At 68.8% G+C, this 107,906-nt stretch carries 94 protein-coding genes and 2 pseudogenes; 42 read left to right on the top strand and 54 right to left on the bottom strand.

The window, feature by feature from the left end:
• Nucleotides 1-233: pseudogene (locus NBRGI_RS48120) on the top strand (hypothetical protein); the annotation flags it as partial.
• 74 nt (nucleotides 234-307) lie between these two features.
• Here the strand turns inward: NBRGI_RS48120 and NBRGI_RS12870 are convergent.
• The 8 genes from NBRGI_RS12870 to NBRGI_RS12905 form a co-directional block, all read right to left on the bottom strand.
• A complete protein-coding gene (locus NBRGI_RS12870; protein ID WP_029895876.1) occupies nucleotides 308-1,072 on the bottom strand; it encodes a 3-oxoacyl-ACP reductase in 765 nt (254 codons plus the stop codon).
• 28 nt (nucleotides 1,073-1,100) lie between these two features.
• The gene (locus NBRGI_RS12875; RefSeq protein ID WP_029895878.1) at nucleotides 1,101-2,462 is read right to left on the bottom strand and encodes an aldehyde dehydrogenase family protein; all 1,362 of its coding nucleotides are present in this window, start codon (nucleotides 2,460-2,462) and stop codon (nucleotides 1,101-1,103) included.
• Nucleotides 2,459-3,226, bottom strand: coding sequence for a gamma-glutamyl-gamma-aminobutyrate hydrolase family protein (locus NBRGI_RS12880; RefSeq protein ID WP_081878022.1), 768 nt, complete (start codon nucleotides 3,224-3,226; stop codon nucleotides 2,459-2,461). Before NBRGI_RS12880 ends, NBRGI_RS12875 begins: the two co-directional genes overlap by 4 nt.
• A complete protein-coding gene (locus NBRGI_RS12885; protein ID WP_081878023.1) occupies nucleotides 3,207-4,571 on the bottom strand; it encodes a glutamine synthetase family protein in 1,365 nt (454 codons plus the stop codon). Before NBRGI_RS12885 ends, NBRGI_RS12880 begins: the two co-directional genes overlap by 20 nt.
• 433 nt (nucleotides 4,572-5,004) lie before the next feature.
• Nucleotides 5,005-6,597, bottom strand: a complete 1,593-nt coding sequence (locus NBRGI_RS49605) for an ABC transporter substrate-binding protein (protein WP_029895882.1) — start codon at nucleotides 6,595-6,597, stop codon at nucleotides 5,005-5,007.
• A gap of 25 nt (nucleotides 6,598-6,622) precedes the next feature.
• Nucleotides 6,623-8,563, bottom strand: a complete 1,941-nt coding sequence (locus tag NBRGI_RS12895) for a hypothetical protein (protein ID WP_148310797.1) — start codon at nucleotides 8,561-8,563, stop codon at nucleotides 6,623-6,625.
• Nucleotides 8,564-8,701: 138 nt separating this feature from the next.
• Nucleotides 8,702-10,015, bottom strand: coding sequence for a lipase family protein (locus NBRGI_RS12900; protein WP_036558812.1), 1,314 nt, complete (start codon nucleotides 10,013-10,015; stop codon nucleotides 8,702-8,704).
• Nucleotides 10,016-10,166: 151 nt separating this feature from the next.
• Nucleotides 10,167-11,300 (bottom strand): esterase/lipase family protein, encoded by a 1,134-nt coding sequence (locus NBRGI_RS12905; protein ID WP_029895885.1) that lies wholly within the window; start codon nucleotides 11,298-11,300, stop codon nucleotides 10,167-10,169.
• Between the two features lie 237 nt (nucleotides 11,301-11,537).
• Between NBRGI_RS12905 and NBRGI_RS12910 the strand changes: the two genes are divergently transcribed.
• The 9 genes from NBRGI_RS12910 to NBRGI_RS12955 all read left to right on the top strand — a co-directional run bounded on the left by NBRGI_RS12910 (nucleotide 11,538) and on the right by NBRGI_RS12955 (nucleotide 20,112).
• Entirely contained in the window at nucleotides 11,538-12,803 is a 1,266-nt protein-coding gene (locus NBRGI_RS12910; RefSeq protein WP_029895887.1) for a PucR family transcriptional regulator, read from the top strand.
• A 405-nt stretch (nucleotides 12,804-13,208) separates the two neighbouring features.
• Nucleotides 13,209-13,607 (top strand): TOBE domain-containing protein, encoded by a 399-nt coding sequence (locus NBRGI_RS12920; RefSeq protein ID WP_029895889.1) that lies wholly within the window; start codon nucleotides 13,209-13,211, stop codon nucleotides 13,605-13,607.
• Between the two features lie 11 nt (nucleotides 13,608-13,618).
• The gene (gene modA / locus NBRGI_RS12925) at nucleotides 13,619-14,398 is read left to right on the top strand and encodes a molybdate ABC transporter substrate-binding protein (protein ID WP_051727712.1); all 780 of its coding nucleotides are present in this window, start codon (nucleotides 13,619-13,621) and stop codon (nucleotides 14,396-14,398) included.
• Nucleotides 14,395-15,204 carry a molybdate ABC transporter permease subunit gene (gene modB, locus NBRGI_RS12930; RefSeq protein WP_029895894.1) on the top strand — a complete coding sequence of 270 codons (810 nt, stop codon included), beginning with the start codon at nucleotides 14,395-14,397 and terminating at the stop codon, nucleotides 15,202-15,204. Before modA ends, modB begins: the two co-directional genes overlap by 4 nt.
• On the top strand, nucleotides 15,201-16,250 hold the full coding sequence (locus NBRGI_RS12935) for an ABC transporter ATP-binding protein (protein ID WP_029895896.1): 1,050 nt from the start codon (nucleotides 15,201-15,203) through the stop codon (nucleotides 16,248-16,250). The genes modB and NBRGI_RS12935 overlap by 4 nt, the downstream gene beginning before the upstream one ends.
• 272 nt (nucleotides 16,251-16,522) lie before the next feature.
• Nucleotides 16,523-17,692, top strand: coding sequence for a thiolase family protein (locus NBRGI_RS12940; RefSeq protein ID WP_029895898.1), 1,170 nt, complete (start codon nucleotides 16,523-16,525; stop codon nucleotides 17,690-17,692).
• The gene (locus tag NBRGI_RS12945) at nucleotides 17,689-18,702 is read left to right on the top strand and encodes a phosphotransferase family protein (RefSeq protein ID WP_029895900.1); all 1,014 of its coding nucleotides are present in this window, start codon (nucleotides 17,689-17,691) and stop codon (nucleotides 18,700-18,702) included. Before NBRGI_RS12940 ends, NBRGI_RS12945 begins: the two co-directional genes overlap by 4 nt.
• Nucleotides 18,699-19,442 carry an SDR family oxidoreductase gene (locus NBRGI_RS12950; protein WP_029895902.1) on the top strand — a complete coding sequence of 248 codons (744 nt, stop codon included), beginning with the start codon at nucleotides 18,699-18,701 and terminating at the stop codon, nucleotides 19,440-19,442. Before NBRGI_RS12945 ends, NBRGI_RS12950 begins: the two co-directional genes overlap by 4 nt.
• Nucleotides 19,443-19,533: 91 nt before the next feature.
• Nucleotides 19,534-20,112: a pyridoxamine 5'-phosphate oxidase family protein gene (locus tag NBRGI_RS12955; protein ID WP_029895904.1), complete on the top strand. Its 579-nt coding sequence runs from the start codon at nucleotides 19,534-19,536 to the stop codon at nucleotides 20,110-20,112.
• Here NBRGI_RS12955 and NBRGI_RS12960 read toward each other — a convergent pair.
• From NBRGI_RS12960 to NBRGI_RS12970, 3 genes and pseudogenes are all read right to left on the bottom strand, one after another.
• The gene (locus NBRGI_RS12960; protein ID WP_029895905.1) at nucleotides 20,109-22,055 is read right to left on the bottom strand and encodes an MFS transporter; all 1,947 of its coding nucleotides are present in this window, start codon (nucleotides 22,053-22,055) and stop codon (nucleotides 20,109-20,111) included. The genes NBRGI_RS12955 and NBRGI_RS12960 overlap by 4 nt on opposite strands.
• A gap of 318 nt (nucleotides 22,056-22,373) precedes the next feature.
• Nucleotides 22,374-22,700 (bottom strand): annotated as a pseudogene (locus NBRGI_RS12965) (transglycosylase family protein); the annotation flags it as partial.
• Nucleotides 22,701-23,067: 367 nt separating this feature from the next.
• A complete protein-coding gene (locus NBRGI_RS12970) occupies nucleotides 23,068-23,535 on the bottom strand; it encodes a YiiD C-terminal domain-containing protein (RefSeq protein ID WP_029895909.1) in 468 nt (155 codons plus the stop codon).
• A gap of 247 nt (nucleotides 23,536-23,782) precedes the next feature.
• Between NBRGI_RS12970 and NBRGI_RS12975 the strand changes: the two genes are divergently transcribed.
• The 3 genes from NBRGI_RS12975 (at nucleotide 23,783) to NBRGI_RS12985 (ending at nucleotide 29,226) form a co-directional block, all read left to right on the top strand.
• Nucleotides 23,783-24,730 carry an SMP-30/gluconolactonase/LRE family protein gene (locus NBRGI_RS12975; RefSeq protein ID WP_029895911.1) on the top strand — a complete coding sequence of 316 codons (948 nt, stop codon included), beginning with the start codon at nucleotides 23,783-23,785 and terminating at the stop codon, nucleotides 24,728-24,730.
• 114 nt (nucleotides 24,731-24,844) lie between these two features.
• Nucleotides 24,845-27,541: a discoidin domain-containing protein gene (locus NBRGI_RS12980; protein WP_036558821.1), complete on the top strand. Its 2,697-nt coding sequence runs from the start codon at nucleotides 24,845-24,847 to the stop codon at nucleotides 27,539-27,541.
• Between the two features lie 53 nt (nucleotides 27,542-27,594).
• Nucleotides 27,595-29,226 (top strand): BCCT family transporter, encoded by a 1,632-nt coding sequence (locus NBRGI_RS12985; RefSeq protein WP_029895915.1) that lies wholly within the window; start codon nucleotides 27,595-27,597, stop codon nucleotides 29,224-29,226.
• A gap of 3 nt (nucleotides 29,227-29,229) precedes the next feature.
• Here the strand turns inward: NBRGI_RS12985 and NBRGI_RS12990 are convergent, their stop codons facing one another.
• Together NBRGI_RS12990 and NBRGI_RS12995 are read right to left on the bottom strand one after the other, a co-directional pair.
• Nucleotides 29,230-29,865 carry a response regulator gene (locus NBRGI_RS12990; RefSeq protein ID WP_029895916.1) on the bottom strand — a complete coding sequence of 212 codons (636 nt, stop codon included), beginning with the start codon at nucleotides 29,863-29,865 and terminating at the stop codon, nucleotides 29,230-29,232.
• The gene (locus tag NBRGI_RS12995; RefSeq protein ID WP_029895918.1) at nucleotides 29,862-31,037 is read right to left on the bottom strand and encodes a sensor histidine kinase; all 1,176 of its coding nucleotides are present in this window, start codon (nucleotides 31,035-31,037) and stop codon (nucleotides 29,862-29,864) included. The genes NBRGI_RS12990 and NBRGI_RS12995 overlap by 4 nt, the downstream gene beginning before the upstream one ends.
• Nucleotides 31,038-31,253: 216 nt before the next feature.
• Between NBRGI_RS12995 and NBRGI_RS13000 the strand changes: the two genes are divergently transcribed.
• Entirely contained in the window at nucleotides 31,254-32,759 is a 1,506-nt protein-coding gene (locus NBRGI_RS13000; RefSeq protein ID WP_036558824.1) for a multicopper oxidase family protein, read from the top strand.
• 3 nt (nucleotides 32,760-32,762) lie between these two features.
• On the opposite strand, the gene NBRGI_RS13005 is transcribed toward NBRGI_RS13000, so the two are convergent.
• The 5 genes from NBRGI_RS13005 to NBRGI_RS13025 form a co-directional block, all read right to left on the bottom strand.
• Nucleotides 32,763-33,518: an NYN domain-containing protein gene (locus NBRGI_RS13005; RefSeq protein ID WP_029895923.1), complete on the bottom strand. Its 756-nt coding sequence runs from the start codon at nucleotides 33,516-33,518 to the stop codon at nucleotides 32,763-32,765.
• Between the two features lie 55 nt (nucleotides 33,519-33,573).
• Nucleotides 33,574-34,389 carry an RNA polymerase sigma factor SigF gene (locus NBRGI_RS13010; protein WP_029895925.1) on the bottom strand — a complete coding sequence of 272 codons (816 nt, stop codon included), beginning with the start codon at nucleotides 34,387-34,389 and terminating at the stop codon, nucleotides 33,574-33,576.
• Nucleotides 34,379-34,810: an anti-sigma factor gene (locus NBRGI_RS13015; protein ID WP_051727707.1), complete on the bottom strand. Its 432-nt coding sequence runs from the start codon at nucleotides 34,808-34,810 to the stop codon at nucleotides 34,379-34,381. Before NBRGI_RS13015 ends, NBRGI_RS13010 begins: the two co-directional genes overlap by 11 nt.
• A 113-nt stretch (nucleotides 34,811-34,923) precedes the next feature.
• On the bottom strand, nucleotides 34,924-36,546 hold the full coding sequence (locus NBRGI_RS13020) for a peptide ABC transporter substrate-binding protein (RefSeq protein WP_036558829.1): 1,623 nt from the start codon (nucleotides 36,544-36,546) through the stop codon (nucleotides 34,924-34,926).
• A 138-nt stretch (nucleotides 36,547-36,684) separates the two neighbouring features.
• A complete protein-coding gene (locus NBRGI_RS13025; protein WP_029895928.1) occupies nucleotides 36,685-37,671 on the bottom strand; it encodes a CorA family divalent cation transporter in 987 nt (328 codons plus the stop codon).
• 419 nt (nucleotides 37,672-38,090) lie between these two features.
• Between NBRGI_RS13025 and NBRGI_RS13030 the strand changes: the two genes are divergently transcribed.
• The 7 genes from NBRGI_RS13030 (at nucleotide 38,091) to NBRGI_RS13065 (ending at nucleotide 44,939) form a co-directional block, all read left to right on the top strand.
• Nucleotides 38,091-38,645, top strand: coding sequence for a hypothetical protein (locus tag NBRGI_RS13030; protein WP_029895929.1), 555 nt, complete (start codon nucleotides 38,091-38,093; stop codon nucleotides 38,643-38,645).
• A gap of 98 nt (nucleotides 38,646-38,743) precedes the next feature.
• On the top strand, nucleotides 38,744-39,670 hold the full coding sequence (locus tag NBRGI_RS13040) for an N-acetylglucosamine kinase (protein WP_029895930.1): 927 nt from the start codon (nucleotides 38,744-38,746) through the stop codon (nucleotides 39,668-39,670).
• Between the two features lie 73 nt (nucleotides 39,671-39,743).
• Nucleotides 39,744-41,270 (top strand): sodium:solute symporter, encoded by a 1,527-nt coding sequence (locus NBRGI_RS13045; protein WP_029895931.1) that lies wholly within the window; start codon nucleotides 39,744-39,746, stop codon nucleotides 41,268-41,270.
• Nucleotides 41,270-42,433: an anhydro-N-acetylmuramic acid kinase gene (locus tag NBRGI_RS13050; protein ID WP_029895932.1), complete on the top strand. Its 1,164-nt coding sequence runs from the start codon at nucleotides 41,270-41,272 to the stop codon at nucleotides 42,431-42,433. Before NBRGI_RS13045 ends, NBRGI_RS13050 begins: the two co-directional genes overlap by 1 nt.
• The gene (locus tag NBRGI_RS13055) at nucleotides 42,430-43,359 is read left to right on the top strand and encodes a MurR/RpiR family transcriptional regulator (RefSeq protein WP_081878025.1); all 930 of its coding nucleotides are present in this window, start codon (nucleotides 42,430-42,432) and stop codon (nucleotides 43,357-43,359) included. The genes NBRGI_RS13050 and NBRGI_RS13055 overlap by 4 nt, the downstream gene beginning before the upstream one ends.
• 56 nt (nucleotides 43,360-43,415) lie before the next feature.
• On the top strand, nucleotides 43,416-44,318 hold the full coding sequence (gene murQ, locus NBRGI_RS13060; protein WP_029895934.1) for an N-acetylmuramic acid 6-phosphate etherase: 903 nt from the start codon (nucleotides 43,416-43,418) through the stop codon (nucleotides 44,316-44,318).
• Between the two features lie 57 nt (nucleotides 44,319-44,375).
• Nucleotides 44,376-44,939, top strand: a complete 564-nt coding sequence (locus NBRGI_RS13065) for a phospholipase D-like domain-containing protein (RefSeq protein ID WP_029895936.1) — start codon at nucleotides 44,376-44,378, stop codon at nucleotides 44,937-44,939.
• A gap of 7 nt (nucleotides 44,940-44,946) precedes the next feature.
• Here NBRGI_RS13065 and NBRGI_RS13070 read toward each other — a convergent pair whose 3' ends face one another.
• The 12 genes from NBRGI_RS13070 to NBRGI_RS13130 form a co-directional block, all read right to left on the bottom strand.
• Nucleotides 44,947-45,405: a hypothetical protein gene (locus NBRGI_RS13070; protein WP_029895942.1), complete on the bottom strand. Its 459-nt coding sequence runs from the start codon at nucleotides 45,403-45,405 to the stop codon at nucleotides 44,947-44,949.
• 131 nt (nucleotides 45,406-45,536) lie between these two features.
• Complete coding sequence (locus NBRGI_RS13075; RefSeq protein WP_029895944.1) at nucleotides 45,537-46,505, bottom strand: DNA polymerase domain-containing protein; 969 nt, start codon at nucleotides 46,503-46,505, stop codon at nucleotides 45,537-45,539.
• A gap of 31 nt (nucleotides 46,506-46,536) precedes the next feature.
• Nucleotides 46,537-47,142 (bottom strand): M23 family metallopeptidase, encoded by a 606-nt coding sequence (locus NBRGI_RS45130; RefSeq protein WP_051727708.1) that lies wholly within the window; start codon nucleotides 47,140-47,142, stop codon nucleotides 46,537-46,539.
• A 97-nt stretch (nucleotides 47,143-47,239) separates the two neighbouring features.
• Nucleotides 47,240-48,418, bottom strand: a complete 1,179-nt coding sequence (locus tag NBRGI_RS13085; protein WP_029895948.1) for an MFS transporter — start codon at nucleotides 48,416-48,418, stop codon at nucleotides 47,240-47,242.
• Nucleotides 48,419-48,421: 3 nt separating this feature from the next.
• The gene (locus NBRGI_RS13090) at nucleotides 48,422-48,982 is read right to left on the bottom strand and encodes a cytochrome b (RefSeq protein WP_081878026.1); all 561 of its coding nucleotides are present in this window, start codon (nucleotides 48,980-48,982) and stop codon (nucleotides 48,422-48,424) included.
• Nucleotides 48,982-50,052 carry a catalase family peroxidase gene (locus NBRGI_RS13095; protein ID WP_029895952.1) on the bottom strand — a complete coding sequence of 357 codons (1,071 nt, stop codon included), beginning with the start codon at nucleotides 50,050-50,052 and terminating at the stop codon, nucleotides 48,982-48,984. Before NBRGI_RS13095 ends, NBRGI_RS13090 begins: the two co-directional genes overlap by 1 nt.
• Nucleotides 50,053-50,117: 65 nt before the next feature.
• Nucleotides 50,118-51,935 (bottom strand): thiamine pyrophosphate-binding protein, encoded by a 1,818-nt coding sequence (locus NBRGI_RS13100; RefSeq protein ID WP_029895954.1) that lies wholly within the window; start codon nucleotides 51,933-51,935, stop codon nucleotides 50,118-50,120.
• A 10-nt stretch (nucleotides 51,936-51,945) separates the two neighbouring features.
• A complete protein-coding gene (gene dpgD / locus NBRGI_RS13105) occupies nucleotides 51,946-52,758 on the bottom strand; it encodes an enoyl-CoA-hydratase DpgD (RefSeq protein ID WP_029895956.1) in 813 nt (270 codons plus the stop codon).
• Entirely contained in the window at nucleotides 52,755-54,005 is a 1,251-nt protein-coding gene (gene dpgC / locus NBRGI_RS13110; protein ID WP_235210936.1) for a (3,5-dihydroxyphenyl)acetyl-CoA 1,2-dioxygenase DpgC, read from the bottom strand. Before dpgC ends, dpgD begins: the two co-directional genes overlap by 4 nt.
• Before the next feature lie 59 nt (nucleotides 54,006-54,064).
• Nucleotides 54,065-54,790 carry an enoyl-CoA-hydratase DpgB gene (gene dpgB / locus NBRGI_RS13115; RefSeq protein ID WP_228832395.1) on the bottom strand — a complete coding sequence of 242 codons (726 nt, stop codon included), beginning with the start codon at nucleotides 54,788-54,790 and terminating at the stop codon, nucleotides 54,065-54,067.
• Nucleotides 54,791-54,832: 42 nt separating this feature from the next.
• The gene (gene dpgA / locus NBRGI_RS13120; RefSeq protein WP_029895961.1) at nucleotides 54,833-55,975 is read right to left on the bottom strand and encodes a 3,5-dihydroxyphenylacetyl-CoA synthase DpgA; all 1,143 of its coding nucleotides are present in this window, start codon (nucleotides 55,973-55,975) and stop codon (nucleotides 54,833-54,835) included.
• Between the two features lie 424 nt (nucleotides 55,976-56,399).
• Nucleotides 56,400-57,581, bottom strand: a complete 1,182-nt coding sequence (locus NBRGI_RS13130) for a cytochrome P450 (protein ID WP_029895962.1) — start codon at nucleotides 57,579-57,581, stop codon at nucleotides 56,400-56,402.
• Between the two features lie 95 nt (nucleotides 57,582-57,676).
• Between NBRGI_RS13130 and NBRGI_RS13135 the strand changes: the two genes are divergently transcribed.
• The 7 genes from NBRGI_RS13135 (at nucleotide 57,677) to NBRGI_RS13165 (ending at nucleotide 66,033) form a co-directional block, all read left to right on the top strand.
• Nucleotides 57,677-58,486: an SAM-dependent methyltransferase gene (locus tag NBRGI_RS13135; RefSeq protein ID WP_029895963.1), complete on the top strand. Its 810-nt coding sequence runs from the start codon at nucleotides 57,677-57,679 to the stop codon at nucleotides 58,484-58,486.
• A gap of 127 nt (nucleotides 58,487-58,613) precedes the next feature.
• Entirely contained in the window at nucleotides 58,614-59,534 is a 921-nt protein-coding gene (locus NBRGI_RS13140; RefSeq protein ID WP_029895964.1) for an aldose 1-epimerase family protein, read from the top strand.
• Between the two features lie 126 nt (nucleotides 59,535-59,660).
• Nucleotides 59,661-60,812, top strand: coding sequence for a metallophosphoesterase (locus NBRGI_RS13145; protein WP_029895965.1), 1,152 nt, complete (start codon nucleotides 59,661-59,663; stop codon nucleotides 60,810-60,812).
• A gap of 138 nt (nucleotides 60,813-60,950) precedes the next feature.
• On the top strand, nucleotides 60,951-62,045 hold the full coding sequence (locus tag NBRGI_RS13150) for a BMP family lipoprotein (RefSeq protein WP_029895967.1): 1,095 nt from the start codon (nucleotides 60,951-60,953) through the stop codon (nucleotides 62,043-62,045).
• Nucleotides 62,046-62,072: 27 nt separating this feature from the next.
• A complete protein-coding gene (locus NBRGI_RS13155) occupies nucleotides 62,073-63,587 on the top strand; it encodes an ABC transporter ATP-binding protein (RefSeq protein ID WP_029895969.1) in 1,515 nt (504 codons plus the stop codon).
• Nucleotides 63,584-64,753 carry an ABC transporter permease gene (locus NBRGI_RS13160; RefSeq protein WP_029895972.1) on the top strand — a complete coding sequence of 390 codons (1,170 nt, stop codon included), beginning with the start codon at nucleotides 63,584-63,586 and terminating at the stop codon, nucleotides 64,751-64,753. The genes NBRGI_RS13155 and NBRGI_RS13160 overlap by 4 nt, the downstream gene beginning before the upstream one ends.
• A complete protein-coding gene (locus NBRGI_RS13165) occupies nucleotides 64,753-66,033 on the top strand; it encodes an ABC transporter permease (protein WP_051727714.1) in 1,281 nt (426 codons plus the stop codon). Before NBRGI_RS13160 ends, NBRGI_RS13165 begins: the two co-directional genes overlap by 1 nt.
• Here NBRGI_RS13165 and NBRGI_RS13170 read toward each other — a convergent pair whose 3' ends face one another.
• Genes NBRGI_RS13170 through NBRGI_RS13185 form a run of 4 tightly spaced genes read right to left on the bottom strand, consistent with a single transcriptional unit; the run spans nucleotide 66,034 to nucleotide 69,786 of the window.
• Complete coding sequence (locus NBRGI_RS13170) at nucleotides 66,034-67,374, bottom strand: hypothetical protein (RefSeq protein WP_029895976.1); 1,341 nt, start codon at nucleotides 67,372-67,374, stop codon at nucleotides 66,034-66,036. It abuts the gene before it with no gap.
• Nucleotides 67,371-67,769 (bottom strand): hypothetical protein, encoded by a 399-nt coding sequence (locus NBRGI_RS13175; RefSeq protein ID WP_029895978.1) that lies wholly within the window; start codon nucleotides 67,767-67,769, stop codon nucleotides 67,371-67,373. Before NBRGI_RS13175 ends, NBRGI_RS13170 begins: the two co-directional genes overlap by 4 nt.
• Nucleotides 67,766-67,954 (bottom strand): hypothetical protein, encoded by a 189-nt coding sequence (locus tag NBRGI_RS13180; protein ID WP_029895980.1) that lies wholly within the window; start codon nucleotides 67,952-67,954, stop codon nucleotides 67,766-67,768. The genes NBRGI_RS13175 and NBRGI_RS13180 overlap by 4 nt, the downstream gene beginning before the upstream one ends.
• Nucleotides 67,951-69,786 (bottom strand): hypothetical protein, encoded by a 1,836-nt coding sequence (locus NBRGI_RS13185; RefSeq protein WP_029895982.1) that lies wholly within the window; start codon nucleotides 69,784-69,786, stop codon nucleotides 67,951-67,953. Before NBRGI_RS13185 ends, NBRGI_RS13180 begins: the two co-directional genes overlap by 4 nt.
• Before the next feature lie 67 nt (nucleotides 69,787-69,853).
• On the opposite strand from NBRGI_RS13185, the gene NBRGI_RS47420 reads away from it, so the two are divergent.
• The 7 genes from NBRGI_RS47420 (at nucleotide 69,854) to NBRGI_RS13215 (ending at nucleotide 73,637) form a co-directional block, all read left to right on the top strand.
• Nucleotides 69,854-70,333, top strand: coding sequence for a hypothetical protein (locus NBRGI_RS47420; protein WP_148310798.1), 480 nt, complete (start codon nucleotides 69,854-69,856; stop codon nucleotides 70,331-70,333).
• 85 nt (nucleotides 70,334-70,418) lie between these two features.
• Complete coding sequence (locus NBRGI_RS13190; RefSeq protein ID WP_029895984.1) at nucleotides 70,419-70,820, top strand: hypothetical protein; 402 nt, start codon at nucleotides 70,419-70,421, stop codon at nucleotides 70,818-70,820.
• 26 nt (nucleotides 70,821-70,846) lie between these two features.
• The gene (atpB, locus tag NBRGI_RS13195; protein ID WP_051727709.1) at nucleotides 70,847-71,617 is read left to right on the top strand and encodes a F0F1 ATP synthase subunit A; all 771 of its coding nucleotides are present in this window, start codon (nucleotides 70,847-70,849) and stop codon (nucleotides 71,615-71,617) included.
• A gap of 49 nt (nucleotides 71,618-71,666) precedes the next feature.
• Nucleotides 71,667-71,924, top strand: coding sequence for a F0F1 ATP synthase subunit C (locus NBRGI_RS13200; RefSeq protein WP_014987379.1), 258 nt, complete (start codon nucleotides 71,667-71,669; stop codon nucleotides 71,922-71,924).
• Between the two features lie 27 nt (nucleotides 71,925-71,951).
• Complete coding sequence (locus NBRGI_RS13205) at nucleotides 71,952-72,440, top strand: F0F1 ATP synthase subunit B (protein WP_014987380.1); 489 nt, start codon at nucleotides 71,952-71,954, stop codon at nucleotides 72,438-72,440.
• Complete coding sequence (locus NBRGI_RS13210; protein ID WP_029895988.1) at nucleotides 72,437-73,015, top strand: F0F1 ATP synthase subunit B family protein; 579 nt, start codon at nucleotides 72,437-72,439, stop codon at nucleotides 73,013-73,015. The genes NBRGI_RS13205 and NBRGI_RS13210 overlap by 4 nt, the downstream gene beginning before the upstream one ends.
• A 127-nt stretch (nucleotides 73,016-73,142) precedes the next feature.
• Nucleotides 73,143-73,637, top strand: coding sequence for a group II truncated hemoglobin (locus tag NBRGI_RS13215; RefSeq protein WP_029895994.1), 495 nt, complete (start codon nucleotides 73,143-73,145; stop codon nucleotides 73,635-73,637).
• Here NBRGI_RS13215 and NBRGI_RS13220 read toward each other — a convergent pair.
• A complete protein-coding gene (locus NBRGI_RS13220; RefSeq protein WP_029895995.1) occupies nucleotides 73,625-74,527 on the bottom strand; it encodes a hypothetical protein in 903 nt (300 codons plus the stop codon). The genes NBRGI_RS13215 and NBRGI_RS13220 overlap by 13 nt on opposite strands.
• Nucleotides 74,528-74,869: 342 nt before the next feature.
• On the opposite strand from NBRGI_RS13220, the gene NBRGI_RS49610 reads away from it, so the two are divergent.
• Complete coding sequence (locus NBRGI_RS49610; RefSeq protein ID WP_051727710.1) at nucleotides 74,870-75,589, top strand: LppP/LprE family lipoprotein; 720 nt, start codon at nucleotides 74,870-74,872, stop codon at nucleotides 75,587-75,589.
• A 151-nt stretch (nucleotides 75,590-75,740) separates the two neighbouring features.
• On the opposite strand, the gene NBRGI_RS13230 is transcribed toward NBRGI_RS49610, so the two are convergent.
• The 6 genes from NBRGI_RS13230 to NBRGI_RS13255 all read right to left on the bottom strand — a co-directional run bounded on the left by NBRGI_RS13230 (nucleotide 75,741) and on the right by NBRGI_RS13255 (nucleotide 80,262).
• On the bottom strand, nucleotides 75,741-76,367 hold the full coding sequence (locus NBRGI_RS13230) for a SanA/YdcF family protein (protein ID WP_081878027.1): 627 nt from the start codon (nucleotides 76,365-76,367) through the stop codon (nucleotides 75,741-75,743).
• A gap of 93 nt (nucleotides 76,368-76,460) precedes the next feature.
• Complete coding sequence (locus tag NBRGI_RS13235; protein WP_029895998.1) at nucleotides 76,461-77,393, bottom strand: DMT family transporter; 933 nt, start codon at nucleotides 77,391-77,393, stop codon at nucleotides 76,461-76,463.
• A gap of 69 nt (nucleotides 77,394-77,462) precedes the next feature.
• On the bottom strand, nucleotides 77,463-78,485 hold the full coding sequence (locus tag NBRGI_RS13240) for an ArsR/SmtB family transcription factor (protein ID WP_029896000.1): 1,023 nt from the start codon (nucleotides 78,483-78,485) through the stop codon (nucleotides 77,463-77,465).
• 7 nt (nucleotides 78,486-78,492) lie between these two features.
• Nucleotides 78,493-78,720: a hypothetical protein gene (locus NBRGI_RS13245; protein WP_029896002.1), complete on the bottom strand. Its 228-nt coding sequence runs from the start codon at nucleotides 78,718-78,720 to the stop codon at nucleotides 78,493-78,495.
• 112 nt (nucleotides 78,721-78,832) lie between these two features.
• A complete protein-coding gene (locus NBRGI_RS13250; RefSeq protein WP_029896004.1) occupies nucleotides 78,833-79,042 on the bottom strand; it encodes a hypothetical protein in 210 nt (69 codons plus the stop codon).
• 221 nt (nucleotides 79,043-79,263) lie between these two features.
• Entirely contained in the window at nucleotides 79,264-80,262 is a 999-nt protein-coding gene (locus tag NBRGI_RS13255) for an AurF N-oxygenase family protein (protein ID WP_051727711.1), read from the bottom strand.
• A 164-nt stretch (nucleotides 80,263-80,426) separates the two neighbouring features.
• Between NBRGI_RS13255 and NBRGI_RS13260 the strand changes: the two genes are divergently transcribed.
• On the top strand, nucleotides 80,427-81,158 hold the full coding sequence (locus NBRGI_RS13260) for a DsbA family oxidoreductase (protein ID WP_235210938.1): 732 nt from the start codon (nucleotides 80,427-80,429) through the stop codon (nucleotides 81,156-81,158).
• A gap of 61 nt (nucleotides 81,159-81,219) precedes the next feature.
• Here NBRGI_RS13260 and NBRGI_RS13265 read toward each other — a convergent pair whose 3' ends face one another.
• A complete protein-coding gene (locus NBRGI_RS13265) occupies nucleotides 81,220-82,467 on the bottom strand; it encodes a lipase family protein (RefSeq protein WP_029896011.1) in 1,248 nt (415 codons plus the stop codon).
• Nucleotides 82,468-83,016: 549 nt separating this feature from the next.
• Here NBRGI_RS13265 and NBRGI_RS13270 point away from each other — a divergent pair.
• On the top strand, nucleotides 83,017-83,529 hold the full coding sequence (locus tag NBRGI_RS13270; RefSeq protein WP_029896017.1) for a mycothiol transferase: 513 nt from the start codon (nucleotides 83,017-83,019) through the stop codon (nucleotides 83,527-83,529).
• On the opposite strand, the gene NBRGI_RS13275 is transcribed toward NBRGI_RS13270, so the two are convergent.
• Nucleotides 83,530-84,099, bottom strand: a complete 570-nt coding sequence (locus tag NBRGI_RS13275; protein WP_029896018.1) for a TetR/AcrR family transcriptional regulator — start codon at nucleotides 84,097-84,099, stop codon at nucleotides 83,530-83,532. It abuts the gene before it with no gap.
• Nucleotides 84,100-84,210: 111 nt separating this feature from the next.
• On the opposite strand from NBRGI_RS13275, the gene NBRGI_RS13280 reads away from it, so the two are divergent.
• Both NBRGI_RS13280 and NBRGI_RS13285 read left to right on the top strand, forming a co-directional pair.
• Entirely contained in the window at nucleotides 84,211-85,272 is a 1,062-nt protein-coding gene (locus NBRGI_RS13280; RefSeq protein WP_029896019.1) for an amidohydrolase family protein, read from the top strand.
• Nucleotides 85,273-85,299: 27 nt separating this feature from the next.
• A complete protein-coding gene (locus tag NBRGI_RS13285; RefSeq protein ID WP_029896020.1) occupies nucleotides 85,300-86,454 on the top strand; it encodes a GDSL-type esterase/lipase family protein in 1,155 nt (384 codons plus the stop codon).
• 144 nt (nucleotides 86,455-86,598) lie between these two features.
• Here the strand turns inward: NBRGI_RS13285 and NBRGI_RS49615 are convergent, their stop codons facing one another.
• Both NBRGI_RS49615 and NBRGI_RS13295 read right to left on the bottom strand, forming a co-directional pair.
• On the bottom strand, nucleotides 86,599-87,594 hold the full coding sequence (locus NBRGI_RS49615) for a CAP domain-containing protein (protein WP_063726259.1): 996 nt from the start codon (nucleotides 87,592-87,594) through the stop codon (nucleotides 86,599-86,601).
• Between the two features lie 43 nt (nucleotides 87,595-87,637).
• Nucleotides 87,638-88,378, bottom strand: coding sequence for a hypothetical protein (locus NBRGI_RS13295; protein ID WP_148310799.1), 741 nt, complete (start codon nucleotides 88,376-88,378; stop codon nucleotides 87,638-87,640).
• Nucleotides 88,379-89,250: 872 nt separating this feature from the next.
• Here NBRGI_RS13295 and NBRGI_RS13300 point away from each other — a divergent pair.
• Nucleotides 89,251-90,264 carry a LysR family transcriptional regulator gene (locus NBRGI_RS13300; RefSeq protein ID WP_029896024.1) on the top strand — a complete coding sequence of 338 codons (1,014 nt, stop codon included), beginning with the start codon at nucleotides 89,251-89,253 and terminating at the stop codon, nucleotides 90,262-90,264.
• Nucleotides 90,265-90,268: 4 nt separating this feature from the next.
• Here the strand turns inward: NBRGI_RS13300 and NBRGI_RS13305 are convergent, their stop codons facing one another.
• From NBRGI_RS13305 to NBRGI_RS13330, 6 genes are all read right to left on the bottom strand, one after another.
• Complete coding sequence (locus NBRGI_RS13305; RefSeq protein WP_235210939.1) at nucleotides 90,269-91,294, bottom strand: alpha/beta hydrolase; 1,026 nt, start codon at nucleotides 91,292-91,294, stop codon at nucleotides 90,269-90,271.
• Between the two features lie 238 nt (nucleotides 91,295-91,532).
• Nucleotides 91,533-92,237 (bottom strand): hypothetical protein, encoded by a 705-nt coding sequence (locus tag NBRGI_RS13310; protein ID WP_029896026.1) that lies wholly within the window; start codon nucleotides 92,235-92,237, stop codon nucleotides 91,533-91,535.
• A gap of 183 nt (nucleotides 92,238-92,420) precedes the next feature.
• Nucleotides 92,421-93,725: a lysine N(6)-hydroxylase/L-ornithine N(5)-oxygenase family protein gene (locus NBRGI_RS13315; RefSeq protein ID WP_029896027.1), complete on the bottom strand. Its 1,305-nt coding sequence runs from the start codon at nucleotides 93,723-93,725 to the stop codon at nucleotides 92,421-92,423.
• Nucleotides 93,722-93,976 carry a phosphopantetheine-binding protein gene (locus tag NBRGI_RS13320; RefSeq protein ID WP_029896029.1) on the bottom strand — a complete coding sequence of 85 codons (255 nt, stop codon included), beginning with the start codon at nucleotides 93,974-93,976 and terminating at the stop codon, nucleotides 93,722-93,724. Before NBRGI_RS13320 ends, NBRGI_RS13315 begins: the two co-directional genes overlap by 4 nt.
• A gap of 30 nt (nucleotides 93,977-94,006) precedes the next feature.
• Nucleotides 94,007-94,654, bottom strand: coding sequence for an isochorismatase family protein (locus NBRGI_RS13325; RefSeq protein ID WP_029896032.1), 648 nt, complete (start codon nucleotides 94,652-94,654; stop codon nucleotides 94,007-94,009).
• A gap of 32 nt (nucleotides 94,655-94,686) precedes the next feature.
• Nucleotides 94,687-95,466, bottom strand: coding sequence for an SDR family NAD(P)-dependent oxidoreductase (locus NBRGI_RS13330; protein WP_081878028.1), 780 nt, complete (start codon nucleotides 95,464-95,466; stop codon nucleotides 94,687-94,689).
• Between the two features lie 190 nt (nucleotides 95,467-95,656).
• Between NBRGI_RS13330 and NBRGI_RS13335 the strand changes: the two genes are divergently transcribed.
• Entirely contained in the window at nucleotides 95,657-97,213 is a 1,557-nt protein-coding gene (locus NBRGI_RS13335) for a (2,3-dihydroxybenzoyl)adenylate synthase (protein WP_228832474.1), read from the top strand.
• A 55-nt stretch (nucleotides 97,214-97,268) separates the two neighbouring features.
• On the opposite strand, the gene entS is transcribed toward NBRGI_RS13335, so the two are convergent.
• The 3 genes from entS to NBRGI_RS13350 form a co-directional block, all read right to left on the bottom strand.
• A complete protein-coding gene (gene entS / locus NBRGI_RS13340) occupies nucleotides 97,269-98,525 on the bottom strand; it encodes an enterobactin transporter EntS (RefSeq protein WP_029896038.1) in 1,257 nt (418 codons plus the stop codon).
• Entirely contained in the window at nucleotides 98,522-99,526 is a 1,005-nt protein-coding gene (locus tag NBRGI_RS13345) for a Fe2+-enterobactin ABC transporter substrate-binding protein (protein WP_029896039.1), read from the bottom strand. The genes entS and NBRGI_RS13345 overlap by 4 nt, the downstream gene beginning before the upstream one ends.
• Nucleotides 99,523-107,906 (bottom strand): non-ribosomal peptide synthetase (locus NBRGI_RS13350; protein WP_029896040.1); only part of this gene is annotated, 8,384 nt, incomplete at its 5' end. The genes NBRGI_RS13350 and NBRGI_RS13345, both read right to left, overlap by 4 nt.

A 107,906-nucleotide genomic window follows, 5' to 3' on the forward strand; every position in this document is an offset into this window, starting at 1 on the left:
CTGCTCCTGGCGGGACCGGCACGCCGGATGCGGCGGCACCGGGTGGTGGCACCGATGGCGACTCGGGCGCCCCGGCGGCACCGGGTGGCGGGGCGCAGAGCGACCAGGGCGCGCAAGCGCAGGACAAAGGCCTGGCAGGCAACGTGCAGACCTTGACCGACAGCTTGAGCAAGCTGAACGAGCTGCTGAAGCCGCCCGCTCCGCCCGCAGCGCCCCCGGCCGCGACCCCCTAGCGGCACGGCATCGAATGCCGAACTCCCGCACCTGCTTCGGGGAAGCGGTGCGGGAGTTCGGCATTCGCGGGCGACTACAGCGGCGTCACATAGGCGCCGGAGATCCCGCCGTCCACCAGGAACTGGGACGCGGTGATGAAGGAAGCGTCGTCACTGGCGAGAAACGCCACCGCGGCGGCAATTTCCTCGGGTTCGGCGAAGCGCCCCGTCGGAATGTGCACCAGGCGCCGGGCCGCGCGCTCCGGGTCCTTGGCGAACAGCTCCTGCAGCAGTGGCGTGTTCACCGGGCCCGGGCACAGTGCATTGACCCGAATCCCGTTGCGTGCGAATTGGACTCCCAGCTCGCGACTCATCGAGAGCACCCCGCCCTTGGACGCGGTGTAGGAGATCTGCGAGGTGGCCGCGCCCATCACCGCGACGAACGAGGCGGTGTTGATCACCGACCCCTTGCCGCGTTCGAGCATGTGCCCGATGGCGTACTTGCTGCACAGGTACACCGAGGTCAGGTTGACCTCCTGGACCCGCTTCCAGGCGTCCAGGCCGGTGGTGAGGATCGAATCGTCCTCCGGCGGTGAGATTCCCGCGTTGTTGAACGCGATGTCGAGCCCGCCGTAGGTGTCGACCGCGGTCTGGAACAGCGCCTCCACCTGAGCTTCGTCGGTCACGTCGACCTTGACGTACAAGCCGCCGACCTCGGTGGCGGCCGCCTCGCCGCTGGACGCGTCGATATCGGCGACGACCACCTTCGCGCCCTCCGCGGCGAAGCGACGGACCGTGGCGAGACCGATGCCGCTCCCACCGCCGGTGACGACGGCGACTCGATCCTGTAAGCGCTGCAAGGTAACTCCTGTCGGGTTTTGATGTTCGCTATTGGGTGGCGAGGAAGACGTTCTTGGTCTCGGTGAACGCCAGCGCGGCGTCGGGCCCGAGTTCCCGGCCGAGACCGGACTGTTTGAATCCGCCGAACGGCGTCCAATACCGCACGGAGGAATGCGAATTCACCGAGAGATTGCCCGCCTCGACCCCGCGGGAGACCCGCAGCGCGCGGCCGACGTCGTTGGTCCAGATGGAGCCGGACAACCCGTACTCGGTGTCGTTGGCGATCCGGATGGCGTCGGCCTCGTCCTCGAACGGCACCACCGCGACCACCGGGCCGAACACCTCCTCGGTGAGCACCCGGTCGGTGGGCGAGTCCGGCAGCACAACCGTCGGCGGGTACCAGAATCCGGGGCCGTCGGGGTGCGTGCCGGTGAACGCCACCTTGGTCGACGGCTCGACGAACCCGGCCACCCGCTCGCGGTGCGCGGCCGAGATGAGCGGCCCCATCTCGGTGGCCGCCGAAGCCGGGTCGCCGACCACCACGCCACGCACGGCGGGCTCGAGCAGTTCGAGGAATCGGTCGAAGACGGTGCGCTGCACCAGAATCCGCGAGCGGGCGCAGCAGTCCTGGCCCGCGTTGTCGAACACGCCGTACGGCGCGGTGGCGGCCGCCCGGTCCAGATCCGCGTCGGCGAACACGATATTGGCGCTCTTTCCGCCCAATTCGAGGGTCACCCGTTTCACCTGCTGCGCGCAGCCGGCCATGATCTGTGTGCCGACCTCGGTCGAGCCGGTGAACACCACCTTGCGTACCGCGGGATGGGTGACGAACCGCTGCCCGACGATCGAGCCCTTGCCGGGCAGCACCTGGAAGACGTCTGCGGGAAGCCCGGCTTCGAGAGCCAACTCGCCCAGCCGGATCGCGGTCAGCGGCGTCAGTTCGGCCGGCTTGAGCACGACCGTGTTACCGGCCGCCAGCGCGGGTGCGAAACCCCAGCCCGCGATCGGCATCGGGAAGTTCCACGGCACGATCACCCCGACCACCCCGAGCGGTTCGTGGAAGGTGATGTCGACCCCGCCCGCCACCGGAATCTGCTGGCCGAGCAGCCTTTCCGGGATACCGGCCGCGTAGTGCAGCACGTCGCGGACGTTGCCCGCCTCCCAGCGCGCGTTGCCGATGGTGTGCCCGGAGTTGGCGACCTCCAGTTGCGCGAGCTGCTCCAGGTTCGCGTCCACGGCCTCGGCGAAGCGGCGCAGCAGCCGGGCCCGGTCGCCTGGGGCCACCTCGCGCCAGGAGACCGCGGCGCGCCGGGCCCGGTCGATCGCGGCGTCGGTCTCGGCCGCGCCGACCAGTTCGACCGTCGTCACCACCTGTTCGGTCGCCGGGTTGACCACCTGCGCTGTCGTCACGAGTTCCGCTCCCTTCGATAGTCTTCGGCCGCGGCGACCAGTGCCCCGATCAGCCTGCGGTCGACCGCATCCACCTCCGGATGCCATTGCACGCCGATCAGAAACGGGCCGTCCGGCGCCTCGACCGCCTCGATGGTGCCGTCGGACGCGTGCGCGCTGACCACCAGTCCCGGCGCCAGGCGGTCGATCGCCTGATGATGGTGACAGTGCGCCTTCACGTGCGCCCCGGCGATCGCCGCGACCCGGCTGCCCGCCACCGGCGCCGCGTCGGTGACGGTGAAGCCACCGGTCGTACCCGAATGCTCGGCGTGCCCGAGCACCTCGGGCAGATGCTGCACCAGCGTGCCGCCCAGCGCGACGTTCACCACCTGCATGCCCCGGCACACCGCGAGGACCGGCAGTTCGGCCGCGCGCGCCAGCGCGAACAATCCGAACTCGGACTCGTCGCGGTCCGGCCGGGTGTAGGTGTCCGGATGCGGCTGCGCGCCGTAGCGGTCCGGGGTCACGTCGGCGCCGCCGGTGAGCACCAATCCGTCCAGGCGCGCCACCAGTTCCGCGCGGGCAACTCCGGCGGGCGGCAGCAGCACCGGGATGCCGCCGGCCGCCACGACCATCTGCACGTAGCTGTACTGCAGCACCGCGCTGTCGACGTCCCAAGAACCGAATCGGGCGCGCTCGACGTAGGTCGGCAGCCCGATCACCGGCCGTGGCCGCACCCCGGGTGCGGCCACGGCCGGCGCGGGTTCAGAGTCGTTCGAAGCCACGAATTCGCTCCCAGTCGGTGACGGCGGCGTCGAAGGCGTCCAGTTCGACCTGCGCCGCGTTGCGGTAGTGCTCCACTACATCATCACCGAACGCGGTCCGCGCCACCTTGCTGTCCCCGAACAGCTGCGCCGCCTCGCGCAGCGTGCGCGGCACGCGCGGGCGCTCCGACCGATAGGCGTTGCCCTGGAACTCCGGCTCCAGCGGCAGCCGCTGCTCGATGCCGTGCAGACCCGCCGCGACGGCGGCGGCCACGGCGAGATAGGGGTTCACATCCCCGCCCGGCACCCGGTTCTCCAACCGCAGCGACGGCCCGTGCCCCACCACTCGCAACGCGCAGGTCCGGTTGTCGCGCCCCCAGGCGACGGCGGTCGGCGCGAAGCTACCCGAGACGAATCGCTTGTAGGAGTTGATGTTCGGCGCGAGCAGGTAGGTGAATTCGCGCAGGCAGTCCAGCTGGCCCGCGACGAAATGGCGCATCAGCGGCGACCAGCCGCCGGGCTCGTCACCCGCCAATACCGCCTCGTCGGACTCCCCGCGCAGGCTGATATGGATATGGCACGAGTTGCCTTCGCGCTCATTGTATTTGGCCATAAAGGTGAGACTGCGCCCCTCCTGGGCCGCGATCTCCTTCGCGCCGGTCTTGTAGATGCTGTGGTTGTCGCACGTGGTCAGCGCGTCGTCGTAGCGGAAAGTGATCTCGTGCTGGCCGGGGTTGCACTCCCCCTTGGCCGACTCGCAATACATTCCCGCGCCGTCCATTTCGGTGCGGATGCGCCGCAGCAGCGGCTCCAGCCGGGCGGTGCCGAGCAGCGAATAGTCGACGTTGTACTGGTTGGCCGGGCGCAGCTCGCGATAGCCGGCCGACCACGCGGCCTCGTAACTGTCGTCGAACACCAGGAATTCGAGTTCGGTGCCGACGAACGCGCGCAGTCCGTGCTCGGCCAGGCGGGCGAGCTGGGCGCGCAGCACCTGTCGCGGCGAGACCGGCACCGGCTTACCGGCGGGCTCCACCTGCTCGACGTCGCACAGCACCAGCGCGGTACCCGGCCACCACGGCACCGACCGCAAGGTGTTCAGGTCCGGCCGCAGCACGAAATCCCCGTATCCGGTGTCCCAGGACGACATCGAGTACCCGGCCACCGTCGTCATGTCCACGTCGACGGCGAGCAGGTAGTTGCACGCCTCGGTCGCGTGCTCCACCACCTCGTCCAGGAAATATCTTGCCGCACAACGTTTTCCCTGTAACCGACCCTGCATGTCGGTCATCGCGACCAGCACCGTATCGATGCGCCCGGCCTCGACCTGCTCCCGCAACTGCGTCAGACTCAACATCCCGCTACGCATCAACAGCCCCTCTCGGCACCAACCGTGCTCACGCTAGAGCAAACTCGGCCGTTTTGTGATCGGACACACAAACCTGCTGCGCGCGTGCGTCGGTCGGACCGATGGTCCCGACTTTTCGGAACCTTCAGATCAATGTCGGACACCGCGCTCGTCCGGACACTCGGCTCGGTAGGGCTCGTGCGTGCATCCGATCACGCCGCGCCGCATCGAGCCAGGAGGCACTGAATCTATGGACTGTGCACAGCCGGACGCCGATACCGTCGAGGCCGCGCTCGCGATGGCGGTCCGCGCGCCCTCGGTACACAACAGCCAGCATCAGGCAGCGCAACCCCGGCGTCGCCGCGAGCAGATCGCGGCACCGTCTCTCCCTCTCCGGACGCCTTGACCCCATCTACCAGCAGTTACCCCGGCAATATCGGGTGAGACCGAGCAGTCAGCGCACGCAGGCCGGGATCGAGATGCCGGGCAACGCCTCGAGCGTAGGGACGAAGGGCGCTCGATCCACCGACCGCGCCACCGGGCACAGCCGGACGACCCGCGGCCCGGGGCCGGTGCGATTGCCGCTGTTGTCGAAGACGACCGGCCCGCCCGCCCCGGGCACCGCGGTATCGGGCGCGGAGAACCCGCTGATCGTCGCGTTCACCTGGCTGCGCTGCACCGGCATGGTGGCGGGCAGCTCGCGCAGCGCGGTGTCGATGGTGGTCACCGCGTCGTAGGCGTTGACCGCCCAGCCGTCGCCGATGTGCTCGGGATCGAAACCCGCGTCCCGGAAGTGCTGTTCGAACACGGCCCAGTTGGGGTTGCCCGGCTGCGGCGCGTCCGCCCCGGCCACCAGGGTGAAGAGCAGCCGCACCCGGCCGTCGGCGAAACTGGGCGAGGACAAGGCCTTGGTGCGCAGATCCTCGAGCGACTGGTCGGCCTCCTCGGTACGCAGCCGATTGCCGTCCGAGGTGCTGAGCACCGTCACCGAGGTCGCGGCGCACTGGCCGTTCGTGTAGGCCTCGTCGAGGCTGTACAGCAGCCTGCCCAGGTCGCGACCACGAGCGATGTAGGCGATCGTGACATCCTTCGGGGTCGAGCAGACCCGCTTGGCGGTCTGCGGCACGGTGCTCGGTTCGCTGGTGTCGAACTTGACCTCCAGCACATTGCCGCCGTACTGGCGTTGGAAAAACGGCAGGGTCGTGCAGGTGTAGGGATCCGAACCGCCGATCGGCACCATGATGAAATCCGGCCGGACCGGCGAGACCGCACCGAGCGCCTGCACCTGCACGGCGACCCGGAACGCCACGCGATAGAAGTAGTCCCGCGCGATGCCGCGCGGATAGGTGATGTCCCGATCGCAGCTGTCGAACTCGGGATTGTCGGCGCGCGAGCCGTCCTGGTCGAAACCCTCGGCGGTCACCACATCGGACACCATCGGGATCTTCGCCGCGGCGAGCACATCCGCGACCTCGGCGGTGGTCTGGTCGCTGAGGCCGATGCCCGCCACGGCGACCACGTCGGACCGATCCGCCAGGGCGCGCGCCACCGCGAGCGGGTCGCCGTCGCCGGCGTAGTCGCCGAGCTGGCCCACGACCAGTCGCATGGGATGCAGGCAACCGGTGCCGTTGGCCCGGCGCTGCCCGGCCGCCATGCCCTCCAATTCGTGGACCGCCCTGCTGCCCGCCAGCTCGTCGGTCATCGTGAGCAGCACTCCGACGGTCGCCGGGGTGCCCGGGCACTCCTGGTCCGCCGCGCGATTCTGCCGGTCGATCACCGCCAGCACCGGCGCGAACGCATCGAGCTCGAAAGCGTAAGGCCCCTCGGACAATCCGACGCAGTGCCGGCCCGCCTGCCAGGCCGCGCGGTCCGGCATCCAGCCCGGGTTGCAGGTGAACGCGTGCTGCAACCCGTCCCGGAAGGCGAACCCGGCACCGCCGAGCACGAGCAGCGCGGCGACGAGTCCCAGCCGCACCCAGTCCGTCCACGGGCGCGGAAACGGCCGCTCCGGTCTCGGAAAGACGCCTAGCCGATATCGCGATGCCACGAAAGGTCTCCTTCTGCCGCGCAGGTCACTCGAATTGGTCCGCGAGCCTGCGATAGCGATTGGCGCGCAACAGGAACGGGCCGTCGGCCGGCACGTGCTCGGCCAATTGCTCGTAGCTGTGCGCGATCCGGCGGCACAGCTCCGCCTTCAGCTCCAGCGGGGTGCCGATATCGGACTCGAACGCGGGCACCAGCGCGATCAGGACCCCGATATGCGCGCCCGGGGTGCGGGCGCGGGCGGAACTGTCCACGAGCGACCCGTCCCGCCGGACCGGATCGGGCAGTTCGACCACGGCGTCGAACAACGTCAGCCACTCCGGCGCGGACAGTTCCGCCAGCAGCGTCGTGAGTTCGTCCACTACCGCCCCGCGGCCGTTCAGCAGGCGGGCGTGCGCCAGCCGGCCCCCGCGATCACCGGCGGCGACATGCTCGAGCAACGTGCCGAGTACGCGCTCGAGACCGGGCCCGTCTTCGGGACGGGTGCGGGCCACCAGCGCGCGGAGGCCGAGCAGGCGCAGCAGCGGCGGGAGCCGCTCCGGGCCGCCCGGTGTCGTGGCCGTCCACAACGAGCGGGACTTGAACAGGATGGAATCGTGCTCGACGCCGGGCGGCAGCAGACCGACCAGGTTGCGCGCCTCCGCCTTGTGTCGCGCGGCCGAAACCGTGATCAACGCCGCGGCCAGCTCGCGACGGACCAGTTTGCGCACGCTCAGGCCCCGACCGAAGACCCGCAGCAGGTACTGCTCGACGGTCACGCCGGGCTCCGGGCCCGGACTGCGCAACAAGCCGTCGAGATTCGTCAGGTGCTGCGGCTCCTCTTTGATCAGCCGCAGCACGAGCGCCGTCGCCGCGGGGTGACCGCGGGTGAGCCGGTAGACCGTGTGGCCGATGTTCTCCGACTGGTACAGGTCGACGTCCTTGGCCATCAGCCGGACATCGCTCTCGCTCAGCTCGGGCAACCGCACCCGCGCCCAGCGCGGTCCGACCAGCACCTGGGACGCCGCGTCGAGCGGCTCCGACCACACCGCGGGCGCGGGCACCAAGCCGGCCAGTTCGTCGACCAGGACACCGGAGCTCGCGGCCACGATCGTCAGCGGGTCCGGCAGCTCGGCGCCGGTGGCGGCGATCGAACGCCGCACGCGCAGCACGGAACTGAGAAACGGGGTGGCGGCCTGCGCGTCGGCGTCGTCGATCAGCACGAAGACGTTCGAGGTGCGCCGCTTGACCTTGGCGACGCTGTGCCGCAGGTCGGCGAGCAACGCCCCGACCAGCACGTCGTCCACGTCGCGGCGGACCCGGGGGTCGAGGCTTCTGGCGTTGTTGCTCAGCCCGATCAGCGCACGCTCGGCGTCGAGACGCAGATCCAGATCCTGATGACCGAACCACGCGGCCTTCGGTCCCCAAGTGACCCGGCCGAGCAGCCGTCCGCCCAGCAACCGGCCCACCACCGCGTCGGAGACCGTATTGGCCACGGCGGGCGCGATCACGTCGACGCCGGGCACCTTGATATTGGCGGCCAGCGAACCGGCCAGATTGATCATGTTCTGGACGAAGCCGACCAGTGCGGCACGGCGTTGATACTGGTTGAGCAACAACCGCAGCCGGGTCAATTGCTCGTCCGGGGGCTGGTCGCCGAAGTTCTCGGCGATGACGATCTGCGCGATCACCAACCGGGGAAACGCGACCGCGTAGCCGGGAATGTCGACGCTGAGGCCGAGCATGACGGCGGCCAGCACGGTGCGCACCGGATTGTTCAGGTCGAACGGTTGCTCCAGCGGCCGGACCAGCACCGAGGGCGTGTGTCCCTGCCATTTGGCCAGGGCCCTACCCAACACGGCGCTGCGGCCGGAACCGCCGCAGCCCTCCAGCACCAGCACAGGTTTCGGCGGTGCCGCCACCTCACCGGCGGATACCTCGACCAATCGGTCGATCAATTCGAGTAAATCGGTGCGCCCCACAAACACCAAGCATCGCCTCCCACGGCTTGGCTGCCACCATAACAATCGGCCACCCGCGCAACAACCGTATTCAGCTCTTGGACAACGGAATTAGGGGATAAAAGCAAACCGGAAGCAGGTACCGATTCCGAACGAACCGACCGGCTCCTATGCGCCGGCTGTTCGGATCGGGCGCGCGAACAGCATGCGCCCGAGCAGGCGGAGAAAACCCAGGTGCCCGGTGAGCGCCCGCCGCGACAGCACCAGCGACCAGGTGGTCTCGGTGCCCGCCGGAGGTAGTGCGCGCCGCGCGAGCCGGTCGCCGAGCCAGTCGAGCATGACCGGCACGGCCGAGAACTGCAGCAGCAGATGGGTGCTCAGCCTGTCGCGCAGGTACCGGACGTGCGCACCGGCCGCGGTGTAGCGGGCGACCAGCGCATCGACATCGGCGACGGCGATGACCTCGTCGTACACGCCCTGCACCACGAGCAGCGGCATGGCGGGCGCCTGCGCGCCCGGTTCGATGTCGGCGAGCACCGCGCGCAGCGCCGGGGCGGCCAGCAGCGCCGCGAGACCGCCGCGACAGTGCTCGTCGATATCGCGGCGGGCGAAGCGGTACAGCAGCGGGAACGTCGCGGTGGTCTCGGTCGCCGCGAGCCAGGCCAGGTAGCGCGCGTCCAGGTGGGCGCGCAGCAGGCGATCGAGATCCGGGTAGGCGCGGCGCAGTCCCGCGGTGAAGACCGCGGCGAAACCGGCGAACAGCCCGCCGTTGAGCCGCACGAAGGCCTTGGCCGGATCGCCGACCGGCGAGGCCGCCACCGCACCCACCAGCTCCAGCTCCGGCGCGTACTCCGCCGCCAACTCGGCGGCCCACGCCGTGGCCAGACCACCACCCGAATACCCCCACAGCGCGACGGGCGTGCTCGGCGCCAGGCCGAGCGGCCCGAAGGCCAGCGCGGCCCGGATACCGTCGAGCGCACGGTATCCGGGCTCGCGCGCCACACCGAAGCGGCCCGCCGTGCCGCCGTGATCGGGCACCGACACGGCCCAGCCGCGGTTCAGCGCAGCGGCGATGAGCGGCAACTCCAGTTGCGGGATCGCCCCGGCCGCCCGGGCGCCGCGCCGCAGCGCGTAGGAGGGCAGGCATTTCGAGGCGACGGCGTCGATCGCGCACTGGAACGACACCAGCGGCCGCGCCGCGGCGGGGTCGGCGCCCCAGGGCAACAGCACCGTGGTGACCGCCACCTCGGGGACACCGTGCAGATCACAGGTCCGATAGACCAGCTGCCAGGCCGGAACACGCTGCGGCACAACGCCGAACAGCGCGAGTTCGACTGTCCTGGCGCGCACCACCGCACCCGGCGGCAGCTGATCCAGCGTCGACGGCGGCGCGTAGAACGGATCGTCCTCGGGCAGCAGCGGAAAGACGGTGCGCGGCGCGACGACCGGACCGATCAGGCCACGCACGGGATCGGCACTCATGGACTCTGCTTCCTCTCGATCGCCTCGTCGCGCCATCGGTGCCGCGCTCTGTCCTGCGGCCAACCCAACCATGGGTCGGTGCGGAAATAAATTGGTGCGAAAGACAATTCACACCGGCCGCAATTCTGCGCCGCGGGTAGTGACAGCGCGGTCAGAAACTGCCCCCGCCGCCGATCAGCCAAGGATTGAAGGTGCATTCGAGATTCGGCGAGGCGACCGGATCCAGCGCACGCAACACGATCGAGACGGCGCGCGGCGAGTACATGAGCGTGAGGTGATCGGACATGTCCTGCGCGCAGCCGTCCTGCAACGTGATGTTGTGCACCGTGGCGTCGGCGCCCGCCCGCAGGAAGGTCCAGTCGTACGGATTCATCACCTGGTCGAAACGCGAACCGACCGATGTGTATTCGACGCCGGGAACGGTGTCGCCCGAGGCGTTCAACGTGGCGTAGAACGGCGAACCCACCGCCTGTTGGATATTGGCGAAGCCGACCAAGGGCTCGTAGAAGCCGAGAATGTCCACGCCGAGGTTGTTGATCATCCGGCCCAGGGTGGCGATGCCGAGCAGTGAGGTGCCGTGATGGGTGGCGCCGAAACTGACCAGCCTGCGCACCTTCGGCGCACCGCCCTCGAATTTCAGATACTGGTTGGCCACCGTGCCGCCCTGCGAATGCGCGACGATGTCCACCGTGTCCGCACCCGTGGCCGCCTGCACCCGGTCGACGAATCGGCTCAGCTGGCGCGCGGAATCCTCCATCCGGCCGACCCCGTACCGACCGGGCAGCACCGGCCCGAGACCACCGCCCGTCAACAGACCGGAGCGACCGAAATTGAAGGCGTACACGCAATATCCGGCGCGGGCGAGGCGCGGCGCGAGGTAGGCGAAGCTGTCGTAGGCGTTGAGCCAGGTGCCGTGCAGCAGCACCACCGGCCGCGGGTGTGCGGCGCTCGGCTGACAATCCCAGCGGTTCGCGCCCGGTGGCGCGGCGTCGGGATGGGTCAGCCCATAGGCGAAAGCGCTCAGGTAGGAGGACATTTCCGGTCCCTCACCGAGTACGTCCGACGCGTGACTGAGCCCTGCGCTGCTTCCGGTATCCAGGACCGCTCGCGGTTGCCTGCCGTCCGCAGCCGGTGTCAGCCCGGCGTCGATCGCCGCCGAGAGTGCCGATCCGGTTGGATCACCGCCCGGATCACCGCTCGCCGCACCGGAACCGAGCAGCGTGGCGACGGTCAGGCCCGCGGTGAGGGCGGCGCCGAACAGGGCGCGCATGGCATTGTGCGTCATTGCAAGCATGTCAGTTCACATTCCCATCAAACGATTTCGCGCTCCGTACGCAAATCGACGACGCCACTGTGATGCGGGTCATATCGGAGGCGTAATCGAATCTATGGCGGTGGCCGCCGCGATGTCACTGCACGTCGGCGAGAACAATCGGACGGCGAAATTGTTGCGCGCACCAAAGTTTCGCTCGATGTGCCGGTTGCCTTGCCGGGTAAACCTGTCGTTGGAAACAATCGGCACATGTCCGCCATCCTTTCGCCGCCGACCGATCGCGTCCCGCTGGTGACCCGGCTGCTCACCCGCTGGCCGCAGATCTCCGAACGCATGCTGGCCGCCGGACTCGGCACCACCGCGCCCACGGCGGATCTGCCGGAAGGACATTTCACCGCCGAGGTGCTGCCCGCGATCTACGCGTGCGGCCGAGCCGTCCTGCAGGCCATCGGCGAACAGCGGGAGTTCACCAGAGCCGAGGTGGCGGCGTTCGTCGCGCCGGTGGCCCAGCGGCACGCGCAGGACCGTATTCCGTTGTCGCTGTTGATCGAAGCGATGCACGGCTCCGCCCAGTCGGTGCTGCACGAAGCGGCGGCCTTGGCGGGCGCCGCCGAGCTGGACGAGCTGGTCGTCGTCGGCAGCAGGCTGCTCGAACTGCTGATGCACATCAACATCACCGTCGTCGAGACCTACGCCGAGGTCGAGCAATCCATTTATCACACCGAACGCGAAGCGCGCCGCGCGTTGTGCGCGGCACTGCTCGGCGGTCTACCCGCCGAAGAACTGGCCGCGCGCGCCGATACCGCGCTCGCGGAGCGATACACGGTGCTGGCCATCCACATCCGCCACGAAGATCACCCGAGCGCGGTCGCCGGGCTCATCAGCAGGCGGCGGATCAGAATTCTGCAGCGCACCCTGGACGCGCTCGCGGGGACCACGGCACTGGCCACCTTCGACGGCTGCACCGGAATCGCCCTGTTGCCCACCGGCACCGAGCACGATCCCGACGAACAGCCCTACGAGCAACTCGCGACAGAACTCGCCGCGCACTTCGGCGTCGCAGTGTTCGTCACCGAATATCGTTGCGTCGCCAGGGAATCGGTACCGCAGGTCGCGCGCGAAGCCACCGAACTCGCCGAATTGGCCCGCCTGCTGGGCCGGCCGGCCGGCTGCTATCGCCTCGATGATCTGCTACTCGAATATCAGCTCACCCGCCCAGGCCCGGCCCGGGACCGATTGGCCGAGCGGATCACGCCGATCCTGGACAGTCCCCACCTCATCGAGGCGCTCGACGCGCATCTGCGTCACGGCGCCGACCGCAAGACCGCGGCCGCGGGCATCCACATCCACCCCAATACCTTCAGTTACCGCCTGCGCCGCATCGCCGACCTCACCGGCATCGATCCCGGCGAACCCGACGGATCGCGACTGCTCGCCGCGGCGGCGCTGATCCATCGCCTGTTCCCGGCGGCCGACGCGAACGCCGCGACGCCGCCGGGACAGCACCTCGCCTAGATGACGTGCCAGGCCTGCAGCAGGTAGGTGATGTTGGCGGCAATGGACGTGACTACGTTCGCCAGATTCAACGCGGACGAACCCAGATCGATAAGCGGCACCGAAATTCCTCCATCAGATGGGACTGCGAAATCCCCTTCAATGTAGTGATCGACGGTGGCGTACGCGCTGCTCGCGCGGTGCCGGACCGCCCGGCGCCCACGCGGGCCATCCCCTGAAAAGACATGCCCGGACGGCAGTTTCGGCACACCTAGCGGGCAATGGCCATCGGGCCGCTGTGAGGGAGTTCACCGCGGCTCTCGTCACAGTGGCCACAGCAGGCCCATTCCGGAGATATCGGTCGAGTCCTGCCGCCGCGGCAACCGCCCCCTTGATTTCCGCAGCTGCGGAAATATACTGCCTTCTGTGTCGAATTTGCGGATCAGTGAGGTCGCGGTGCTGGCCGGTGTCAGCGACGACACCGTGCGCCGGTGGATCGATCAGGGCAAGCTGACCGCGATCCAGCTCGGCAACGGACGCAAGGGCGTCCGCGGCCGGGAGCTGGCCGAATTCCTCCAGGCCACCGCCGAGACGCCGGAACCCGGCGTCACCGTCGCCGCCTCCGCCCGCAACCGGATGCGCGGCATCGTGACGCGGGTGGTCAAGGACACCGTGATGGCGCAGGTGGAAATGCAGGCCGGCCCGTTCCGGCTGGTCTCGCTGCTGAGCCGTGAATCCGTCGACGAGCTCGGGCTCGAGGTCGGCAGCGTCGCGGTGGCCTCGGTCAAATCCACCCACGTCGTCGTCGAGATTCCGGAAAGCTGATGAGGACGAACATGATTCGCTCGCTGAGTAGCGCCGCCGCGCTCGGCGTCGCCGTGCTGGGCCTGGCCGGCTGCGGCTCGGACGACGAGGCCGCGCCCGCGGGCCCGGACGGGATCGGCGGCACCGTCACGGTGTTCGCCGCGGCCTCGCTGACCGAGACCTTCACCGAACTCGGCGAACAGTTCGAGGCCGCGCACCCCGGTGTCAAGGTGGTGTACAGCTTCGGCGCCAGCTCGGCGCTGGCCGAACAGATCAACCAGGGCGCGCCCGCCGACGTGTTCGCCTCGGCCGCGCCGAAGAACATGCGGCAGGTCCAGGACAAAGGAGAGGTGACCGTCGCGCCGGTCACCTTCGTGCGCAACCGGCTCGAGATCGCGGTCCCGAAGGGCAACCCCGGCCACATCACAGGGCTGGCCGACTTCGGCAAGACCGAACCGAAGCTCGCGCTGTGCGCCGCACAGGTGCCGTGCGGCGCCGCCGCCGAGACCGTGTTCGAGGCCGCGGGGGTCACCCCGCGGCCCGACACCCGCGAGGCCGACGTGAAAGCGGTGCTGACCAAGGTCAAGCTGGGTGAGGTCGACGCGGCACTGGTCTACCGGACCGATGTACGGGCGGCGGGCGACCAGGTGGCGGGCATCGACTTCGCGGAGTCGAGCAAGGCGATCAACGACTATCCGGTCGCGCCGCTCGCGCACGCCCCCAACGCGGCCGCGGCCGCCGCGTTCGTCGAGTTCGTGCAGTCGCCGCGGGCCCGCGCCGTGTTCACCGAGGCGGGATTCGACAACCCGTGACCCGGACGGCACGGCGGACGGCCACGGGGCGGCGACCGCTGGTCCTGCTGCTACCCGCGCTGTGCGCGCTGGCCTTCTTGCTGGTGCCGCTGGCCGGCCTGCTGTGGCGGACACCGTGGCGTGGTCTGCCCGATCGCCTGCTCAACGCCGAAGTCGGTCAGGCCCTGCAACTTTCGCTGGTGTGCGCGAGCTCAGCGACGGTGCTCTGCCTGGTGTTCGGCGTACCGCTGGCGTGGCTGCTCGCGCGCGGCGACCTCCCGGGACGCGGGGTGCTGCGCGCTTTGGTCACCGTGCCCCTGGTGCTGCCGCCGGTGGTGGGCGGCGTCGCGCTGCTGCTCGTGTTGGGCAGGCGCGGGTTGATCGGGCGGTATCTGTACGAATGGTTCGGCGTCTCACTACCTTTCACCACCGCCGGGGTGATCGTCGCGGAAGCGTTCGTCGCGATGCCGTTCCTGGTGATCTCGGTGGAAGGCGCGCTGCGGGCGGCGGATCCCCGCTTCGAGGAGGCGGCGGCCACCCTGGGGGCCTCGCGCTGGCTGACCTTCCGGCGGGTCACGCTGCCCTCGGTGCTGCCCGGCGTCGTCGCGGGCGGGGTGCTGTGCTGGGCGCGCGCGCTCGGCGAATTCGGGGCCACGATCACCTTCGCGGGCAACTTCCCCGGCAAGACCACCACCATGCCGCTCGCGGTCTACCTCGCCCTGGAATCCGACCCCGAGGACGCGATCGTGCTCAGCCTGGTATTGCTCACCGTGTCGGTGGTGGTGCTGGTCGCGTTGCGCGAGCGATGGATTCGAGGCGCGGTATGAGCCTGGCCGCCGAACTGCGGGTCACCCGCGGGCAATTCGAGCTCGACCTGCGGTTGTCCGTGGCGCCCGGTGAAGTCGTCGCCCTGCTCGGACCCAACGGCGCGGGCAAGACCACCGCGCTGCGGGCGCTGGCGGGGCTGACGCCGCTGACCGCCGGTGCGCTACGGATCGGCGAAAAGGTCTGGGACGCACCGCCGCAGGTGTTCGTGCCCGCCGAACGCCGCGAGGTCGGCGTGGTGTTCCAGGACTATCTGCTGTTCGGCCACCTCAGCGCCCTGGACAATGTCGCGTTCGGGTTGCGGGCGCGCGGTAGCCGGCGCGCGGCCGCCCGGGAGCGGGCCGCCCAGTGGCTGGACCGGGTGGGGCTCGGCGAGCAGGCGCAGGCGAAACCGCGCGCGCTGTCCGGCGGGCAGGCGCAGCGCGTCGCGCTGGCGCGGGCGCTGGCCACCGAGCCCGCGCTGCTGCTCCTGGACGAGCCGCTGGCCGCGCTCGACGCGAGTACCAGGCTGCGCGTGCGCGCCGACCTGGCCCATCACCTCGCCGACTACCCGGGGCACACCGTGCTCGTCACGCACGATCCGCTCGACGCCATGGTGCTGGCCGACCGGCTGGTCATTCTGGAGCACGGCCGGGTCGTGCAGGAGGGTGCGCCGAGCGAGGTCGCCCGGCGGCCGCGCTCGGACTACGTGGCAAACCTGGTGGGCCTCAACCTGTATCGCGGCCGAGCCGAGGGCACCACGGTCGAACTCGACGCGGGCGGCACCCTCACCGTCGCCGAACCCGGCGCCGGCCCGGTGCACGTGGCCTTCCCGCCCACCGCCGTCAGCCTGCACCCCGAACAACCCACCGGCAGCCAGCGCAATACCTGGCCCGTCGCCATCGCCGGCCTGGAACAGCACGCCCACACCATCCGCGTCCGCCTCGACGGCGCCCCACCCGTCCTCGCCGACGTCACCCCCGCCACCGTCGCCGACCTACGCCTGCAACCGGGCACCCGACTCTGGGCTGCCGTAAAAGCCACCGAAACACACACCTATCCGTCCTGAACCGCGGTGCGGCGAAGCTCCGAGCAGGGCTTCCCCCAATCCGAGCACACCTGCCAACCCCCGAGTACCTTCGTACCCGCATCATGGCGTGCACCGACACCGAGCAGTTGGCGACTGGTTCGAGAGAGCCGTGGTCGCCGCATCCCTGGCGACGATCTTCGACCTCTGACGTCCGGACTCCGGGACCAACGGTGCATCAACAGCGGCAACTGTGCGAATCCGTGTTAACTTAGACGAGAATCGCAGGTAACTTAAGTTGATCGGAGAGGGCTATGGGGTCCGCCGTAATCGTTGATGTGGTGCGCACGCCGTCGGGTAAGGGCAAGGCCGGAGGTGGGCTCGCCGAGGTACATCCGGCGACCTTGCTGGCGGGGGTTTTGCGCGAGCTGGTGGCGCGCAACGATCTGGACCCGGCGCTGATCGACGACGTGGTCGGCGGGTGCGTGACGCAGAGCGGCGAGCAGGCGTTCAACATCAGCCGAACGGCGGCGCTCGCGGCGGGCTTGCCGGAGTCGGTGCCCGCCACCACGGTGGATCGGCAGTGCGGGTCGAGTCAGCAGGCAGCGCACTTCGCGGCGCAGGGGGTGATCTCGGGCGCGTACGACATCGCGATCGCCTGCGGTGTGGAGTCGATGAGCCGGGCACCGATGTTCTCCAACGCGCAGGGCAAGGATCCGAACCAGGGTCCGCTGGCCCAGCGCTATCCCGAAGGACTTGTGCAGCAAGGGATCGCGGCCGAGGTGATCAGCGCGCGCTGGAAGTTCGACCGGGCCACGCTCGACGAGTTCGCCGCCCGCTCGCACCGCCTGGCCGCCGAGACGGCCGCAGCGGGCGGTTTCGACAATGAACTGCTCGCGGCGGGGACGTTGACCGCGGACGAGACGATCCGCCCCAGCACTACCGCCGCGGGTCTGGCCGCACTGCGGCCCGCGTTCGTGGACGACCAGTTCACCCGGCGTTTCCCGGAGATCGAATGGTCCATCACGCCGGGTAACTCGTCGCCGCTGACCGACGGGGCCTCGGCGGCGTTGATCATGAGCGAGGCGGCGGCAACCAAGCTGGGGCTGCGTCCCCGCGCCCGCTTCCACTCCTTCGCCGTGGTCGGCGACGATCCGCTGCTGATGCTCACCGCGGTCGTGCCCGCCACCCGCAAGGCGCTGTCGCGGGCCGGGCTGACCATCGACGAGATCGACGCCTATGAGGTGAACGAGGCGTTCGCCCCGGTGCCGCTGGTGTGGCAGCACGAACTCGGCGCGGACCCCGCCAAACTGAACCCGCGCGGCGGCGCGATCGCCCTCGGCCACCCGCTCGGCGCGTCGGGCACCCGCATCCTGGCCACCCTGGTGAACCATCTCGAACAGACCGGCGGCCGCTTCGGCCTGCAGACCATGTGCGAGGCGGGTGGGCTGGCCAACGCCACGATCATCGAGCGGCTCGGATGACGCCCGCCGGTCTGGATCTCCCTGCGCTGCAACAGTATTTCGAGAAGTACGTCCCGGACACCGCGGGCCCGCTGACCGCGACCCTGCTGCCGGGCGGCAAGTCGAATCTCACCTACCGGCTGAGCGACGGCGCGCACGATTGGGTGCTGCGCCGCCCACCGCTCGGGCCGCTCACGCCGACCGCGCACGACATGGCTCGGGAATACCGTGTCGTCGCGGCCCTGCGCGACACGAACGTCCCGGTCGCGCAGGCGATCGCGCTGTGCGAGGACACCGCGGTGATCGGTGTCCCGTTCGCGGTGGTCTCGTTCGTGGACGGCCTGGTCCTGCAGGACGGCGACCAGACAGCCGCGCTCACCAGCGAGCAGGCGCGGGCCACGGGCAACGCCCTCGTGGATACCCTCGCCGCCTTGCACGCGGTCGACTACGCCACTGCCGGACTCGCCGAATTCGGCCGTCCCGCAGGCTATCTGGCCCGGCAGGTGAAACGCTGGCGCGGCCAATGGGATCGGGTCGCCACCCGGGAGCTCGACGCTCTGGACCGGCTTACCGAGGCCTTGCGGCGCACTGTGCCCGAGCAGGCGGCCGAGACCATCGTGCACGGCGACTATCGCCTGGACAACACGATCGTGGACCGCACCGACCCCGGCCGGATCGCCGCGGTCGTCGACTGGGAGATGGCCACGCTCGGCGACCCGCTCGCCGATCTCGGGCTTTTGCAGGTCTATTGGGACAATCGCTGCGAGCCGGTGCTCGGCGTCCGGCATGCCCCGAGCGCGAATCCCGGCTTCCCGAGCAGCGACGAAGTCGCCGAACGGTACGCGGCCGCAACCGGTTTCGCCCTCGATCGACTACCGTTCTATCGCGCGCTCGGTTATTACAAGCTGGCCGTCATCGCCGAGGGCATCCATCAGCGCTTCCTCGCGGGCAAGACCGTCGGCGACGGTTTCGCCACCATCGGCGCGGCCGTCCCGCTGCTGCTCGACATCGGCCTGGCGACCCTCGGATGAGCGAGACCCGCAGCGCGCTGGTCACCGGCGGTTCCCGCGGCATCGGCGCCGAGGTGGCGCGCCGTCTGGCCGCCGAGGGCTACGGCCTGACCATCGCCGCACGGAACAAAGACACGCTCGACGAGGCAGCGCACCGCCTGCACGCGGAAACGGGCGCCGAGGTGAATCCCGTTGTCGCGCAGATGAACGACCTCGCGCAGGTGCGGGAACTGGTGCGGGCGCACGCGGACCGCTTCGACGGCCTGCACGCGCTGGTGCTCAGCGCGGGCACCGGCACCGCCGGCACGGTCGCCGAGATGCCGCCGAAAACCTATGAGCGGATGCTGGACGTGAACTTCCGCGCTCCGCTCACGCTCATCCAGTCCGCGCTGCCCCTGCTCCGCAAGAGCGCCGCCGACGACCCGCACCGGGGCGCGAAAATCGTTGCGCTCGCCTCCATCACCGGGGTCGCGGGCGAAGCGGGCCTGGCCGCATACGGCGCGACCAAGGCCGCGTTGATCTCGCTCTGTGAAACCGTTTCGCTGGAAGAGTCCGCGAACGGCGTCAGCGCGACCGCGATCTCCCCCGGCTATGTCGACACCGACATGACGGCGTGGAAACGCGACGTGCTCGCGCCATCGGCGATGCTGAGCACCGGGGACATCGCCGAACTGGTGCTGGCGATCACCCGTCTGTCCCGCAATGCCGTGGTGCCCAACATCGTCGTCTCCCGCGCGGGCGAGCAGCTCTGGCGGGCCTAGGGTGATCTGGGCCTCAGCCGCCCAGCGTCCGGGTGTCGCGGCGTTACGCTCATCGGTGTCCGATCGTGGGACGACATGGGAAGGGGCCCCGATGGCGAAGGTCTTCGCACAGCTCGATGACGCACTCCGCAAGTTCATCGGCGAGCAGTCGATGTTCTTCGTGGCCACCGCACCATCCGAGGGCGGCCGGGTGAATCTGTCCCCCAAGGGTTATCGCGACACCTTCGCGGTGCTCGACGAGCACACCTTCGCCTACCTCGATCTCTACGGCAGCGGCGCGGAGACCATCGCGCACCTGCGCGACAACGGCCGGATCACCATCATGTTCTGCTCGTTCACCCGCACCTCGAAGATCCTGCGGCTCTTCGGCACCGGTCGCCTGGTCCGGCCCGATTCCGCCGAATTCGACACGCTGCGACCGCATTTCGGACTCCAACATCCGGGCCTGCGCGGTGTCATCGTGGTCAGCATCGACCGGATCGCCGACTCGTGCGGGTATTCGGTCCCCTATCTCGAACTCGTCGACGAACGCCCGGTGCTCGACGCGTTGCACGACCGCCGCGGCGACGACGACTTCGCCAAGCGCATCGCGGGCGACAACGCGACCAGCATCGACGGCCTACCCGCCCTGGAGCCGGACCACCCGCTGCCGTCCGCGATTGCGCGCTAGCGCCTGGTCGGCACCGGCGTCAGCTCCGCCAGCTCACGCTGGACCACCCGGTCGTGCTCGGCGGCAGCGGCCGCGGCGCGTTTCGGCGACCAGTGCCCGGCCATCAGGAAGACGAACGGCAGAAACGCGACCTGCGCGAGCAGGCAGATCCACCACCAGCGTGCCCACTGCTGCGGCGAATCGGCCTTGGCCTGCTGGACCTCTTTCCCGTGCGCGGCCAGGTACGCCTGGTCGGCCGCGGGGATGGTGCCCACCGTCTCCAGTTGTGCCCGTGCTCGGTTCAGCTTCGGGCCTACAGCGGTCGCGCCGGCCAGTTCGGCGGGCGGGATCTGCTGGACCGCGGTGAGCCGGGCGATGGCCTGATCCGGCGGGATACCGAACTTGCGGGCGACCTGACCCACCGCCGCGAGTCCCGCGTTGGCGTCGGCGGGGTTCGCGGCGAGCGCGGCCTGGGTGGCGGGTTCGATCGCCTGCAGCGTCGCCAGCTCGTCCGGATATCGGGCGTTGAGCGCGAACGCCGCCTGGATCTCGGCGGGCGTGGCCCCGGTCAGCTTCGTCAGCGCCGCCAGCTGGGCCGCCTGGTCGTTCGGGTCTTTGCCCAGTGCCGCCAGGGTTTCCGGCCCGACCTGCTGGATCGTCGCCAGCTGGGGACCGTAGCGCGCTTGGATCTCGTGCAACCGAGGACCGTGGTTGACCAGCGGCCCCGCCGCGTTCACCACCACGAGCAGCCCGAACAGCACCACGGTGACCACGCCGCGCAGCACCCCGCCCCACACCGCGAGACCCACCGCGGTCGCCGCGGGATTGCGCTGCTCAACCGTCTCGGTGAAGCTCGCCATCCAGGTGGCGTAGGCGATGCCGGTGCCGATCGCGATGAGGGCGAACACCCAGGCGAAGGTGTAGTAGCCGGTGTCCGGGTCGTCGGTGTACCCGATGAACAGGTACATGCCGACGATGCTGAGCACCGCGCCGACGATCATGAACGGCTTACGCACCTTGAGATAGTCCGAGGCGAGCCCGGCCAGCACCAGCGCCACCGCGTTGGCGGTCCAGTACCAGTTGCCCAGCGCGTTCGCCTTGGCCGGGCTGAAGCCGAAATTAGTCGCCATATAGACGGTCAGGAACGACACGATCGTGTAGAAGAACGCCAGGAACAGGCTGATCCCGAGCGCCGAGCCGACGATGTCCAGGTGCAGCATCTGACGCCACTGCCCCTGTTCGAGTCTGCGCACGTCCAATCCGCGCGCCCGCGCCTCGACGAGCGCCCGGTCGCGCAGCGACACCATGATCTGGTCGCGCAGCGGCGGACTGAGCTCACGGAGGCCGACGACCGCGAACACCGCGATGACGAGACAGATCACGCCGCAGAGCCGGTAGTGATACTGCCAGTCGGGGTGCGCGTCGAGCGTCCTGGTGGAGATGGCGGTGGTGACCAGCGCGCCGATCACCGGGCCGAGGGTCCAGAAGCCCATCGCCGAGGCGCGGCCGAGCTGCGGCGAGAAGTCCCGGATCAGGGCGGGCGTGGCCACCAGGACCGCGCCCTCGACGATGCTCACCACGCAGTAGACGAAGAGGTACTGCTCCTTCGTCGTGGTCGCGGGCACCGCGAACAGCGTCAGCAGCGAGCAGATCACCACGCCGTACGCGACGATGTTCGCGCGCCCCCAGCGGTCGAGCACCCCGGCCAGCACCGAGGCCACGGCGCCGAAGGCCGCGCCGATGATGAAGATCCAGACGAAGTAGGCGAACGACAGCTCGAAATAGGCGATCAGTTCGTTGCCCACCGCGCCGGTGACGAACAACTGGTAGTAGAGCGCGATCGAGGTGACCACGACAACCGTCAGGTACCAGGAGCGGGCGGGGGTGTCGGGGTAGTGCGGTAGCTTGCGCTGCCACAGCCCGGTGAGAAGCGTCGGCGGGGCTGCGGTCCGGGTCGAACTCATGGTCGAGATGCCTTTCTGGCCACGGCATCTCGGCTGGATTTACGACGATCCAGCACCGAGGGAGCCGGGTGGCAACAGGGTAGTGATGGGTATCACCACGCGCAGGCATTTCCCGGCACGAGACCGAAACGTGTTCTAGTTCCGAAAGATGGGACGAAATATCCGAATGCTCGCTGCGCACACTGCCATTCGGCATCACGCAAAACAGCGCAGCTCCACGGATATCAACGGAAAGCTCGACGCTTGCCCCGGATGACGCAATCGCCCCGAAATAGCCCGGCGCCTGCCGCGTTTCGCGGCAGGCGCCGATCGGCGTCAGAGGTGGGCGCCGCAGACCGGCCAGGCGCCGGGGCCCTGGGTGGCGAGCACGTTCTCGGCGACCCGGATCTGCTCGGCCCGGCTGGCATTGCTCGGCCGGCCGACACCGCCGTTGGCCTCCCAGGTGCTCTGGGTGAACTGCAGCCCGCCGGAGAACCCGTTACCGGTCTCGATGGCCCAGTTGCCACCGCTCTCGCACTGCGCGACAGCATCCCAGTTGTGCGCGGACGCGGTGGCGGTGGACAGGCCGAACGGGACGACGACGAAAGCGCCGAGCGCGGCGGTGAGGCCGAGGGCACGAGCACTGAACTTGCTGTTGAGCGACATAGGGAGTTTCCTGCCTGCGCCCACCGGCACGACCGTCGAGGTCGCGTCCCTGCCCCCAGGTAGGTCGGGGATCCCCGGACCGCGGGACAGGGTTACCGGCGTTCAACGGTCCGAGTTCGAGCCCGTCTTCGATCGGGCTTCGGCGACGGTAGCGAAGAATTCGCTGCAAATCACGTGGTGATCACGGACAAATTGCCACTGCAAACTTAGAGGGCATTGCTATTTCCCCTTCCGAGCAGCCGGAAAGGTTCATACAAGCGTTCAGTTATCGTTACGTTATGTGCCCGAGATCACAGCGAAATTGTGTTTCCGCTCGCAACATCCGGTGCCGAGTCCCGGTCAGCGGGACGCCGCCACGCCGACGCCCCTACTTGCCGTGCGCGCGCAACTGGTAGAGACCTTCGGTTTCCGCGACCACCACGCCCGCGGCGTCGGTGACCACGGCCCGCAGCGTGAAGTCGGACTTCCCGTTCGCGGCGGCCTCGGCCTCGATCCGGGCGATCTCCGCGTCGGACAGCGTCGCCTCGGCGCGCACATCGGTCTTGGCCGGCTTGCGGAAGTACACGTGCAGGTCCTTCACCAGCGGGTAGTACGCGGAGTTGTCGAAAGTCGCGATGGCGATCGCGCCGCCGAGGATCTCCGCGACCGTGAACAGCACCCCGGCGTACATCGCGCCGAAGTGGTTGCCGTTGCCCTCCACCGGCACCGTCGTCGCCGCGAACCCGCGACGCACCTCGGCCGCCGCGATCCCCATCCGGTGGGCGACCGGAATGGTGAATTCCAGTGCTCCGTTGATGATTTCGGTGAACGGCGGGGTCGCCACCTCGTCGGTCATATCGCACCAGTCCCTTCACACGCCGGGCGCGACGCACCTGGTCGCCGCCCATCCGACCTCAGAAAAGGGTAAACCGGACCTGGCGCGCCACCGGCACCGACATCGCCGCCGATTCCGGTCCACCGGGGCATACTGCGCTGTGCCGTGGGCATACCGCACGAGTCGCCGCCGCGACCGGCGGGCGACGCACCAGGCCGCCGCTGCCGGAGACGGTGCACATCGGCGCACCCGTCGGGAAAGGGAGACCATGACTGAACTGCGCAAGGCAGCAACGATATTGGCGGCGTTGGCATTCGCGACGGTATCCGCCGTGGCCGCGCCCGCGGCCCAGGCCGCGCCGGTGTGTCCGGGCGCGGGGCAGCCGACCGTTCCCGCCGCGGCACTGCCCGGCGCACTGGAGGGACTGACCGTCGACGCGCGCGGCCGCGCGTACACCACCGACCTGGCGACCGGCCGGGTCTACCGGATCGACGCCCCGGGTGCGGTACCCGTACCGATCGCGACCGTGCCGAGCGGCGGCGGAGGCGCGCTGGCCTGGACACCGCAAGGCACACTGCTCGTCGGCTACGGCGCGGACGCCCGCGTGTTCGCGGGTGACGCGCTGCGACACGCGGGCATCGTCGAACTCGACCCGGACACCGGCGCGCTCACCCCGTTCGCGGCCGGACTCAGCGCGGCCAACGGCATGGACGTCGCACAGGACGGAACGGTCTACGCCACCAACGATTTCGGTGCGCTCATCGGCCGGGTGTATCCGAACCGCGTGGTGCAGGCCGATTGGGCGGCTTTCCCGAGCGCGAACGGCGCGGTGCTCGGCAAAGACGACGAATACCTGTATGTGGGAAGGACATTCGCCAACCCGGGGGTGAGCCGGATTCCGACGGCGAACCCGGGTGCACCCCAGTCGCTGCTCGACCTGACCGGCGCCGACGCGCTCGCCGCGCCGGACGGGCTGACCTTGGATTCGCTGGACCGGCCGGTGGTTCCGCTGAACACCGCGGGACAGGTGATCCGCATCGACGCGCCGAATCGGTACTGCGTGCTCGGCGACGGCAATCCGCTGACCAGCGTGCTCACCTACGGCCGCGGCACGACGGGCTTCTCGGCGGGCCGGCTGTTCGGGGCCACGTTCACCGGCGTGATCTATGAGATCCCCGGCGGTTTCGACCCGGACGCCACTACCGCCGCCCCCTGACCGCCGTGCGGCCGGAGCCGCGACGCCTGCTGCCCGAACGCGACGCCGGGCATAGGATGAACCCCGTATCGCCGAGCACCACACGATCGTCCATGCCGCACATGGAGGTACGGTTTGGCTTCGCGCACCAGGTTCCTGATCGCCACCGCGTTCGTCGCCGCGGTGATTCTCGTGGCCTGCGGTGTGCTCTACGCCGTCCGGCACACCGGGGAGGCCGACGTCGCGCACGTGTGTCCCGAGGACGCGGCCTCGTCCGATCCCGGCTGGACGTCCTCGAACACCGACGTGGACGCGGCGTTCGACGAACATCCGTTCGTCGGCAACGGCTATCTCGGGCTGCGTGTCCCGCCCCGCGGCTCCGGCTACGCGCTCACCGGTGAGCCGTCCGGGTGGCCGCTGTACACGCCGCGCTACGACGGCGCCTTCGTGGCCGGGTTGTACGGGCACACACCGGGTCTGGCCGACGATCGGGAAGTCGCCACGGCACTCCCGAACTGGTCCACGCTCACCGTCGGCGCCGGCGACGACACGTTCTCCACCGCGACGCCCGCCGCCCAGATCACGAAGTTCGCGCAGACGCGCTACCTGCGCTGCGGGCTGGTGCGCACGACGCTCACCTGGACCGGCCGCGACAGCAAGGTCACCGACCTGGTGTACGAGGTGCTCGCCGACCGCGCCGACCAGCACGTCGGCGCGGTGCAGCTGACCGTGGTGCCGCACTGGTCCGGCGAACTCACCGTGACCGATCGCCTCGACGGCGCGGGAGCGCGCAGGCTCACCCCCGTCGACGCCGGCGCGCGCGGCGACGGGATCGGCGTCGGTTTCCGCACCGAGGGCACCGGCGTTCCCGGCGAGGTCGCCTCGGTGTTGCGCACCGGGCATCCCGTGCAGCCCGGACCGGCCCGTGAACTCACCGCGGAACAGCAGAGCACGTTCCAGGTCGAAGCCGGGAAGTCTTATGCGATAACCAAATTCGTCGGTGTCGACACCCAGCTCACCGCGCCCGAGCCCGCCGCGGCGGCGCGCGCCGCCGCCCGTCGTGCCGCGGACAAAGGCTGGCCGCAGCTGCTGGCCGGTACGGCTGCGGTCTGGCGCGCGCTGTGGCGCGGCGATATCGAGACACCGGACGCCCCCGAGTTGCAGAACTGGGTGCGAGGCGCGCTCTATTCGCTGTACGCCGGCACGAATCCCGAACAGGACAACAGCCTCTCACCAGTCGGGCTGAGCAGCGACAACTATGCGGGGGCGGTGTTCTGGGACGCCGATATCTGGATGTTCCCCGCCCTCCTGCAATTCGCGCCCGAGCTCGCGAAATCCGTGGTGGAGTACCGCTACAAGACGCTGCCCGCCGCGCAGGCCAACGCCGCGCAGCTCGGTTTGCGCGGCGCGTTCTACCCCTGGACCAGCGCGAGCCGGGGTGCCCTGGCCGAATGTCACAGCTGGGATCCGCCGCACTGCCTGACCCAGATCCACCTGCAGGGCGACATCTCGCTCGCGGCCTGGCAGTACTATCTGGCCACCGCCGACACCGGGTATCTGCGCGATCGCGGCTGGCCGATCATGCGAAACCTCGCCGAGTTCTGGGCTTCCCGGGTGACACCGAACGACGACGGCAGCTATTCGATCGAAAACGTCGCGGGCCCGGACGAATACAGTAACGGCGTGCGCGACGGCGCCTACACCAACGCGGTAGCCGCACTGGCGCTGCGCAATGCGACCCGCGCCGCGCAGCTCGTCGGCGCTCCCGCCCCGCCCGAATGGGTCGCCATCGCCGATCGGCTGCGCATGCCGTTCGACGCCGAGCGGCAGATCTTCGCCCAGTACGACGGCTACGCGGGCACACCGATCAAACAGGCGGACACCGTCCTGCTCGTCTACCCGCTCGAATGGCCGATGTCACCGGAGGTTTCGGCCAGGACCCTGGAGTACTACGCCGAGCACACCGATCCCGACGGTCCCGCGATGACCGATTCGGTGCACGCCATCGACGCCGCGACCATCGGCACCCCCGGCTGCACCACCAACACTTACCTCGAACGCGCCGTGCGCCCGTTCGTGCGCGCGCCGTTCGGGCAGTTCGCCGAGGCCCGCGGCAACAAGGTAGGGGTCAAGGACGCGCTGGCGGGCGCGCCCGCGTTCACCTTCGTCACGGCCGCGGGCGGTTTCCTGCAGACCTTCACCAACGGCTTGCTCGGCCTGCGCCAGCGCGCCGACGAGATACGGGTCGATCCGATGCTGCCGCCGGAGCTGAGCACCGGCCTGCATCTGCGCGGAATGCGCTGGCAGGGCCGGACTTTCGACGCCGAACTGGGACCGGACCAGACCAGGATCATCTTGAAAGACGGTGCGGCCATGCCGGTCCGGACGGCGACCGGCGTCGCGACGGTCGGCCGGGACGAGCCGCTGACCCTTCCGACCCGCCGCCCGGACCGCACTCCCACCGACAACCTCGCCCGCTGCAAATCCGTCACGGCCAGCGCCGAAGAACCGGGGCGCTACGCCGACGCCGCGGTCGACGGCAGCGTCGGCACCGGCTGGGCGCCGGGCGCCGGGCCGGCCACCTACACCGTCGATCTCGGTGCCGCAACACCGGTGGGGCGGATACTTCCGCGCTGGTCCGGCCCGGCCCCGGCGGCCACCTTCGAGGCCTCACCGGACAATCACACCTGGACCGCAGTCGACCTCGATCCGGCCACCGGCGCGACCACCCGCCCGCTCACGACCCGCTATCTGCGGATGACCCTGTCCGCCCTGGACCCGGCCGCCCGGCCGGACCTGCGCGAGCTCGAGATGTACGCCGCACAGCGGTGAACGGCGGCGCGTCCCTTCGGTTATTCGGCGGTTACCCGCAATAGTTGATCGCGATGGCTACCGAGACAGAGAAGACACCGACCACGCCGGATCTGCGGCTCATCGGCATCGGCGTCACCGCGGTGGTGGCGGCCGCCGGGTGGGCGGCCCTGGGCAAGGACAGTTTCGGCGCCGTCTCCGAGACGGCACTGAACTGGGTGCTCGGCAACTTCGACTGGTTGTTCGTGGTGTCCGCCGACGTCTTCCTGGTGCTCTGCGTGGTGATCGCGGTCAGCCGGTTCGGCCGGATCCGGCTCGGCGCCGACGACGCCGAACCGGAATTCAGCAACCTCGCCTGGATCGCGATGATGTTCAGCGCGGGCATGGGCATCGGCCTGATGTTCTACGGGGTGGGTGAACCGCTGCAGCATTTCGTCGAGCCGCCGCCGTCCACGGGCATCGCGCCGCAGACCACCGCCGCCGCCGGTACCGCCCTGCAATATTCGCTGTTCCATTGGACGCTCACGCCGTGGGCGATCTACGGCATCGTCGGGCTCGCCCTGGCCTACGCGGGTTTCCGGAAGGGGCGCGGCAACCGGCTCTCCGCCGCGTTCGTTCCCCTGCTCGGTGCCCGCCGGGCCGCGGGCTGGGCCGGGCAGGCGATCGATCTGCTCGCCGTGTTCGCCACCGTGTTCGGCACCGCGACCAGCCTCGGGCTCGGCGCGCTCCAGGTCGCCAAGGGTTTGCACCTCACCGCGAACGCGCCGGACACGGTGACCGTGCAGTTGATCATCATCGGCGCGCTGAGCGCCGCGTTCGTCCTGTCCGCCTTCTCCGGGCTGCACAAGGGCGTCAAGTGGTTGTCCACGGTGAACATCGCGCTGGCCGCGCTGCTCATGGTGTTCGTCTTCGTACTCGGCCCGACCGTGTATGTGCTGGACAGCATTCCGTCGAGCATCGGCAACTATCTGACCAACCTGCTGCCGATGGCCACCAGGACCGGCGCATACGCCGATTCGGCCTGGCTCGGCACGTGGACGATCTTCTACTGGGCCTGGTGGTTGTCCTGGGCGCCGTTCGTCGGCACCTTCATCGCGCGGATCTCGCGGGGGCGCACCATCCGGGAATTCCTCATCGGGGTGCTGCTGGTGCCCAGCGGGGTCACCGTGGTGTGGTTCTGCATCATGGGCGGCAGCGCCATCCGGTTGAGCAGCACCGGCGTCGCCGATCTCACCGCGAACGCCGACGACGCGGAGGCCTCGCTGTTCGACATGTTGGACGCGCTGCCACTGGGCACGGTCACCTCCTGGGTGTCGATGATCCTGGTGATGACCTACTTCGTCACCAGCGCCGATTCCGCCTCGCTCGTGATGGGTTCGCTGACCAGCCGGGGAGCGCTCAATCCGCCTTCCTGGCTGGTGGTCACCTGGGGCATCCTGATGGCCGGGGTCGCCGCTGTACTGCTCGTCGCCGGCGGGCTCGGCGCCTTGCAGACCGCGACGATCCTCGTAGCGCTGCCCTTCGTCCTGGTGATGCTCGCGCTGTGCTGGTCGCTGTTGAAGGAACTTCGCGAGGACCCGGGCGCGGGCCCGGCGGGCCACCATCCGCTCTACGGACTCCGAGACGCGGTGCGCGCCATGGTCGGCGAGGCGATCAGCGAACGCGAGCCCGCTCGCAAGCCCCGCCGCCGGACGCCGCCCCCCTGACCCTCAATGCAGCTTGTGCGCGTAGACCGCCAGGCGCACCCGGTTGTCGCAACCGGTCTTGCTCATCAAGTTCGCGACGTGCGTCTTCACCGTCGTGACGCCGAGGTGCAGACGATCGGCGATCTCCTGATTGCTCCAGCCCGCGCCGACCAGGGACAGCACCTCCCGTTCGCGTGGCGTCAATTCCGCTTGCGCGGCAGGCGATTCCGGCTCCGGCCGGGTGGCCACGGCGCGATCGACGAGGCGGCGCAGCAGGTTCTGGGAGAAGAGCATGTCGCCGTCGGCGGTGCGGCGGATGGCGGCGAGCAGCTCGCTCGGCTCGGTGTCCTTGATCAGGTAACCCGCGGCCCCCGCGGCGAGCGCCGGAAACAGATGCTCGTCGTCATCGAAGGTGGTGAGCACCAACACTTTCGCCGAGGGCCGCGCCCCGACGATCTGCTCGGTCGCGGCGACACCGTCGAGGCCGGGCATGCGCAGATCCATCAGGATCAGATCGGGTGACAGTTCTGCCGCCGACCGGATGGCCGCGACGCCGTCGGCGGCTTCGCCGATCACCTCGAGGTCGGGGGTGGCGTCGATCAGCATCCGCAGGCCCGCCCGGACCAGGCGTTGATCGTCGACCAGCAGCACGGTGATCACGCGAGGACCCCCGCTCGGTCCGCGGCGCCGGGCAACCAGGCGGCCACCGCCCAACCCCGCGCGGTCGCACCGACATCCAGCGTGCCGCCCGCGAGTTGCACCCGCTCGCGCATGCCGACGATGCCGTGGCCCACCGAAACCGCTGTCGCACTGCCTTTTCCGCCACTGTCGACACGCAATCGCACCCCACCGTCGCGATCGCGCACATCGACCCGGACCGGTACCGCCGGATCGGCGTGTTTCATCACATTGGTCAGCGATTCCTGCACCAGCCGCAGCAGGGTCAACCGCCCGATCGCGTCCAGGCCCGCCGTACCGAGCGCCAGCTCCGCGTCGACGGTGAACCCGGCTACCCGCACGCGCTGCACGGCGGCCGTGATCTCCTTGTGCACCGCCGCCGCGTCCACGAGCGCGACCTCGCCGAGCGCCGGATCGCGCAGCGCCGCGAGCAGCCGCCGGATGTCGGCGAGTGCGTCGGTGGCGGTGGCGCGGACGTCGTCGAGCACCGCGGTCACGCCCGGGTCCAGATCGGGTGCGACGTGCCGGGCGATGCCGACCCGCAGCACGATCGAGGCCATGTGATGGGCCACCAGGTCGTGCAGCTCGCGGGCCAGCGCGCTGCGCTCGTTCGCGCGGGTGCGCAGTTCGGCGTCGGCGCGGCGGGCTTCGGCGTCCGCCGCGCGCAGCCGCAGGCTCGCCGCCAGCGCCCGCTGGCCACGCAGGTACAGGCCGAGCAGCAGCGGCACACCCACATAGGTGCCCGCCTCGACCAGAATCGCGGCGCGCGAAAGTGACGCGTCATGACTGCCCCAGCGCCCGAGCAGCACCGCGCAGGCCCAGCAGGCTGCCGCGAGCACCACCCGGGTATCGCTCCGGGTCCGCATCACCGCCTCGACCAGAGCGACGGCCCCGAGATACGGCACCAGCCCGGACAGACCCCAGGCCTCGGTCCGGAACATCGGCACGGCGAGCGCGGCGAGCGCGATCGCCACCGCCAGCGGCCACCGCCGACCCACCACGAACAACCCGCTCGCGACCATGGCCAACACCCAGTAACTCCAGGGCACCCGGTACTGGCCGGGGAAGGTGCTGGCCGCCAGCAGCAGCGGAACCACGACGAGCGGGAGACACCGAACGGCCGACCGCAGGGCGGGCCGGGAACCCATCTCCATCACGGTCCCACGGTAAGGGACTGCGGTTTCGCGGCCATCAAGACCTCCGGGCCGAGCGATGTGCACGGATCGGAAGCTCGGCCGTTAGCACGTCGGCGAGCCGCGCACAAGGGTCCGCGGGCGGAGCGGGCTGCCACGAACAGCGGCTTCCGGGCCGATTTCCGCAATCGGTGAGCAATCGAAGCTGGAACGGACACCGACGACAAGGAGTAAACCGTGGTCTCGAGACGAGGCTTCCTCACCGGAGTCGCCGTGCTGCCACTCGCGGCGGCCTGCACCGGGCGACCCGCGGGCGCGCCGAGCTCGGCCACCAGGCCGCTGCCCATCCCGCCGCAGGCCCGCTCGACGGTGGATGCCGCCGGCGTCCGGCACTTCCGGCTCGACGTCCAGGCGGGCAGCTCGGAGATCCTGCCCGGCAAGCGCACGCCGACCTGGGGCTACAACGGGTCGATCCTCGGACCGACGCTGCGGGCCCGACGCCACGAGACGGTCGCGTTCACCGTGCGCAACACCCTCGCCGAGCCGACCACCGTGCACTGGCACGGCATGCACGTGCCCGCCCGGCACGACGGCGGGCCGCATCAGACGATCGAAGCGGGCGGCGACTGGTCGCCCGAGTGGACGGTCGATCAGCAGGCCGCGACCCTCTGGTACCACCCGCATCCGCACGGCGCCACCGAAAAGCATGTCTACCGCGGACTTTCCGGCCTGTTCCTCGTCGACGACGACACGTCCGACGCGCTCGACCTCCCGAAAGATTATGGCGTCGACGATATTCCGCTGATCATCCAGGACCGGCGCTTCACCGCCGATGGCGCCCTGGACGAATCCGACCCGACCGATGTGGGCCTGCTCGGCGACACCATCGTCACCAACGGTATCGCGGACGCGCACCTGGACGTCGGCACCGACCGGGTCCGGCTGCGGCTGCTCAACGGGTCGTCGGGCCGCATCTACCGGCTCGCGTTCGCCGACGACCGCGAATTCCAGCTCGTCGCCTCCGACGGCGGCCTGCTCGCCGCGCCGGTGCCGTTGCGCGCCGTCCAGCTCAGTCCCGGCGAGCGCGCCGAGATCGTCGTCGGCCTGCGCGACGGTGAACAGATCATGCTGCGCTCGCTGCCGATCCTCGCGCGCCGCGATATCGATCGCGCGGCCGCGTTCGGCTTCGACGACACCTTCGACATCGTGCTGCTGCGCGCGGGTCGAAACCTGAAACGATCGGCGCCCCTTCCCGGTTCGCTCACCACGAGCGCGCCGCTCGCCACCCCGGACACCCCGGTCGATCACGAATTCGAACTGAAGTGGTTCATGATCAACGGTCAGCGGATGGACATGAACCGCATCGATCTCACGATTCCGGTCGACACCACTCAGGTCTGGTCGGTCCGCAACAACGACAACTGGCCGCACAACTTCCACGTGCACGACGTCCAATTCCAGGTGATCACCGTCGACGGCCAAGCCCCGCCGCCCGAACTCGGCGGCTGGAAGGACACCCTTTACACCGAGCCCCAGCGCGTCTATCGCCTGGCCATGCGCTTCGCCACGCACAGCGACCCCACCTACCCGTACATGTTCCACTGCCACCTGCTCCTGCACGAGGACCACGGCATGATGGGCCAATTCCTCGTCCTCGCCCCGGGCCAGCAGCCCGCGCCTATGGTCATGGACATGCCCGGCATGCACGCCGAATCAGGCTCCGGGCCAAGGCATCACGGGTGAGAACTACTTGCCCCCCGTGAGGTTGCGCAGGTCGCGAACATAGGTGACGGCCTGTTTGCCTTCGCCGGGACTGCGCGTCTCCAGCTCGAAAAGCGTAGTAGCGCTGAATAGTTCGCCCAGCTTGCGATAACCGTAGGTGCGTGGGTCGAAGTCGGGGCGCTGCTTGTTGATGATGGAACCGACACCGGCCAGAGTGGCCCAGCCGGAGTCGTCGGAGGCGGCGTCGACCGCGTTGCGCAGCAGGTTCATCAGCTTGGCGTCCCCCTCGAACTGCTTGGCCGTGCTGCGCCGAGCGCCCGTCGGGGCCTCTTCGATGGTGCCCGTGAGGTTTTCGGTATAGATGAACTTGTCGCAGGCCGCCACGAACGGCTTCGGCGTCTTGTGCTGACCGAATCCGTAGACGGTCAGCCCGGATTCGCGGATGCGACTGGCCAGCCGGGTGAAATCGCTGTCGCTGGAGACGATCACGAAGCCGTCCAGGTTGCCGGTGTAGAGCAGGTCCATCGCGTCGATGATCATCGCCGAATCGGTGGCGTTCTTACCGGTGGTGTAGCCGAACTGCTGGATCGGCTGGATCGACTGCGCGAGCAGTTGATCTTTCCAGCCCTTGAGGTTCGTGCTCGTCCAGTCGCCGTAGGCCCGCTTCACGTGCGCCGTCCCGTACTTGGCCACCTCGGCGAGCAGCCCGTCGGCGATGCCGGGCTGGGCATTGTCCGCGTCGATCAGCACCGCGAGTCGCGTAGCGTTGTCGCTGGTCACAGCACACCCCAATCGTCGGTCGGCTCGAGCACCCACCGTAGCCCGGCGCGCGCCGTCAGTCGCGTAGGGCTTGTTCGCGCAGGGTGCTGAGCGTTTTGGCGAGGATCCGGGAGACCTGCATCTGGGACACGCCCAGGTGTGCGGCGATCTGATCCTGGGTCTTGGACTCGAAGAACCGCATCACCAGTACCTGGCGTTCCCGTTCGGGCAACGCCGCGATCAGCGGTTTCACCGCGAGGTAGTCCTCGACGGTGCGGTACTCCGGCTCCTCGGCGCCCAGGCTGTCCAGCGGTGAGCGCGGGGCGTTCTCGTCGTCGCTGTCGGAGCCGACGTCGATCGAGGAGGTCTGGTACGCGTTGCGCGCGATCAGCGCCTGGGTGACCTCGACGAGATCGGCGCCGAGTTCCTCGGCGATCTCGCGCGCCTTGGGCATCCGGCCCAGGCGCTGCGCGAGGGTCTCGATCGCGGGCGCGATGGTCTGCTGAATCTCCTTGAGCCGCCGGGGAACCCGCACCGACCAGGTGTAGTCCCGGAAATGCCTGCGCACCTCGCCCATGATGGTGGGCACGGCGAAGGCCAGGAACGGCGAACCCTGGGTGGGATCGAAACGGTCCACCGCGGCGACCATCCCGACCCGCGCGATCTGCAACAGGTCGTCGAAGTTCTCGCCGCGACCGGTGAACTTGCGCGCGATGTGCTCGGCCAGCGGCAGGCAGCGACCGATCAGTTCCTCGCGTAGCGCCGCGCGTCCGGGGTCATCCGGATCGAGCGCGGCCAACTCCAGGAACTGCGGCTCGATATTGTCGTAGCTGTCGCCGCCACGACGACGCGGCTGCTGGTCCACCTCGGACCGGGTCGCATCATTGCTCATCGAGTTCGCCCCGGGCCCAGACGAATTCGACGACAGTCGGATAACCGTCGACGGCCGCGTCGAACGGCGCACGGGTCGCGGTGACCGAGTCGGTCAGTGTCTGCACGATGTGCCAGCCGAAACTGCCTGTCCCGACCTCGGTTTCGGAGCGGCCCACGGCCTGGATCGCGGCCTTCAGCACGCCTTCGCGGTAGGTGAAGGCGCAGGAAATGGTCGAACCGGGCACCGCGTCCTGCAGCAGCACGGTCGCGATCTCGTCGAGCGCGAGCCGGATATCGGTCACCTCGTCCAGCCCGAAGTCCGCGATCAGCAGCACTGTCTCGGCGAGCGCGCGCAGCATGGTCAGCTGCTCCGGCGTCGCGGGGACGGTCACGGCGACCGTCGTTGTCTCCGTCACGGATTCCGATACCCGTTCACTCATTCCGCCACCACCCTCGTGCGCCACGTGCTCGACCGACGCGTCAGCCTACCCGGAGCGGGTTTGCGACGGCAGAGCCGCGCCGACATTATCCGGCGGCGCGGCCCGTGCGGTGGCTACTTCTCGATGTTCTCGAAGTCGAATTGGCCGTTCCAGGTGAGTTCGGCCTTCTTCACCTTCTCCCCCAAGCCCGCGGTGGCGATGTAGTCGAGCACCGGGATGTCGGCCATGTCGCGCAGCAGCAGGGTCTGCGCCTGCCCGACGAGCTTGTAGGACTCCTCCAGCGACGCGGCCGCCAGCGCGGCGTCGATGAGCTTGTCGAATTCGGGGTTGGCGTAATCGATGTTGTTGGTGCCGGCCCCGGTGTAGTACTGCGCGGTCAGGAACTGGAGCATGGTCGGGTAGTCGCCCTGCCAGCCGTAGCGGAACGCCTTGCCGATGGTCCGCGCGGTGATCGCGGTCCGGATGTCCTTGAACGTCGGGTAGGGCGCGCCGACCGCCTCGATGCCGAGCGTGTTCTTGATACTGTTGGCGACCGCTTCGATCCAGGCCTGGTGACCGCCGTCGGAGTTGTAGGCGATCTCGTACGTGCCCGACCACGGCGAGATGGCATCGGCCTGGGCCCACAGCTTCTTGGCCTCGGTCGGGTTGAACTTCAGCACCTCGGCCCCCGGCAGGTCGCCGTTGAAGCCGGGCAGCGTGATCGCGGTGAAGTCGCGGGAGGGCACCCGGGTGCCGTGGAAGATGTTCTCGCAGATCTGTTCCCGGTTGATCGCCATGGACAGCGCCTTGCGGCGCAGCACGCCTTCCTCGCCGGACAGGTGCGGAATATTGGATTGGCTGCTCACGTGCTGGTTCTGGGCCGTGGGCTTGGTGATCGCGCGATCGCCGAGGTCCTGCTTGTAGGAGGCCAGCGCGCTGTCCGGGATGGTGTCGAGCGCGTCGAGATTGCCCGCGATCAGGTCCGCGTAGGCGGTGTCGAACGACTGGTACATGACGAACCGAATGCCCTTGTTCTTGGCCGGGCGCGCGCCCTTGTAGTCCGGATTGGCGACCAGGTCGACCTTGACGTTGTGCTCCCACGCGCCGGTCCGCGCGAACTTGTACGGCCCGTTGCCGATCGGGTTCTCGCCGTAGGCCTTCATGTCCTTGAACGCGACCTCGGGCATCGGATAGAACGGGGTGAACGCGAGCGCGAGCTCGAAGTCGATCGACGGACGCGTCAGCGCCACGGTGAACGTGTGCTCGTCGACCACCTTCAGACCCGACATCGTCTGCGCGGTGGGCTTTTCCGCGGCCACGTCGTCGTATCCGACGATCGGCGCGAAGACGTAGCCCTGCAATTGCGCGTTGGTGCTGAGCGCGCCGTAATTCCAGGCGTCGACGTAGGACTTGGCCGTCACCGGCGTGCCGTCGGTGAACTTCCAATCCGGCTTGATGGTGATCTTGTAATTCTTGCGGTCGGTCGTCTCGATGGACTGCGCCATGTCGTCGTGCGCCACACCGTCGGCGTCGTAATACTTCAGCCCCGCGAATATCCGGTCCGCGATCCGGCTGCCGTTGTTGTCGTTCATGCTGGTCGGCACGATCGGGTTCTGTGGCTCGGTGATATTGGTCGTCACGATGCCCGCGTCGGCGTCCTCGTCGGACGAGCACGCGGACAGTCCGAGGCCCGCGGCCAATAGCACCGCCGCCGTCAACGCACCAGCTCTTGTGAATCTCACTGCGTTTCTCCCCATGTCGAGAAATGGAGGGAACCCGTGACACGCGTGAGGTCACCAGCGCGTGCCGACACGATCCGCCTTGAATGTCCTCGGACAGTAGCGATTCCGGCAAGCGCTGTCATCAGATCGACAACTTGCGGCGGGTGGGGCGTTTTACAGCCAGTCCTTCTTGCGGAACAGCACCTGCAGGAACACCGCGAGTACGACCATCGCGCCGAGCACGATCGGATACCCGTACACCCAGGTCAGTTCGGGCATGGTCGCGAAATTCATCCCGTATATCCCGGCGATCAGCGCGGGCGCGGCCGCCGTGGCGACCCAGGCCGCGATCTTGCGGACGTCCTGCGCCTGCCGTAGCCCGACCTGGGTGAGGTTGACGTCGAGCACGCCGTCGAGCAGTGCGCGGCGGCCGCGGACCCGGCTATCGAGGTAGCGCAACCGCCGATCGACCTCGTGCAGCGCCTGCTCGCCGACGCAGGCGGCGCACGGATCCATGCCGACCCAGCGCGGCAGGCGGCGGCGGATGAGCCGTTCCAGCGGTTCGTCGACCAGTTGCCCGGTCACCTGCTCCACTTCCATCAACAACCGGCGCAACCGATAGATCTCGGCGGCCAGGTTGGTGCCGCGCTCGGCGAAGATCTCCCGCTCGAGCAGCCTGATCTCCCGATCGATGTCCTCGATCAGCGTCGCGAAACCGTCGATGACCAGCTCGAGCACCCCGTGCAGCAGTGCGAGCGGGCCGCCGCGCAGTTCGGTCCGGCCGTCCTCCAATTCCGCCCGCAGGGCCGCGAATCCGGTCATGTCCGCGTCGCTGACCGTCACCACGAAATCGGGCCCGACCACCAGCAGCAGATCGGTGAGGGCGACCGTCATGCTCTCCGGGCGATAGTGACCGGTGGTCAGCGCGATGAGCACCGTATCCCCGACCACGCGCATGCCGGGCCGTTGCAGTTCGTCGTGCGCGGCCGAGATGGCCTGCGGGGCAACGCCCACCGTTTCGTGCAGGCGCGCCAGGTCACCGTCGTCGGGATTCTGCACGCTGACCCACGCGAACGCGCCCGGTTGACGCCAGTTCGGGCCGTACCCCGTCATCCCCACCTGGGTCAGGCCGTCGAGATACACAGCAGCTTCGGTGATCATTGCGGCATCATGCGCAGCACAACCAACCGGTCCGGATGTCCGCGGCGTCGCGGTAGCGACCATTGGGCGAACAGAACGGCAACGGTGTTCAGTTTTATTGCAGTGTCCGCCGGGTCGCGCTAATCGCTCGGCCACCCGCGGCGAATTCCGCGATACCGCCGGTTCGGCCGACTGCCCGATCGCACTGTGCACACCCACAAAGATCGAGTTCCCAGCGATGCCATGGCAACTCAGGAAATCGGTGCCGGAACCCCTGTGCTCCTGCCGATTTCGCGGTGCAATTCGCCGGATTTCGTTGCGCGGGATTCGCGGAATCGATCACTCGGCCCAAGCCACCGCGCGAGAATAAAAGCGGCCTGATCCGCCTTCACTCCGAACTATCGGCTGTCGTGGCCGAGCAGAACATGTGGGGAAACACGATGAAAATCAAAGGATTTGCCACCGCGCTTCTCGCGGTAGGAGCTACCGGAATCACCGCGGGCACCGTCGCCGCCGAACCGCTTTCGACACCATCAGCCGAGGTCAGCGTGTATGGCGTTGATCATGGCATCGGATACACCACGACAACCGACGGCCGCGGGGTGCGCACCACCGTCGACGCGGGCGCGTTCGCACTGACCCACGACGGGACCGCGGTCACGCTGACCGACGCCGCGGGCACCGTGGTCGCCGCGCTACCCACCTCGTTCACCGCCGACGGCGCGACGTTCGCGCTGCGGCCGGAGCTCGCCGACGCGGGCCGCACGGTCACGCTGACCCCGGTCAGCGCCCCGGAAACCAGCGCACACCTGGCCCAGCTCGTCGATCAGGCGGACGACACCATCGCGCGCAAGCAGTACAACGCGGGCATCGGCGCCCTGATCGGCGCGGGCATCGGCGCGGTGATCGGATTCTTCCTCGGCGGAGTCGGCGCCCTGGTCACCATCCCGATCGGGGCGGGCATCGGGGCCCTGATCGGTTACTCCACACCGTAATTCACCGACGAAGCGCCGGCGCGGCAGCTTCGCGCCGGCGCTTCGGGTAGCTCGGTACCGCCTCGGGCGCGGACCGGCCGCTGTGCATGATGGTCCGCATGACCGACCTTGTGCTCGCGATCGATCTCGGTAAGACCGGCTGCCGCGCCTCGCTGCGCCGCGACGGCCACGAGATCGGCGCCGCCACCGGATCCGGCACGCCGGGCTTGGCCAATGCCGGCGGCGTCACGGCCGCGGAGCAGTCGATCCGCGCGGTCGTCGCCCGGATCACGCCGCCCGCCACCGGTTTTGCCCTGCTCGTCGGCGCCGCGGGTGGACTCGCCGCGCCGGACGCCGCCCGGCTGCTCGCCCGCGCGCTGACCGATCTGCCCGGCGCCCGATCCGTCGCGGTCACCTCCGACGCGGTCACCGCGCATGCCGGCGCGCTCGGCGGCGCACCGGGCGTCGTGCTCGCGGCGGGCACCGGCGCGGTGGCCACCGCGGTCGACGCGGCGGGCCGATTCATCCGGACCGACGGCTGGGGTCCGCTGCTGGGCGACGAAGGCGGCGGGGCCTGGATCGGCACCGAGGGCTTGCGCGCCGCGCTGCGCGCGCACGACGGTCGCGGCCCGCAGACCACCCTCGCCACCAGGGCCACCGAGAGCTACGGGGTGACACTCGACGAACTGCCCAGGCACCTCGGGCAACACGAGAATCCCGCGCTGCTCGCGGCACGCTTCGCACCGGTCGTCGCCGCGGCCGCGGCCACCGACGAGACCGCCGCGGGCGTCATGACCGCCGCCGGGCGCGCATTGGCCCGCACCGTGCGCGCGGCGATCGCGCGCTCCGGCCTGCGGCCGCCGGTCCCCTACGCGCTCACCGGCGGGCTGGTCAATCTCGGCGCGGCCCTGCTCGATCCGCTGGATCAGGAGATCGCGCCGCTCATCGACCGGCGGACCGCGCTGGGCGGTCCGATCGACGGCGCTGCCCTGCTGGCCGGTGATACGGCTACGGTATTGGAGAAATTGGTGGTACGAATCGTCTGACAATCATTGACAGAGTTCACGTGACGGCTGACACTAAGTTGCAATCAGCACGCCGCGTCACCTAGGAGCTGCGATGAACGCACTCAACGTCGCCGTCATCGTCGTCTATCTGATCACCGTGGCGTGGATCGGCCTGCGGCTGTCCGGTAAGCAGAAGTCCAGCAGCGACTACTTCGTCAGCGAGGGCCGGATGCCCTGGTGGACCGTGTGCTTCTCGGTGGTGGCCACCGAGACCAGCGTGCTCACGGTCATCTCGATACCCGGCGGCGCGTACACCGATCAGGCCTTCGGCAATGTCGAGCTGGCACTCGGCTACATCATCGGCCGCACCATCGTGGCGACCGCGCTGATCCCGCTGTACAAGCGCGGCGGATTCGTCAGCGCCTACCAGTACCTCGAGCTGCGCTTCGGCCGCTACCTGCAGGGCGTGGCGTCGGTGACGTTCGTGTTCACCCGGCTGCTCGCCGAGGGCGTGCGCCTGTTCGCCTCCGCTATTCCGATCAAATTGCTGCTCAGCGAGTTCGGCATCGACCTCGGCTATGACGTGATCATCATCGCGTTGACCCTGCTGACGGTCGTCTACACCTATCTCGGCGGTATCAAGGCGGTCATCTGGACCGACGCGCTGCAGATGGGCCTGTATCTGTCCGGTGCGATCATCGCGATCGGCGTGCTCACCGGTCACGTCGGCGCCGCAGGCTGGTCGGATGCCCTGCACGCGGGCAAGTTCCAGGTCTTCGACACCGATTTCGGCCTGGCGCACATTCTGACCAGTCCCTTCGCCATGCCGACCGCGATCGTCGGCGGCGCCATCTTCGCCATGGCCTCGCACGGTTCCGACCAGCTGATCGTGCAACGCATCCTGGCCACCCGCTCGCTGCGCGACAGCCAGAAGGCGATGATCGGCTCCGGTATCTTCGTCGCCATCCAGTTCGCCGCCTTCTCCCTGGTCGGCGCGCTGCTGTGGTCCTACAACGACGGCAAGACGCCCAAGGAACTCGGCCTCGCCACCGCCGACAACCTCTACCCCAATTTCATCCTGCACGGCCTGCCGGTGGTGATCTCCGGCCTGCTGGTCGCCGGCATCCTCGGCGCCGCGATGGGATCGCTGTCCTCGGCCCTGAACTCGATGGCGAACTCGACGGTCGCCGACATCATCCGCAGCTTCGCCAAGCGGGAGATCTCCGACGCGTCCATGCTGAAACTGGCCCGCTATATGACTCTGGTGTGGGCGGTGCTGATGGCGCTGTGCGCGATGGGCTTCAGTGCGACCACCGGCAACGTCTACCTGACCGCGCTCACCATCGCCGGGTACACCTACGGCGCACTGCTCGGGGCGTTCCTGCTGGGCAGGCTGGTCCCACGCGCCAACCAGGTCGACGCCATCATCGCCTTCGTGGTGACGGTGATCGTGATGACCATCGTGGTGCGGGTGATCCAGATCGATGTCACGGTGGCGGGCAAGACCGTCGAGAAGGGTATCGCGGCACAGTGGCTGGTGCCGATCGGCGTGCTCGTCACACTGGTGGTCGGCGGGCTGACCAGCCGCCTCCATCCCGCCCCCGAACCGAGCCCGGAGCCGGTCGAGGCGGTGGCCTAGTGCGCGTCGTGGGGTTGATGTCCGGCACGTCGCACGACGCGATAGACGCGGTCGCCGCGGAAATATCCCTGCGGGACCGCACGATCGAGGTCCGGATCGCCGGACTGCTGAGCCGCCCCTACCCGGCCGAGTTGCGGGCCGAGCTGATCGCGGCGCTACCGCCCGCCTCGATCGATATGGCGACGGTGTGCCGGCTCGACACCGCGATCGGACAGCAGTTCGCCGCGGCGGCCGACGCAGCGGTCCACGAATTCTTCGGCGGCACAGCCGACCTCGTCGCTTCGCACGGACAGACCGTGTATCACTGGGTGCGCGAGGGCGTCGTGCACGGCACGCTGCAACTCGGCCAGCCGGCCTGGATCGCGGAACGGACCGGGCTGCCCGTCGTCAGCGATTTCCGCCCGCGCGATATCGCGGCCGGCGGACAGGGCGCTCCTCTGGTGGGCCTGTTCGATCTGTTGTGGCTGGCCGGACGGCCCGGACGCGCCGCAGCGCTGAACATCGGCGGCATCGCCAACGTCACCGTCACGGGCGAGCCGCCGGTGGCCTTCGACACCGGACCGGGCAATGCGCTCATCGATGCCGCCGTCGCCGCGGCGACCGGCGGCGCGGAACTCTTCGATCGCGACGGGCTGCGCGCCGCCCGCGGCACGGTGGACGAGCACCTGCTGAAAGCCCTTCTCGCGGAACCCTACTATCGGGCGGCGGCACCGAAGACGACGGGCAAAGAGCTGTTCAACAGCGCCTACCTCGCGCGCGTGTTGCGGGACCACGCACCCTCCGGCGAGGATATCGTCGCCACGGTGACCGCCCTGACCGCCCACACCATCGCCGACGCGCTGGCTCCCTTCGCACCGGACGAGGTGATCGTCTCCGGCGGCGGCACGCTGAATCCGACACTGTCGGCGATGCTGCGCGACCGGCTGCGGCCGGCGACTCTGCGCACCTCCGATGAACTCGGATTGCCCTCGGCCGCCAAGGAAGCCGCGGCGTTCGCGGTACTCGGCTTCCTGACCGCGCACGGGCTCGCGGGTACCCATCCGGCGGGCACCGGCGCGCGCCACGCCACGGTACTCGGCTCGATCACGCCGGGCGCGACGCCGCTCGTACTTCCCCCGGTACCGGGCACCCCACCGCAGCGGCTGACAGTGGTGGCGCGATGACCGAAGCAGCACACAGTGATTCGACGAAAGGTGGTAGCCGGGTGCCGGGTGGGCCGGAGGGCGACGACGTACGCACTCGATTACTGGGGGCGCTCCCCAGACTCACACCGGCCGGGCTGCGGGTGGCCCGGGTGATTCGCGACGATCCCTCCGGCGCCGCGCAATTGACCGTGAGCGAACTCGCCGAGCACGCCGCGACCAGCACCTCGGCCGTCGTCCGGCTCGCCAAAGCCCTTGGCTACGAGGGCTATCCGCAGTTGCGGCTAGCGCTGGCGGCAACCGCCACGGACGACGGCAGGCCGGTGTTCGCCACCGATATCGACGCCGACGACCCGCTGTCGAAGGTGTTGCAGAAGCTCACCGCCTTCGAAACCGAGGGCATGCTGGCCACCGCCGAACTCGCCGATCCCGCCACCATGCTCGCGGTGGTCGAGGCCCTGGTGCACGCGCGTCGCGTGGAACTCATCGGCATCGGCGCGTCCGGTCTGGTCGCGACCGATATGGCACAGAAACTCGCCCGGATCGGAATGTGGTGTGACGCTTGCACCTCCGAGGACGAGGCGCTGGTACTGGGCAGCTTGCTCGAGGAAGGCGATGTGCTCATCGCGTTCTCGCACTCCGGGGAGACCGCCGCGATCGTCGACGCCCTGGATCACGCCCGCGGCAGGCGCGCCACCACGGTGGCCGTCACGGCGGGTCCGCAATCCAAACTCGCCCGGGTCGCGACGCACACCGTGCTGGTAGCCGGGCGCGAGGACGGCTTCCGTTCCGCCGCGATGGCGAGCCGGATGAGTCAGCTGCTGGTCGTCGACGCGCTGTATGTCGGTGTGCTGCAACGCACTCCGTCGGCGGCGTTGGCGCTGCGCCGCACCTACGACGCGGTCGCGGACCGCAGGATCCCACGCTCGCTCCGGAAGTCTCCGTGAGCTCGGCTTTCGCTCGACCCCCGGAGTTGGCGGACCCGCAGGACAGAGGAGGCGAAGTGAACGAGATCAGCGCACTGACCACCGAGGAAGCCAATCCCCATACCGCCGCACTCGATGCCATGCCGGTCGAGGACATGCTGCGCGTCATGAACGCCGAGGACGCGGGCGTGGCCACCGCGGTGGCGCAGGCGCTGCCGCAGATCGCGCGCGCCGTGCACCGGATCGTGGCGGCGCGCGAGCAGGGCGGCCGGTTGGTCTACGTCGGCGCGGGCACCAGCGGCAGGCTCGGCCTGCTCGACGCGGTGGAGTGCCCGCCGACCTTCGGCACCGATCCCGGCGAAGTGCTCGGCATCATGGCCGGTGGCGCGCAGGCGTTCACCCGGGCGATCGAGGGCGCGGAGGACGACCCGGAGCGCGGCAGGCAGGACATGGCGGCGATCACCCTCACCGCGCGCGATGTCGTCGTCGCGCTCGCGGCCAGTGGCCGGACGCCGTACGCGATCGGCGCGCTGCAATACGCCCGCTCCGTCGGCGCGGCCACCGTCGCGGTCTCCTGCAACCGCCATGCCGAACTCAGCGCACACGCCGATATCGGCATCGAAATCGAAACGGGCCCAGAGGTTTTGACCGGATCTACGCGGTTGAAGGCGGGTACCGCGCAGAAGATGGTCTGCAACATGCTCTCGACCGCGACCATGGTGCGCTCCGGCAAGGTGTACGGCAACCTCATGGTGGACGTGCGGCCGACCAACGCCAAACTGGTCGACCGCGCCTGCCGCATCGTCGCCGACGCCACCGGCGCCGATCTCGCCACCGCCGCCGCCCTGCTCGACGACGCGGGCGGCCACCCGAAGACCGCGATCGTCATGCGTCTGGCCGGCGTCGACGCGGCCGCGGCCCGTTCCCTGCTCGCCGGCGCAGGCGGTTTCGTGCGGGTCGCGGTGGGCGAGGAAAGCTAGCGGCCGACGCGAGTCCGCCTCCAGCCCTGCCGGAGACCGCACCGGTACGGTACCGGCATGCCCTTCGTGATCGATGGTCCGATGACGTGCTATCTCATGCCCGGCGACCACGCCGAGGCCGAGCAGCGGTTTCTGGAACTGGTCGCCGGGCCGGGTGAAACCTGGCTGATCGCCTACGGATTCACCCTCACCGACGCCGCCGACAGCTTGATCGCCGCGCACCGGCGCGGCGTAGCGCTGCACCTCTACCTCGATCACACCCAGTCCGCGGGGCACACGCAGCGGCCCATCGTGCGGCAGTTGGTCGACGCCGGTATCGAGGTCACCATCGGCACCAGCACCAGCGGACGCAAATACATCTGCCACACCAAAGGTCTCGTGGTGGACACCCCGGCCGGTCCGCAGTGCTGGGAGGGCTCGGTCAATTTCAGCACCAGCGGATGGCTTCAGGTGAATACCGCGATCAATTTCGGCTCTGCGGCCTGGCGCGACCATTTCGTCGCGCAGTTCAACACGCTGCGCCACTACGCGTGGACCGAGGAGCGCGACCTTCAGCTCATGCCCGCACCCCCGGCCGACCTCGGCGAGGCGGCGCTGCCGATGCTGCCGCTGACGATCTGAGCATCGGCTAGGAGCCGGTCGAGCCCAGCGCGACCTTTTTCATCGTGAAGACGCCCAGTTCGGTCTTCTTTTTGTCGGTGCCGATGCTCACCACGTCGGCCGTGAAACTGCTCGGTTTGCCGGTGCCGTCACATGTCAGCGCGGAAATGGTGGCGTGAACCGTGCTGCCGTCGCCGATCAACTGGGTACCGCTCCAGCTGGTCAGCACATTCTTCGCGTCGACCACGAATTGTCCCAGGTAAACCACCGGTTCCGCGCCCGCCCGGGTGTATTTCGTTTCCACGAAATTGATCAGACCACCGAAACCACCGACCAGGGTGTTGTTCTCGCCGCCTTTCCACGCGCCGTCATACGCGCTGCGATCGGCCACCGACTCGCAGGTCGCGGCATGCGCGGCGGGCGCGACACCGGTCAACGCGCCGAGACCGAGCAGCCCGGCACACAGCAGTACGACACCCTCGGACATCCCCCTGGCATCACCTAGTGGCACGGTTTCGAATCCCTTCCATTTCCGATAGCCGACACAACCGACCAGCCAGTATTACAAGGGAAATCCGAATAACCCGCGCGGGCGCGCGGAAGAAACAACGCGGCGCGTTACGAGTCCGGGGTGGAATTCGCGCGGCGGGCGCGGGCGCGGCGCTTTCCCTCGTGCATGGCCTGCACGCGGGCGACCGGAATGGTGTGGCCTTCGGCGACGAGATCGGCCGGCAGGCTTTGCGGAGCGGGCATTTCGGAGGCCCACGGGTCGCGGTCGCCGAGCTGCGCCAGCGCGTTGCGCACGGTGAAATCGCGCGGGGTGACCTGCTCGAGATCCGACCAGGCCACCGGGAACGACACCGTCGTGCCCGGCCGGATGCGCGGGCTGTAGGCGGCGACCACGGTCGCGCCGCCCGCCCGGGTGGAGTCGAGGAACACCCGACCACCCCGGTCCTCGCGAATGAACGCGGTGGTCGCCAGGTCCGGATCGATCCGCTCCGCACGGGCGGCGATCGCCCGGGTCGCGGCCGCGACATCATCGATGGCGAGCCCGGGCACCAACGGGACGAAGACGTGCACCCCTTTGGCGCCACTGGTTTTCACCGCGCCGTCGAGCCCGTCGTTGCCGAGCGCCGTGCGGATCAGCTGCGCGGCGCGCACCGCCTGCCCGAACGGCTGCTCCGGCGCCGGATCGATATCGAGTACGAGGTGCGTCGGGCCTTTGCCGTGGTCGGCGAGCAGCAGCGTCGTGTGGTACTCGATCGCCCGCTGGTTGCCGAACCACACCAGCGTGCGGACTTCGTCGGCCAGCGCGTAAGTGACTTCGCGACGGGAACTCTCGGCCCACATCGTCACCCGGTGCATCCACTCCGGGGTGTACTTGGGCAGGTTCTTCTGCATGAACGGCTCCTGCCCCGGCCGCACCCGGATCACCGACAGCGGCCGGTCGCGCAGCTGGCGCACCATTCGCTCGCCGACCGCCGCCAGGTAGTCGACCAGATCCCGCTTGGTCGCCTCGGCGCCGTCGAACAGCGGCTTGTCGAGGTTGGTCAGCGCGATCCCCGCGCGGACCTCTGCACTGCCCATCGGCTCACCATGCCCGCCGCGGGCAGCGCGGTCAACCCGGGTGTTTCGCGGGCTGTATCGCGGCGAGCGCGTCCACCACGGTGCGATTCGCGCCGTTCGCGTGCCGTCCGAGCTGCGGCCAGCCCTGCCCGGCGGGCCCCAGCAACTGGGTCCAGACCTCCCGGGTCCGTTCGAGCAGTTCCCGCTGCTCCGGGTCACTGAGCGAGGACAGGAACCCACCCAGGAAGCGCGCCGCGGCGAGCCAGTCGAGCGGATCGATCTTGGCGCCCGGGTCGTAGCCATACGGCATCACGCTGAGATGCAGGTGCGGACCGCTGGATTGGCCGTTGCTGCCGACGTAACCGATCAGCTGGCCCGCCTCGACCCGGTCGCCGACCGCCAGTCCGGTCGCGCGGGCATCCCACATATGCCCGTATTCGGTGACACCGCCGCCCTCCGCGGCGGGATGGTCGATGACAATCCACTGTCCGTAGCCCGCGGCGGCACCGAGGTGGAGCACCGTGCCGCCGGCACAGGCGTGGATCGGTGTCCCGTCGGGCGCCGGGAAGTCCTGACCGGAATGGAATCCGCCGTCCCGTGGGCCGAACGGTGAACCGATCGTGAGCGTTTCGCGGGTCATGGGCCAATAGCGAGTCATGGGTGCCCTCCTCTCCGCTCCGAATATCGGTGCGCGCCGTCGCGGGTATACCGGTACGGTCCGCTCAGTGGGCCGAGCCTGGGTCGCGGGCCGGCGGTCACAGCCGGAGGTCACGTCCCGCGCCCCAACCGACCACCGCCTGCGCCAGCGTCGCGGCGGTCAATGTGAGCAGTGGGAGCGCCCAGCCCGCGGTCAGCGTGTGCAGCAAACCGAGCAGCAAGGGGCCGACCGCGGCGACCGCGAAGCCGACCGTCTGTGCCATTGCGGCGAGGGCGGCCGCCTGTGCGGCGTCGTCGGCCCGCCTGCTCTGGAAGGTCATGGCCAGCACCAGACATACGCCCGCGCCGAGACCGATCAGCAGCACCGAGACCGGCACCAAGCGCGGCGCGAGCGCGAGCAGCAGGAAACCGATCGCGTTCAGCGCCGAGGCGCCCGCGGCGAGCAGTCGCTGGTCGCCGAGCCACCGCTCGAGCCACGGCAGCAGATTGACCGCGAGCAGACCGAGCAGCTGAAAGGCGAACAGCAGCACACCCGCCGCCCGCTCGGACACGCCGTTGTCGTGCACGATGCTCGGCAGCCAGGCGATCATCGCGTAGAAGCCCAGCGACTGCAGGCCCATGAACACGCTCACCTGCCAGGCGAGACCGGACCGCCACGGGATGCCCGCGGGCGCCGTGGCGGCCGGTGCCCGCACCTGTCCGCGCTGCTGCCCCGACCAGACCAGCAGCGCGGCGACCGCGAGCACCACCCAGCATGCCAGCGCGCTGCGCCAGCCGCCGGGCAAGTGCTCCGACAGCGGCACCGACACCCCCGACGACACCGCCGCGGTCAGGGTCATCGCGGTCACGTAAGCGCCTGTCGCCCAGCCGATCCGGCGCTCGGGCAGGCTCGCGCGCAGCACCGACGGCAACAGCACGTTGCCGAAGGTGATGGCCACGGCCAAGATCGCGGTGCCCGCGAACAAGCACCACAGGCCGGCCGCCGAACGCAGCAGCACACCCGCGACGAGCCCGAGCAGGGCGAACAGCAGTACGCGAGCGGACCCGCGACCCGCGATCCGCACGACCAGGGGCGAGACGGCGGCGAATATCAGCAACGGCAACGCACCGAGAACCCCGCTGCCCGCACTGGACAGCCCCGTCTCGCGTTCGATGGTGGGCAGCAGCGCACCGACGCCGGTGAGCGCGGCCCGCAGGTTCGCGCCGATCAGCACGATGCCGATCAGCAGTCCCGCGGTCGGCAGGGTTCGGGTGCGCTCGACCACGACGGAGTTCATCGACTAGTGGTTCGAGCCGAAGGTCATCCGCCGAAGCAGCTTGTCCCGCAACAGCAGTGCGTGGAACAGCACCGCGCAGATGTGCGCGGTGAAGGCCGCGAGCAGCAGATAGGCGAGGATGCCGTGCACCGTGCGCAGCGTCGCGTACAGCCCCGCGTCGGTGGGCACGATCGCCGGGACGCGCAGCCCGCCGAAGATCCGAATCGGTATCCCGGAGGCCGAAACCAGGGCCCAGCCGATGATCGGCTGGGCCAGAAACAGTGCGTACATGAGGATTTCGGAGCCGATGGCGATCAGCCGCTCGGGCATGCTCAGGTCGAGCGGGGGTGGGGGCGGCCGGTGCCACAGCCGATTTCCGATGCGCAGCACGGCCAACGCCAGGATCGCGAACCCGAGGGACTTGTGCACCTCCAGCAGCACGTTGTAGCGGCCGAGCGAACCGACCAGCGCGCCGCCGATGAAGATCATCGCGACGATCGCGATCGCCATCAGCCAGTGCAGGATTCGCGCCGTGACGCCGAATCGGTCGAGCTGCTGGGTGCGGCTTTCGCCGAGTGCGGTCATCATGCCCGCACCACCTGGATCGCGCCCGCGGCCCGCGGCTCGCCCGCCCGCCGTCGGAACGATTCGGCGTAGACGGCCGACCGAGCGGGCAGCAGCGGATCGTCGGAAGCCGCGATGCCGTCGGGTAACACGAGCGGATCGAAATTGACGTCCTGCACATTGTCGGCGGCTTCGGTGCGCACCGCGTCGAGCACCAGCGTGCCGACCTCCACGGCGCGCCGATCGGCGGGCCACGATCTCGTCGCGTCATCGGTGGGGTCCTGGCCGCGAATCCCGATGACCAAGCGCAGTTTCCAGCGCAGCGGGCCGCGCCGCAGATCGGCGACGAGTGCGTCGAACAACTGGTCCGCGCCCGGCCGCTGCGGCGGCACCGGGCTCGTCTCCGGTTCGAACTGCCAGCGCACGGGCACCGCGCGGCCCTTGGCGTCGGTGCACTCGAACGCGTTCAGACCGTAGTAGGTCGAACTGGCGAAGCTCGGGGCGTGCGGCCCCTGCTCGATGAGCGCGAGGGCGGCCGCGGTTTTCGGATGTGTGGCCAGGTGTTGGCGCATCCGCTCCGGGTCGGGTTTGCCGGTCGCCGGATCGGGCGCGAAAGCCAGTGTCCGCGTGTAGAAATCGTCCGGGGTCGCGTCGAGAAACACCGGGACGTTCACCAGCGCCATCCGCCACTGCTCCCCGTTCGGCAGGAACAGCCGCAGGCCGAGTCCGCGCGGCGTAGCGAGATCGTCCGGCACGTGCGGATTTCCGCCGGCCAGGGAGAAACGGCCGTCGAGGCGATACCGGCCGGCGCGGAACACCGATGCCTTGCACACTTCGACGCCGTTGCCATTGCTCTCGAAATACCCCGCCACGGCAACCCCTTTGGCGTGGTTGCGGCGGCGGCCGGAAAAGTTCCCGCCCGCCGCCTCCTGCAGCCGGTCGGCGATTCGCCGCGCCGTCAAACGCCGAGGGCCGATGATGTTTTCGCTGAACAGGAAGCCGCCGATGCTCGCGGCACCGACTGCGGCGAGCACCGCGCCGCCCAGTACCGTGCGCCGATTCAACGACAAACCCGCACTTTCGTCGGTCATGAGTTCCCCCTCTTTCGTGCACTGGTGGGGCGGCGGCCGCCGCCCCGGAATATCGCGGGGCCGGATCAGGGCGGGCCGAGCGCCTGCAGGCGTTGCACCAGTTCGGCGTCCACGCCGGGCTTTTCGGCCATGAACATGTCCACCGTGGGCGCGGGCGGCCCGGACGCGGGATCGACGCGGATGTCGATCACGTAGGGCGCGCCGCCCTCGATCACCTTGAACCCGCGCTCGATGGCGTCGCGCAGCTTGCAACCCTCGGTGACGACCTCGCCGTCGATGTCGAAGGTCGCCGCGATCGCCGCGAAGTCCTGGTTGGGCTGCCCCAGCCGCAGGTACCAGGGTTCGTTGGCGGGCTCCCAGCCGTAGATCTGCTCGATCGCGCCGACGCCGGTCATCAGCGTCTTGTACTCGTGGTTGTTCAGCACCAGGTACAGCACCGGCAGGTCGAACTTGCGCGTGGTCCACCAGGCATTGGTGTGGAACAGCGCGGACCCGTCGCCGACGATGTTCACGACCAGTCGCTCCTTGCCCAGTGCGAGCGAAATACCCAGCGACGCAGGCAGAGAGAAGCCCAGCGAGCCGCCGGTGGTGCAGAAGTAGGCGTCGGGCACGTCGTACCGGATCGTCTTCTGCACCGCGGCCAGGATCGAGAACGCCTCGTTGATGACGGTGATCGGCTTGCTGAGCGTCTGCTGCACCTCGGCGATGGCCATCGGCACCTGGATGTCGGGAATCCGCGCGTCCACTTCGGCGTGCGCGAAGAGATCCGTCAGGGCCGCGAACCCTTCGTCGCGTCCGGTCGAAAGCTGATGCACCCGAAAGTTTCTCGCCTCGGCCGCGGACCAGTCGAAGTCCGGGTGGGTGGCGATGCCGTCGATGATCCGCGGCAACGTCATCGCGATGTCACCGAGGACCCCGACCTCCGAGTAGTAGTTCTTGCCGATCTCCCACGCGTCGTTGTGCAGCGTGACCTGGGTGAGGTGCGCCGGAATGATCGGCCCGTTCTCCCAGCGGAAGACGAGGATCTGCGCCTGGGTGTTCACCCCGATCTGGAAGACCGTGTCGAAGTCGCCCAGCTGCATGTGCACGCCCTCCTGAGTGGGCAGCAGCTCGCCCTGCCAGTGCGGCAGATCGTTCGGATAGTTCAGCCTGCTCGACTGATTCGTCGAATAGACCGCCGCGCCGAGCAGCGTCGCCAGCTCCTCGATCTCCGGCCAGGCCGCCGCCTCGCCGACGCCGTCCCCCACCAGCAGCACCGGATTCCGCGCGCGGGCAAGGGTTTCCGCGGCCGCGGCGACGCCGGCGGGATCGCCGATCACCGCGTGCGCGATCCGGGTGGCCCGCCCCGTCTCCTGCAGCGCGGGCGCCTCGATCAGGAAGTTCCACGGTATCGAGATGAACACCGGCTGGAACGGCGGCACCTGCACCTCTTTGAACGCGCGCTGCATGACGATCGGGATCTCGTCGACGTTGCGGATCTCGTGCGCCCACTTGGTGTACTGGCCCGCGGTCCGCACCAGGTCCGAGGCCAGGATCGGCTCCTGCACCAGCAGATCGCTGTGCTGCTGGCCGCAGAACACCAGCAGTGGGATGTTGGACCGGTAAGCGTTGAACAGGTTTCCGATGATGTTGGCGGTGCCCGGCGTGACGTGCACGATCGCCGCGCCCGGCCGCCCCGACATCCTGGCGTAGCCCATGGCGGCGCCGAGCGCGATGTTCTCGTGCAGGCACGGAATGTAGGACACCCCGTTCTCCGGGATGGTGGTGCCATCGATCAGCGGGATCTCGTGGGTGCCCGGCACGCCGAAGGCGTATTCGATCCCCGCGTCGCGCAGATAGTCGAAGATGATGTCGCGTCCCAGCTTCTTACCAGGTGAATCCATTGTCATTCCTTCATTGCCCGGTCCAGTTCGGGGCGCGTTTCGCCACGAAGGCCCGGGGTCCTTCCTGTGCGTCGGCCGAGTTCGCCCGCAGGGTCTCCCACGGGTAATCGGCCACGAATGCGTCCGGCAGCGACTTGGCCGCCCCGGCCGCGGCGGCCTGTTTGATCGCGCGCACCGACAGCGGCGCGCAGGCCAGCAGATCGGCGACCCAGCGATCGACGCAGGCGTCCAGTTCGGCGGCCGGGACCACCTCGTTGATCAGGCCGAGTGCGGCGGCCCGTGCGGCGGGCAACCGCCGACCGGTCAGCAGATACCCGAGCGCCACCCGGTACGGCGCCTGCCGCGGCAGCCGGAACACCCCGCCCGCCCCCGGGATCAGCCCGAGTTTCGCTTCTGGGAGCCCGAATTCGGCGTCATCGGCGGCGACGATGAGGTCGCAGGCGAGCGCGAGTTCGAAACCACCGCCGAGCGCGTAGCCGGACACCTTGGCGATCACCGGCTTGGCGAAGGCGAACCGCTCGGTCAGCCGGGGGAATCCCGGTTTGCCCGCACTACCGAACGACGAGTGCGCCGTGCCCGCGTCGATCCGCCCGGCCAGCTCCTTCAGATCCTGCCCGACCGAAAACGCCCGTCCCCCTTTGCCGCCGAGCACTACCACCCAGATCGCCGGGTCGGCCTCGATATCGTCCCAGACCTGCCCGAGCTCGTGGTGCATCCGCAGGTTCATCGCGTTGAGCACCTCGGGTCGGTCGAGTTCCACGGTGGCCACGCGGCCGTGCTTGCGGTAGTCCACCGTCGTCAGGGTCTCCACGGACAGCGTCATCGGCCCACCCCCGCATGGAAGCGGCTCACCTTCGTCAGCACGTCGGCGCCGTAGCACCGCAACGCCTGATGCAGCGCGAATTCCGACAGATAGCGGCGGAACACATCCTGTGGTTCCTCGGCGCAGACCAGCATGTGCTTGTTCGCGACGACCGCAGGTGCGGCGAGTTGCGCTGCGGCCCGGTCGATTTCGTTGTCCATCAGATCGGACTCGATCACCGTGTCCAGCACCAGACGGGCATCGGGATCGGTCGCCGCGATCTTGCGCCCGTACAGGATCACCTCGCGGGAGAGCCGGAAGTTCGTCGCGCGACCCAGGCGCAGGTTGCCCGCCCCCGGAATGATGCCCTCCTGCGCGGCCGGCAGGCTGACGAAACTGTCGGCGGCCGCGATCACCCGATCGAAGACCAGCAGCAGTTGCGCGCCGCCGCCGATCGCGAACGAGTCGACCGCGGCGATCCACGGCTTGGTGGCCGGACCGGACAGCCAGTGCCGCTCGTCCCGGGTCATCCCACGCAGAATCTTCGCGATATAACCGGTTTCGCGACCGAGGATGAAATCGACGAACGAGATCCGGCCCTCGTGCAGGTGCTTCAGGTTGATGCCCGCGCTGAACACCCGGCGACCTCGGTATCGCGGATGATCCATCACGCCGCCGCGCACCACGCCGACCCGGGAGCGCGGGTCGAGCAGCACCAGATCGACCGCGCACTCCATATCCGCGACGTGTTGATTGTCCTCGGCGTTGAGGCAGTGACCGTTGGTGACGGTCAGCGTCGCGGTGGTGCCGGTGCGCCGCAACTCGACCGCGGGCAGCGTGAGCAGCCCGGTCGCCTCGTACTCGGCCAGCAGGCCGAGCGCGCGCGGCGTCGGGGCGCGCATCGCGTCCAGCAGATGGTTGCCCGCGACGGGATCGGCGAAGACGGCGTGAAAGAAGACGCCCTGGTCGATCTCCCAGCCTTCCTTGGCCGCCTGCGGCGTCCCGGCTTCGGCGCCGAGTTGCCCGGCATCGGGCAGCAGACCGGGAAACAGCTCCCCGGCCGCCGCGGCGAGTTCGGCCAGCCGCAGCGGGCGGCGCAGGTCGTCGGTCGCCGCGGCATAGACCTCGCTCAGATGCGCGCGCAGGAACCGGCGGCGCAGCGTCCGCACGGCACGGTGAGACTCGGCCGCGCGCGCCGCGTCGCTCTCGCCGCGCTGCGGCACCGGCCCGAGCGAACGCAGGAAGGCAGCGTGTTCTTTTGCCGCCATGTGCAATTCGTCTCGGTCACGGTCGAGCGCGGCGTCCGTGCGCGAGCGGTGAACCGCCGTCACGACGCGGCCCGTTCCCGGCGCAGCATCCGATCGGAGGCCGCGAGGTGGGCGCCGAGCGCATCTTCGAAGCGCGTGGTCGCGGCGTCCAGCAGCAGCCGGCGGCGAATCGCGAGTTCAGAGCCGGCCGAGGCACCGAACAGCCCGACGGCCGCCGTGATCGCGGCCGCCTCGCCGCCCTCGGTGATCACCTGATCGATCAGTCCGTGTTCGCGCGCCGCCTCGGCGGACAGCGTCCGCCCGTGGATCGCCAGCTCCCTGGCGCGGCCCAGGCCCGCCTGCCCGGCGAGCCGATAGAGCGCCATCGCGGGCCAGACGTCCGCGCCGGTGCGGGCCAAACCGAAGGTGGCGCCCGCGCGCACGATCCGATAGTCGGCGACCAGCAGCAGTTCGGCCGCCGGACCGTAGGCCGCACCGCTCACCACGGCAATGATCGGCGCGGGCACCTGCTCCAGGCGGCGCAGCGCGCTCTCCCATTTGCCGACGTCGGCGACGGCGACATCGCCGGGCCAGGCGAAATATTCATCCGACCGCGCCCCGTCGATATAGAGGACGACACAGTGACGCAATTCCGGTGTGGTGTCCTCGGCCCGGCGTGCGACCGCGGTCACCGAGGCCACCAGATCGGCGGACAACGGACGGTCCGCGGAAATCACCGCGGTGATGACATGAACGTCGCCATTTCCCCGCTCGGCGCCGTTCGAATCGACAGTTGAACTGTTCATCGACATGCCTTGTCTAGGTAGGTTTTCGAAAAGTGAATGAGATCAGAATCTGAGCAGTGCGGTTTCGATCTGCGAGCCGGGCCCCATGGTCATCAATATCCCGTAGTCACCGGGACGGACCACCCGCTCGGCGAGCAGTCGCTGATAGGAGAACAAAAACGACCCGCTGGAGAGATTTCCGTAATCGCGCATAACGCTGACGGTGTGCCGCACATCGTGCCCGGTGAGCCCGAGATTGATTTTCACGGCGTCGATGACCTTCTTGCCGCCGGCGTGCACGATCCAGTGCGCGATGTCCTTGCGCCGCAGCCCGTTCTCGATGAGCAGGCGGTCGACGACGATCTCCACGTGCGCGCCGACCTCGTACGGGACTTCCTTGTCCAGGTAGAAGCTGAACTTGCCGGCGTCCTCGTCCCAGTCGTAGCGCATGGCCCCGACCGCGTGCGTGATCATGTAGCTGCGCTGGGCCAGCAGCGCGGGCGCGCGCTCGGCGGCGGGCGCGAGCGATTCGGGTGCGAGATCCGTGCCGATCGCCAGCGCCGCCGCGCCGTCGCCGAACAGGCTGTTCACCACCGCCGTTCGCAGCGTCCCGTCGAAAACGTAGGCCGCCGAACACGTTTCCGAGCAGGCCAGCATCGCCAGCTCGCCGGGATGGGCCGCCGACCACGAGGCCGCGGCGGTCACCCCGTTCAAACCGGCATTGCAGCCCATGCCGACGACGTCGAGGCGCGCGGTATGCGCCGAGAGCCCCAGCTCGTTGATCAGCAGCGCGCTGAAGCCCGGCGTGAGGAAGCCCGTGGTGGTGACGGCCACCAGGTATCCGATGTCGCGCACGTCCCGGCCCAGCTCGCCCAGGCAGGCTCGGATCGCCTGGGCGGCCGCGTGCACGCCTTCCCTCCGGTGTTTGGCGAGCAGCTCCCCCTGTGTCTCGACCCGATAGTTGCCGTCGGCATCGCGGGGCGGCAGCACGAGGTGCCGGGTTTCGATTCCGCCGTTGAGAAATATGCCCCTGATTTTGGGGTCGGATATATTCAGCAGCTCGACCAGTTCGCGTTGGCTGTAGCGGGTGGACGGCGTTGCGGTCGCCACGCCCAACAATCGCGGATAGGACGGTTCCGCCGGAAATTCTACCCGGTCCGTTTTCGCATCGAACTCGTCGATGCAGTATTGTTCGAGTGCACTCATGAGTCGCGTCCGATCCGGCGGCAAAGGTGCACTTCAGTTGTTGAATTGAGCAGATTCGTCGCACATGCGATAGACATGCGTCTCCCCCAGAAAATTGCTGATTTCAGTCGCCGACAACGACTCGACGTTGTTCGACGCACCCCCGAGCATATTTTCGCTTCGACACGAGACTAGCAGCCCCCCTACAGCCCCGCAATAACAAAAGACGATACTCGCTACCGCCTGGAAGTACCCGCACTTCCTGGTTTATACGTTGTGCCGCAACAGGTTTCGACAGGCCATCGCGGTCACCGGCGAGCAGTCGCCCCGAGAATTGAGGGCAGACAACGCAGGCGAATATGCCCCCGATATCGCAATACCAAACCGGTCGTTTGATTGTTGAACGGTGGGCAACCGTGCCCCGGCCGCCCGCCTACCGCGCTGGTCAGCGCGCTGTGACCGTGGTGGGCAAGGCCGCGAAACCCCGGTTGTTCGACGCGTGGATGCGGCGCACACCGGCGGGATCGATGTCGTAGTCCGCGATCTTGCCGACGATCTCGGTCAGCGCGACGCGCAGCTCCAGTTGGCCGAGGTTGGCGCCGAGGCAGTGATGCCTGCCGCTGCCGAACACCAGCGCAGCGCCGGTGTCGCGGTCCAGGTCGAACTCGTCCGGCTCGGCGAAGACCGCGGGATCCCGGTTGGCCGACCCGGTCAGCAGCAGCATTCGCGCACCCGCGGGCACCGTCGTCCCGTGCAACTCGAACTCCTCGGTCGCGGTGCGCAGCGCGGTCTGGGTGGCCGGGTCGTAGCGCATGCCTTCGGCGATCCAGTCGTCGATCCGCCCGTCGAAAGCCTTGCGCCGCTGGTCCGGGTGCCGCCAGGCGGCATGCCAGAGGTTGCCGAGGGTGAGCATGGTGGTCTCGATGCCCGCGCCGACCAGCAGGATCAGCACGCCCACGATCTCTGCCGGGGTGAGCCGGTCGGTGCCGTCGGCCGCGTCGAGCAGGCCGGAGAGCAGATCGTCGCGCCGATCCTTGCTACGCTCGATGGTCAGTTCGGTGTAGTAGCCGATGAGGGCGCCGATCGCCTGGATCGCCTCGGGCCGCAGGTCGGTGGACTCCTCGTCGGAGTACATGATCTCCATGCCGAGCTTGCGGATCATCTCGCGGTCGCGCTCGGGCACACCGACCAGTTCGGAGACCACGTCCGTCGGATAGGGGCCGGCGAATTCGGTCATCAGGTCGAATTCGCCGCGCTCGAGCAAGGGCTCCAGCAGTCCACGAGCGATCTCTCGCAACCTCGGTTCCAGTGCCTGCACCCGGTGCTGGGTGAACGCACGCACCACGAGTCCGCGCATGCGGGTGTGCCGCGGCGGGTCCATCGCGACGAAGGAGAACATCTGCTCGGCCTGCGGCCCCCAGAACGCCGGCTCCATCCGAATCGAGCCGTTGGCGCTCGAGAAACGATCCGAATCCCGTAGCGCGGCAAGAATATCCGCATGCCGCGAGAGCGCCCAGAAGTCGTCGGCCTCGTTCCGGTAGACCGGCGCCTCGGCGCGCAGCCTGGCATAGGCCGGGTACGGGTCCTCGTGTACGGCGAAGTCGTACGGGCTGTAGTGCAGTGGCATGATGGACCCTCCCGGGGCGGCGCGACGTCACCCTCGCTACTGGTTCGCAACTCGAGCTGACATGATGACCATAGTCGAGATGAATTGAGGGCGTTGTGGACTCGGAATCGACAGCGGCGAGAATCGACGTCTCCAAGCCGCACCCGGCGCGCCGGTACGATTACTGGCTCGGCGGCAAGGACAATTTCCCCGCCGACCGGGAGTCCGCCGACATGGTCGCGCAGGCCTTTCCCACCATCCGGCTGGCCGCGCTGGAGAATCGCAACTTCCTGCGCCGCGCGGTCGGCTACCTGGCCGACGCCGGAGTCCGGCAGTTCCTCGACATCGGCGCGGGGCTGCCCACCGCGGGAAACGTGCACGAGATCGCGCAGGACATCGCCCCCGAGGCGCGCATCGTCTACGTGGACAACGATCCGATCGTGCTCGTGCACGCCCGCGCACTGTTGAACAGCTCCCCCGAGGGCGCGACGGCCTACCTCGACGCCGACATCCGCGACCCCGACCGCATCCTCGGCCACCCGGACCTGCTCCGGGTGCTGGACCTGGACCAGCCGGTGGCCTTGATGCTGGTGGCCATCATGCACTTTTTGACCGACGACGACGGTCCCTACGAACTGGTCCGCAAGCTGTGCGGCGCATTGCCCTCGGGTAGTTACCTGGTGATGTCGCACGCGACCAGCGACCACCTCTCCCCCGACGAACTCGCCGAGAACAACGCGGCCAACAAGCGCAGCGGCGTCCCGTTCCGCTTGCGCACCACCGAGGAGTTCGCCCGCTTCTTCACCGACCTCGAACTCGTCCCGCCGGGCATCGCTTCGGTGACCGCGTGGCGGCCCGAGGAGTATCGGCCGCACCCGCGCGCCGAGGCGGTGTCCATGCTCAGCGCGGTCGCCCGCATCCCCTGACCGGGCCGGTGTGCGGCGGGCGTGGCCTGCGAACTTCGTTGCGCGATCGGCCTTCCCGGACCGCCGCGCTTTACTGAACAACCGACCAGGTGTGGGCGCCGTGCCGCCGAGCGGTACCGTCCTCCCCATGACTCCGCCACCGTCCGGACAGCAGTTCTCCATCGGCCACGGGGAGCAACGGGCGGTGATCGTCGAGGTCGGCGGCGGGATCAGGGAGTACCGCGTCGGTGACCGCGACGTACTCGAGCCCTATGCCGTCACGGCGATGTCGGACGGCGGCCGCGGCGCCGCACTGATCCCCTGGCCGAATCGGCTGGCCGACGGCAGGTACCGGTTCGACGGCGTCGACCACCAGCTCGCCCTGTCCGAACCCGGCAAGCAGAACGCCATCCACGGGCTGCTGCGCTGGCGCCCGTGGCGCGCGACCGAGCACGAGCAAGACGAGGTCACCATGCGGGCCACCCTGCACCCGAGCAAGGGTTACCCGTTCCAGCTCGAACTCGCCATCCGCTACGCGCTCTCCGACCAAGGCCTGACGGTGACCACGACGGCGAGCAATCTGGGAGACACGCCCGCGCCGTACGGCTGCGGCCACCATCCCTACCTCTCACCGGGCACCGGCCCGATCGACGCGGCGACGCTGGGCTTCGCGGCCGAGACCAGGATCGTCAGCGACCCGGACCGGCAATTGCCCGTCGGCACCGAACCCGTGCGAGGCACCCGGTTCGATTTCGCCGCGCCGAAGCCGATCGGCAGTGTGCCGATCGACCACCCGTTCACCGATCTGGCCCGCGACGAGCACGGCCGCGCCTGGGTGCGATTGCAGGGCGCCGACGGGGCGGTCGCCGAGCTGTGGGTCGACGACTCCTACCCGGTGATCCAGTTGTTCACCGGTGACACGCTGCCCGCGCCGCGGCGGCGGACCGGCCTGGCCGCGGAACCGATGACGTGTCCGCCCAACGCCTTTCAGAGCGGTGACCGGTTGATCCGGCTGGCCCCCGGCGACACCGTCGCGACCCGCTGGGGCGCACGGCTGACCCGTCCCTGACCCCGGCCCGGCTCACCGCGTGAGTTCTGCTGTGGACGAACGCGCTGCGAGCGCACCGTCCGCGCCGGGTAATCTCGACGGAGCCCGCGCCGGGCGGAGGGACCGTGCGCAACCGCGCCCCCGAGGATGGTCTCTGTGAAGTACGTGCCCCGCGTCGCCCTGTTTCTGGCGATCCCCGCAGTGCTGTTCCTGTTGCCCTGGTGGACGCTGGTCGCCGCGCCGAGCACGGGCGCGGGGCCGCTGTTCTGGCTGGGCACCGCGCTGTTCGGCCTCGGTTTCGCCGTGCTGCCCGCGGCGATGTTCCTCGGGCACGGCCCCGCGCAATCGGATGCCGCGTCGATCGTGGGCGACACCCTGCTCGGCGCGATGTGGGTGGTGTTCAGCTGGTCGGTGCTCGGCAATGTCGTCGGTCTGGCGCTGGCCGTCGGCGGGATGTCCGATCCGGCGCGCTCGCGCGTCGTCGCGGCCGGCGTGTTCGTGATCGCGACCGCGCTGGTGGCGTGGGGCGTGTTCGAGGCGCGACGGGTGCCCCGGGTGCGCACGGTCGAGGTGCCGATTCGCGGTCTCGGCCCCGGGCTCGACGGATTGCGCCTGGTGGTCGTCACCGACACCCATTTCGCCGCGCTCGACCGACTGCGCTGGTCGGAGAAGGTGGTCGACGTCGTCAATGCGCAGCGGCCCGATATCGCCTGCCATGCGGGGGATCTCGCGGACGGGTCGGTGGCGAAGCGGCACCCGCAGGTCGATCCGCTCGGCAAGGTCGACGCGCCGCTGGGCCGGTTCTACATCACCGGCAATCACGAGTACTTCGGCGACGCGCAGGGCTGGATCGAGCACATGACCTCGATCGGCTGGCAACCGCTGCACAACCAGCACGAGACGGTGACCCGCGGCGGTGACCGGCTGGTGATCGCGGGCATCGACGATCCGACCGGTGTCGCCCTGCCCGGGCACGGCCCCGATCTGCGCACCGCGCTGACCGGCGCGGACCGGACGGTGCCGGTGGTGCTGCTGGCCCATCAGCCCAAGCAGATCACCGACACCGCGGCGGCGGGGATCGATCTGCAGATCTCCGGCCACACCCACGGCGGCCAGATCTGGCCGTTCCACTACCTGGTCCGGCTGGACCAGCCGGTGGTGGCCGGACTGAGCAGGCACGGTGCGAACACCCAGCTCTACACCAGTCGCGGCACCGGCTTCTGGGGTCCGCAGCTGCGCGTCTTCGCCCCCAGCGAGATCACCGTCCTGGTGCTGCGCACCGCCCCGGCGACCGGGTAGCCGCGCACGGCGCTCGCCTCGCGAAGGTCGGCGAAACCGCGCCAAGATCGGTTTTGCGGCCTAAACTCCTCCCACCACTGCAGTCCTCGGCAGGATCGGTGAGTTGGGTTGCGGGGTATCGCGTTTCAGGAGGCAAAAATGGGCAGGTTGCTACGCACCCTCACCGCCGCCGGTGTGCTCGTGCTGACCGTCGCGGCGTGCGGTAGTCCGCCCGCCGAACAGGACAAAGCCGGTGAACCGGGCGCCAAGGACTTCAAGGCGTGCATGGTCTCGGACTCCGGCAAGTTCGACGACAAGTCGTTCAACCAGACCTCCTTCAAGGGCGTCACCGACGCCGTCGCCGCGCTCGGCATCTCGAAGGCGCAGTTGGAGTCCAAGTCCGACAACGACTACCCGACCAACATCAACACGATGGTCCGGCAGAAGTGCAACATCATCGTCACCATCGGCTTCAAACAGGGCGACGCGACCTACGCCGCCGCGAAAGCCAATCCGGACATCGACTTCGCGATCGTGGACTACGCCTACACCGACACGCAGAAGAACCCGCCGCTGCCGAACCTGCAGGGGCTGACCTTCAATTCCGCCCAGCCGTCTTTCCTGGCCGGTTATCTGGCCGCGGCGCAGACCAAGACCGGCAAGGTCGGCACGTTCGGCGGCATCAACATCCCCACCGTGGCGATCTTCATGGACGGCTTCGCCGAGGGCATCGCGCACTACAACAAGGTGAAGAACAAGCAGGTGCAGCTGCTCGGCTGGGACGCGGCCACGCAGCAGGGCGTGATCACCAACGACTTCCAGGACAAGAACATCGGCAAGACCAAGGCCAACGATCTGATCAGCCAGGGCGCCGACATCGTGCTGCCGGTGGCCGGCCCGGCGGGTCTGGGCGCCCTGGAAGCCGCGCATTCCTCGGGCGGCAAGGTCCTCGCGATCTGGGTCGACACCGACGGCTGTGTCAGCGCCGCCGAGTACTGCTCGTCGCTGCTCACCAGCGTGGAGAAGGCGATGGACGTCGCGGTGCAGAAGGCGATCACCGACGCCTTCCACAAACAGTTCAGCAACCAGCCCTATGTCGGCACGCTGGCCAACAAGGGCGTCAGCCTGGCCCCGTACCACGAGTTCGACGCCGTCGTACCCGCCGAGCTGAAGAGCGAGATCACCGCGCTGGCCGCCGATATCGCGGGCGGGAAGATCACCCTGGCCTCGAAGGCCCAGCCCGCAGCCAAGTGAGCCGCGGCCGTCACCACGGGGAGCGATATGCGGCTCGAATTACGCGGTCTCACCAAGCGATTCGGTTCTTTGCTGGCCAACGACCACATCGACCTGGTGGTCGAACCGGGCGAAATCCACTGCCTGCTCGGCGAGAACGGAGCGGGCAAGAGCACGTTGATGAACATGCTCTACGGCCTGCTGCAACCGGACGAGGGCGAGATCCTGCTGGACGGCAAGGCCGTGACCTGCCTGTCCCCCAGCGACGCGATCGATGCCGGAATCGGCATGGTGCACCAGCATTTCATGCTCGTTCCGGTGTTCACCGTCGCGGAGAACATCATCCTGGGCCGCGAACCGACCAAGGGGTTCGCCGCCGTGCTCGATCGCGCGGCCGCGCGCCGGCAGGTGCGCGAATTGTCCGAGCGGTACGGGTTTCCGGTGCGCCCGGACGCGCTGGTCGCCGATCTCTCGGTCGGTGAGCAGCAGCGGGTGGAGATCCTGAAGGCGTTGGCCAACAACGTCGAGGTGCTGATCCTCGACGAGCCGACCGCCGTGCTCACCCCGCAGGAGATCGACGAATTGATCGAGGTGCTGCGCGCCATCGCGGCGAACGGCACCTCGATCATCTTCATCACGCACAAGCTCAAAGAAGTCACCCGGATCGCCGACCGGATCACCGTCATCCGCCGCGGCAAGGTGGTCGGCACCGTCGAACCCGGCACTGCCGAAACGGATCTCGCGGAACTGATGGTCGGCCGGTCGGTCGAGCTGGTGGTCGCCAAGACACCGGCCGCGCCGACCGGCCCCACCCTCGTCGTCGACGGGCTGACCGTGGTCGACGCGGCCGGCGCTGTCGTCGTGGACGACGTGTCGTTCCGGGTCGACGGCGGCGAGATCGTCGGCATCGCGGGCGTGGTCGGCAACGGCCAATCCGAGCTGGTCGCTGCGCTGCTCGGGCTGCGGACACCGGTGGCGGGCACCGTGGCCGTCGGCGGCTGGCAGGTGGTGGGCCGCACGCCGCGCCAGCACCTGGCGGCCGGGATCGGCTATGTGCCGGAGGATCGTTCGCACGACGGCATCATCGGCACGTTCAGCGTTGCCGAGAATCTGGTGCTCGATCTGATCGACCGTCCGGAGTTCTCCCGGCACGGCGTGCTCTCCCCGGCCGCGGTGAAACGCAATGCCACCCAACGGATCGCGGAGTTCGACATCCGCACCGGGTCGATCGCCGACCCGGTGCGCACGCTGTCCGGCGGCAATCAGCAGAAGGTGGTGCTGGCCCGGGAGCTGTCCCGGCCACTCGAGGTGCTGATCGCCGGGCAGCCGACCCGCGGCCTGGACGTCGGATCGATCGAGTTCGTGCACAAACGCATTGTCCGCGAACGGGATCAGGGCACCGCGGTGCTGATCGTCTCCACCGAGCTGGACGAGATCTACGCGCTGTCGGACCGCATCATCGTCATGTACCGGGGCCGCATCGTCGGCATCGTCGGCCCCGACACCCCGCGCGATCGGCTCGGCCTGATGATGGCGGGCGCCGCGCCGGAGGAGGACGCATGACCGGGACGACGCGCGGCGATTCGACCAAAGGCCGACCGGCGGGCCGGGCCTGGGTACGCGAGACCGTCGTCAGCGCACTGGCATTGGTGCTCGCGCTGGCCGTCGGCGCAGTGCTGATCATCGTCAGCGACCCGAATGTGACAGCGGCACTGGGCTATTTCTTCGCGCGGCCGCTGGACACGGTGTCCGCGGCGGGCACCGCGGTCGGCGAGGCGTACCGGGCGCTGTTCCTCGGGGCCTTCGGCGGCAAACACCAGATCGCCGAAACCCTGGTCGCCGCAACACCGTTGATCTGCACCGGGCTGGCGGTCACGCTGGCGTTCCGGACGGGACTGTTCAATATCGGCGCACAGGGTCAGCTCATCGCCGGGGCGCTCTGCGCGGGCTGGGTCGGCTTCGCGTTGCACCTGCCGCCGGTGCTGCACGTGGTGGTCGCCTTGCTGGCCGGTGTCGCGGGCGGCGCGCTGTGGGGCGGTCTCGCCGGACTGCTGAAGGCCCGCACCGGTGCGCACGAGGTGATCACCACGATCATGGGCAACTACGTCGCGCTGTACGCGCTCACCTGGTTGCTCACCACCTCGACGTTGCAGCGCCCGGGGCGCAACGAGCCGATCAGCCCGGTGGTCGACGAGACCGCGCAGCTGCCCCGATTCGGCGATACCCGACTGCATCTCGGCCTGCTCGTGGCGCTCGGCGCGGCGGGGTTCGTCTGGTGGCTGTTGTCCCGGTCGACGCTCGGCTTCCGGTTGCGCGCCGTCGGCGCCAATCCCGACGCCGCGCGCACCGCGGGGATGAGCGTCGGCAAGGCGTACGCGCTGGCGATGCTCCTCGCCGGTGGTCTCGCTGGACTCGCCGGGGCGCAGCAGGTACTCGGCACCGCGCTGCCGCTCACCAACGGCATCGCCGGATCGTTCGGCTTCGACGGCATCACCGTCGCGCTGCTCGGGCGCGGCAGCCCCATCGGCACCGTCTACGCCGCACTGCTGTTCGGCGCGCTCAACGCCGGCGGCAACGAGATGCAGGCCGCGACCGGTACCCCGCTCACTTTGGTCACCGTGTTGCAGGCGGTGATCGTCGTGCTGGTCGCGGCGCCCGCCGTGGTGCGCACCGTGTTCCGGATCAAGGCCGAACGTGCGGACGCCGTCCTCGCGAAAGGGTGGAACTGATGGTGACGACCACATCCGAGGCCACCGCCCGTCCGCGGGAATCACCCGAGAAGCGGAATCGGCGGCTCCGGCTCGGGATCCTGCTGCTGATCCTGGCGCTCACCGCGGTGGCGCTGGCGCTCTATACCCGATCCGGCATCGTCGACTTCCGTTTGGCCGCACCGGATGCCGCCGGACCATCGGATATCGACGTACCGGCCAAACCGACGGCCCTGGTGCTGTCGGTGCTCGCGCTCGGCATCGCGATCGCCCACCTGTGGCGCGGGCTGTCCGGGCGCTGGGCGGCCCTGCTGTTCACCGTCTTCGGCTTCGCGTTCGTGGTGACGTTCGTCTGCTGGGCGGCCTCGGGCAAGATCTTTCCGCTCACCAATCAGATCCAGGGCACGCTGGCGCTGTCCACCCCGCTGATCCTCGGCGCACTGGCCGGCGTGCTGTGCGAACGCGCGGGCGTCATCAACATCGCCATCGAGGGCCAGCTGCTGGCGGGCGCGTTCGCGGCCGCGCTGATCGCCACGGTGAGCGGCAGTTTCGTGGTCGGCGCGGTGGCCGCGGTACTCGCCGGGGTGTTCGTCGCGTGGCTGCTCGCGGTGTTCTCGATCCGCTACCTGGTCAACCAGATCGTGCTGGGCGTCGTGCTGGTGGTCTTCGCCACCGGCATCACCGGGTTCCTGTTCGATCAGCTCGGCGACCTGTCGAACGGGCCTGCGCGGTTCAACAACCCGGGAACGTTGCAGCCCATCGCGATTCCGGTGCTGTCCTCGATTCCGATCATCGGCCCGACCGTCTTCGATCAGACCGCACTGGTGTACGCGATGGTCGTCGCGGTCGTGCTGATCGGCTACGTGCTGTATCGGACGCGCTGGGGTCTGCGGGTCCGGGCGGTCGGCGAACACCCGCGCGCCGCGGCGACGGTGGGCATCAAGGTGCTGCGCGTCCGGTATCAGGCCGTGCTGCTCGCGGGCGCGGTCGCCGGCCTCGGCGGCGCCTACTTCACCATCGGCTCCACCGGCGGTTTCACCAAGGAGATGACCGCGGGCAATGGCTTCATCGCGCTCGCCGCGGTGATCATGGGCCGCTGGCATCCGCTCGGCGCGACCTGTGCCGCACTGTTTTTCGGCTTCACCAAGGCGTTGCAGGGCCAGTTGCAGGTGCTGGCGACACCCATCCCGACCGAGGTGCTGCAGATGACGCCGTACCTGCTGACGGTGATCGCCGTGGCGGGCGCGGTCGGTCAGGTGCGGCCGCCTAAGGCCGACGGCGAGCCCTATGTGCCGGGCTGATCATCCGCCGAACAGCAGGTACAGCCCGGTGAAAGTGAAGCCGACCATGGTCAGCATGAGCGCGAGCTGACCGGTCGCACGCCGCGCCGGGGGCAGCACTCGCAGGCAGCGATCGTGCGCGGCGGTCACCCCGAGCACGTGCCCGGCGAGCACGGCGAGCACCTTCACCCCGGCCAACGCAGCAGGATGCGCGGACAGCGGGTAGACCACCCGGTGGTGCCCGAGACCGGCGATATCCCAACCGCACCGGAACGGATCCGCGAACAGCAACGCCGTGGCCTGACCTTTCTCGACGAGAAAGGTCAGGTAGTGCGCGACGATATAGCCGGCGACGATCGGCGTGACGCTGTGCACGAGCAGACCGGGCAGCCGTGCGCGCTCGGTCCGGGACAGACCGCCGGTGGCGCGGGCGGCCCCGGCGAACAGCAGGCCCACCACGGCGATCACGAGGAACAGGCCACCGGTGCGGACCAGCGTCGCGGCGAAAACCGAAGCGCCGCCGAACGTATCGACCAGACCACGCCAGCCGGGCAACGCGGAGAGGCTGTCGAACGCGGTGGACCCGAGCAGGGTCGCCGCGAGCGCCACCGACCCGGGCCGCACCGGCGTACCCGCCAGGTTGTGCAACGGCCACCGCAACACCGGTGCACCCGTAGCGGACCTGCGGCCGAGCGGGCTGAGCCGGGCGAGCAGGCTGCTGTACACCTCGAACGGATCGCCGCGTTCGGCCCAGGTCGTGCCGAACAGCAGCAGCCCGGCCAGGGTGAGCACGGCGTAGCCGAGCAACCACCAGCCCACTGCGGCAACCGAACCCGGTGCCGGGGACGCCAGCTCCAGCCAGACGAACGCGAACAGCCCGAGCACCGCCGGTCGGTAACCCCACGCCTCCGGATAGGCGCGGACACCGCGTCCGGGATCGCGGCCCAGCACGGCACAGCCGAACCGATGCACCGCTCGCAGCGGGGAAACGATCTTCCAGACCGGACCGAACACCAACGATGCGAGCATCACCCCGACCCACACGTATATATAGAGCACTCCCGGCACCGGATTGTCCTGCGGCGACGACGAACCGAACACAGCCACCAGCGCGATCAGCGCGGCGGCCGGGACGCTCAGCGCGGCGATCGCGATCCGGACGGGCCACGCGTCGAGCACCGTGCGCACGGGGGCGGGCAGCAGCAGGCCGGGCACGTCCGGGTCCAGCCTGGGTCTACGCCAGGCGAAAAGCAGGATCGCGAACGAGAAGGTCAGAGCCCACGCGGCCCCGATGAGGGCGTAGGTCAACGGAATCGGCAGATCGGCCGCGCCGTTCAGCCCGTGTGCCAGCGGTCGCGTCACTGCCGGATCAGCAGGGTGGTGATGGTCTTGCCCGCCCGGTGCAGTTCGATGTCCACGCGGCCGGGCACCGTGACGACGAAGCGGAACTCCTGCCCGGCCCGTGCCTCGATCGGGAAGGTCTGACTCGGTTCCGAGTGCACATGCAGTTCATCGGCGGCGTCGCTGTCGAGTTCGACGATGATCGGTTGATACAGCCTGGCCTCGGTTCTGGTGTTCGTCGGCGTCACCGTCCCGCCCGCGATGCGGACGGCGATCCGCACCTGCGCAGGACGGTCGATCGAGATGCTCGCGGCGGTGCGCTCCGCGGGCGACTCGGAGATCACACCGCATCCCGTCGCCACCGCGAGCACGGCGGCGATCGCCGCCAGTGCGCTGCATCGGGCCGGGTACGTCACGGGTTCTCCTCTCTGCCAGGCGGTTCCGCGGTCTCCCCGGTCGCGCGCCGCCCCTCGCGCCGTTCGGCCCGGCGATCACGCGCCGCGATCACCAGGATCACGGCGACGACCGCGAGCGCGGGTACGAACGCCGGAATCGCCAGCAGCATCGAGTGACCGGCCAGCACCGTGCTGTCCGGGTTCATTGCCGGACCGCCTGCGGTGCGCGGGCGTCACTGCGGTAGGCGAGGTTGATCCGGGCCGCGCCCCAGGAGAGCGCGCCGATCACGAGCAGCGAGCAGACCAGCACGACCAGCGAGGCGGCCGTGAGCAGCCAGGCCGGGTGATCGAACGAGCGCTCCCGCTGCAGCACGGTGATCTCGGAGACGAACGGGCGGGTGAACTCGTCCTGCGCGGGCACGCCCTGCGCGTCGATGCCACGGTCGTCCGGCAGGTATATCGGCAGGGCCGCCAGCATCCGGCCGTCGTGCACCCGCAGCACCGTCTTCCAGTTGCCGTACGCCGGAACGGGTCTGGTGCTGATGTAGTGCCCGGGCTCGACCAGCCGCAACTGGTCCACGACGAGTCCGCGGCCCGGGCTGTCCGGACCGACGCCGCCCTGCCAGGCGAGCACCTGTACCCACTCGGGATCGTCGCCGACCACGTCCGTCGGCGTCAGGGCGAGATCGAGGGTGACCATCCGCCCGCCGCGCACCGGGTCGGCGTCCTGTACCCGGACGGTCGCGGCGGCCTGCGCCGGCACCTCGGTGCGCAGCCCGTTCGCGGTGGCCAGGCCGGCGATCAGGACCGCGAGCACCACGATCGAGCGCCGCACCGCGGGTCTCGGTATCGGCTCACCGCAGAGCACGAGACCGAACAGTGCGCCGAGCACCCCACCGGCCACGCCCACCGGCACCGACATCAGCAGCAGCTCCGGCCACATGCTCGCCGGCCAGCTGTTGACGAATGCGCGCTGGATCCAGAGTGATTCGAGCCAGAGCCCGGCGGTGGCGGCGGCCAGACCGGTGAGCGCGCCCCACCACAGTGGCCTGCCCGACAGCGGCAGCAACGCCATCAGTTCCACCACCACGGCGATGCCGAGGTAGAGCGGGAAGACGTTGTGCGGTTCGCCGAGCACCGGACCGACCAGCATGGCGACCAGGCTGCGGACCACGAGGGCGAACACCACCGCGACCAGGGCACTACCGCGGCCGAGGGTGTAGCGCGCGCCCACCAGGGCCACCGTCCCCGCCGCCGTGATCAGCATCGGCTGGAAGACGAAGCGGAACTGCTCCACGCCGAAGTCGAATTCGACCTGATACACCGACAACCCGATCAGCAGTCCGCCGAAGGCGAACACCCGCCCGAGCCATAGCCAGCGCCCGTCCATCCGCTCGGGGTCCGGCCGGTCCAGCCTGCCCTCGAATTCCAGCAGCAGCACCGCCACCAACGACAACCCGGCGCCGCCGATCAGCATGAGATGGGTTGGGCCCCACAGGGTGACGTCCTGGCCGAACAGTCGGTGCCAGACGTCGTCGAGCGGGAAGCCGATCAGCGCGTACAGCCCGACCGCGGCCATGAGCACCCCGCCGACCGGCGCGTACCAGGTGCGGGTGATCCGGATGGCGGCCGGGCCCGGCTTCTCGTCGAGCGGCAGGACCACGGCCGTCATTCCCGCGATGAACAAGAAGAACAGTCCGATCAGGATGAAGTAGTGCGCCGGATTGGCCAGCGGCCCTTCGTCTCTGCCCTTGCCGACGTGCAGGCTGACATCCCAGATGAAGCCGACCAGCGCGGTCAGGATGGTGGTGAGGAACAGCGTGAGCGGCAACGCGACCCAGCCGGGGCGATTGCTGTACGCGCCGAGCCGGTCCGCGCTCGCCTGCAACCAGGTGATGCGCCGGGTCCGATGCAGATACGCCACCACGAACAGGCCAGCGGCGACCACCAGCGCCGCACCGGTCAGCAGCGCGACCTGATCCAGTGCGGCGCCGCCACCTTCGGAACCCCGTGCCGACACCGCGAACTCAGGCCTCATCGCACACTCTCTCTGTAACTCGAAGTCTATGTAAACGCTAATGCCCAGGACCGGCCGAGATGTGCCGATGATCATGCGCGAGTTACAGATCTGGGATCACTCACAGCTATCCGACATTCCGCGCTGGGGCAGTTCCCAACCGGGGCACGCAGATCCGCACCGCCGCCCCTGCCGAAAGTCGAGTTCGACGTACCGGGTAGTCTCCGGCAGCAAGTTTTCCGCAGCCGCGAATTCGGACAAAACGGACTTAAAAACTAAACAGGACAAATACCAACAAGCGGTGACGCGTCACCAACTGGGGAGCGAACACGTACTGTCGTGTTGCCATCGATTTACCCCTCGATGGCGTACCCTGGGCCAGCCGGTGACCGCCCGCCCGATCGCGCAGGACCCGGCTCCCCGAGCTTCAGAAAAAGCGCAGTTCAACACGTTTCGAGAAAGGAAAAGCGGCCCCGCCGGAATGGCGTCGGGCCCTTCTCCTATGCACTTGCATAACAACGCCTTTGGTAACCAGAGGATATCCAGAACCCATTTCAAGATCACGTGAATGCAAGATCAAAAACCTTGGTACGCAAGCAGGTTGAGATGTGTATGCTGTGGATCAATCACGACCCCCACTACGAGGTGGGCCGATGGACGAAGGCGGTGTCTGTGTGGACGTGAATAGGCTCCAGATACGGCGTTCAGCCATTGTCGCGATCGCTCTGGGTGTGCTGGCGTTGGCCATTACCGGGATGATCGATCGACTACTGCTCGGCACATTCATCTGCGCCGGGTTGTTCGTCGGTTGGCTGAATGCACAGCTCACCCTGTGGGCCATCACCCGAATAGCCAACGCGGCCACGCCGAGCAAGCAGCGACTGGTCGGTTCTTCCGCCCTGCGGCTGCTCGGTATCACCGCCGTGGCGATCCTGGTGGCTTTCCTGGCTCGCCCCAACGGCGTCGGGATCTTCTTCGGCCTGGCCCTTTTCCAAGTCGCCCTGGTCTTCAATACCGTTGTGCCTGAATTGAAAGGGCTCCGCCAAACGCCATGACGATCTCAGCCATTTCGTTTACCCAGATGGCCTCGAGCGTCACGTTGCTCGCCGAAGAGGCTCCCGCCGGAGAAGAACCGAAAATCAAAGTCGGCCACCATGCCGTGGCCCATGTCTTCGGAATGGACTTCAACGTGGACACGATCGTGTCCACGTCGGTCGCGGCGATCATCGTGCTCGTGCTCGCATTCCTGCTGCGCCTGAAGCTGACCTCCGGGGTACCCAACGGCGTGCAGCTGTTCTTCGAGGCCGTGACGGTGCAGATGCGCAGTCAGGTGGAAAGCGCCATCGGCATGAAGGTCGCGCCGTTCGCGCTGCCGCTCGCCGTCACGCTGTTCGTGTTCATCCTGCTGTCGAACTGGTTGTCCGTGCTGCCGGTACAGGTCGGCGACGGTGAATTGATCGCGCCGCCCGCCTCGGACGTCAACTTCGTCTACGCGCTCGCGCTGTTCGTGTTCATCGCATACCAGTCCGCGGGTATCGCGCGACGCGGTCCGTTCGGTCACGTCAAACAGTTGTTGAAGGGCCATACCGGCTGGGGACCGATGGTGTTCATCAATGTCATCGAAGAAATCGCGAAGCCGCTCTCGCTCTCGTTGCGACTGTTCGGAAACATGTTCGCCGGTGGCGTCATGCTCTCGGTGATCACCCTGTTCCCCTTCTGGATCAGCTGGGGCCCGAACGCCGTCTGGAAGCTGTTCGACTTGTTCGTCGGCGCCATTCAAGCGTTTATCTTCTCGCTGCTGACGGTGCTGTATTTCAGTCAGTCGATGTCCCTCGAGCACGAAAACCACTGATCGGCGAGCGCCGAATCATACGCACACATCCGAGAATAGGAAGTAGAACATGGCAGACCCAACCACCGCGTCCATCGTCCAGGGCGCGCTTATCGGCGGCGGCATCATCATGGCGGGCGGCGCCATCGGTGCGGGTATCGGTGACGGCCTCGCCGGTGCCGCGCTGATCAATGGAGTCACCCGTCAGCCGGAAGCCGAAGGTCGGCTGCGCGGCATCTTCTTCCTGACCGTCGGTCTGGTCGAGGCGGCGTACTTCATCAATCTAGCCTTCATGGCCCTCTTCGTATTCGCTACTCCCGGCAAGTAACCGGGCATGTCTCCGAGAACAGATGTGGTGGCCGAGGGGAACTTCCTCATCCCCAATGGCACCTTCTTCGTCGAGCTGCTGATCTTTCTGATCGTGCTCGGAGTCATCTGGTTCTTCGTCGTTCCGCCGATCCGCAAGGTATTGGCGGAACGCGAAGAACGCGTTGCCGAGACCTTGACGAGGACCAAGGAGGCTCGGCAGCTGTTCACCGAGGCCGAGGCCAAACATCAGGCGGCGCTGGAAAAGGCGCGCGCCGAGGCGGCCGCGATACGGAACCAGGCGCGGGCGGAAGGCCGCGCCATTCTCGAACAGATGCGCGGTGAGGCACAGCAGGAGGCCAACGCGATTGTCGTGGAGGCCGAGGCGCAATTGCGGGCACAGGCCGATCAGGTCGCCGCGGACTTGCGTGAGGCTGTCGAGCCGCTGGCCCAATCGCTGGCCAATCGCATGGTCGGCGTCAATGATCGGCGCGCGGGCACCAGCCGCGGCCATCAGACAGGACGGGCGTCGTCATGACCCTCAGCAGCACCGACATCCTCGCCGAGAGCATTTATCAGATCAAGTTCGAATGGCCGGTCTTTCTCAGCCAGCTGTTCGGCTTCGTGGTGATCGTCTGGGTCATCGTCAAATACGTTGTGCCGCCGGTGAAACGGATGATGGCCAAGTCCCAGGACGCGATCCGCAAACAACTGGAGGAGAACCAGGAGGCCGCGGATCGGCTCGCCCAGGCCAAAGAGGTCTACGACAACGGCATGGCCGAGGCCCGCGCCGAACTCGCCCAGCTGGTCGAGGACGCGCACGCCGACGCCGAGGCCATCGTGGTGCAGATGCGCGAGGCCGCGGCCGCGGAGGTCGATCGGGTCCGCAAGCAGGGCCGCGATCAGATCGAGCTGGCTCGCCGGCAATTGATCCGCGACCTCAAGGACGACTTCACCGAGCTGGTGTTGACCCGCACCACCGACGACGTCCGCGAACAGGTCCGTTCCCCCGAGGTCAAGGCGGACGCGGTCGAGAAGTTCCTGGACGAGCTCGAAACAATGGCGAACGCAGGTTCCGAACTCCGGGCCCGCAGCCAGTCACAATGGAATTGAGTGTGCTTCAAGTGAATTGAGGCCCTGCCGGGTAGGCAGGGCCCTCACTTTTTTCGTGGCCGACAGGTCGGCATGCGGCTAGTCTGACGCTGTTCGAGTTACAGCTTGTCGGATCGGAGTCGGCATCATGACGGAAGCAACTGGTACGGCGGGACAGCCCGCCGACGCGGTGCCCAGCCTGTACGAATGGGCCGGGGGCACTGCGGCTTTCGAGTCGCTGACCGAGGTCTTCTATCGGCAGGTACTGAAAGACGACCTGGTCGGGCCGCTGTTCCGCGGCATGGATCCCGGCCATCCCAAATACGTCGCCATGTGGCTGGCCGAGGTCTTCGGCGGCCCCGCGGCCTACAGCACCGAGCGCGGCGGCTACGCACACATGGTCCGCCAGCACCTCGGCAAGGCGATCACCGAACCGCAGCGCCAGCGCTGGGTGAACCTGTTGATGGACGCCGCCGACGAGGTCGGGCTGCCCGACGACCCCGAGTTCCGCGCCGCCTTCGCCTCCTACATCGAATGGGGCACCCGGTTGGCCCACGCCAATTCCCAGCCGGAAGCCACCCCGCCGCTGGAAGCGCCGATGCCGCACTGGGGTTGGGGCGTCGCACCGCCCTACCGGCCGTAGGCATCGGCCGGGCCGGCCGCCGCGGCCGACGGCGGGAAGTAGTCCTTGAACAGGATCTCGCCCACCCTGGTGACGGTCTTGCGGCCGACCTGGTAGCCGTTCTCGATCACCTGGGTGTTGTTCATGATCGCCACCGTGAATTGTTCCCGGGGACCGACGAAACCCACCGAGTTCATCAGCCAGGAGCCGTCGTCGTTGTCGTCGGCCCAGCCGTTCTTGTTGCCGGGCAACGCGTCCGCGCCCGCACCCCACACGCCCCACTGCTGGTTCGTGTCCACCGAGTCGCTGCCGTCGACCGAGCGCATCTCGCGGACCAGGTACGCGCGATCACGGGCGGGCAACTTCGTCAGCGCGAAGTCGATCAGACGCTCGAGGTCGTTCGCGGTGACCATCATCCAGCCCCACGAGTCGGGATGACCCGGTGAAAAGCTGAACTCCGTCATGCCGAACGAACGGAACCGCGGCGCGAACACCCGCTCGCCGCCGTAGCGGTCCCACAGGGTGGTGGCGGCCTCGTTGTCGCTGCTGTGCAACATCCGGTGCATCAGGTCGCGGTCGTCGGCGCGCAACGTGATCGTGCCCGCGTCGGCACGCAGCAGCAGGTCGACCACCATCGCCAGCTTCGGCGTCGAGCACGCCGAAATCGGCGTTCCCGCGTCGGCATTGCGCCACACCGCGCCGGTGCGCCGGTCCCGGACCACGATGGCGGTGAAGCCGGGCCGCTCTTTGACGTAGGCCTCGGCCTGGGCGATCCGCGCGGTGAACGCCGGGTCGAACCCGAGCGGCGTACCGGTATCCGGCCGCAGCGGGGCCTGCTGCGCGGGCTCGGGCGGGTCGTAGAGCAAGGCCGCGGCGAATACCGCGGCGACGACCAGCACGCCGGACGTCACTAGGGGAAATCGTCTTCTGACCAACCGCACGCGTTCATCCCTCGCTTCATATCGCAAAGGTCCTGCTCGGCGCTCTGCATCTTGCCCAGTGGGACAGCGCTCGGGCAACCCGACACCCGGCAGTGACGACAATTGGCTGCGGTCTGCCGCGGTATCGGCCCCGAAAGCTGGGGGCACTATTTTTGACGTGGGCGCACATGTGTGAAACTTTGTAACAGGATTCGGGAGGCCGCCGATCTCCAGGTGTCTCCCGAGCGCGCTGGAGTGGAGGCCTGCGCGCACTGCCCCGTGACCGGGACAGCGGGAGCACACCGTTATCCACCAACCGATTTCGGGGGTTCTATGAACGTCAAATCGTGGGCTTTCGCCGCACTGGCCGCGAGCGTCGTACTCGCTGCGACCGGCTGTACCGACTCGAGCCCGGCAGCGCAGGCCACCAGGACGCCGATCCCCTCGGCCATACCTTCGACGCCGGCCGCCACCCAGGCGCCCACCCCGGGCGAGGGCAACCCGCCCGCCGATCCGCCCAAGGCGCAGCCGAGTCCGGTGACCGAAGCGCCCGCTCCGGCCCCGAACAACCCACCGGCCCCCGACAACCCGCCGCCCGTGGCCGACCCGCCTGCCGCGGACCAGCCGCCCAACGGGAGTGGTCACGGCCTGTGCTTCGACTCGAACTCCGATCTCGCCCGCACTGCGGTCGCCCGATTGGCGCCCAACAAGGAGGGCTACCCGTGGGTGATCCGGGAAGCGAGCAACGATCCGATCTCCGCGGGTTGCGCCGGCGTTCTGTCCTGGATGCTGGTGGACTGGAACGGCAGCCACCCCGGCTATCACGTCCTGTTCTTCACCAACGGCACCTACCTGGGCACCGCGACCTCGAAGTACTACGGCTACACCACGGTGCTCGGCAAGACCAAGAACACCGTGTCGGTGCAGTACCGCTGGGTCACCCCGCAGGACGCGCTGTGCTGCCCCTCCGGCGGCCCGAACGTCGTGACCTACACCTTGACCGGCACCACGGTCCAGGCCAAGGGCGAGTTCCCGCCGGACCCGGACAAGTAGACCGAGCCACGAGTCCGGCCGACTGCCCCTGACCGGACTCCACCGGGCGTCAGTACCCGCGCGGCCGCTGGGCTCGCAGCGCACTGACCCACCGGCGAAGCCCCTGTATCTCCCCCTGCTTCGAGGTACAGGGGCTTCGTCTTCGCCGGGGTCAGCGCGCGAGCAACGCCGCGACCGCTTTCGGCGCGGCCACCCATTCGCGGAGGTTGTTGCGCACCTTCGTTATTGGCCGGCAGGCGCACGCGGCGGTGACGCCGTCGGCGTCGATGCCCGCGCCGCGACACAGGGCGACCGCCCGCGGCACATGCTGGTACTGGGTGACGACGAGGGCGCGCTCGACGCCGAACAGCCGCCGCGCGCGTGCACCCGTGGCTCGGGTCGACAACCCGAGGCCGTCGGTGCGCACAACCGCCGGGTCGACCCCGTGGGCCTCGAGATACCTTGTCATCGAGGCGATTTCGTCCCCGGAGGCGCCCGCCGCATCGCCGGAAACCAGGATTTCGCGCACCTTGCCCGCGCGCAGCAGCTCGATCGCGGCATCCAACCGCCCCCGCAGGTACGGCATGGGCGTGCCGTCCGGCGCGACCTTCGCACCCGGCACGATCACCACCGGCGCGATGGGGGCCGTCGCCGGATCGAACCGATGCCCGGACGACAGTTGCCGCAGCCGCAGATTCGCGCCGGCCACCAGTCCCGTCACAGTGACGGCGGCCACCACGACCGAGCCGGGCAGCCACCGCCGCACCGCACCGGCAGCCCGCTTCGAATCACTCGGCACTGTCATCTCTTTCGTCGACGGCCAGGTGCCCGCCCGCGCGGGCCGTACCGGCGACCATCGTAGTAACGTGCCTGCCGCGATCCGGCGCTCGACCTACCGTGGGTCCGGCACCGGTTGCACCGCAACGTCTTCGGGCGCCACCGGCTTGGCCGAACGCGCTCTGGTGATGGCCACGCCGGACAGGCACAGCAGGCCGCCGACGATCGCGAGCGGAGCCGGGACCTCGCCCAGGGCGAGCCACGCCATGACGACCACCAGGGCGGGCACCACATAGGTGGTCACGCCCATCTTTCCGGCGGTGGTGCGGGCCAACGCGTACGCCCAGGTGGTGAAGGCCAGCGCGGTGGGGAACACACCGAGATACAGGACGCTCAACGTCGACGACAGCGGCGCGGCGGCGGCTTCGGAGATCAGCTGTCCCGCGAAGGGCGCACAGGCGATGGTGCCGATGACGCAACCGCCGGTGGTCACCTGCAACGCCGACGCGTGCGCGAGGGCGGGCTTCTGCGCGACCACCGCGACCGCCCAGGCGGCGGCCGCAGTCAGGCAGAGGACCACCCCGAGCACCGCGGAACTGCCCGCGTCCGAATTCGACAACCCCACGACCACCGCCCCGGTGAAGGACACCGCGATACCGGCCATCAGGCGCGCCGGAAACCCTTCGCGCAGTACCAATCCGCTCAGCAGCGCGATCAGCACCGGGCCGATGTTGATCACCATCGCGGCGGTACCCGCGTCGACGTACTGCTCGCCCCAATTCAGCGCGACCATGTAGACGCCGAACCACAGCACGCCGGAGACCACGATGCCGGGCCAGGCGCCGCGCGCGGGCCACCCCTCCCCTTTGATGAGCAGGATCAGCACCAGCGCGATGGACGCCGTCGACAATCGTCCGAATGCCAAGGCCCCGGGCGAGAAATCCGCTCCCGCGGCCCGGATGAACACGAACGCCGACGCCCACAGCACCACCGTGACGGCAGCGGCGACGGCGGCCTTTTGACCGGCAGATCGAACGACTAGCTCCATTTACCGAACCCTAGATCAGGGGGCAGGAGAACTCACGCGGATTTCGGACGGCGCGATCGCCCTGCGGCGCTAGGCGATCCGCGCGTTGCTGCTGAGGTCTCCTTCGAGCAGCGCGACGCCCAGGGTGGTGATCTCGTGGCGCATGGCATTGCGGTGCCGCCAGCTCTCGACCAGACCGGCCTCGCGCAGAATCGACGCGTGTTCGCTCGCCGTGGCGGGCGAAACCCCAAGGCGGCGAGCGAGTTCGGTGGTACTACAGCCTTCGGCGATCACCTGCAGGGCGGCCGCCCTGGTCCGGCCCAGCAACGCGGTGAGTGCTTCGTTGGTGCCGCGCGGCCCCCAGGCGGCGGCGAAGTCACCGATATCCCGCAGCACCGGAACGATCAGCATCATCGGCGCCGTCTCGTCCACGGTCGAGTGCAGGGTTATCGGTTCGGGCCAGGCGAACAAGGACGGAATGATCAGCAGGCCGCGGCCGGCGAGATGCTCGTCGTGGCACGGCTTCGCGCGCAGCACCTCGAGCACCGGCGCCCGCCAGCGGGCGTGCGGCATGAGCCCCGACAGCAACCGTTCCACACCTTCGGCCGCCATGGTGCGGGCCATCCGCTCGGCGGCGACCTCCAGATAAGTCTGGATATGCGCCCACCGGCCCGCGAACGCCACCGAGTGGAACGCTTCGACGGCGCTCGCGACGCTCTGCCTGGCGCTGCTGTCCCGTTCGAAGAGTTCGGCGGTCCAGGAGGGCAGCGGGGTTTCGCCGATCTCCGCCCGCCGGCGCACGACGGTCTCCACCTCGTTGCGCAGCTCCAGCCGCGAGGCCAGATGCAGCGCTTCGACGCCGCCGGACATCGTCCGCGCGCCCCGGGTCGGCGTGATCAGGTCGAGAAAATTCTCCTCGGCGGGGAAGATCTCGGCGATCCGGCCGAAGTCGGCCGGGATCGCGGCGCCGACCTGCTGCCGCCAGCCGGTGTAGACGGCGACATTCGAGCGTTGCACGGCCCGGGTGGCCAGCATGGTTTCGCCCAGCGCGCCCAGTGGCGACCCGACCCGGATCCGGATGAGATCCTCCGGTGTGAAGATGATCCGCTTCATGCGCGGCTCACCGCAGGCCTTGCCACCGCACCGCCATGAGCGGATCGATACTCGTCAGCAGTTCGTCGGTATTGCCGGGCTGCGGCGCTGCCCGCAGCACCGGTTCGCCCCTGCGGGACCATATGCGCTGCCACCGCCGCCTGCCTCGCTTCCACTCCGTCGCCATCCCGTCGGCGCACCGCGCCACCACCAGCGCGACCTCGCCTCCGGCGGGCGCCGCTACATCCTTCATCATCGTCGCACTCCTCATAGTCACTGCTCAGCAGCCTATGAAGGAGAGTGGGCGGGACGCACCATGTTTCGGTCCAGGCCGAAACACCCCGAGAATTCGGGGCGCGACGATCCGCTCAGCGCTTGTGCGCGATGTCGTACCACTGGTGCGGCACGGACCAATCCCACGCGTCCGCACCGGGCACGACGGGCGATTGAGCGCGGGCCGCTTCGATCCGCTCGGCCTCGATGAAGCAGCGCACCGACCCGCCCACGCAGGCCCCGTACAAGAGCAACCCCCGGACGATATGACGCCGGAACACCTGCCACGAGATGCGCCTCTGCATCGGTACCTCCTCGCCGAAGGTGCTTGCGGTACTACGGATTCCGAGCCTGAACCACCGCGCTGAGCAGGCCGGATCCAGTCACGATACCGCCGGGGTTCGCATTTCGGACCGAAATCGGAACCGAATTCGACCGGGTGGGAACGGGCGTGCGGCCCGCTCGGACCTACCCGGGAAAACGGCGACGGCCCGGCGGTGCGCTACCGCCGGGCCGTCGTTCGCGATCAGGAGTGCGTGCGCACCGGTTCGCCGCGATACCGCGACTCTTTGCCGTCGATCCGCAGCGCCCGCCAGGCCAGCTTGGCCGCCGGGTTCATCAGGCCGATCTCGGCGGCCAGCATCCTGGCCTCGCCGAAGAAGTCGCGGCGCCGCGCCCTGGCCTCGGCGCTGCGCCAGAACAGTTCGCGCCGAATGCCCTTCGGGATGTCGAACTCGCGGAACAGCGACCGCGGCGGCTTCACGATCAGATCGCAGGCGATGAACATGATGATCGGATAGGCCAGCGACAGCGTCGCGCGCTGCACCGGATGCTGCTTCGGGACCCGGTGCCGCAGGTATTCGTGTGCGAAGGCGATATGCCGGGCCTCCTCGGCGATGTGAATCCGCATCACGTCGCGCATGATCGGGTGCACGTCCTCACCCGCACGCAGCACCTGCTTCTGCACATGGTCGATCGGCTCCTCGCCGGCGAGCACCGCGACGAAGAAGGTGGTCGGGAAGAAGCGACCGAGCAGCGGCACCAGCGGGCCGAGCAGCTTCATGATCGAGCCCATGCCCGGGACGTCCGCGCCGATCCGGTTGACCATCTCCTGGAACATCAGGGTGTGGTTGACCTCCTCGGCGACCTCGTGATTGAGGTAGCGGAACTCGGCCGAGCCGTTGGGCACCTTGGCGAACAGATAGTTCATCACGCCGCCGATGAGCAGCTCCTCGAACTGCAGCCCGACCTTCGCGATATTGGCCTGCCGCCACATCCCGATCTCGATCTTGCGGCTTTCCGGCAGCGCGAGGTACCACGGGTGCGCGCCGAGCGGATCGGTGGAGGCCGGGAGAATCCAGCGCGGATCGTTCGGGATCACCGCCCATTCGGCGGATTCCCAGTCGATCTCGGTGTACGGGTCGAAGTGCCGATTGACCGAGCCTTCGGACAGGGTTGTCAGGATCGCCGTGTACTCACCCTTTGCCGCGGTGCGAGACGGCGCCGTTGCCGACTGTGTTGCCATGACGTCTACCTCATATCGGGTCGAGGTTAATGTGACACAGGTTTACGGTAACAGGCTGTCTCAGTCATTTCTAGATCGATCGGGCCCGCTAGGCAGATTGCCGAGCGGCCGGTACCCGGGGAACAGAACCGAATATCGGCGTGTTGGCTGTTCAGGGGGTTGCGATGAGAGTGAGGACGCCCGTGCGGGTCGAGATCTGGACCGACATCAACTGCCCGTTCTGCTACCTGGGCAAGGCGCGGTTCGGGGCGGCACTGGCCGAGTTCGCCCATCGCGCCGACGTCGAGGTGGTGCACCGGTCGTTCGAATTGGACCCGACGCTGCCCGCGGACGAGTCCGGGCCGGTGATCGCGAAGATCGCCCGCAAGTACGGGATCAGCGAGGCACAGGCCGCGGCCAACGAACGCGGCATCGGCGCGCAAGCCGCCGAACTCGGTCTGCCGTATCTGACCGAGGGCCGCGACTACGGCAGTTCGTTCGACATGCACCGCCTGCTGCACTTCGCCCTCGCCCAGGGCAAACAGGAAGAACTGCTCGACGCCCTCTACCGCGCGAACTTCGCCGAGGAGCAGTCGCTGTTCGCCGATCACGACCGGCTGGCACGGCTCGCCGCGGACGCCGGACTCGAGGAATCGGCCGTGCGCACGGTCCTGGCGGATCCCATGGCCTACGCCGACGACGTGCGCGCCGACGAACAGGAAGCGGCCGAGCTGGGCGCGACCGGTGTCCCGTTCTTCGTCTTCGATCGCAAATACGGCGTATCCGGCGCCCAGCCGACGGCGGTGTTCGCCCAGGCGCTCGAGCAAGCCTGGGCGGAGCACCGACCGGTCCTGCAGACGATCGGCGGCGCGGACGTCTGTGGCCCCGACGGCTGCGAATTGCCCGCGCGCGACTGAACCGCGACGCAGTTCGCCCCGCGTGGTCAATTACCACGCGGGGCGATCCGGAACTCTCCGGTTATGCGCAGTTGCTCGGCGCCGGCTTGCCGGCGAAGCGTCCGTCCAGCCAATTCATCATCGACGGCAGCCCGAGTTCGGCGGCTGTCAGATGATCGGGTGTGGGGTACAGCTCCGCCTGCACCTTGACCCCCGCGCGGCAGTACCGGTGCACCGTATTGGTGATCGCGTCCAGCGGGATCAGCCCGTCCTGCGGCGAATGCCATTCGAAGACCGGCGCGCGCGGGACACCGTCGTAGAGTTCGACGCTGTTCTCGTCGGCCACCGCCCACGCCTTCGGATCATGGGCCAGCACAATATCTTTCGCGTAGTCGTCGAAGCTGTGCCCGACGCCGCGCGCGATCAGGTCGTTGGTGCAGCTGTTCGCCATACCCCTGGCCGCGGCGAGCCCGCGCTCGTTCAGCGCGCTGGTGATCGGCAGGCGGTCCGGGTACTCCCGCTCCAGGCCCAGCACGGCGGCGAAGCCGAGCCCGAACGCTGGATGCTGGTTGTGCCCGATCGCCCAGCCCATGGTGGTCAGATTCATCGGCACCCCGCCTTCGGCGGCGCCGACGAGGTTCAGCTCCGGCGCGTACGTCGGCGCCAGCGCGGCGGCCCAGGCGGTCGCCATGCCGCCGCCGGAGTAACCGGCCACCGCGGCCGGGCTCTGCCCGAGGCCAAGCTGTGGCAGCCGCTGCGCGGCCCGGATCCCGTCGAGAGTGATCCGGCCGCCCAATTTCGCTGCGCCGTAAGCACTGTTCGGACCCAGGTGGTCCGGCAGCGCGACGCTCCAGCCGCGCGCCAGCGCGACGTTCAGCACCGGCGCGAACGGCACGATGAAGTTGGTGTCGTTGGCGTAGAGCCCGTGCGAGATCGCGCACTGGGTGCCGAGCCCGTTGATGATGTGCTGGAACGAGAGCAGCGGCGCGTCGGCGCGGTGACCGAGCGGCGTGAGCACCGTCGTGGTCGCCGCGATCGGCTCGCCCTGCGAGTTCGTGGACCGGAACTTGATCAGCGTGACCGTGGCGCCGGGGAAGAAGAACAGCGGCGGCATCGGCCGGCTGTCCAGCACGTCGCCAGGGGCCTTGCTCGCGATGTCGGCGGGCGCGGCATAGAACGGGTCAGGGTCCGGGAGGGGCCAGATCGGCTGGGCGCTCGCGGTGACCGTCCCGGTCGCGGCCATGGCCACGCCGATCGTCAGCGCGCCGAGGATCGCGCGAATCGGTCTGGATTTCCGGCCACCGTCCGGCCGGAAGAAACGTCTGCCCACTGCTGCTGTACCTCCACTGCTTCGCAAGAATTGTCGGGTGATCTGCATTCAGCTGCCTCTACCGTAATATTTCAGCTGCGCTTCACTCTTTTAAGTACCGGCTTGCAAATAGGGCGCACGCCGGTCGCGACGTCCCGATAATACGATTAAAAACGAATATCCGCCGCGCTTACATCATCACCTCAATCGACCGTCCGGGGTCGGCCCGGGCAAGCATCATCATTCGTACTGAACTTCGAATGATGCTGTACCACAACAACTTCCAAGGAATCCGACGCGCCCGCAAGCCGCTATCCGATAGTCCGCATCCGCCGGCGCCGATGTCCGATCATTATCCGAGGCTGCCACACTCCCGAGTTCTGTCATTCCGCGCCGTCGTCCGATCAGCGTAATAGCGGCAACCCTACCGGTCCATCCCGCAGTCCGGCGTCGCGAAGAATTCACACCTTTCTAACAAGGTGCACCGGCGGAATTCACCGGGCAGGCGGCGACAGCCACACCGGCCCGTGCCGGGAATAACGGACGGCCACCGCGTGTTCAGACCCGAACATGACCAGCGCTGACTTGTTGACAGACGCCTTCGGCCGAGTTCAGGAGAATGTGCACGGCGCCGTCGCGGACCTGACCGCCGACGAACTGGGCGCGCGCCTGGACCCTGGCGCCAACTCCATCGCCTGGCTGCTCTGGCACCTGACCCGGGTTCAGGACGATCACATCGCGGAGGTCGCGGGACTGGACCAGGTGTGGACAGCCGCGGGCTGGGCGGACCGCTTCGGTCTGCCCTTCGCCGACGACGCGACCGGCTACGGACACACCGCCGCCGATATCGAGCAGCTCGGCCGAGTGCCCGTCGAACTCTTGCTCGGCTACTACGACGCGGTGCACGCGCAGACGATCGACTATGTCTCCGGCCTCACCGACGCCGACCTCCCCCGCATCGTCGACACCCGCTGGGATCCACCCGTCACCCTCGGTGTCCGGCTGGTCAGCGTCGTGGACGACGATATCCAGCACTCGGGTCAAGCGGCATTCATCCGCGGAGTCCTGTTGCGCCGCAGATGATCAGGCACTCGGCCAATTGCGGAGCAGCGCGTCGAGGGCGTCGAGCGAACGGGCCCACGAGTCCTGCACCGCGCGCGGGTGGCTGTCGTAGCGACCCGCCAGTTCGAGCTGCACATAACCGTGAAAAGTGCCGTGCAACAGGCGGATCGCATCGGTTTCGGCCGGCTCGTCGAGGTGATACCCGCGCAGAATGGCGCGGGTCATCTGTGAATGCCTGCGGGCGGCACTGGCTTCGGCCGTAGCCGGGTCCAAATCCAGTTGCATCGCGGCGTACCGGCCGGGGTGCTGCTTCGCATAGTCCCGGTAGGCGTTGGCGAACGCCACCAGCGCATCCTTGCCCGCACGTCCCGCCAACGCGTCGGCGACGTTGTCGGCGAGTTCGGCGAGCGCCATGACCGCGATCTTGACGCGCAGCTCGCGCACACTGGACAACCGCGAGTACAGGCTCGCGTCCTTCACGCCCAACTTGCGCGCGAGCGCCGGGACGGTCACGTTCTCGAAGCCGATCTCGTCGGCGAGTTCCGCCGCCGCCTCGATCAGATTCTCACTCGTGACTCGTGTGCGCGCCATGTCTTCTCCTCGTATGGCTACAGGACTGACCCGGTTGCCTAGTGCCTCTAGGTAGTTTAGCGTATCGACTTGTTAAATAGGCGAGTAGATACAGGAGAAGGGGTGGCGACTATGAGTTCCTCGGTTGCCCGTGGCACTCGACCCACCGAGTTCGGGCGGATCTACCCGCCCGACCCGAGCTGGCTCGCACACCAGACGCGGGAGCAGATCCTCCTACCGGAACTGCCCATCATCGATCCGCATCACCACCTCTGGCAGCACCCCGGATTCCGTTATCTGCTGGACGAATTCGCGGCCGACCTGGGCAGCGGGCACCACGTGGTCGCCACCATCCACGCCGAATGCCTGTCGGCCTATCGCACCGACGGACCGGCCGAGCTGCGGCCGGTCGGCGAGACGGAGTTCGTCGCCGGTCTGGCCGCGGCGAGCGACGCCGCGGGCGGCCCGACCAGGGTCGCCGCCGGGATCATCGGCCGGGTGGACTTCGACCTGGAGGCCCGGCTCGTCGATCAAGTCATCGAAGCGCACCTCACCGCGGGCCAGGGCCGTTTTCGCGGCCTGCGCTACGCGGCGAGCTGGGACGCAAGCGACCAGCTCGCGCTCAGTCACCCCGGGGCGCGACCACACATGCTGGCCGAGCCGCGCATCCGCGACAGCGTGCGCGTCGTCGCCGACCGTGATCTCACGCTCGACCTGTGGATCCTGTCGCCGCAACTCGCCGATGCCGCAGCACTGGCCGATGCTGTGCCCCAGTTGCGCCTGGTGCTCGACCACTGCGGCGCTCCACTCGGTTTCGGTCCCTACGCTCGCGACCGAGACGCGCATTTCGCTACCTGGGCTCGCGGCATCCGAGCCTTGGCCGAGCGGCCGAACGTGGTCTGCAAGCTCGGCGGCATCCTCGCCACGGCGGCCGCATTCGACTACTCGACCGCGGCCACGCCGCCGACTTCGGCGGAACTCGCCGAGCACTGGCGGCCGTGGTTCGACACCTGCATCGCGGCGTTCGGCCCGCAGCGCTGCATGTTCGAGAGCAACTTTCCCGTCGAGAAGATGGGCACCGGGTACGCGACGCTGTGGAACACCTTCAAGCGACTCGCTGCCGGAGCCTCGGACACCGAGCTCGCCGCTCTCTTCTCCGAAACCGCGCGTCGCACCTACCGTCTGACGGCCTGACGCGCCCTACCCTGTTGAGGACCAGCAATGACCGCCTGGATCACGACCCCGATCGAACCGCTGTTATGCGGTGTGCTCGACGTCGAGCACACCGCCGACGGTCTGCTCCCGCACCGATTTCCGGCCGCGGCTCGCAAGCAGTTCCCGGACGACTACCTGGCGACGGTCGAGGCCCAGCCCGCCGGTGTCCGCCTGGCGTTCCGGACCGAAGCGACCGGCATCGAGCTGGACGCGTTGCCCACCAGGGCGTTCTACCCTGGCGTACCCGCCCCCGCCGCCGGTGTCTATGAACTGCTCGTCGACGGCCGCCCGGCCGGTAACGCGGCCGTGCCCGGCACCGGCCGGCTCGTCGACATGACCACCCAGGCGGTCGTCGCCGCGGACGCGGCGGCAGGCACTCTCCGGTTCGACCTGCCCGCAGGCGCCAAGGACATCGAGATCTGGTTGCCGCACACCGAAACCGCCGCATTGGTGGCGCTGCGCACCAACGCGCCGGTCCGGCCCGCTGCGGCCGATGGCCGGAAAGTCTGGCTGCACCACGGCAGTTCGATCAGTCACGGCTCGAACGCCGACCGCCCGACCGCGACCTGGCCCGCGCTGGCGGCGGCGCGCGGCGGTGTCTCGTTACGCAACCTGAGCCTGCGCGGCAACTGTCTGCTAGATCCGTTCGTCGCCCGGACGATCCGGGACACGCCCGCGGACCTGATCAGTCTGAAGCTCGGCATCAACCTGGTGAGCAGCGATGTGATGCGCGTGCGCGCCTTCACGCCGACGGTGCACGGGTTCCTGGACACCATCCGCGACGGCCACCCGGACACGCCGCTGCTGGTGGTGTCGCCGCTCCTCTGCCCCATCCATGAGGACACGCCCGGCCCGGGCGCGCTGGACTTCGACGGACAGCGCGTGAGATTCCGCGCGCTCGGCGATCCGGCGGAGCGAGCGAACGGAAAACTGACCCTGAACGTCGTACGCGACGAACTCGTCCGCATCGTCGAACAGCGCGCGGCCGACGACGCGAACCTGCACTATCTGGACGGGCGATTGCTGTACGGCGAGCAGGATTTCGCCGAACTACCGCTGCCGGATCAGCTGCATCCCGACCCCGCGACGCACCGTCGCATCGGCGAGCGCTTCGCCGACCTCGCCTTCGGCGCGTCGGGGCCGCTGGCACCGGCGGGCTGAGCGCGCCGCGCAAACAGCGGATGCCGCCGGACACGTCCTCGGTCCGGCGGCACCCTCGCGTGCTGATCCGAAGCCCCCGCGGGTGCGGCCGGTCCCGCGAAGACCCGGTAAACCACAAAGCGAGTTTGTGGCTTACCTCTCGAGTCAGCGATGACTCGTCCGAGCAGCCAACTGCTCGAAGACATTTCGAATCGGGGCGGTGAAGCCGTTGCTCCACGGATCCCACGACGACTCGGCGGCATCGCCCGAACCCCAAGGGTCCCAAGCGGAATCGCCCCACGGATCCCAGGAGTCGTCCGCGCCGTCGGCACCCTCGCCCCACGGATCCCACGAATCACCGCCACCATCGGAACCGTCCCCCCACGGATCCCACGAATCACCGCCACCGTCGGACCAATCGCCCCACGGATCCCACGGCGAGCCGCCGTCGGACGGGTTTCCACAGTCGCCGTCGGAGGGATCGCCACCGCCGGGCCAACCGGGCTTGTCGGGCTGACCGGGCTTGTCGGGCTGGCCGGGCTTGTCGGGCTGGCCGGGCTTGTCGGGCTGGCCGGGCTTGTCGGGCTGGCCGGGCTTGTCGGGTTTACCCGGCTGACCGTCGGTCGGCTTGCCCGGCTTACCGTCCGTCGGTTTACCGGAGTCGGTTTGGTTCGAGGTGCCGAAGTTCTGGGTCCAGTACGGAGTTCCGTTGCGCGCCTTCGCATATCCGACGCCGATATCGCGCAGACCGCAGTTCAGGATGTTGGCGCGGTGCCCCGGGCTGTTCATCCACCCGTCGACCACGTCGGCGGCGCTCTGGTATCCGGCGGCGATGTTCTCCGCCCAGGTCTGCGGCTTGTACCCCGCCGCGCGGATTCGCGCGCCCGGATCGCCCTTCGACGAGTTGTGATCCATGAAGTTGCCGGCGGCCATATCTTCCGAATGGCCTTGTGCGGCTTGGGTGAGATGACTTTCCGCGCGCAACGCCGGACAGCCGGCCTTGGCACGTTCGTCGTTGGTCAGGCTGATCACCGCATCGGCGGGTGATTCGGCCGAGGGTGCGGCCTGAGCCGCAGGGGCTCCGGCAAGCGCGGCCACGGCGATCGCCGAGGCGCCGACAGCGGTGGACAGAGACAGCATGGTCGCTGGCGAGAAACGCACAATTTCCTTCGTGAAGTTGTCGATTACCTTGCTATTTCGGTTGTCAGCCGACGCTCGGTCCGAGCGCGAGCGGAGCCCACTCGGCGTCGTCGTCGGTCACATAAGCCGAATCGTCAGCGGCATAAGCTGATTCATCGGCTCCGTAGGCCGAGTCGTCGTCGGCATAAGTCGGGTCATCGGCTTCGGCAGCCGCGTCATCGTCGGTATAGGTCGAGTCATCGGTCTCGGCAGCCGGGTCATCGTCGGTATAGGTCGAGTCGTCGACTGGTTCCACTTCGTCCGAACCGACCGCCGCGTGCCGGGGGGCACCGGCAGGCGCGGGTGCAGGCGTCACGCCGGCGAGCAACTGGTTGATCCCCTTGGCCACCTCGGGACCGATCGCGGCGTTGCCGGCGCTCAGCGCCGCCGCGAGCGCCTTGATCACCACGCGCATCGGCTCCTGCAAGGCCGGACCGCCCAGTTCGAGCAATTTCTGCGCGCTCTCGATCAGCGCCGCCGTGTCGCCGGTCCCCGGCTCCGCGCGCCCGGTACGACTCGACTGTTGTGCGGGTGCACCGATTTCCGGCCGCTGTGCCCGCACGTCTCCGGGTGTCCGCGAAACAGGCACGGCCACCGCCGGTTCCGGTGCCGCGATCGCACCGTCGCGGACCGCACCCCCTGCGTGCGGCGCCGGCTCGCCGGCGCCCGCGTTGGCCGAGACCGCCATGCCGATCAGCGTCACCGTGGACAGCATCGCCATCCGGGCGGGGACATAGGTATTTCTCGGCGCGCTGTGCTTACCCAAGATGTCTTCCTTCGAAATGGCCGATCGTCCATCGGATCGACTGAGTCGAATTGATCGCCGATTCCGGCCGGTCGCGACGCTGCGACCGGCCGGACCCGGCTAGCCGCGACTCTGCGGTCTAGTACGCGGTTCCAGCGTGCTGGCTTCCGATTCGAAGCGTACGAGCGCCGCCGACACCCGACAAGGCCGCGAGAACATTCTTACATCGAATCAAGATCCCAATTAACAGACGTTGGATCGGCGATCACGGCCAGATCACGTACGGCGTCGAAACGGACAATTCTCCGATCACGTCGCGATCACGTAAACGGCGCGATTCATAGCCGTTCCGCTATATCGCGGGAGTTGTCGCAATGAACAAGCCGGATTGTCATCCGGTACAAGATGTCTACCGGTTGTTAGCCGCTCTAACATTGCGTTAAGTTTCGATTGAATAAGCACCCCACGGCCCGTACTTCGAGACCGACACGGTTACGATCCAGTATCCGATGAGCACGATGCAGGGGCGCGCTCGGCGGAACCAGAAGGCGGTTCAGCAGCCATCACCCCAGGTAGCGAGAGCAAGCGAGTCAGTGTGCGAAGTGGCAAGGTGATCCAGATAACAGAACGATAAATACTTCCACATTGACGTATCCTGCACCCGCGTAGATACTGACTCCGCGCAAGTCGGCACGATCTCCGAGTTAGTTCTTTCCCGGCCATCGCCGAACCATTCGAGATATGAACGCACGGTAAACGGGAAGAACCGGAAGTCGAAGTCGATCGACGCTGATCGGCAAACTGCCACGACTCGGCGACGGATGCCCACTTAAAATTCAGTGAAGGACCGCAAGTGCGGTAGATGAGCCGAAGGCTCGATATGAAGGTTGCCGATGTCTGATTATCCCTTGCTCACTTCCAACACGATCACGTTGCGGCAGTTCGATTACTTTGTGAACACGGTGCAACTGGGTTCACTGTCCGCGGCGGCGCGCCGATTCGGAATAACGCCGTCCGCGATGTCGCAGCAGATCGACTCGCTGGAGAGCTCGCTCGGCCGGAAACTGTTCGACCCCCGATCCCGAAGATCGAGGCTCACCAAGTTCGGCCGCGAGTTCTTCACCCAGGCCTCCGACGTCGTCGACTCGGTCCGGCAGGCGATGGCCATGGGTCAAACGTTCGGCGACGGCGTCATGACCGTCGGCACGACGCCGACGATCGCGCAGAAACTGTTGCCGCCGCTGATCTATCGGATGCGGCTGGAGCGCAATATCGACAACATCGAGGTCCGATCGTTCACCGATATCCGCGAATTGCACTCCACCCTCGACGAGGGCGCGCTCGATCTCGCCGTGGGCCCGCTGGAGCGGTCCACCGCGAAGGTGTTCCACTGCTTCGGCGAGGAGGAACTCGTCGTCGTGTGCCACCACAGCCACCGCAACAGCTTCGACGGTTCCTGGAAGCAGCTGATCGAGGCGCCGTGGATTCGCTGCGGCGCGAATTCCGATCTCACGGATATCCTTTCCCGCGAGGCGGGCCGGGCCGGCGTGCACATCCGCTTCGCGGTACGCGCGCCCGACGTGTCCACCGCCTTGAGCCTGGTCGAACACGGTGTCGGCGTGGCGCTGGTGCCCCGCATGGCCTTGCACGGGTCCTCGCGCCTGGTGTCCATCGTCCGGTTGCCCCGCCCGATCCGGCGCGAACTGACGGTGCACGCCCGCGACAAATCCCCGTATGTGGAGAAGTTCCTGGACGCGATCACCGACACCGAACTCGTTCGGAAGTTCGGCGCCGCAGGGCTGTTCGACATCCGGCGCCCGAAACTCGAGTCGACGTCCCGGCCGCAGGTGCCCGCCCAGATCGGCGCCCGTGACTCCGCTTATATCCCCGAGGCCAAGGCGCAGTGAGGCGTCACTGCCGGACCATCGAGTTCGCCCAGTCGATGACGGCCGCCTGATAGTCGCGAGTGTTGCGCGCCAAGTTGACCGAGTGCCCGCTACCGGGCAGCACGAAGGCGCGCAACTTCGCGGCCGGGCCGAAGTACTGGGACTCCGACGCCAGCAGGGTGGCCGAGTCCGTGCAGACCGAATAGTCGGCGCCGCAGGACAATCGATCCCGGCTGCCGTTGACGAGCAGCACCGGCGCGGTGATGAGACCGGACATACCGGGCAGGGTGGAGGTCAGGCCGTCGGGATATTCGGTGAGCGAGAAGATTTCCTTGTTCTGTTCGTCGACCGCGAGGACCTGCGGGTCGACATTGTCGGGATCGAAGAAATCGTGCAGGCGGGTGCCCGGCCGGGACACCAGGTAGCCGGAATCGAGCCCGCGCCCGGCGAACTTGGGATCCTGCACCGCCGGATAGTAGGTGGAGATCACGCCGAGAGTCTCGGGAATGCTGAGCGAGTGCGAATATCCGGTGAGCACAACGCCGTCCACATCGTGGTGCCTGGTCGCCTCGATCACCGCGGTGCCCGAGGTCAGCGAATGCCCGACGCTGATCACCTTCGCGAACGGCTCGGCGCCGGCGAGCCCCGCGCGCAGGGCCTGCACGATGTCGTGCAGCGCATCCGCGGTGGCGGTCGCGGTGAGGGTCAGGCTCGGCGGATGCGTGCTGTCGCCGTTGCCGAGCCGATCGACCACGAGGGTGGCCAATCCCGCCGCGTTCATCGCGCGCCGGAAATTATAGGTCTCGGGGGCGTACTGGAAATCCCAATAGGAGCCGTTGTAATTCGAACCGGCCATGAGCACCATGACCGTATCGGCTGTGCCGCCGGCGGGCAGGCACAATGTCGAGGCCAACTGACCCCGGGCTACCTCGAAGGGAAAGGATCGGCAATTGTCCGAGGCCGGTGCGGGATCGGCCTGCGCCACTCCCGCGACCACGCCGAGTAGAGCTGCTGCCGCCAACGCGGCCAATGTTCGAACCGAGATCCGCACGCGACGAGCTCCTCGATAGTGAGAGGCGAAGAACGCCCGTCCGGCGTCCCTTCCAGCAACTAGTCAGGCAGGCTATCGCCGGGGGTGAGCACATCGCAAGGACTACCGCGGATTCGAGCGCCCGCGTCCGCGTCACCGAACTCGTTGCGGGGCAAGCCACTCCACGCGACTCGGGCGCAGAAAAGGGACGAACCGCCCCCTTGTGAGGGGCGGTTCGCGCTGACGACCCGGTCAGGTCTTACTTGGCCGGGTTGAACGGCTGGTTGATCGTGGTGAAGTACTGAATAGCCGCACCGATCGCCACCGGGGCGGTGATGAAGATCTGGCCCGCGACAGTGCCGAGCGCGCCCATGGCGGCCGCGCCACCGAGGCAACCCGCGGCGATGCCGCCCAGGAACGGACCGAACAGGCCGACGATGGTGCCGCCGACCACCGCGCCACCGACGATGCCGCCGAGCACACAGCCGACGGCGGCGCCGCCGAGGCCGCCGACCAGGGTGGCGATGCTCGCGCCGAGGCTGATCGTGCCGGTCATGCGGGACCAGGCGGCCTGCTCACGGTCGTACTCGCTCTTCCACGGCGCCTTGTCCTCGAACGGCAGCGCGACCGGCTTGTAGACGGCCTTGCTCATGTCCAGCTGCGGGGTCAGGGTCGCCGTGCGGCCGGCGATATCGGCCGCGATCGGGAACTCGAACTCGTCGAGCCGGAACTTCAGCGGGGTGCCCGCGACGACGTTTCCGTTGGCGGCCTTGATCTTCAGCGCGCCGTCCTCGACGACGATCGAGCCGGCGTCCAGGGAGACGATGGCCTGCGTGTCGGTGGTCTCGGCGGTGAAATTGATCGGCGCATCGGCAGCGGCCGGGTCTGCGGCCGCGGTGCCCGCGGCGACACCGAGTGCGGCGATCAGCATGGTGGCTGTCGCGGCGAGGTTCCTCATCAGCATTCTTCGAAGTCCTTCGTAGGTGTGGTCGGGATGCCGGAAGCTTAGGATAGCCACACCTTATTTTGTCAACATGTTCGTTGTCACTGTTCAGATTTGCTCAAGTGCGCACCAACGACCCGGATGCCAAGTCCGACACCGAGTTTCGCACATACCGCCAACCGCCGGGGCCTGGAGATCGCGTAGCTACCTCCCCGCCCGGTCCGCCGCACGATCGGCCCGCGCACCCGTCGCCGCCCGCGCGACCGAGCGCACGATCTCGCCGGTGCGCACCGCGATGTTCGACAGCAGGGACGAGGAGAGCCCGTGCGTGTGCTCGGTACCGCCCTGCAGGTAGATATCGCCGGGCAACGGCGCGGTCGGCACCAGCCGGTAGTCGCGGGTCACCTGGACCTGCCCGCTGTCGAACGCGACGGATTCGGCCAGCTCCCCGAGTACGGTCCGGACGTCACCAGGCCGGAAACCGGTGGCGCACACCACCGCATCGCAGACCAGTGTCTCGGTGAGGCCGGTCGGCCCGTGCGTCACGTCGACCCGGACCCCGCTGCCGGAATCCTCGATGCTCGCGACCGTCGAGGCCCCGTGCATGAACAACCGCCGATCACCGGCGACCCGCTCGGCGTACTCCTGCGCGTACAACCGCTCGATGAGCGAGGGCTCCACCGCGGAATAGTTGGTGCCGCGGTGATAGGCCATCAACTGCCGCCGCAACTCCGGCGAGGACGCGTAGAAGTCGTCCACGGCGGCCGGGTCGAAGATCCGGTTCGCGTACGGGCTGTCGTCGGCCGGGCTGAGCCCGTACTTGCCGAATACCGCGTGCACTCGCGCGTCCTCGTAGCGCTGATGCAGATGCCCGACCACCTCGGCCGCGCTCTGCCCCGCACCCAGCACCACGAACCTGTTGTGCCGCAACGTCGGCAGCGTCTCCAGGTTGGGCAGCAGGCGATGGCTGTGGAACACCCGCGCGCTCGCCGCCACGCCTTCGGGCAGACGCGCCGAAAGGCCCACGGCCACCACGATGTTACGCGCTCGCAGCACGCCGGGCGCGGCGCCGTCCAGCTGAATCTCGAAGTAGTCACCCGTCGCGGCCACCGACACCGCGGTGGTACCGAAGGACACCTCGGCGTCCACCGTGCGCGCCGCCCACCGCAGGTAGTCCTGGAACTCCAGCCGGGTGGGCCGGAAGGTCGACAGGTTGATGAAATCGGTGAGCCGGTCGTGCTCTTTCAGATAGTTCAGGAAACTGTACCTGCTGCGCACATTGCGCTGCGTGACAAGGTCTTTCAGGAACGAGATCTGCATCGTCGCGCCGGGCAGCAGCATACCGGGATGCCACTCGAAGCGCTCTTTGGTCTCGACGAACCGGGCGCTCAGCCGCTCGTGCGCGCGGTCTTGGTTGTGCTCCTCGAGCGCGATCGCCAGCGCGAGATTCGAAGGCCCGAAACCGATCCCGGCGATATCGACGATCTCGTCACCGGTGCTGCCCGTCATGTCCGATCCGCGTGACCGGGTACCAGGACGTCGAGCCAGACACCGAGCACCGGCTCGGCGGCCAGGGTGGCGAAATCCGCCTCCGTCGCGCCGGCCGCCCGCCACTTCTCCACCAGCGACATCAACCGCACCGAATCCAGGCCGGCGTCGGTGAGATCCCCGTCTTCGGGCACCTCGTGCGGTGCGACGCCCAGTGCCGCCGCGATATCGGCGATCACGTCCTCGCGGCCGATGGTAACCGGCTCGGTCATAACACTCCTCCAACTAGTCGAAAGCCCGGGTCAGGCCGCATTCGATTGCCGCAGCGCGTAATCCAGCGCGTCGGTGGTGGTCACCGCGCCACAGCGGCGCGCGACGTAATCCATGGCCATGAGGTGCTCGTCCCGGCCGAAGTCGGCGGTGGCGTCCAGCACCAGGAACGGCTGGATGTCGTTCATGAACGCCTCCGCCGCGCTGAGCATGCAACCCATGTGCGCGTAGACGCCGGTGATGATCAACTGGTCGCGGTTGTAGTGATTCAGCAACTCGCGCAGGTCGGTGCGCTGGAACGCGGAGTAGCGCCACTTGGTGACCTGGATATCGGCGGGGCCGGGCGCCAGTTCGGCGACGACCTCGGCTTCGGGGCCGTTGCTCAGTCCGCTGCCCCAGAAGTCGGCGAGAATGCCACGCCGCGAGGGGTGCTGGTCACCGGGCTGCATGGTGAAGACCACCGGGACCCCGGCCTCGTTGCACTGCTTGCGCAGGCGCCGGATGTTCGCGACGGCGGTCGAGATCGGTTCCTGATCGAGCTGGTACGCGTCGATGAAGTACCGCTGCATGTCGTGGATCAGCAGCGCGGCGCGCGACGAATCCAGCGTCCATGGAACCCGATTGACGGCGACATCGTCGCGCGCCGGTATCGAATACGGTGCGATCGGCGGGATGGCCAACAGTTATCTCCTTGTGGGTCGGAACAGAGCCGTCATGCGTCGAACGTCGCGCCGCCGTCCACCCGCAGGTCGTGCATGGTGATATGGCGGGCTCGCGGAGTTGTCAGGAAGTAGATGCCTTCGGCGACGTCCTCGGGCTGGGCCACCCGGCGCAGCGGGATGCCGAGCCGGAAGCGCTCCGGGTCGCCCGCGAGCACCTGATCGCGGGCCGCGGCGGGCAATTCGGTCGCGGCGTGGTCCCACATGCCGCGCAGCATGGCGGTGTCGGTGGAGCCGGGCGAGACCATGTTCACCCGCACGCCCGCCGCGGCCACCTCGAGCCCGAGCGCCATGGCGAACGCGGCGGCCGCGGCCTTGGACGCGCTGTAGGCGGCCATGCCGACCCGAGGGGTGTTGGCGGCGTTCGAGGTGACGACCACGATCGAGCCGCCACCGCGCGCGGCGAGCAGCGCGGCGGCCCGGCGGGTCACGTTCATCGTGCCGGTCGCGTTCACCGCCAGACACCGATCCCATTGGTCGCCGGTCAGTTCCGCGACCCTGCCGGTTTCCAGCACACCCGCGGCGTGCACCACCGACTCGAGCGGACCGATCCGCTCGACGGCGGCCGCGAAGGCCCGGTCGACGGACGCGGCGTCGGTCACGTCGACCTGTTCGGCATGGGCATCGACACCGGTGCGGCTCGACCGGATCTCTTCCGCTGTGCGGTGCACTGCGGGATCGTGGTCCCAGAGCACCACGGGCGCTGCGGACCGGTCCGCGAAAATCTGTGCCGCAGCCCGTCCGATGCCACCAGCAGCACCGGTGATGATCACACCGCCACCACTTTTACCATCTCGAGACATATGCTTAGCCTAACCTTAATTCTTGATGAAAGTAAAACAAGTGTGATCAGCACGTGAGGAGCTCGTCTTGTCCACGCAATCCGACCTAACCCCTTGGCCGGCAAACGAAGTCGATACCTACCGCGCCCTGGGCTACTGGTCCGGAGAAACCTTCGGTGACATGCTCACCAGCCGCGCGGCCGCCACCCCGGATGCCGTCGCCGTGCTCGACGACCGCAATCGCTGGACCTACGCCGAGCTGGAAACCCGGGCCAGGTCGCTGGCCTCGGGGTTCCTGGATCTCGGCATCCAGCAGGGCGATCGGGTGCTCGTGCAACTGCCCAATATCGCCGAGTTCGTCGAGGTGATCTTCGGCCTGTTCTATGCGGGCGCGCTGCCGGTCTTCTGCCTGCCCGCGCACCGCCAGGCCGAACTGCTCCCGATCGCGCAGGCCAGCGGCGCGATCGCGATGATCACCTGCCACCACCACCAGGGGTTCAATCACGCCACGCTCGGCGCGGTGCTGCGCGACAGCGCGCCCGAGCTGCGGCATCTGATCCTCGTGCCGGATCACCGGCGTCCCGCCCTGCCGCCGGGCGGCACACACGGACTCGACGACCTGCGCGCCGCACCACGCGAATTGCCCGAGGTCGACCCGTCCGGCATCGCGTTTCTGCAGCTCTCCGGCGGTAGCACCGGGACGCCGAAGCTCATCCCGCGCACCCACGACGACTACCTGTACAGCGTCCGGCGCAGCGTGCAGATCTGCGGACTCGACGAGACCAGCGTCTACCTGGCGGTCCTGCCGGTGGCGCACAACTTCCCGATGAGTTCGCCCGGCATCCTCGGCGTGCTGTACGCGGGCGGCACCGTGGCGATGGCCATCGAACCCTCCCCCACCACCGCGTTCGGCGCGATCCAGCGTTTCGGCGTGACCATCACCGGCCTCGTGCCGCCGCTGGCCAGACTGTGGGTGGAACGCGCGGAAGCCGGGACGGACTACGACATTTCGAGCCTGCAGGTGCTGCTCGTCGGCGGTGCCCGCTGCCCGGACGAGCTGGCGCGGCGGATCGCCCCCGCGCTCGGGGTCACCCTGCAGCAGGTGTTCGGCATGGCCGAGGGACTGGTCTGCTACACCCGGCTCGACGATCCCGAAGAGGTGATCTTGGCCACGCAGGGCAGGCCGATGTCGGACCACGATCGGATCGCGGTCGTCGACGAGCAGGGCGAGCCGGTACCTCCCGGCACGGACGGTCTGCTGATCACCAAGGGCCCGTACACGATTCGCGGGTACTACCGCAATGCCGAGGCCAATGCGACCTCGTTCACCGAGGACGGCTGGTACCGCACCGGTGACGTGGTCAACCTGCGCCCGGACGGCAATCTGGTGGTGAAGGGCAGGCTGGGCGACCGGGTCAACCGTGGCGGGGAGAAGATCTCGGCCGAGGAGATCGAGGCACATCTGCTGGACCATCCGTTGATTCGGGACGCGATCGTCGTGTCGGTGCCGGATGAGCGGCTGGGCGAACGCAGTTGCGTGTTCGTGCTGGCGACCGACCCGGCCACCCCGCCCGCGCTCGGCCAGATTCGGCAGTTCGTGCGCGAGCGCGGTGTGGCGACCTGGAAGATCCCGGACCTGCTCGAGGTCGTCGAGAGCTTCCCGGAGACCGGCGTCGGCAAGATCAGCCGCCGTTCCCTGCGCGCCGCGCTCACGGCGCAGGCGGCCCAGTCCTCCTAGCGCGGCCGCCCGTCGAGGTGAGCCCCAGGGCTCACCTCGACGGGCCGCACGGGCCCTAACGGTGCTCGGCCGCCTGCCGGTCGGCCGCCGAAGTGGCCAGCCAGACCGGACGCGAGACCGCGCACAGCAGCAGCCCGAATACCGCCGCGCCACAGCCGTATACGAGCAGCGCGGTGTCGGGGGCGAAGTACTGCCCCAGCACGCCGGCCACCAGCGAACCTACGGCGGTGCCCGAAACCGCCTGCACCAGCCACAGACTCGACACCCGGCCACGCAGGTCGTCGGGGGTGTGCTGTTGCAGCACCGCGAAGCGGAAGGTGTCGTTCACCGCCCGTCCCAGTCCGAACCCGGCCAGGCCGAGCACCGCGAAAACCGCTGTGCCGCCGACACCCACGATGATCAGCGCGACTGGCAGCAACACCACCGAGGCGAGCAGTGCCCGCCCGTTGCGGTGCACGCGCCCGGTCCAGCCGCTGGTGAACAGCCCGACCAGCGCACCGGCCGCCGGTGCGCCGTACAGCCAGCCGAGCACGGCCGGACCCGCGCCGAGCACCGTGTCCGCGTACGCGGGCAGCAGCACCAGCGGACCGCTGACCAGCATCACGGCCAGCCCGACCAGCAGTGTGCCGCGCACGATCTGATGACCGAGCGCGAACCGCAGGCCGGTCAGCAGCGCGCGCAACGGCGGCTCGTGCACCGAACCGCTCGGCGGATGCGCGCCCACCTCTTGGAACAGCGTGACGGTGAGCGCCGTGGCGGCCGCCGCGACGAAGTAGGTCACCGAAACCCCACTGGCAGCGATGATCACGCCCGCGAGGCCGGGCGTGACGACGGTGCCCAGCTCCGTGGTGAGCGTCATCAGCGCGCCCGCGGCGGCCAGCCGGTGCCTGCCGACCAGCGCCGGCGTCAGGGCCATCAGCGCCGAACTGCTCACCCCGCCTGCCACGCCGTCCAGCACCGCCGCGCCGTAGATCACCCACAGCAGTGGATGATCCAGCAGCGCGTTCCCGCCGAGGATGAGGAACCCGACCCCGGCCAGCGAGCGCGCCAGCTGAATGGTGCGCCGGCGATCGTGCCGGTCGGCCAGCACACCGCCGGACAGGCTGCCCGCGAACATCGCGACCGCGGTCACCACCGAGACGCCCGCGACGTGCAGGCTGGACCCGGTGAGCTGGTAGACCTGCACCGGCAGGGCCACCATCAGCAGCCCGATCCCGAGCAGCGAGATCAGCCGGGCCGCGAAGACGTAGCGGAACGCCTTGCTGTCCCGCAGCGGCGAGATATCGATGACGAGGCGACGCAGCACGCTCATCCGAAGGTTTTCGCGATGGTGTCGAGCGTGGTCAGCGCGCCGTGGTAGTCGGGGCGGTAGCTGGTCGCGGGCAACTCGTAGACCTTGCCGTCGCGGAACGCCGGCAACCGCGCGTACAGCGGGTTCTGGCCCAGCTCGGCCGCGCTCGGCCCGCCGACCGGGATCACGATGGCCACCGGCGCGTCGGCGACCTTGTCCAGCAGTTCGAGGCTGACCTGAAAGGAGTCACCGGAGCCGTACAGTGCCGGGTTCCCGGCCTTGGTCAGCACATCGTCGGCGACGAAACCCAATTCACCCAATTGGCTGGGCAGCGCAGCGGTCTGCGGCACCACGAACGGCTCCTTGTTGGCGACCGAGAGCAGATAGACCACCTTGCCGGTCGGCACCTTGCTCGACGCCTTCACCTGCGCGGCCTTGTCCTGGTAGGCGCTCAGCAGCGCGGGCACCCGGTCGGCCCGGCCGGACGCGTCCGCGACCATCCGCAGCTGCTCCTGCCAGTCGGTCACCTTGGTGGGCACCAGCACGGTCGGCGCGATCGCGGTGAGCTTGTCGTAGAGCTCGCCCGCCTGCACCGCGGTGATGCCCTGCCCGCCACCGATGATCAGGTCCGGGTCGGCGGCGGCGACGGCCTCGATGTTCAGTTCCGCGCCGGCCGGTAATTGCTTGGTGCCCTGCGCTTTTGCCTTGTCCGCCCATTGCGGCGGGAAGCCGCCGTCGAGGTTGGTGATGCCGATGACCCGGGTGTCGGTGGCCACCACCGGCGCGTCGAGCGCGTACAGGTAGTCGGCCAGGCTGCCGCTGAGCACCACGATGCGCTTCGCCTCGTGCGGCACGGTCACCGCGCCGCGATCCGTGGTGATCGTTCTGGTGTGCTCGCCGGCGGCGGTGTCCTCGGACGACGAGCATCCGACCACGAGGCCCAGCGCCATGGTCAGTCCGCCGAGCAGGGCGACTGCCCGCCGCATGCGTCCGGCGCGGCCGGACGTTCGGGTCGACTTCATCGGTCTCCTTGTGTTGAACGAACTTTCATCCCCAGCTCCCGCTCGATCAACGGCGTGAGCTCGGCCCAGCCCGCCGCGGTGACGAGCCCGGCGTGGTCGAAGGGCAGGTGGTGCACCACCGGATCGAGCCCGAGCCCGCGCCAGCCCGCGGCCAGCTCCGCACCCGGCGAGGCGACGGCATCGTGCGGCCGATCGGCGGTGAACAGGGTCAGCGGCCCGGAGTAGTCCGGAACCGCCGAAACCGCGAGCAGTCGCACGCATTCGGTGAAACCGGCGCGCAGCGCGGCGTGCAGGTGCGGGTCCGCGGTGCCGATCTCCGGTGCGAGCACGGTCAGCAATTCGGTTACGTCCGCGTCGATGTCGTGTTCGGCTCCGGCCCGGGTGCCCAGCGGTGCGGCATCGATCAGTCCCGCGAAGGCGACCTCCTCGCCTGCCGCACTGAGCTGGGCCGCCATGGCGTGCACCACATTCCCGCCGAACGAGTAGCCGAGCAGGTGGTACGGCCCGCTCGGCTGCTGTGCGCGCACGGTGGCGACGTACTGCGCGGCCAGCTCGTCGATCGACGAGGCGGCCGGCGCCGCGCCGCTCAGCGTGGGCAACTGCAACCCGAGCACCGGCCGTCCCGCGGTCAACCGAGTCGCCAACGGCAGGAACTGCCAGGCGAATCCACCCGCCGGGTGCACGCAGAACAGCGGCGCTTCGGCACCGTGCGCGCGCAGCACGAGCACATGCTCACGGCCCGCGGCCGACGACTCCGGCTCGGCCGCGGTGCCCTGTGTGCTGTCCAGATGCGCGGCCAGTTCCGCCACCGTCGGCCGGGCCGTCAGCGTCCCGAGCGAAATGGTCACGCCCAGTGCGCGATCCAGCGCGCCGAGCAGCCGCATCGCGCGCAGCGAATCGCCGCCGAGGTCGAAGAAGCTGTCCTCGATGTCCACCTCGCCGAGCTCGAGCACCTGCTCGAACACCGCGCACACTGCCCGCTCCCGCGCCGTCTGCGGCGCTCGGCGCACCGTGCGGCGCTCCGGTTGCGGCAGGGCCGCGCGATCCAGCTTTCCGTTGGGCGTCAACGGGATCGCGTCGATCACCATGATCTCGGCGGGCACCAGCGCGGCGGGCACCGTGGCCCGCACCTCCGGGCGCAGATCACGAGGGGCGCAGCCGGCGTCGAGCACCACGTAGCCGAACAGTCGTGCGGTGCCCGCGGAGTCGGCGCGGACCGTCGCGGCGGCGCGCCGGACGCCGGGCAGCGCGGCCAGCGCGGTCTCCACCTCGGCCAGCTCGATGCGCACACCGCGGATCTTCACCTGATGATCGACCCGGCCCAGGTACTCCAGCTCCCCATCGGCCCTGCGGCGCACCAGGTCTCCGGTCCGGTACATCCGGCCCCCGTCGGGGGCGAACGGATCCGCGACGAACGTGCCCGCGGTCAAGCCCGCCCGATCCCGGTAGCCGATCGCGATGCCGTCGCCGGACAGATACAGCTCGCCCTGCGCGCCGACCGGCACCTCGGCCAGACCCGAATCGAGCACCCGCACCTTCGCGTTGCGCACCGGGCGGCCCAAACAGGGTGTGGCACTGCCGGATACCGGCGAACCGAGCGCGTTGATGGTGAACTCGGTGGGCCCGTACAGGTCGTAACCGGTGGCGACCGGATGTTCGCGCAGCAGCGTCCACAGATCCGGCGGCACCGCCTCACCGCCGAGCAGCACCAGGGCAGGCACATGCGCGCCGGTGAGCAGGCCGGCCGCGAGCAATTCCCGTGCGTAGGAGGGCGTCACGTTGACCGCGTCGATGCCGACGTCCCGGTAGTGCGCGACCAGCGCGGCGGGCTCGAGTCGCGCCTGCTCGTCGATGACGTGCACCTCGTGCCCGGCGAGCAACCAGAACAGTTCCTCCCACGACATGTCGAAGGAGAACGAGACGGTGTGCGCCACGCGCAGCCTGCCCCGGTTCGCCCGGCGGTCGGTCGGGCCGAAGATCTCGTCGAGGTGGTTGTGGTACATCGTGGTCAGACCGCGATGACCGATCACCACGCCCTTCGGGCGACCGGTCGAGCCCGAGGTGTAGATGACGTAGGCCGGTTGATCGGCGCAGCTCGGACCGGCCACCGCCACCTCGGGCACCGCGGGCGGCGGCACCGCACCGTCGAGCACGCGTGCCACCTCGGGCTGATCGATCAGCAGTTGCACCCGCGGTCCGCCGTCGCCCTCGATCACGCTTTCCCGATGGACGCCGGTGCTGATCAAGGCCGAAGCCGCGCTGTCGGCGAGCAACTCACGCAGCCGGGCGGGCGGGTGGGTCAGATCCAGGGGTAGATACGCCGCCCCGGTGCGCATGACCGCGAAGATCGCCACCACATGGTCGGCGATGCGCGGCAGCGCGAGCGCGACCACGTCGGTGATCCCCACGCCGCGGCTCGCCAGCAACCGAGCCATCCGGTCGACCCGATCGTTCAGTTCCCGCGCGGTCAGCGCGACCGGTCCGCACACCAGCGCGCAGGCGTCCGGGGTCGCGGCGGCCCGTTCGCGCAGCAGCGCGTCGACGCTGCCGCCCGGCTGCCCGGGTAGCGGCACGTGCACCCGGTCCGGCGTGAACCCCGGCGCACGCTCAACCGGCACAGCGGTGTTCGCGACCATCGTGCGGCCCGCGGCGGTGTCCGGCGCCGCGAGCTGTTCGAGGATGGCGACCAGCCGCGTCAGCATCTGCTCGGCCAGTCCGTCCGGGATCAGATCGGCCCGGTGTTCGAGGGTGATCCGCAGCGGATCCGAGCCCGCGCCCGGATCGACGTCGAGGGTCAAGGCGTAGTGCGTGCTGTCCACCGCTTCGCGTCCGACCACGCCGGTGCGCGCGAAAACGTCTGCGGCGCCGCTCTCGTCGCGCGGCAGGTTGCGGAAGACATAGAGCGTGTCGAACAGCGTCGGGTATCCGGCCGCGCGCTGGATGCGGCCCAAGCCGAGCTGCTGGTGGGCGACGAGACCACCCTGCTCGCGCAGCATCCGGCGCAGCAGTTCCAGCAACGGCTCGCCCGGGCGCACCTGGACGCGCACTGGAATGGTGTTGAGCACCAACCCGATCATCCGTTCCGCGCCCGGCACCTCGGGCGAGCGCGCGGAGACGGTCGAACCGAACACCACATCGTCGAGGCCGGTGCTCGCGCGCAACGCCAGTCCCCATGCGGTGGACACCACCGTGGACAGGGTGACCTGGCCGTGCCCGGCCAACGCGCGCAGCGCCGCGGAGGTCGCCGCGGGCAGTTCGATCCGGGACCGGCCCGGCAGCGGTGACCGATCCGTGGCCCCGGTGCCGACGAGGGTCGGCTGCCGCAGGTCGGAAAGATATGCGTGCCAAGCCTTTTCCGACGCGCCGTGATCCAGGCCGGCCAGCCAGCGCAGCTGGTCGCGGAAATCGGCGGCAGGTTCCAGCGCCGCGTCCAGGTCGGCGGCGGTGCTGGTTTCGGCCCGCTCGTAGAGGGTGAACAGTTCGGTGAACAGCAGGGCCAGCGACCAGCCGTCGATCAGCAGGTGATGCAGCGTGAAGACGGCGCGGCTGGTGCCGTCCGGCAAACGCACCAGCACCAAGCGGATCAGCGGCGGTGCGCCGAAATCGAAAGGCGTGCGGTATTCCTCGTCCGCCAGCGCCACCACGGCGGCCGCGGCGTCGTCGGTCGTGCGTAGATCGACTTCCCGGCACGGTGTTTCCCACGCACCCGGAATGAACTGCACCGGTGCGCCGAAGCCCGCGTGGGTGAAACCGGCCCGCAGGTTGGCGTGTCTGCGCAGCACTGCGTCGAGGGCGCGGCGCAGCAGGTCGGCGCGGGCGGGCCGGGCGGACTCGAACACGAAACTCACCTGCATGTGATACGCGTCCGAACCCGCGGCCCGATCCACCACCGACTGGAAGTACATGCCCTCCTGCAACGGACCCAGCGGCAGCACTTCCTGCCACGGCGGGCACAGCGCGTCCAGGCGGGCGCGCTGGTCGGCGTCCACCGTCACCAGTTCCGCCGCGGCGCCGGGCGCGGCCGCGGCGTCCGCCGGTGTCGCGGCCGCGGCCAGCTCGCCCAGCGTCGGGTGTTCGAACACGTCCGCGACGCTGAGCACCAGGCCGTGCCGCCGGGCCGCGGTCACCAGCCGCACCGAGGAGATGCTGTCGCCGCCGAGCGCGAAGAAGGCATCGTCCGGGCCCGGCGCGGTGATGGCGAGCACCTCGCCCGCCAACGCGCACAGCGTCCGCTCGGCGGCTGTGCTCGGCGCGCGACGCGCGGTATCGGTTCGGGTCGGCTCGGGCAGCGCGGCCCGATCCACCTTGCCGTTGAGCGTCAACGGCAACGCGTCCAGCACCGCGATCGCCTGCGGCACCATGTATTCGGGGAGGATGCCCGCGACGGCGGCGCGGACCGCCGCCGGGTCCAGCGTGCCGCCCGGCGACGCGACGACGTAACCGAAGAGCCTGCCGGTGCCCGCGCTGTCCGCGCGGACCGTGGCCGCCGCCCTGGCGACCCCGGGGACCCCCCGCAGCGCGGACTCGACGTCGCCCAGTTCGATCCGGAAGCCGCGCACCTTCACCTGATCGTCGCTGCGGCGCAGGTACTCCAGCCGTCCGGCGCGCTGCCGGACCAGATCACCGGTGCGGTACAACCGCCGGCCGGGCAGGTCCGGATCCGGCACGAAGCGCGCGGCGGTCAGTCCCGGCTTGCCGAGGTAGCCGCGAACCACCTGCGCGCCACCGAGATACAGCTCGCCCGCCACACCCGGCGGCACCGGGCGCAGATGCTCGTCCAGCACTCGGGTGTGCACATCGGTCCACGGCGCGCCGATGGTGACCTGATCGCCGTCGTGCAGATCGCTCGCCGTCGCCCACACGGTCGCCTCGGTGGGCCCGTACACATTCCGCACCGACCGGCAAGTGGCGACCAGCGCCACCGCGAGATCCGCGGGCAACGCCTCGCCACCTACCAGCGCGCGCACCGCGGCCAGCCGCGGCGCGTCTTCGTGTTCGACCAGCACGCGCCAGAGCGAGGGCGTCGCCTGCACGAGTGTCGCGGCGCTCTCGGCGATCAAGGCGTGCAACGCGTCCGGGTCCCGGACGGTCGCCCGATCGGCCAGCACCACGGTCGCGCCGACGGTCAACGGCAGCAGCAGCTCCAGGACCGCGATATCGAAGGACACCGTCGTCACCGCCACGATCCGGTCGCCACGACCGATCCAGCCCGCCCCGCCGACGGTCTCGGCGAACGCCGCGAGATTCGCCGTAGTCACCATGACGCCCTTGGGCTTTCCGGTCGAGCCGGAGGTGTGGATCACGTAGGCCAGGCGCTCGTCCGCAGGCCGCGGCTGCGGCAGCACAACCGGATCCGATTGTGCCGCAACGTCGGTCAGCACCGTGGGCGGTCCGCCCGCAGGCAGCCGAGCCGCGAGGTCGGAACTGGTCAGCACGCACACCGGGGTCGCGTCCGTGAGCATGTACGCGAGGCGATCGGCCGGGTAGTCGACGTCGAGCGGCAGGTAGGCCGCGCCGAGGCGCAGCACGGCGAGCAGTCCGGCGACCAGATCCGTCGAGCGGGTCAGCGCGACGCCGACCACCTGCTCCGGCCCCGCACCCGCGGCCAGTAACCGCGCAGCCAGATCCGCTGTCCGCGTGGCGAGTTCGGCATAGGTGACCGATTCCGCACCGCAGACCACGGCGATCGCCTCGGGGGTCGCGCGCACTTGGTCGGCGAAGCGCACCGCCACACCGGGCGGCGTGGTCGAGCGCCGCGCCGGATCGTGCGCCGGATCGGATGCGGCCGAGGCGGTTTCGAAGATGCCCGCCGTCGGTTCGGGCACGACCCGCGCGAGCACCGCGATCAGGCCGTCGACGAGCGCGTCCGCGGTCGCGGGGTCGAACAGGTCGGCGTCGACCACCAGGCGCAGGTTCGCCTCGTCCGGTGCGCCGGCATCGGCCAGCCACACCGCCGCGTCGAAACGCGCGGCGGTGGTGACCGGGGGTACCGGCTCGACCACGAGCTCGCCGAGTTTCGGAGCCGGGGCCGCCGGTTCGTAGGCGACCATGGTCTGGAAGAGCGGATGCCGGGCCAGCGAACGCGGCGCGGCCACGGCGTCGACCACCCGCTCGAAGGGCGCGTCCTGGTGCGCCAGCGCGTCCAGCGCGGCGACCCGCACCCGGCCGAGCAGCTCCGCGAAACTCGGACGGCCGGTCAGATCACAGCGGATGACCAGCGTGTTGACGAAATACCCTATGGTGTCGCCGAATTCGCCCGCGTCGTCGTCCAGCACGCTGTCGCGATGCGACACCGCGCTGCCCAGCGGTATATCGCGCCCCGCGCCGAATGCCGACCAGGTGGTGGCCACCGCCGCCTGCAACACCATCAGCGGACTGACACCGTACGCGCCGCACAGTTCGGTGATCGCCGCGCGCAGTCCGGCGGGCAGCCGCCGCAGCACGGTGTGCCCGCGGTACGCGGCCCGCGCCGGGCGCGGGCGGTCGAACGGCAGCTCCAGCTCGGCGGGCAGACCCGCGAGGGTCTCACGCCAGTACGCCAGCTGCCCGGCATAGGCGTCCTGCTGCTGTCGGCGGCGCTCCCGCGCCGCGTACTCGCGATAGTCCGTGCCTGCCGGAGACCACTGGGGCGCTTCGTCTTTCACCCGCGCCCGATACGCGATGTCCAGATCGTCGAACAGCGGGCGCAGCGACGTGGCGTCGAAAGCGATGTGGTGCACCACCAGGACCAGCACGTGGTCGTCGGGCGCGATTTCGAGCAGCGTGGCCCGCGCCGGCGCCGCGGCGGTGATGTCCACGGGCTGGGTCAGGCACGCCGCGATGGCCGCATCGAGGCCCTCCGCCCCGATCGCGTGCCAGTCCAGTCCGGCGGCCTCGTCGGCCGTGCGCAGGTGCAGCGTGGCGGAACCGGCGGCATCTTGCGGATAGCTGGTGCGCAGCACCGGATGTCGCGCCAGCACGTCGCGCCAGGCGGCGGCGAGCGCGTCGTTGTCGAGCGCACCGCGCAGCCGGACGACCACCGGCACGTCGTAGGTGGTGGACGGTCCTTCCAGCCGGTGCAGGAACCACAGGCGCTCCTGCGCGGGCGACAACGGCGCACCGGTACCCACACGGTCGAGCACCGCGGGCGTGAACTCTGTTGGGGGCGTCGCCACTTCGCTGCCCCCAGTGATCGCGCGCGACCCGAAGCGCAGCGGATCTATCTGTGCCCGCGCCGCCAGGGTGCGCGCGGTCGGCGCGTCGAACACATCGGTGATCGCGACCCGGACGCCCAGCCTGCGCAGCCTGCCCACCAGGCGCATGGCCGTCAGCGAATGCCCGCCCAGCGCGAAGAAGTCGTCGTCGGGACCGATCGAGGCCACCTCGAGCACTCCCGCCGCGCCCTCGCGGATCGCCGCCAGCACCGCACCGTCGGCGACACCGGAAGGCTCGATCACCCGCGGGCGATCCGGCGTTCGCACCGGCGCACTCGGCGTTACCCACCGCGACATATCGAGCAGTTCGTCCACGCGCGTGTCCTCGGCCTCGACCACCGTGCGCAACACCTGTGCGATCCGCTCGACGATCCGGCCGACCGTCTCGTCCGCGACGGCGGCGCGGTCGTGGTAGACCACCAGCTCCAGCCGCTCGCCGGGCGGGGCGAGCAGCGTGACCGGGTAGTGCGTGAGCCCGTGATTGTGGAAGCCCGCGATCCGCAGTTCGTGCGATTCGGGCTGTTGCGCACCGGAGTTCGGGAAGTTCTCGAACACCACCAGGGTGTTGAACAGCTGACCCAGCCCGGCGGCGCGCTCGATCTCGGCCAGGCTCGCCTGCTCGAATTCCTGCATGGCGAACTGTGTTTCCTGCAGTTCCGCGAACAGGTCGAGCAGCGACCGGCCCGGCGCGAGGGTGCACCGCACCGGAATGGTGTTGGTGAACAGGCCGACCATCGCTTCGACGCCGGGCAGTTCGGCCGGACGACCGGATACGGTCGCACCGAAGACGACGTCGGCCTGCTCGTTGAGTTCGGCCAGCACGACCGCCCAGGTGCCCTGCACCAGGGTGTTCAGCGTCAACCCGCGGCGGCGGCCCAGTGCGACGAGCGCGGCGGCCTGCGCGGTGGAGAGCGGAACCCGCGCCTGCCGGAAGTCTTGTGCGCTCGTCGATGTCGTGGACAGCAGACTCGGCGCGGCCAGACCGGCCAGCCTGGCCGCCCACGCGTCGCGCACCGCGCCTCGGTCCTGCTGCGCGATCCACGCCAGGTAGTCGCGGTACGCGGCGGGGGCGGGCAGTTCGGCGCGGTGGTAGAGCGCGAGCAGCTCACGCAGCACGATCGGGGTGGACCAGCCGTCGGTGAGCAGATGGTGCGCATTGAGCACCAGCCGGTGCCGGGCGTCCGGCA

Origin of the sequence: Nocardia brasiliensis IFM 10847 (genome assembly GCF_000710915.1) — a bacterium.
Classification (GTDB): domain Bacteria; phylum Actinomycetota; class Actinomycetes; order Mycobacteriales; family Mycobacteriaceae; genus Nocardia; species Nocardia brasiliensis_A.

Excerpts from the sequence above, each read along its gene's own strand:
- NBRGI_RS13240 (WP_029896000.1), bottom strand. The coding sequence starts at position 78,485 with ATGAAGCGGATCATCTTCACACCGGAGGATCTCATCCGGATCCGGGTC.
- NBRGI_RS13100 (WP_029895954.1), bottom strand. The coding sequence starts at position 51,935 with ATGGATTCACCTGGTAAGAAGCTGGGACGCGACATCATCTTCGACTAT.
- NBRGI_RS13070 (WP_029895942.1), bottom strand. The coding sequence starts at position 45,405 with ATGTCCGAGGGTGTCGTACTGCTGTGTGCCGGGCTGCTCGGTCTCGGC.
- NBRGI_RS13270 (WP_029896017.1), top strand. The coding sequence starts at position 83,017 with ATGACCAGCGCTGACTTGTTGACAGACGCCTTCGGCCGAGTTCAGGAG.
- NBRGI_RS13090 (WP_081878026.1), bottom strand. The coding sequence starts at position 48,982 with ATGACCGCACTCGGCGAAAGCCGCACCCAGCAGCTCGACCGATTCGGC.
- NBRGI_RS13095 (WP_029895952.1), bottom strand. The coding sequence starts at position 50,052 with ATGACCGACGAAAGTGCGGGTTTGTCGTTGAATCGGCGCACGGTACTG.
- NBRGI_RS13150 (WP_029895967.1), top strand. The coding sequence starts at position 60,951 with ATGGGCAGGTTGCTACGCACCCTCACCGCCGCCGGTGTGCTCGTGCTG.
- NBRGI_RS13310 (WP_029896026.1), bottom strand. The coding sequence starts at position 92,237 with ATGCTGATGAGGAACCTCGCCGCGACAGCCACCATGCTGATCGCCGCA.
- NBRGI_RS12975 (WP_029895911.1), top strand. The coding sequence starts at position 23,783 with ATGACTGAACTGCGCAAGGCAGCAACGATATTGGCGGCGTTGGCATTC.
- NBRGI_RS13315 (WP_029896027.1), bottom strand. The coding sequence starts at position 93,725 with ATGACGGGCAGCACCGGTGACGAGATCGTCGATATCGCCGGGATCGGT.
- NBRGI_RS13085 (WP_029895948.1), bottom strand. The coding sequence starts at position 48,418 with ATGAACTCCGTCGTGGTCGAGCGCACCCGAACCCTGCCGACCGCGGGA.
- NBRGI_RS12935 (WP_029895896.1), top strand. The coding sequence starts at position 15,201 with ATGAGCCTGGCCGCCGAACTGCGGGTCACCCGCGGGCAATTCGAGCTC.
- NBRGI_RS12940 (WP_029895898.1), top strand. The coding sequence starts at position 16,523 with ATGGGGTCCGCCGTAATCGTTGATGTGGTGCGCACGCCGTCGGGTAAG.
- NBRGI_RS12910 (WP_029895887.1), top strand. The coding sequence starts at position 11,538 with ATGTCCGCCATCCTTTCGCCGCCGACCGATCGCGTCCCGCTGGTGACC.
- NBRGI_RS13190 (WP_029895984.1), top strand. The coding sequence starts at position 70,419 with ATGGACGAAGGCGGTGTCTGTGTGGACGTGAATAGGCTCCAGATACGG.
- NBRGI_RS13140 (WP_029895964.1), top strand. The coding sequence starts at position 58,614 with ATGACTCCGCCACCGTCCGGACAGCAGTTCTCCATCGGCCACGGGGAG.
- NBRGI_RS12995 (WP_029895918.1), bottom strand. The coding sequence starts at position 31,037 with ATGGAGATGGGTTCCCGGCCCGCCCTGCGGTCGGCCGTTCGGTGTCTC.
- NBRGI_RS13235 (WP_029895998.1), bottom strand. The coding sequence starts at position 77,393 with ATGGAGCTAGTCGTTCGATCTGCCGGTCAAAAGGCCGCCGTCGCCGCT.
- NBRGI_RS13335 (WP_228832474.1), top strand. The coding sequence starts at position 95,657 with ATGCTCACCAGCCGCGCGGCCGCCACCCCGGATGCCGTCGCCGTGCTC.
- NBRGI_RS12900 (WP_036558812.1), bottom strand. The coding sequence starts at position 10,015 with ATGAGTGCCGATCCCGTGCGTGGCCTGATCGGTCCGGTCGTCGCGCCG.
- NBRGI_RS13130 (WP_029895962.1), bottom strand. The coding sequence starts at position 57,581 with ATGCCACTGCACTACAGCCCGTACGACTTCGCCGTACACGAGGACCCG.
- modA (WP_051727712.1), top strand. The coding sequence starts at position 13,619 with ATGATTCGCTCGCTGAGTAGCGCCGCCGCGCTCGGCGTCGCCGTGCTG.
- dpgD (WP_029895956.1), bottom strand. The coding sequence starts at position 52,758 with ATGACGCTGTCCGTGGAGACCCTGACGACGGTGGACTACCGCAAGCAC.
- NBRGI_RS45130 (WP_051727708.1), bottom strand. The coding sequence starts at position 47,142 with ATGACTCGCTATTGGCCCATGACCCGCGAAACGCTCACGATCGGTTCA.
- dpgA (WP_029895961.1), bottom strand. The coding sequence starts at position 55,975 with ATGAGTGCACTCGAACAATACTGCATCGACGAGTTCGATGCGAAAACG.
- NBRGI_RS13250 (WP_029896004.1), bottom strand. The coding sequence starts at position 79,042 with ATGCAGAGGCGCATCTCGTGGCAGGTGTTCCGGCGTCATATCGTCCGG.
- NBRGI_RS13300 (WP_029896024.1), top strand. The coding sequence starts at position 89,251 with ATGTCTGATTATCCCTTGCTCACTTCCAACACGATCACGTTGCGGCAG.
- NBRGI_RS13210 (WP_029895988.1), top strand. The coding sequence starts at position 72,437 with ATGACCCTCAGCAGCACCGACATCCTCGCCGAGAGCATTTATCAGATC.
- NBRGI_RS13280 (WP_029896019.1), top strand. The coding sequence starts at position 84,211 with ATGAGTTCCTCGGTTGCCCGTGGCACTCGACCCACCGAGTTCGGGCGG.
- NBRGI_RS12945 (WP_029895900.1), top strand. The coding sequence starts at position 17,689 with ATGACGCCCGCCGGTCTGGATCTCCCTGCGCTGCAACAGTATTTCGAG.
- dpgC (WP_235210936.1), bottom strand. The coding sequence starts at position 54,005 with ATGGCGGCAAAAGAACACGCTGCCTTCCTGCGTTCGCTCGGGCCGGTG.
- NBRGI_RS13155 (WP_029895969.1), top strand. The coding sequence starts at position 62,073 with ATGCGGCTCGAATTACGCGGTCTCACCAAGCGATTCGGTTCTTTGCTG.
- atpB (WP_051727709.1), top strand. The coding sequence starts at position 70,847 with ATGGCCTCGAGCGTCACGTTGCTCGCCGAAGAGGCTCCCGCCGGAGAA.
- NBRGI_RS13075 (WP_029895944.1), bottom strand. The coding sequence starts at position 46,505 with ATGGGCAGTGCAGAGGTCCGCGCGGGGATCGCGCTGACCAACCTCGAC.
- NBRGI_RS13055 (WP_081878025.1), top strand. The coding sequence starts at position 42,430 with ATGACCGAAGCAGCACACAGTGATTCGACGAAAGGTGGTAGCCGGGTG.
- NBRGI_RS12955 (WP_029895904.1), top strand. The coding sequence starts at position 19,534 with ATGGCGAAGGTCTTCGCACAGCTCGATGACGCACTCCGCAAGTTCATC.
- NBRGI_RS13320 (WP_029896029.1), bottom strand. The coding sequence starts at position 93,976 with ATGACCGAGCCGGTTACCATCGGCCGCGAGGACGTGATCGCCGATATC.
- NBRGI_RS13160 (WP_029895972.1), top strand. The coding sequence starts at position 63,584 with ATGACCGGGACGACGCGCGGCGATTCGACCAAAGGCCGACCGGCGGGC.
- NBRGI_RS12885 (WP_081878023.1), bottom strand. The coding sequence starts at position 4,571 with ATGCGTAGCGGGATGTTGAGTCTGACGCAGTTGCGGGAGCAGGTCGAG.
- NBRGI_RS47420 (WP_148310798.1), top strand. The coding sequence starts at position 69,854 with ATGATCATGCGCGAGTTACAGATCTGGGATCACTCACAGCTATCCGAC.
- NBRGI_RS13255 (WP_051727711.1), bottom strand. The coding sequence starts at position 80,262 with ATGGCAACACAGTCGGCAACGGCGCCGTCTCGCACCGCGGCAAAGGGT.
- NBRGI_RS12985 (WP_029895915.1), top strand. The coding sequence starts at position 27,595 with ATGGCTACCGAGACAGAGAAGACACCGACCACGCCGGATCTGCGGCTC.
- NBRGI_RS12970 (WP_029895909.1), bottom strand. The coding sequence starts at position 23,535 with ATGACCGACGAGGTGGCGACCCCGCCGTTCACCGAAATCATCAACGGA.
- NBRGI_RS12905 (WP_029895885.1), bottom strand. The coding sequence starts at position 11,300 with ATGACGCACAATGCCATGCGCGCCCTGTTCGGCGCCGCCCTCACCGCG.
- NBRGI_RS13185 (WP_029895982.1), bottom strand. The coding sequence starts at position 69,786 with ATGAGGCCTGAGTTCGCGGTGTCGGCACGGGGTTCCGAAGGTGGCGGC.
- NBRGI_RS13020 (WP_036558829.1), bottom strand. The coding sequence starts at position 36,546 with ATGGGGAGAAACGCAGTGAGATTCACAAGAGCTGGTGCGTTGACGGCG.
- NBRGI_RS13275 (WP_029896018.1), bottom strand. The coding sequence starts at position 84,099 with ATGGCGCGCACACGAGTCACGAGTGAGAATCTGATCGAGGCGGCGGCG.
- NBRGI_RS12960 (WP_029895905.1), bottom strand. The coding sequence starts at position 22,055 with ATGAGTTCGACCCGGACCGCAGCCCCGCCGACGCTTCTCACCGGGCTG.
- entS (WP_029896038.1), bottom strand. The coding sequence starts at position 98,525 with ATGAGCGTGCTGCGTCGCCTCGTCATCGATATCTCGCCGCTGCGGGAC.
- NBRGI_RS13015 (WP_051727707.1), bottom strand. The coding sequence starts at position 34,810 with ATGAGTGAACGGGTATCGGAATCCGTGACGGAGACAACGACGGTCGCC.
- NBRGI_RS13285 (WP_029896020.1), top strand. The coding sequence starts at position 85,300 with ATGACCGCCTGGATCACGACCCCGATCGAACCGCTGTTATGCGGTGTG.
- NBRGI_RS13065 (WP_029895936.1), top strand. The coding sequence starts at position 44,376 with ATGCCCTTCGTGATCGATGGTCCGATGACGTGCTATCTCATGCCCGGC.
- NBRGI_RS13215 (WP_029895994.1), top strand. The coding sequence starts at position 73,143 with ATGACGGAAGCAACTGGTACGGCGGGACAGCCCGCCGACGCGGTGCCC.
- NBRGI_RS13345 (WP_029896039.1), bottom strand. The coding sequence starts at position 99,526 with ATGAAGTCGACCCGAACGTCCGGCCGCGCCGGACGCATGCGGCGGGCA.
- NBRGI_RS13200 (WP_014987379.1), top strand. The coding sequence starts at position 71,667 with ATGGCAGACCCAACCACCGCGTCCATCGTCCAGGGCGCGCTTATCGGC.
- NBRGI_RS49610 (WP_051727710.1), top strand. The coding sequence starts at position 74,870 with ATGAACGTCAAATCGTGGGCTTTCGCCGCACTGGCCGCGAGCGTCGTA.
- NBRGI_RS12950 (WP_029895902.1), top strand. The coding sequence starts at position 18,699 with ATGAGCGAGACCCGCAGCGCGCTGGTCACCGGCGGTTCCCGCGGCATC.
- NBRGI_RS13260 (WP_235210938.1), top strand. The coding sequence starts at position 80,427 with ATGAGAGTGAGGACGCCCGTGCGGGTCGAGATCTGGACCGACATCAAC.
- NBRGI_RS13030 (WP_029895929.1), top strand. The coding sequence starts at position 38,091 with ATGAAAATCAAAGGATTTGCCACCGCGCTTCTCGCGGTAGGAGCTACC.
- NBRGI_RS13040 (WP_029895930.1), top strand. The coding sequence starts at position 38,744 with ATGACCGACCTTGTGCTCGCGATCGATCTCGGTAAGACCGGCTGCCGC.
- dpgB (WP_228832395.1), bottom strand. The coding sequence starts at position 54,790 with ATGAACAGTTCAACTGTCGATTCGAACGGCGCCGAGCGGGGAAATGGC.
- NBRGI_RS13245 (WP_029896002.1), bottom strand. The coding sequence starts at position 78,720 with ATGATGAAGGATGTAGCGGCGCCCGCCGGAGGCGAGGTCGCGCTGGTG.
- NBRGI_RS13145 (WP_029895965.1), top strand. The coding sequence starts at position 59,661 with ATGGTCTCTGTGAAGTACGTGCCCCGCGTCGCCCTGTTTCTGGCGATC.
- NBRGI_RS13025 (WP_029895928.1), bottom strand. The coding sequence starts at position 37,671 with ATGATCACCGAAGCTGCTGTGTATCTCGACGGCCTGACCCAGGTGGGG.
- NBRGI_RS13180 (WP_029895980.1), bottom strand. The coding sequence starts at position 67,954 with ATGAACCCGGACAGCACGGTGCTGGCCGGTCACTCGATGCTGCTGGCG.
- NBRGI_RS13045 (WP_029895931.1), top strand. The coding sequence starts at position 39,744 with ATGAACGCACTCAACGTCGCCGTCATCGTCGTCTATCTGATCACCGTG.
- NBRGI_RS13010 (WP_029895925.1), bottom strand. The coding sequence starts at position 34,389 with ATGAGCAATGATGCGACCCGGTCCGAGGTGGACCAGCAGCCGCGTCGT.
- NBRGI_RS13165 (WP_051727714.1), top strand. The coding sequence starts at position 64,753 with ATGGTGACGACCACATCCGAGGCCACCGCCCGTCCGCGGGAATCACCC.